This is a genomic window from Streptomyces sp. NPDC017056 (assembly GCF_044332485.1).
In the GTDB taxonomy this organism is placed as follows: Bacteria; Actinomycetota; Actinomycetes; order Streptomycetales; family Streptomycetaceae; genus Streptomyces.
This window is the reverse complement of record NZ_JBIRPD010000030.1, coordinates 1-95,055: the sequence shown is the minus strand read 5'-3', so window position 1 is coordinate 95,055 and position 95,055 is coordinate 1. Positions and strand designations below refer to the sequence as shown.

The 95,055-nt window shown below is 73.2% G+C and carries 98 protein-coding genes and 1 riboswitch; of the genes, 48 read left to right on the top strand and 50 right to left on the bottom strand.

All coding sequences use genetic code 11. From position 1 onward, the window contains the following. The first annotated feature begins 980 nt into the window (after positions 1–980). The 4 genes from ACH4OW_RS36725 to ACH4OW_RS36710 all read left to right on the top strand — a co-directional run bounded on the left by ACH4OW_RS36725 (position 981) and on the right by ACH4OW_RS36710 (position 3,367). Positions 981–1,394 carry a hypothetical protein gene (locus tag ACH4OW_RS36725; RefSeq protein ID WP_398032783.1) on the top strand — a complete coding sequence of 138 codons (414 nt, stop codon included), beginning with the start codon at positions 981–983 and terminating at the stop codon, positions 1,392–1,394. A gap of 41 nt (positions 1,395–1,435) precedes the next feature. After that, on the top strand, positions 1,436–2,755 hold the full coding sequence (locus tag ACH4OW_RS36720) for a VanZ family protein (RefSeq protein WP_398032780.1): 1,320 nt from the start codon (positions 1,436–1,438) through the stop codon (positions 2,753–2,755). Positions 2,756–2,918: 163 nt separating this feature from the next. Then, positions 2,919–3,134, top strand: a complete 216-nt coding sequence (locus tag ACH4OW_RS36715) for a hypothetical protein (protein WP_398032779.1) — start codon at positions 2,919–2,921, stop codon at positions 3,132–3,134. Positions 3,135–3,172: 38 nt separating this feature from the next. Next, positions 3,173–3,367 carry a hypothetical protein gene (locus ACH4OW_RS36710; RefSeq protein WP_398032777.1) on the top strand — a complete coding sequence of 65 codons (195 nt, stop codon included), beginning with the start codon at positions 3,173–3,175 and terminating at the stop codon, positions 3,365–3,367. 57 nt (positions 3,368–3,424) lie between these two features. Here the strand turns inward: ACH4OW_RS36710 and ACH4OW_RS36705 are convergent, their stop codons facing one another. The 3 genes from ACH4OW_RS36705 to ACH4OW_RS36695 form a co-directional block, all read right to left on the bottom strand. Next, a complete protein-coding gene (locus ACH4OW_RS36705) occupies positions 3,425–4,663 on the bottom strand; it encodes a TerD family protein (protein ID WP_398032775.1) in 1,239 nt (412 codons plus the stop codon). Between the two features lie 100 nt (positions 4,664–4,763). After that, positions 4,764–5,036, bottom strand: a complete 273-nt coding sequence (locus ACH4OW_RS36700) for a GlsB/YeaQ/YmgE family stress response membrane protein (RefSeq protein ID WP_360126140.1) — start codon at positions 5,034–5,036, stop codon at positions 4,764–4,766. 113 nt (positions 5,037–5,149) lie between these two features. Then, positions 5,150–5,959 carry an NAD(P)-dependent oxidoreductase gene (locus ACH4OW_RS36695; protein WP_360126137.1) on the bottom strand — a complete coding sequence of 270 codons (810 nt, stop codon included), beginning with the start codon at positions 5,957–5,959 and terminating at the stop codon, positions 5,150–5,152. A gap of 327 nt (positions 5,960–6,286) precedes the next feature. Here ACH4OW_RS36695 and ACH4OW_RS36690 point away from each other — a divergent pair, with 327 nt between their 5' ends. Then, a complete protein-coding gene (locus ACH4OW_RS36690; RefSeq protein WP_360126134.1) occupies positions 6,287–7,234 on the top strand; it encodes a 5-dehydro-4-deoxyglucarate dehydratase in 948 nt (315 codons plus the stop codon). Next, a complete protein-coding gene (locus ACH4OW_RS36685; RefSeq protein WP_398032772.1) occupies positions 7,234–8,481 on the top strand; it encodes a hypothetical protein in 1,248 nt (415 codons plus the stop codon). Before ACH4OW_RS36690 ends, ACH4OW_RS36685 begins: the two co-directional genes overlap by 1 nt. On the opposite strand, the gene ACH4OW_RS36680 is transcribed toward ACH4OW_RS36685, so the two are convergent. From ACH4OW_RS36680 to ACH4OW_RS36660, 5 genes are all read right to left on the bottom strand, one after another. Then, a complete protein-coding gene (locus tag ACH4OW_RS36680) occupies positions 8,444–9,136 on the bottom strand; it encodes a class F sortase (RefSeq protein WP_398032769.1) in 693 nt (230 codons plus the stop codon). The genes ACH4OW_RS36685 and ACH4OW_RS36680 overlap by 38 nt on opposite strands. Positions 9,137–9,292: 156 nt before the next feature. Next, complete coding sequence (locus tag ACH4OW_RS36675; RefSeq protein WP_398032767.1) at positions 9,293–9,802, bottom strand: hypothetical protein; 510 nt, start codon at positions 9,800–9,802, stop codon at positions 9,293–9,295. A gap of 327 nt (positions 9,803–10,129) precedes the next feature. Continuing rightward, positions 10,130–10,828: a response regulator gene (locus ACH4OW_RS36670; RefSeq protein WP_398032764.1), complete on the bottom strand. Its 699-nt coding sequence runs from the start codon at positions 10,826–10,828 to the stop codon at positions 10,130–10,132. Positions 10,829–10,839: 11 nt separating this feature from the next. Continuing rightward, on the bottom strand, positions 10,840–12,132 hold the full coding sequence (locus ACH4OW_RS36665) for a sensor histidine kinase (RefSeq protein ID WP_398032761.1): 1,293 nt from the start codon (positions 12,130–12,132) through the stop codon (positions 10,840–10,842). An 8-nt stretch (positions 12,133–12,140) separates the two neighbouring features. After that, positions 12,141–12,911 (bottom strand): IclR family transcriptional regulator, encoded by a 771-nt coding sequence (locus tag ACH4OW_RS36660; protein WP_360126116.1) that lies wholly within the window; start codon positions 12,909–12,911, stop codon positions 12,141–12,143. 127 nt (positions 12,912–13,038) lie between these two features. Here ACH4OW_RS36660 and ACH4OW_RS36655 point away from each other — a divergent pair, with 127 nt between their 5' ends. Both ACH4OW_RS36655 and ACH4OW_RS36650 read left to right on the top strand, forming a co-directional pair. Further along, the gene (locus ACH4OW_RS36655; RefSeq protein WP_398032757.1) at positions 13,039–14,613 is read left to right on the top strand and encodes an aldehyde dehydrogenase (NADP(+)); all 1,575 of its coding nucleotides are present in this window, start codon (positions 13,039–13,041) and stop codon (positions 14,611–14,613) included. Between the two features lie 10 nt (positions 14,614–14,623). Next, positions 14,624–15,163: a GNAT family N-acetyltransferase gene (locus ACH4OW_RS36650; RefSeq protein ID WP_398032754.1), complete on the top strand. Its 540-nt coding sequence runs from the start codon at positions 14,624–14,626 to the stop codon at positions 15,161–15,163. Here ACH4OW_RS36650 and ACH4OW_RS36645 read toward each other — a convergent pair. Next, positions 15,144–15,794, bottom strand: a complete 651-nt coding sequence (locus ACH4OW_RS36645) for a class I SAM-dependent methyltransferase (RefSeq protein ID WP_360126107.1) — start codon at positions 15,792–15,794, stop codon at positions 15,144–15,146. The genes ACH4OW_RS36650 and ACH4OW_RS36645 overlap by 20 nt on opposite strands. A gap of 126 nt (positions 15,795–15,920) precedes the next feature. Here ACH4OW_RS36645 and ACH4OW_RS36640 point away from each other — a divergent pair, with 126 nt between their 5' ends. From ACH4OW_RS36640 to ACH4OW_RS36625, 4 genes are all read left to right on the top strand, one after another. Continuing rightward, positions 15,921–16,631, top strand: a complete 711-nt coding sequence (locus ACH4OW_RS36640; protein WP_398032751.1) for a DsbA family oxidoreductase — start codon at positions 15,921–15,923, stop codon at positions 16,629–16,631. A 127-nt stretch (positions 16,632–16,758) separates the two neighbouring features. Further along, positions 16,759–17,829, top strand: coding sequence for an aminotransferase class V-fold PLP-dependent enzyme (locus tag ACH4OW_RS36635; RefSeq protein WP_398032748.1), 1,071 nt, complete (start codon positions 16,759–16,761; stop codon positions 17,827–17,829). Positions 17,830–17,969: 140 nt separating this feature from the next. Next, positions 17,970–18,575, top strand: coding sequence for an RNA polymerase sigma factor (locus tag ACH4OW_RS36630; RefSeq protein WP_398032745.1), 606 nt, complete (start codon positions 17,970–17,972; stop codon positions 18,573–18,575). Positions 18,576–18,651: 76 nt separating this feature from the next. Then, complete coding sequence (locus ACH4OW_RS36625; RefSeq protein WP_398032742.1) at positions 18,652–19,929, top strand: hypothetical protein; 1,278 nt, start codon at positions 18,652–18,654, stop codon at positions 19,927–19,929. A 36-nt stretch (positions 19,930–19,965) separates the two neighbouring features. Here ACH4OW_RS36625 and thpD read toward each other — a convergent pair whose 3' ends face one another. From thpD to ectA, 4 genes are all read right to left on the bottom strand, one after another. After that, positions 19,966–20,865 (bottom strand): ectoine hydroxylase, encoded by a 900-nt coding sequence (thpD, locus tag ACH4OW_RS36620; protein ID WP_398032739.1) that lies wholly within the window; start codon positions 20,863–20,865, stop codon positions 19,966–19,968. Between the two features lie 88 nt (positions 20,866–20,953). Then, positions 20,954–21,382 carry an ectoine synthase gene (locus ACH4OW_RS36615; protein WP_360126090.1) on the bottom strand — a complete coding sequence of 143 codons (429 nt, stop codon included), beginning with the start codon at positions 21,380–21,382 and terminating at the stop codon, positions 20,954–20,956. Between the two features lie 57 nt (positions 21,383–21,439). Then, a complete protein-coding gene (gene ectB / locus ACH4OW_RS36610; RefSeq protein WP_360126087.1) occupies positions 21,440–22,708 on the bottom strand; it encodes a diaminobutyrate--2-oxoglutarate transaminase in 1,269 nt (422 codons plus the stop codon). 62 nt (positions 22,709–22,770) lie between these two features. Next, positions 22,771–23,286, bottom strand: a complete 516-nt coding sequence (ectA, locus tag ACH4OW_RS36605; RefSeq protein WP_360126084.1) for a diaminobutyrate acetyltransferase — start codon at positions 23,284–23,286, stop codon at positions 22,771–22,773. 480 nt (positions 23,287–23,766) lie between these two features. Between ectA and ACH4OW_RS36600 the strand changes: the two genes are divergently transcribed. Next, entirely contained in the window at positions 23,767–24,858 is a 1,092-nt protein-coding gene (locus ACH4OW_RS36600; protein ID WP_398032735.1) for an amidohydrolase family protein, read from the top strand. Between the two features lie 147 nt (positions 24,859–25,005). On the opposite strand, the gene ACH4OW_RS36595 is transcribed toward ACH4OW_RS36600, so the two are convergent. The 3 genes from ACH4OW_RS36595 to ACH4OW_RS36585 all read right to left on the bottom strand — a co-directional run bounded on the left by ACH4OW_RS36595 (position 25,006) and on the right by ACH4OW_RS36585 (position 27,618). Then, positions 25,006–25,986, bottom strand: a complete 981-nt coding sequence (locus ACH4OW_RS36595; RefSeq protein ID WP_398032732.1) for a bile acid:sodium symporter family protein — start codon at positions 25,984–25,986, stop codon at positions 25,006–25,008. A gap of 74 nt (positions 25,987–26,060) precedes the next feature. After that, a complete protein-coding gene (gene cobC, locus ACH4OW_RS36590) occupies positions 26,061–27,143 on the bottom strand; it encodes an Rv2231c family pyridoxal phosphate-dependent protein CobC (protein ID WP_398032788.1) in 1,083 nt (360 codons plus the stop codon). Positions 27,144–27,195: 52 nt separating this feature from the next. After that, on the bottom strand, positions 27,196–27,618 hold the full coding sequence (locus tag ACH4OW_RS36585; RefSeq protein WP_398032729.1) for a cobalamin biosynthesis protein: 423 nt from the start codon (positions 27,616–27,618) through the stop codon (positions 27,196–27,198). Positions 27,619–27,710: 92 nt separating this feature from the next. Here ACH4OW_RS36585 and ACH4OW_RS36580 point away from each other — a divergent pair, with 92 nt between their 5' ends. Next, a complete protein-coding gene (locus tag ACH4OW_RS36580; protein WP_360126072.1) occupies positions 27,711–28,436 on the top strand; it encodes a ZIP family metal transporter in 726 nt (241 codons plus the stop codon). 50 nt (positions 28,437–28,486) lie between these two features. Here ACH4OW_RS36580 and ACH4OW_RS36575 read toward each other — a convergent pair whose 3' ends face one another. The 9 genes from ACH4OW_RS36575 to ACH4OW_RS36535 all read right to left on the bottom strand — a co-directional run bounded on the left by ACH4OW_RS36575 (position 28,487) and on the right by ACH4OW_RS36535 (position 38,933). Continuing rightward, the gene (locus tag ACH4OW_RS36575) at positions 28,487–29,128 is read right to left on the bottom strand and encodes a VOC family protein (RefSeq protein ID WP_398032727.1); all 642 of its coding nucleotides are present in this window, start codon (positions 29,126–29,128) and stop codon (positions 28,487–28,489) included. Further along, a complete protein-coding gene (locus ACH4OW_RS36570; RefSeq protein WP_398032724.1) occupies positions 29,121–30,518 on the bottom strand; it encodes a cobyrinate a,c-diamide synthase in 1,398 nt (465 codons plus the stop codon). Before ACH4OW_RS36570 ends, ACH4OW_RS36575 begins: the two co-directional genes overlap by 8 nt. A 55-nt stretch (positions 30,519–30,573) precedes the next feature. Further along, on the bottom strand, positions 30,574–31,173 hold the full coding sequence (cobO, locus tag ACH4OW_RS36565) for a cob(I)yrinic acid a,c-diamide adenosyltransferase (RefSeq protein ID WP_398032721.1): 600 nt from the start codon (positions 31,171–31,173) through the stop codon (positions 30,574–30,576). After that, a complete protein-coding gene (locus ACH4OW_RS36560; protein ID WP_398032719.1) occupies positions 31,173–33,305 on the bottom strand; it encodes a putative cobaltochelatase in 2,133 nt (710 codons plus the stop codon). The genes cobO and ACH4OW_RS36560 overlap by 1 nt, the downstream gene beginning before the upstream one ends. After that, positions 33,305–34,924: a cobyric acid synthase gene (locus tag ACH4OW_RS36555; protein ID WP_398032717.1), complete on the bottom strand. Its 1,620-nt coding sequence runs from the start codon at positions 34,922–34,924 to the stop codon at positions 33,305–33,307. The genes ACH4OW_RS36560 and ACH4OW_RS36555 overlap by 1 nt, the downstream gene beginning before the upstream one ends. Before the next feature lie 31 nt (positions 34,925–34,955). Further along, positions 34,956–35,927, bottom strand: coding sequence for a cobalamin biosynthesis protein (locus ACH4OW_RS36550; RefSeq protein ID WP_398032715.1), 972 nt, complete (start codon positions 35,925–35,927; stop codon positions 34,956–34,958). Positions 35,928–36,057: 130 nt separating this feature from the next. After that, a riboswitch (cobalamin riboswitch) is annotated at positions 36,058–36,208 on the bottom strand. 173 nt (positions 36,209–36,381) lie between these two features. Beyond that, the gene (locus tag ACH4OW_RS36545; protein WP_360140317.1) at positions 36,382–36,618 is read right to left on the bottom strand and encodes a hypothetical protein; all 237 of its coding nucleotides are present in this window, start codon (positions 36,616–36,618) and stop codon (positions 36,382–36,384) included. A gap of 38 nt (positions 36,619–36,656) precedes the next feature. Next, positions 36,657–37,997, bottom strand: coding sequence for an inorganic phosphate transporter (locus ACH4OW_RS36540; protein WP_398032714.1), 1,341 nt, complete (start codon positions 37,995–37,997; stop codon positions 36,657–36,659). Between the two features lie 147 nt (positions 37,998–38,144). Continuing rightward, positions 38,145–38,933, bottom strand: a complete 789-nt coding sequence (locus ACH4OW_RS36535; RefSeq protein ID WP_398032712.1) for a lysozyme — start codon at positions 38,931–38,933, stop codon at positions 38,145–38,147. Positions 38,934–39,245: 312 nt separating this feature from the next. Between ACH4OW_RS36535 and ACH4OW_RS36530 the strand changes: the two genes are divergently transcribed. The 3 genes from ACH4OW_RS36530 to ACH4OW_RS36520 all read left to right on the top strand — a co-directional run bounded on the left by ACH4OW_RS36530 (position 39,246) and on the right by ACH4OW_RS36520 (position 42,766). Further along, positions 39,246–39,899, top strand: a complete 654-nt coding sequence (locus ACH4OW_RS36530) for a class II aldolase/adducin family protein (RefSeq protein WP_360140308.1) — start codon at positions 39,246–39,248, stop codon at positions 39,897–39,899. Between the two features lie 107 nt (positions 39,900–40,006). Beyond that, positions 40,007–41,134 carry a prolyl oligopeptidase family serine peptidase gene (locus ACH4OW_RS36525; protein ID WP_360140305.1) on the top strand — a complete coding sequence of 376 codons (1,128 nt, stop codon included), beginning with the start codon at positions 40,007–40,009 and terminating at the stop codon, positions 41,132–41,134. Positions 41,135–41,305: 171 nt separating this feature from the next. Further along, on the top strand, positions 41,306–42,766 hold the full coding sequence (locus ACH4OW_RS36520) for a hypothetical protein (RefSeq protein ID WP_398032709.1): 1,461 nt from the start codon (positions 41,306–41,308) through the stop codon (positions 42,764–42,766). 119 nt (positions 42,767–42,885) lie between these two features. Here the strand turns inward: ACH4OW_RS36520 and ACH4OW_RS36515 are convergent, their stop codons facing one another. Then, positions 42,886–43,302, bottom strand: a complete 417-nt coding sequence (locus ACH4OW_RS36515) for a VOC family protein (protein ID WP_360140299.1) — start codon at positions 43,300–43,302, stop codon at positions 42,886–42,888. A gap of 323 nt (positions 43,303–43,625) precedes the next feature. On the opposite strand from ACH4OW_RS36515, the gene abc-f reads away from it, so the two are divergent. The 3 genes from abc-f (at position 43,626) to ACH4OW_RS36500 (ending at position 46,699) form a co-directional block, all read left to right on the top strand. Next, complete coding sequence (abc-f, locus tag ACH4OW_RS36510) at positions 43,626–45,224, top strand: ribosomal protection-like ABC-F family protein (RefSeq protein WP_360140296.1); 1,599 nt, start codon at positions 43,626–43,628, stop codon at positions 45,222–45,224. Between the two features lie 353 nt (positions 45,225–45,577). Next, on the top strand, positions 45,578–45,799 hold the full coding sequence (locus tag ACH4OW_RS36505) for a helix-turn-helix domain-containing protein (RefSeq protein WP_030021347.1): 222 nt from the start codon (positions 45,578–45,580) through the stop codon (positions 45,797–45,799). Between the two features lie 120 nt (positions 45,800–45,919). Continuing rightward, positions 45,920–46,699 (top strand): enoyl-CoA hydratase/isomerase family protein, encoded by a 780-nt coding sequence (locus tag ACH4OW_RS36500; protein ID WP_360140293.1) that lies wholly within the window; start codon positions 45,920–45,922, stop codon positions 46,697–46,699. A gap of 7 nt (positions 46,700–46,706) precedes the next feature. Here the strand turns inward: ACH4OW_RS36500 and ACH4OW_RS36495 are convergent, their stop codons facing one another. Continuing rightward, positions 46,707–47,447 carry a hypothetical protein gene (locus tag ACH4OW_RS36495; protein ID WP_398032706.1) on the bottom strand — a complete coding sequence of 247 codons (741 nt, stop codon included), beginning with the start codon at positions 47,445–47,447 and terminating at the stop codon, positions 46,707–46,709. Positions 47,448–47,638: 191 nt separating this feature from the next. Here ACH4OW_RS36495 and ACH4OW_RS36490 point away from each other — a divergent pair, with 191 nt between their 5' ends. From ACH4OW_RS36490 to amaP, 5 genes are all read left to right on the top strand, one after another. Next, entirely contained in the window at positions 47,639–48,121 is a 483-nt protein-coding gene (locus ACH4OW_RS36490) for an Asp23/Gls24 family envelope stress response protein (protein ID WP_360140287.1), read from the top strand. Positions 48,122–48,194: 73 nt separating this feature from the next. Beyond that, entirely contained in the window at positions 48,195–48,392 is a 198-nt protein-coding gene (locus ACH4OW_RS36485) for a hypothetical protein (protein ID WP_360140284.1), read from the top strand. A gap of 6 nt (positions 48,393–48,398) precedes the next feature. Continuing rightward, complete coding sequence (locus tag ACH4OW_RS36480; protein ID WP_360140281.1) at positions 48,399–48,803, top strand: hypothetical protein; 405 nt, start codon at positions 48,399–48,401, stop codon at positions 48,801–48,803. Beyond that, positions 48,800–49,507, top strand: a complete 708-nt coding sequence (locus ACH4OW_RS36475; protein WP_398032702.1) for a DUF6286 domain-containing protein — start codon at positions 48,800–48,802, stop codon at positions 49,505–49,507. The genes ACH4OW_RS36480 and ACH4OW_RS36475 overlap by 4 nt, the downstream gene beginning before the upstream one ends. 8 nt (positions 49,508–49,515) lie before the next feature. Beyond that, positions 49,516–50,121 (top strand): alkaline shock response membrane anchor protein AmaP, encoded by a 606-nt coding sequence (gene amaP / locus ACH4OW_RS36470; RefSeq protein ID WP_360140275.1) that lies wholly within the window; start codon positions 49,516–49,518, stop codon positions 50,119–50,121. 48 nt (positions 50,122–50,169) lie between these two features. Here amaP and ACH4OW_RS36465 read toward each other — a convergent pair whose 3' ends face one another. From ACH4OW_RS36465 to ACH4OW_RS36445, 5 genes are all read right to left on the bottom strand, one after another. Continuing rightward, the gene (locus ACH4OW_RS36465) at positions 50,170–50,925 is read right to left on the bottom strand and encodes an SDR family oxidoreductase (protein ID WP_398032700.1); all 756 of its coding nucleotides are present in this window, start codon (positions 50,923–50,925) and stop codon (positions 50,170–50,172) included. 5 nt (positions 50,926–50,930) lie between these two features. Continuing rightward, a complete protein-coding gene (locus tag ACH4OW_RS36460) occupies positions 50,931–52,715 on the bottom strand; it encodes a glycoside hydrolase family 15 protein (protein ID WP_398032698.1) in 1,785 nt (594 codons plus the stop codon). A 29-nt stretch (positions 52,716–52,744) separates the two neighbouring features. Further along, positions 52,745–53,581 (bottom strand): SURF1 family protein, encoded by an 837-nt coding sequence (locus ACH4OW_RS36455; protein WP_398032696.1) that lies wholly within the window; start codon positions 53,579–53,581, stop codon positions 52,745–52,747. Positions 53,582–53,637: 56 nt separating this feature from the next. Further along, positions 53,638–53,871, bottom strand: a complete 234-nt coding sequence (locus tag ACH4OW_RS36450) for a hypothetical protein (RefSeq protein ID WP_063726112.1) — start codon at positions 53,869–53,871, stop codon at positions 53,638–53,640. A gap of 63 nt (positions 53,872–53,934) precedes the next feature. After that, positions 53,935–54,966, bottom strand: coding sequence for a DEDDh family exonuclease (locus tag ACH4OW_RS36445; RefSeq protein WP_398032693.1), 1,032 nt, complete (start codon positions 54,964–54,966; stop codon positions 53,935–53,937). A gap of 330 nt (positions 54,967–55,296) precedes the next feature. On the opposite strand from ACH4OW_RS36445, the gene ACH4OW_RS36440 reads away from it, so the two are divergent. The 3 genes from ACH4OW_RS36440 to ACH4OW_RS36430 are packed head-to-tail and all read left to right on the top strand — an operon-like array spanning position 55,297 to position 57,995. Next, positions 55,297–56,226 (top strand): sterol desaturase family protein, encoded by a 930-nt coding sequence (locus ACH4OW_RS36440; RefSeq protein WP_398032690.1) that lies wholly within the window; start codon positions 55,297–55,299, stop codon positions 56,224–56,226. Then, complete coding sequence (locus ACH4OW_RS36435) at positions 56,223–56,930, top strand: lysoplasmalogenase (RefSeq protein ID WP_398032688.1); 708 nt, start codon at positions 56,223–56,225, stop codon at positions 56,928–56,930. The genes ACH4OW_RS36440 and ACH4OW_RS36435 overlap by 4 nt, the downstream gene beginning before the upstream one ends. 18 nt (positions 56,931–56,948) lie before the next feature. Beyond that, complete coding sequence (locus tag ACH4OW_RS36430) at positions 56,949–57,995, top strand: zinc-dependent alcohol dehydrogenase family protein (RefSeq protein ID WP_398032685.1); 1,047 nt, start codon at positions 56,949–56,951, stop codon at positions 57,993–57,995. A 122-nt stretch (positions 57,996–58,117) separates the two neighbouring features. Here ACH4OW_RS36430 and ACH4OW_RS36425 read toward each other — a convergent pair whose 3' ends face one another. After that, the gene (locus tag ACH4OW_RS36425; RefSeq protein ID WP_360140252.1) at positions 58,118–59,638 is read right to left on the bottom strand and encodes a S8 family serine peptidase; all 1,521 of its coding nucleotides are present in this window, start codon (positions 59,636–59,638) and stop codon (positions 58,118–58,120) included. 578 nt (positions 59,639–60,216) lie between these two features. Between ACH4OW_RS36425 and ACH4OW_RS36420 the strand changes: the two genes are divergently transcribed. The 3 genes from ACH4OW_RS36420 to moaA all read left to right on the top strand — a co-directional run bounded on the left by ACH4OW_RS36420 (position 60,217) and on the right by moaA (position 63,367). Continuing rightward, positions 60,217–60,561 carry a DUF485 domain-containing protein gene (locus ACH4OW_RS36420; protein WP_398032682.1) on the top strand — a complete coding sequence of 115 codons (345 nt, stop codon included), beginning with the start codon at positions 60,217–60,219 and terminating at the stop codon, positions 60,559–60,561. Continuing rightward, on the top strand, positions 60,558–62,201 hold the full coding sequence (locus ACH4OW_RS36415; RefSeq protein WP_398032679.1) for a cation acetate symporter: 1,644 nt from the start codon (positions 60,558–60,560) through the stop codon (positions 62,199–62,201). Before ACH4OW_RS36420 ends, ACH4OW_RS36415 begins: the two co-directional genes overlap by 4 nt. Before the next feature lie 176 nt (positions 62,202–62,377). Next, positions 62,378–63,367 carry a GTP 3',8-cyclase MoaA gene (gene moaA / locus ACH4OW_RS36410; RefSeq protein ID WP_360140243.1) on the top strand — a complete coding sequence of 330 codons (990 nt, stop codon included), beginning with the start codon at positions 62,378–62,380 and terminating at the stop codon, positions 63,365–63,367. Positions 63,368–63,445: 78 nt separating this feature from the next. On the opposite strand, the gene ACH4OW_RS36405 is transcribed toward moaA, so the two are convergent. Together ACH4OW_RS36405 and ACH4OW_RS36400 are read right to left on the bottom strand one after the other, a co-directional pair. Then, a complete protein-coding gene (locus tag ACH4OW_RS36405) occupies positions 63,446–63,718 on the bottom strand; it encodes a hypothetical protein (RefSeq protein ID WP_398032786.1) in 273 nt (90 codons plus the stop codon). Positions 63,719–63,983: 265 nt separating this feature from the next. Continuing rightward, the gene (locus tag ACH4OW_RS36400) at positions 63,984–64,358 is read right to left on the bottom strand and encodes a DUF3099 domain-containing protein (RefSeq protein ID WP_398032677.1); all 375 of its coding nucleotides are present in this window, start codon (positions 64,356–64,358) and stop codon (positions 63,984–63,986) included. Positions 64,359–64,576: 218 nt separating this feature from the next. Here ACH4OW_RS36400 and ACH4OW_RS36395 point away from each other — a divergent pair, with 218 nt between their 5' ends. Further along, entirely contained in the window at positions 64,577–64,855 is a 279-nt protein-coding gene (locus tag ACH4OW_RS36395; protein ID WP_360140237.1) for a GlsB/YeaQ/YmgE family stress response membrane protein, read from the top strand. Positions 64,856–64,911: 56 nt separating this feature from the next. Here the strand turns inward: ACH4OW_RS36395 and tyrS are convergent, their stop codons facing one another. The 3 genes from tyrS to ACH4OW_RS36380 form a co-directional block, all read right to left on the bottom strand. After that, a complete protein-coding gene (gene tyrS / locus ACH4OW_RS36390) occupies positions 64,912–66,315 on the bottom strand; it encodes a tyrosine--tRNA ligase (protein WP_398032675.1) in 1,404 nt (467 codons plus the stop codon). Positions 66,316–66,447: 132 nt separating this feature from the next. Beyond that, positions 66,448–67,848 (bottom strand): metallopeptidase TldD-related protein, encoded by a 1,401-nt coding sequence (locus ACH4OW_RS36385; RefSeq protein WP_398032672.1) that lies wholly within the window; start codon positions 67,846–67,848, stop codon positions 66,448–66,450. After that, positions 67,845–69,377 (bottom strand): TldD/PmbA family protein, encoded by a 1,533-nt coding sequence (locus ACH4OW_RS36380; RefSeq protein WP_398032669.1) that lies wholly within the window; start codon positions 69,375–69,377, stop codon positions 67,845–67,847. Before ACH4OW_RS36380 ends, ACH4OW_RS36385 begins: the two co-directional genes overlap by 4 nt. Positions 69,378–69,583: 206 nt before the next feature. On the opposite strand from ACH4OW_RS36380, the gene fabG reads away from it, so the two are divergent. Then, the gene (fabG, locus tag ACH4OW_RS36375) at positions 69,584–70,288 is read left to right on the top strand and encodes a 3-oxoacyl-[acyl-carrier-protein] reductase (protein WP_360139453.1); all 705 of its coding nucleotides are present in this window, start codon (positions 69,584–69,586) and stop codon (positions 70,286–70,288) included. Between the two features lie 5 nt (positions 70,289–70,293). Continuing rightward, entirely contained in the window at positions 70,294–71,070 is a 777-nt protein-coding gene (gene fabI, locus ACH4OW_RS36370) for an enoyl-ACP reductase FabI (protein WP_030021378.1), read from the top strand. 87 nt (positions 71,071–71,157) lie between these two features. On the opposite strand, the gene ACH4OW_RS36365 is transcribed toward fabI, so the two are convergent. Further along, positions 71,158–71,841, bottom strand: coding sequence for a FadR/GntR family transcriptional regulator (locus ACH4OW_RS36365; RefSeq protein WP_398032665.1), 684 nt, complete (start codon positions 71,839–71,841; stop codon positions 71,158–71,160). Between the two features lie 144 nt (positions 71,842–71,985). Between ACH4OW_RS36365 and ACH4OW_RS36360 the strand changes: the two genes are divergently transcribed. From ACH4OW_RS36360 to ACH4OW_RS36345, 4 genes are all read left to right on the top strand, one after another. Continuing rightward, positions 71,986–73,335, top strand: coding sequence for a CynX/NimT family MFS transporter (locus ACH4OW_RS36360; protein WP_398032662.1), 1,350 nt, complete (start codon positions 71,986–71,988; stop codon positions 73,333–73,335). Positions 73,336–73,339: 4 nt separating this feature from the next. Beyond that, positions 73,340–73,456 carry an SGM_5486 family transporter-associated protein gene (locus tag ACH4OW_RS36355; RefSeq protein ID WP_360139443.1) on the top strand — a complete coding sequence of 39 codons (117 nt, stop codon included), beginning with the start codon at positions 73,340–73,342 and terminating at the stop codon, positions 73,454–73,456. Between the two features lie 183 nt (positions 73,457–73,639). Beyond that, entirely contained in the window at positions 73,640–73,849 is a 210-nt protein-coding gene (locus ACH4OW_RS36350) for a hypothetical protein (protein WP_360139440.1), read from the top strand. A 98-nt stretch (positions 73,850–73,947) separates the two neighbouring features. Beyond that, positions 73,948–74,466 carry a histidine phosphatase family protein gene (locus ACH4OW_RS36345; protein ID WP_360139437.1) on the top strand — a complete coding sequence of 173 codons (519 nt, stop codon included), beginning with the start codon at positions 73,948–73,950 and terminating at the stop codon, positions 74,464–74,466. A 148-nt stretch (positions 74,467–74,614) separates the two neighbouring features. On the opposite strand, the gene serB is transcribed toward ACH4OW_RS36345, so the two are convergent. After that, positions 74,615–75,862: a phosphoserine phosphatase SerB gene (serB, locus tag ACH4OW_RS36340; RefSeq protein ID WP_360139434.1), complete on the bottom strand. Its 1,248-nt coding sequence runs from the start codon at positions 75,860–75,862 to the stop codon at positions 74,615–74,617. Positions 75,863–75,944: 82 nt separating this feature from the next. Then, positions 75,945–77,732, bottom strand: coding sequence for a streptophobe family protein (locus ACH4OW_RS36335; RefSeq protein ID WP_398032658.1), 1,788 nt, complete (start codon positions 77,730–77,732; stop codon positions 75,945–75,947). Positions 77,733–77,961: 229 nt separating this feature from the next. Here ACH4OW_RS36335 and ACH4OW_RS36330 point away from each other — a divergent pair, with 229 nt between their 5' ends. Then, complete coding sequence (locus ACH4OW_RS36330) at positions 77,962–80,574, top strand: FHA domain-containing protein (RefSeq protein WP_360139428.1); 2,613 nt, start codon at positions 77,962–77,964, stop codon at positions 80,572–80,574. A 70-nt stretch (positions 80,575–80,644) separates the two neighbouring features. Here the strand turns inward: ACH4OW_RS36330 and ACH4OW_RS36325 are convergent, their stop codons facing one another. The 4 genes from ACH4OW_RS36325 to ACH4OW_RS36310 all read right to left on the bottom strand — a co-directional run bounded on the left by ACH4OW_RS36325 (position 80,645) and on the right by ACH4OW_RS36310 (position 84,293). Beyond that, positions 80,645–81,373 (bottom strand): transglycosylase SLT domain-containing protein, encoded by a 729-nt coding sequence (locus ACH4OW_RS36325; RefSeq protein ID WP_398032655.1) that lies wholly within the window; start codon positions 81,371–81,373, stop codon positions 80,645–80,647. Positions 81,374–81,737: 364 nt separating this feature from the next. Beyond that, entirely contained in the window at positions 81,738–82,439 is a 702-nt protein-coding gene (locus ACH4OW_RS36320) for a nitroreductase family protein (protein WP_360139422.1), read from the bottom strand. A 16-nt stretch (positions 82,440–82,455) separates the two neighbouring features. Then, on the bottom strand, positions 82,456–83,574 hold the full coding sequence (locus tag ACH4OW_RS36315; RefSeq protein ID WP_398032650.1) for an S-adenosylmethionine:tRNA ribosyltransferase-isomerase: 1,119 nt from the start codon (positions 83,572–83,574) through the stop codon (positions 82,456–82,458). Continuing rightward, positions 83,571–84,293: an SDR family NAD(P)-dependent oxidoreductase gene (locus tag ACH4OW_RS36310; RefSeq protein WP_398032647.1), complete on the bottom strand. Its 723-nt coding sequence runs from the start codon at positions 84,291–84,293 to the stop codon at positions 83,571–83,573. Before ACH4OW_RS36310 ends, ACH4OW_RS36315 begins: the two co-directional genes overlap by 4 nt. A gap of 184 nt (positions 84,294–84,477) precedes the next feature. Here ACH4OW_RS36310 and ACH4OW_RS36305 point away from each other — a divergent pair, with 184 nt between their 5' ends. From ACH4OW_RS36305 to ACH4OW_RS36290, 4 genes are all read left to right on the top strand, one after another. Next, positions 84,478–85,653: a GAF domain-containing sensor histidine kinase gene (locus ACH4OW_RS36305; RefSeq protein WP_398032644.1), complete on the top strand. Its 1,176-nt coding sequence runs from the start codon at positions 84,478–84,480 to the stop codon at positions 85,651–85,653. Further along, positions 85,646–86,293 (top strand): response regulator, encoded by a 648-nt coding sequence (locus tag ACH4OW_RS36300; protein ID WP_398032641.1) that lies wholly within the window; start codon positions 85,646–85,648, stop codon positions 86,291–86,293. Before ACH4OW_RS36305 ends, ACH4OW_RS36300 begins: the two co-directional genes overlap by 8 nt. Positions 86,294–86,474: 181 nt before the next feature. After that, positions 86,475–86,714: a chaplin gene (locus ACH4OW_RS36295; protein WP_360139407.1), complete on the top strand. Its 240-nt coding sequence runs from the start codon at positions 86,475–86,477 to the stop codon at positions 86,712–86,714. A gap of 113 nt (positions 86,715–86,827) precedes the next feature. Beyond that, a complete protein-coding gene (locus ACH4OW_RS36290; protein ID WP_398032638.1) occupies positions 86,828–87,073 on the top strand; it encodes a chaplin in 246 nt (81 codons plus the stop codon). 167 nt (positions 87,074–87,240) lie between these two features. Here ACH4OW_RS36290 and ACH4OW_RS36285 read toward each other — a convergent pair whose 3' ends face one another. Beyond that, positions 87,241–88,074, bottom strand: coding sequence for a hypothetical protein (locus ACH4OW_RS36285; RefSeq protein ID WP_398032636.1), 834 nt, complete (start codon positions 88,072–88,074; stop codon positions 87,241–87,243). A 90-nt stretch (positions 88,075–88,164) separates the two neighbouring features. Between ACH4OW_RS36285 and ACH4OW_RS36280 the strand changes: the two genes are divergently transcribed. The 4 genes from ACH4OW_RS36280 (at position 88,165) to ACH4OW_RS36265 (ending at position 91,448) form a co-directional block, all read left to right on the top strand. Further along, a complete protein-coding gene (locus ACH4OW_RS36280) occupies positions 88,165–88,974 on the top strand; it encodes an ABC transporter ATP-binding protein (protein WP_360139398.1) in 810 nt (269 codons plus the stop codon). A gap of 80 nt (positions 88,975–89,054) precedes the next feature. Then, positions 89,055–89,465, top strand: a complete 411-nt coding sequence (locus tag ACH4OW_RS36275; protein ID WP_360139495.1) for an NfeD family protein — start codon at positions 89,055–89,057, stop codon at positions 89,463–89,465. Positions 89,466–89,604: 139 nt separating this feature from the next. Further along, a complete protein-coding gene (locus ACH4OW_RS36270; protein ID WP_030372182.1) occupies positions 89,605–90,555 on the top strand; it encodes an SPFH domain-containing protein in 951 nt (316 codons plus the stop codon). 125 nt (positions 90,556–90,680) lie between these two features. Continuing rightward, positions 90,681–91,448, top strand: a complete 768-nt coding sequence (locus tag ACH4OW_RS36265; RefSeq protein WP_398032632.1) for a sulfite exporter TauE/SafE family protein — start codon at positions 90,681–90,683, stop codon at positions 91,446–91,448. Here the strand turns inward: ACH4OW_RS36265 and ACH4OW_RS36260 are convergent. From ACH4OW_RS36260 to ACH4OW_RS36250, 3 genes are all read right to left on the bottom strand, one after another. Beyond that, positions 91,426–91,950 (bottom strand): HNH endonuclease, encoded by a 525-nt coding sequence (locus tag ACH4OW_RS36260; protein WP_360139391.1) that lies wholly within the window; start codon positions 91,948–91,950, stop codon positions 91,426–91,428. The two genes, ACH4OW_RS36265 and ACH4OW_RS36260, sit on opposite strands and share 23 nt — an antisense overlap. A gap of 473 nt (positions 91,951–92,423) precedes the next feature. Next, positions 92,424–92,963, bottom strand: coding sequence for a YbhB/YbcL family Raf kinase inhibitor-like protein (locus ACH4OW_RS36255; RefSeq protein ID WP_360139388.1), 540 nt, complete (start codon positions 92,961–92,963; stop codon positions 92,424–92,426). A 43-nt stretch (positions 92,964–93,006) separates the two neighbouring features. Beyond that, positions 93,007–93,789 carry a sporulation protein gene (locus ACH4OW_RS36250; RefSeq protein ID WP_360139385.1) on the bottom strand — a complete coding sequence of 261 codons (783 nt, stop codon included), beginning with the start codon at positions 93,787–93,789 and terminating at the stop codon, positions 93,007–93,009. Between the two features lie 187 nt (positions 93,790–93,976). Here ACH4OW_RS36250 and ACH4OW_RS36245 point away from each other — a divergent pair, with 187 nt between their 5' ends. Beyond that, positions 93,977–94,630: a DNA-3-methyladenine glycosylase gene (locus ACH4OW_RS36245; RefSeq protein ID WP_360139382.1), complete on the top strand. Its 654-nt coding sequence runs from the start codon at positions 93,977–93,979 to the stop codon at positions 94,628–94,630. A gap of 187 nt (positions 94,631–94,817) precedes the next feature. Here the strand turns inward: ACH4OW_RS36245 and ACH4OW_RS36240 are convergent. Next, on the bottom strand, positions 94,818–95,055 hold a 238-nt coding region (locus tag ACH4OW_RS36240), incomplete at its 5' end, for a hypothetical protein (protein ID WP_398032627.1).

The window sequence follows — 95,055 nt, the reverse complement described above, 5'->3', positions numbered from 1 at the left end:
CTGCGCGATTTGGCACAACCGCACCATCGGCGCACCCACCACCAGGTCACTGACCGCCTACGACCACTAAGCCACATCGGAACTACTCGTCTAGGCCGCGCTGCGCCGGGAGGTCCGCGACGGCTTCACCGCGATGAACGCCCGCATCGACGCCCTCACTAACGAGGTACGCACCGGCAACGCCCAGATCATCGAGCTGCTCTCCCACCTGGTGGGCAAGGACCCCAACGCGAGCTGAAGGCCCTCCGGCTCCTCGTCGGAGCTGCTCCGAGGCCCTGCAGGGCGCCCATCACAAAGCCGATGCTGCCCTGCCGGGCCTCACTGCTGCGGCAAGTGGTGCGGAGCGGTCTTCGTTACGCTCACCACCGAAGGCCCTGACCTGTTCCTGATGGTCCGAGAAGGCAGGCAAAACGCCAGGTTTCAGACCTCAAGTCGAAAGGCCGCCCGGAAAGCTCCGAGCGGCCTTCGCTCCGGTGCCGAAGACAGCCCCGAAGAACTTCGGAACGGCCGGCCCTGTACAGCACCTGAAGCAGCTGCCCAGGCGGTACGGGGCTGAGGAAGGCAGGCCGAGTGCCCGCCGACCCTCAGCTGACGGGCCGGAGCGGGGCCCTCTTGCCGCCCAGGGGCTCCGCCCCGCTGGGGCCCACGTCGTGGCCGAAGCCGCCAGCTGCCGCATCGGTCGCACCGTCAGGGTGGCCCCGTGCCTCGACGGCGAAGAGCTGGCGGAGGAACTCGCGGCCACGCACGGGTCCTGGCGGAAGCGGCTTCGTGGTGTCGAATGTGCGCGCTGCGCGGCATGCCTAGATCGTTCCGGTGGGGAAAAGTGCCTTGGTGCGCGTGATCAGCTTCGGATAAAGTTATATCGAACGCGCGTCCGAACGGGCGGTGGCGGGATGGTGGAGGACTTGAGCGGCTTTCCGGCCGACTGGAGGTAAATCCTTCACGCCTGCGTCACGCGTGCATTTCGAGGGGGTTGAATCGTGAACATATTCGCGCAGAAGGCGGCACGGATCGTTGCCGTCGGAGGAGTCGCGCTGGCTGCGATGGGGACCACGGTCGCGTACGCCGCCGGGGATACCACATCGACCAAGCTGTCGAACGGAACGCTCAGCTTCACTGCGGTCAACGGACGGTACATCGGCACGACCGGGACGAAGTTCTTCTCTTCGACCACCTACCACAAGACGGGCGGAGGCACGGTGTCGGTCACGTTCGGCCTTGACACCCAGAACGCCGAATACAACTCCGGCGCGAAGACGGTGAAGTCGGGGCAGACAGTGAGTCACAATTTCGGCGGAAAGCCGGTCAGTGATATCCCGAAGTGCTACGCCATCGGGTTCATGAGGTCAGGCGGAAAGCTGTTCGAGACGCCTTCCATCAGGAACCTCTGCTGACCTGGCGCCACCTTATCCCCGCTCTCTGAAAGATATACCCGGTGATTGAAGCATCGGTCGGCGCACTCCCCGGCCTCATTCCGGTATTCTTGATCGCTGCTGCTCTGTTCGGGGTGCCGACGTTCCTGATCGCCAAAGCCAAAGGGCGGCCTGTCGGCCTGCCGCTGCTGCTGGCCTTGTCGCTGGCCGGCGTGATCGCCGTGACGATGATGCCGGGAATCGCCGGAACCGGGCAGGCCGACTCGTGCGATGTCGGCCTGCCCGGCCTTGACTTCCTGGCCTCCGAGTCGGCCCGGTTGAATGTCCTGCTGTTCGTACCCGCAAGCTTCCTCGCCGTCATCCTCTTCCGCCGCCCCCTACTGACTCTGGCCGCGACCCTGGCGCTGACCTGCGGAATCGAGCTGGTGCAGGGGTGGACGGCCCTGGGACGTTCGTGCAGCTACGACGACGTCAAGGCGAATGCCCTCGGCGGGATACTCGGCATTCTGCTGGGCTGCCTGTACCTGTGGGGGCGCTGGCGGCGACTCCCCTTCACCCGCAAGGACGCGGCATGGGGCGCCGGAGCGACAGTTGCGGTCACAGCTGCCGTCGCAGTGCTCTTTCAGTCGACCCTCTCCAACGTCAACTACGAGGAAATGCACAATCGCGCGAAAGCAGCTTTCGGTGATCCCGCCGAGAAACAGGAGTGGCTGGCTAAGACGGTCAAGGAACTGTACGGCGCCCAGGCAGAAGTCGGTGAGACCGAAGTCGCGATGCTGCAGCAGGGTCGTTGGCGCATGCGTGCGAAAACGGACCGCGGCACCGTTGCCGCCATCTGGCCGGACCGCAAACTGGTGGAGATGGCCACGGAAAATGGCCAGGACGACAACGGGGCCCTCTCTGCGGCGGAGATGAAGAAGTCGGCAGAGCTGTTTGCCCGCAAATGGTTTCCGGATGAAATCGCGGGTGCCGACGCAGAATTCCGGCCTGTCTTGAAAAAGCAGGAGCGGGGTATGCACCTGCTGAGCTATCGCCGCTACCGCCAGAGCGTGATGATGCCGATGCGGTTGGATATCATCGTCACCACGGCCGGCCGTGTCGTCAACCTGACTGCCCGAAGCGTTCCAGATCCGGCCCTGCCCGTCGCCACCCTCAGCAAGGCGGAAGCGAAACAGCAGGCCGAACGCGAGGAATCAGAAGCACAGGCCGAACCGGTCTCTCTCATGGCGCAACGCGTCGATGGTGCCTGGCGGCCGGTATGGCTGATCGGCCTCAGACCGAAGAGCGACCTCCAAAATCCTGACAAGAAGTCCAGCGTCTTCCTGGATGCTGTAACGGGAAAGAAGGTCACTCCTGAGAAAGTCGACGAAGAAAGCTCCTGAGACGGAAAACGCTGGAAAATCGTGCCAGTGTTACTGAGCTGAGAGCCTGTCGAAATTCGCGGAATGGTGCCGCGCGGGCGAGTGACCGGGCTACCCCGTGCAGGGGTACTTGTGCCGCCCGCGGCAGGTCAGCATCTCCTTGTCCGAACGACAGGAGCTCGTGATGATCGTGCCCGATGCGTTGACCGGTGCAGCCGGCCAACGTCAACCGGTGGGTACTCCCTGCCTGCCGCCCGGCGCCCTGCCCGACTGGATCCCCCGTGGAGCCGGCCTGCGCGTCGTGCGTGATGTGGCTGGGCTCGGCGTGGATGTCGTGTGGCTGGCGCTGCCTGTAGGGGAGGAGGTGCTTCGAGGGCTGGGGCGCGGTCAGGGGCGGTGATCGAGGATCTGCGGCGTCCGGGCGGGATGTGCTGGCTCGTGGCTGCTGGTACGGCTGGTGGGGCACGGCTGCCGTTGTGGGGGGATGCGGGGCTGGGTGCGGCTCTGTACGTGCCGGGGCTGGAGATGCGTAACGAGCGGCTGCGGTGGCGGGTGCGGCCGGAGGCAGGGGTGCTGGTCACGAGTGCGGTGTCCCTGCGGGCGGCGGTCATTGCCGCGGAGGGCGCGCTGTGACCGGGTGCGTGGCCAGTGAGGGCGGCACCCTGCACGCGGGTGCCGCCCTCGATGGCGTCAGAGCGCCGCGCCGGCCGGTTTGACCATGCCGCGGACGGTGCGGGCGTCGAGGAATTCGCCCATGGCGGTCATTTCCCATTCGCCGGAGAACTGGCGGATGAGTTTGGCCATCATGACGCCGGTGCGCGGCTCGGACTGGGTGAGGTCGAATCGGACCAGTTCTTCGCCGGTCTGGGCGTCGACCAGGCGGCAGTACGCCTTGGCCACGTCGGAGAACTTCTGGCCCGAGAAGGAGTTCACGGTGAAGACCAGGCCGGTGACCTGCGGGGGGATGCCGCCGAGGTGGACGGTGATGGACTCGTCGTCGCCCGCGCCCTCGCCGGTGAGGTTGTCGCCGGAGTGCTGGATGGCGCCGTTGAGGATCTGGAGTTTGCCGAAGAAGCAGTTGTCGACCTTCTTGCGGTCCGGGCCGTAGGCGATCACGGACGCGTCCAGGTCGATGTCCTTGGCGCGGTAGGCCGGTTCCCAGCCGAGGCCCATGCGGACGGAGGACAGGAGCGGCTTGCCGCCCTTGACCAGGGAGACGGTCTGGTTCTTCTGGAGGCTGACGCGGCCCTTGTCGAGGTTGATCTTGCCGGGGGCCGGAGCCGGAGCAGGAGCCGGAGCAGGGGCGGGCGCCGGGGGCGGGGGTGCCATGGGGGCCGGGGTGCCGGTGGGCGGGCCCCACTGGGCGGCGGGAGGGGCGGCAGGGGCCGGGGGAGCCTGCGGGGCCGGGGCCGGGGCAGGGGCGGCGGGGGTGGCGGGTTCTTCGACGCTGACGCCGAAGTCCGTGGCGATGCCGGCCAGGCCGTTGGCGTAGCCCTGGCCGACCGCGCGGACCTTCCAGGCGCCGTTGCGCCGGTAGATCTCGACGACCACGAGGGCGGTCTCCGCGCCGAGCCGGGGCGGGGTGAACGAGGCGATGACGCTGCCGTCGGCGGCGTTGCGGACGGTGCCGGTCGGTTCGGTGCCGGCGAAGGTGGCGCCGGGCGCGTCCAGGCTGGCGGTCACGACGATCTTCTCGATGCCGGCGGGCACCGCGGCGGTGTCCACCGTGATCGTGTCACCGGTGCCGCCCGCCGCGGACGTGTGGGTCACGCCCGGCCCGCTGGGCTGGTTGTAGAAGACGAAGTCGTCGTCGGAGCGCACCTTGCCGTCGGCGGTGAGCAGCAGGCCCGACACATCGAGCCGCACGGGCGCGGTGACGTCCACCGCCACCCGCGAGGCGGTGAGCGGGAGGTTCGAGCCAGGAGTCATAGCGGTCATGCCGGGGATAACGAGCGGCCTTTCTTTGCGGTTCCATTACCGGGGCCCGGGTGGGGCCACTGGCCCGGACGGGGCCACTGCCGGTCGGTGGTCAGCGGCGTTCGCGGGAGTTGCCGAACAGCAGGCGGTAGGCGATGAGGAGGACCAGGGAGCCGGCGATGGCGGCGATCCACATCGACGGGTCGTAGAAGTCCTTCGGGATCGGCTTGTCCAGGATCTTCGTGGAGAGCCAGCCGCCGATGAACGAGCCGACGATGCCGATGAGGGTGGTGCCGACGAGTCCGCCCGGGTCCCGTCCGGGAAGCAGGACCTTGGCGATGACGCCTGCGATCAGTCCCAGTACGAGCCAGCTGATGATGCCCATGGTGCGTTCCTCGTTCCTGCGCGGTTGCGCAAATGATTGATACGTACACAAGGACGCAGGAGGGGCGGGGCGGGTTGCGTCGGCCGGTCGGGCGTGGCCGGGGCCACGGCCGTTCAGTACGGCCAGATGGGCGGATCGACGCAGAAGGCGCCGCCGAGGTGCGCGTGTTCGGGGTTGGCGGGGTCGAGTTCACCGTGGGCGGCGATCAGTTCGGCGGCGTACGGCTCGGAGTCGTCCCGGGGCTCGTAGCCGAGGGAGCGGGCCGTCGTCAGGTCCCACCACAGGCGGGTGTTGGCGGAGGAGCCGTAGACCACGGTGTGGCCGACGCCTTCGGCGGTGAGCGCGGCGTGCAGCAGGCGGGCGCAGTCCGGCGGGCTCAGCCAGATGGAGAGCATGCGGACGGTGGTGGGCCGCGGGAAGCAGGAGCCGATGCGGACGGAGACCGTTTCGATGCCGTGCAGGTCCCAGTAGAGGGAGGCCAGGTCCTCGCCGAAGCCCTTGGAGAGGCCGTAGAACGTGTCGGGGCGGCGCGGGGCGTCCACCTGGATCGCGCCGGAGCCGTCGGCGGGGCGCGGGGTGAAGCCGACGGCGTGGTTGGAGGAGGCGAACACGACGCGGCGCACGCCTGCTTCGCGGGCCGCCTCGTAGAGGTTGTACGTGCCTTCGATGTTGGCGCGCAGGATCTTCTCGAAGGGGGCTTCGAGGGAGATGCCGGCGAGGTGGACGATCGCGTCCACGCCGCGTACCGCCTCGCGCAGGGCTTCCTTGTCGGCCAGGTCGGCGGTGACGGCGTCCGGTGCGTCCTCGATGGCGCGCTGGTCGAGGAGCCGGAGCCGGTAGCCGTACGGGGGCAGCAGGTCGCGCATCAGGGTGCCGACGCCGCCGGCGGCGCCGGTGAGCAGGACGGTGCGGGGTGCGGGCATGGTGCGGGACTCCTCCGGCCGGCCGGGTCTCGGCGGTGACCCGGATGCATCTGCGGATGGCGTTCAGATGGATGGACGATGGGCGGTGAAGGTCACCGTAGGGAGGGCCGTCCGGGCGGTCAAGACGCTTGGCGGGGCGTCGGAACCGGCTTGTGAGGGCGGGCGCATTCGTTTACGGGGCGGGTGCTTCGGGTCCTTGACCGGCCGGAGAGGGCTGCTCTAGCGTGACTGCGTTCAGAGATATGGACATAGGTCAGCGACGTGCACACGAGCGGTGGCGTCACAGCGGCGTGCACGCGTCCTGTAGGAGCATGCCAGGGAGAGCCCGTGACCCCAGCACCGCCGCTCGCCGAGCGCCTCGACGGACTGCTGTTCTTCCCCGTGACCGCGTACGGGCCCGACGGCGCCCTGGACCCGGCCGCCTTCCGCACCCACGTACGCGGCGGCGTCGAAGCGGGCGCGGCCGCCGTCTTCGCCTGCTGCGGCACCGGCGAGTTCCACGCGCTGACCCCCGAGGAGTTCCGGGACTGCGTGGCCGCCGCGGTCCTGGAAGCGGGCGGCCGGGTGCCCGTGCTGGCCGGGGTGGGCTACGGCACCGCGCTCGCCACGCGCTTCGCCCGCCTCGCCGAGGAGGCGGGCGCCGACGGGCTGCTGGCCATGCCGCCGTACCTCGTCACCGCCGGCCAGGCCGGTCTGCTGCGGCACTACGGCGAACTCGCCGCCGCCACCGCGCTGCCCGTCATCGTCTACCAGCGCGACAACGCCGTCTTCACCCCGGACACCGTCGTCGCCCTCGCGCGCATCCCCAACGTCATCGGCCTCAAGGACGGCCTCGGCGACCTCGATCTGCTGCAACGGATCGTCAGCGCCGTGCGGACCGGGGCCGAGGGGCGGGAGTTCCTCTACTTCAACGGGCTGCCGACCGCCGAACTCACCGCGCCCGCCTACCGGGGGCTCGGCGTGCGCCGCTACTCGTCGGCCGTCTTCGCCTTCGCGCCGGAGATCGCCACCGCCTTCCACCGGGCCCTGTCCGACGGCGACGACGCGACGGTCACACGGCTGCTGGACGGCTTCTACCGGCCGCTGGTCGAACTCCGCAACCAGGGCAGCGGCTACGCGGTCTCCCTGGTCAAGGCGGGGGTACGGCTGCGCGGGACGGAGGTGGGCGGGGTGCGGGCGCCGCTGAGCGAACCGGCACCCGAGCACGTCGAGGCGCTCGCCGCGCTGATCGAACGCGGCCTGGCGCTGGCCGGCGCCCCGGCGGACGGCCGGTGATGCGGGCCGCCGCGTTCCTGTACCCGTGGGATGTGGCGGGCGACCCGGACGCCGCCCGCCGCGTCGCGGACCTCGGCGTCCGGCAGGTCACCCTGGCCGCCGCCTACCACTCCACCCGGGCGCTGACTCCGCGTCACCCCCGCCACCGCGTCGTCACCGCCCGGCACGCGGCCGTCCTGTACCCGCCCGCGGCCGAACGCTGGGCGGGGCGCGCCCTGCGCCCCTACCCGCAGGACTGGGTGGCGGGCACCGACCCCTTCGGGGAAGCGGCGCGGGCGCTCGCGGACGTCGGTCTGGAGGTGCACAGCTGGGTCGTACTGGCCCACAACTCGCGCCTGGGCACCGAGCATCCGGCCATCGCCGTACGCAACGCCTACGGCGACCGGTACCCGTGGGCGCCCTGCATCGCACGCGCCGAGGTGCGCGCCTACCTGCGCGACCTGGCCGCGGAGGCGGCCGTGCGCCCCGGCGCGCGCGGCACCGAGCTGGAGTCCTGCGGCTGGTACGGGCTGGTGCATCCGCACGCGCACGACAAGACCGGCGGGGTGCCGCTCACCGGTGCCGCGCAGTACCTGATGTCGCTGTGCTTCTGCGAGGTCTGCGCGGCGGGTTATACGGGGCTGGGCGTGCCGGCGGAGGAGGTGCGCGGCGCGGTCGTACGGGCCCTGGAGCCGGTGTGGGCGGGCGCGGAGGACGGTGACGACGGGGCGGGCGGCGGACGGGCGGGGGAGTGGCGCGAGGTCGAGCGGCTGCTCGGCGGCGAGCTGTCGGCGCTCGTACGCAGCTGGCGGGAGGGCGCGGCGCGCACGCTCAGGCGGGAGGCCGTCGCGGCCGTACGGGCCGCCGCAGGCGACGGGTTCCGGGTGTTGCTGCACGCCGACCCGGCCGCGCACCGCTGCGGCGCCAACGCGGGCGCCGACCCGGGGGACGTCCTCGCGTACGCCGACGGGGTGGTGGTGCCGTGCACGGGCGACGACGCGGCCCGTGAGGACGCGCTGGCACCGTTCGCCGCGGCGCGCGAGGGCGGCGCCCCCGGCCGCGTCCTCGCGGCCAACCTCACCGTCGTCACCGCCATGGGCGGCCGCCCCGGCACCCTCGCCGCCGACGCCGCGCACGCCGCCGCGCTCGGCGCCGACGAACTGCGGCTCTACCACGCGGGCTTGGCGGGCGACGGCGATCTGGCGGCCGTACGGCGCGGGCTGGCAGGGCTCAGCCGGTACCGCGGCGCGGGGCCGGCTCCCGCTTGACGGCGGCGAGGTGGGCGAAGACCACCACGTTGCCCAGGTACTCCTGCCGGGCCTTGTTGAAGCCGCCGCCGCAGGTGATCAGCCGTAGTTCGGGGCGGGCGGCCCGGCCGTAGACCTTCTTGTCCGGGAAGGCGTCACCGCCGTAGACCTCGACGGCGTCGACGGAGAAGACCGCGGTCCGGCCGTCCGCGCGGGCCACCTCGACCGTGTGGTTCTTCTTCAGGGAGCCGAGGTTGTAGAAGACCGCGGGGCCCGAGCGGTTGTCGACGTGGCCCGCGATGAGGGAGGTTCCGGTGGTGCCGGGGGTGTTGCCGTTCTCGTACCAGCCGGCGAGGTTACGGTCCTCCTCCGGCGGGGTGGCCAGGCTGCCGCGCTCGTCGAGGCCGAGCCGCATCAGCGGCGCGTCCACGCCGACCGAGGGGACCCGGACCCGCAGCGGCCTGGACGCCGGCAGCGGCGGAGGCGGCGGCGCGGGGGCAGCGGACGGCCGGGAGCCCGGCGGCCGCGCGCCGAACCCCTGGTCGGCGGAGGGCTGCGGCGGCGGCCCCTGGGCCTGGGCGCCGTGGCCGATCAGCCAGAGGCCGGTACACATCGCGCCCGCGGTGAACAGCGCGATGACGCCTTGGCCGCCGGGGGAGCGGGGGGTGGTTCCCATGGCTTCTCCTCGTGCCTCCGGATCTCTGGCGGGCTACGGCCGAGCGCCTGGCAGCCCGTGGCCTCCCGGATACGGCGTACGTCTCCAGGAGGCCCGGGGCCGCTGACCGGCGGACCGGCGGTGCCGGTACCGGCCGGCGTGTCCGGACGGGCCGGATCAGGCCGAGCCGTCCGCGCGGCGGCGGCGCACCATCCATACGCCGCCGGCCGCGGCCGCCAGCAGCACGCCCGCACCGGCGGCGATCTCCGTGGCGCCGGTGCCGTCGCTGGTGGTACCGATGCCGGTCCTGGTCTTGCCGTGGGGGGTGGAGCCGGAGGCGACCCGTACCGTGCCGGTGATCTCCCGGCCGTTGGAGCACTTGCCGCCGATGCCGTAGTTGCCGGGCTTGGTACTGGCCGGCACCCGCAGGGAGCCCTGCACGTTTTCGGTGTGGGTCTGGCCCTTCGAGGACAGCGTGACCTTTCCGGCGCCCAGGGTGCTGGCGTCGACGGTGGCCGACCCGTTCTTGCCGCAGTCACTGCTGTTGAGATTGACCGTCTTGCCGGCCTGTACCGGGTTGGGCGTCACCTCGATCTTGCCGAAGTCACCGGCGAACGCCGCGGAGGTGGACAGGCCGAGGGCGGCGACGGACAGCGCGGCACCGGTGAGAACGCGAGTGGAACGCATGTGACGAACCTCCACGAAGCGCGGAAGCGGCACACCAGCGCGCCGCAAAGGAAGTTGGGGGAGTTCCGCGCTTCCTCAGTCCGAGGTAAACGGCCGGGCGCGCCGGGAGCCTGTTGACGCGATGTCAGAACTCCCGCGCCGCGTCGGCGTGTCGCCGGTGATCGGTTACGTTTTGGCAGGTCAGGGGCGGGGTGGCGGTGACGTTCGGTGATGTTGCGCATTGCGGTGAACGGGTGACGGATGATTTCCGCGGAATGTGGTAGTGGCAGTGTGTAGCCGGGGGTTACGGAGGGTGCCCGGAAGGCGGGCGGCGGGCGCCCCCGCGCCTCACCCGGGCTGCACGAACCCGCTCTCGTACGCCGCGATCACCGCCTGGGTGCGGTCCCGCACCCCCAGTTTGGTCAGCACTCCCGCCACGTGCGTCTTGACCGTCGCCGGACCCACCGCCAGCAGGGCCGCGATCTCCGCGTTCGTCAGGCCCTTGGTCATCAGCCGCAGCACGTCCGCCTCCCGGCCGGAGAGGCGCGCCCGCAGTGCCCGCGCCGACTCCCGCGCGGCCCGCGCCCCCGCGTACCGCGCCGCCAGCTCCCGCACCGCGGCGGGAAACAGCAGCGAGTCGCTGCGCGCCACCATCCGCACCGCCTGCACCAGGTCCTCGGCGCCGGACCGTTTCAGCAGGAACCCGCTCGCGCCGGCGCGCAGCGCGTCGTACACGTAGGCGTCGTTCTCGAAGGTCGTCACCACGATGACGCGCGGCGGATCGGCGAGCCCGGCCAGTACCTGTTCGGTCGCGCGGATACCGTCGATCTCCGGCATCCGGACGTCCATCAGCACGATGTCCGGGCGCAGTTCGCGGATCAGCGGTACGGCCTCGGCGCCGGTGGCCGCCTCGCCGACGACCTCCATGTCCGGCTCGGCGCCGATGATCGCGCGAAGCGCCGTCCGCACCATCCGCTCGTCGTCCGCGAGGACGATGCGCAGCGGCGCCGCCGGTGCCGGAGCGGCGCCGTCCGGAAGGCCGCTCACCGGTACGCCGCTCACCGGGACGCCGCCAGCGGCAGGCGCACGGTCAGCCGCCACACGCCGTCCTCGCCCGCGGCCCGGGCCTCGCCGCCCAGCAGCCGGGCGCGTTCGGCGATGCCGCGCAGGCCGCGCCCGCCGCCCGGCCGTGCCCGCCCCGCGGCGTCCACCCTCGTAGCCGCCTCTGCGTCCATCGCCGCGTCCCCCATGTCCCCCAGGTCTCCCATGCTCCCCGTGTCCCCCATCGGATTCTCCATCGTGATCGTCAACGCGTCCGCGCCGAGGGCGATCCGCAGCCGTACCGGTACGGCACCGGCGTGGCGCAGCACGTTGCTCAGCCCCTCCTGCACCACCCGGTACGCCTCCCGCGAGACCAGCGGCGGCAGCCGCCCACACCCGTCGTCCACGGCCGCCTCGACCCGCAGCCCGGCGGCGCGGGTGCGGTCCAGCAGCCCGTCCAGGCCGTCCAGCGACGGGGCGGGCGCGGTGCCGCGGGGATCGCCGTCCTCGCGCAGCAGGCCCAGTACGGCGTCGAGTTCGGCGACCGCGTCGCGGGTGGTCTCCTCGATCGCGGCGAGTGCCTGCCGCGCGAACTCCGGGTCGGCGTCCAGCACCCGGCGGGCCGCGCTCGCCTGGAGCGTGACGGCGCTGAGCGCGTGCCCGACGGAGTCGTGCAGCTCGCGGGCGAGCCGGTTGCGGGAGGCGAGGTCGGCGGCCCGGCGTTCGGCGGCGGCCAGCCGGTCGGCGGGCGTACGGCCCAGCAGGGCGGGCGCCCAGCGGGCCAGCAGCCTCCCGCAGAGCCAGATCGTCGCCAGCACCAGGGCGAGCAGCGCCAGCCCGGCCAGCGGGCCGAGCACGCCGTCCATCCGCGGCCAGCCCATCTCCTCGTGCCGCAGCGGGTCCGCGAGCGGCAGCAGGAGCATCATCAAGGCAGGGGGTGTCCCGGCCAGCGTCAGGCCGCTGATGATGCCACCGGCGGCGCAGTGCGCCACGAACCACAGTGCCGTGCGCCGCCGGGCCGCCCACGAGTCGGCTGGCTCCTCGGCCAGTTCGGCCGCCGCGCCGGCGGGCAGCCCGCACAGCGACCGCGCGGCCGTCGTCTCCAGCGTGCGCAGCGGCGGGAGGAGCAGCGCGCAGAGCGCCGCGACCGGCAGCGCGGTACCGAACGCGACGAACTGCCACGGGAACTCGGTGAAGGCGTTCGCGCCGCCGAAGAACACCGGTGTGACGACCGCCATCAGGAAATAGAACGGCATCAGGAGGGCGCCGCCGAGCACGAGATGTACCCAGCGGCGGAACGTCATCCGCATCGCGCGCCTCAGAGCCGCCGTGTCGCCAGGGTCAGCCGGTCCCGCGCGTCGAACAGCGCGTCCTTGATCAGCTGCTCGTGTGCCGGGGTCAGCCGGGCGACCGGCACCGAGCAGCTGACCGCGTCCCGCGCCGGGGTGCGGTACGGGATCGCCACACCGAAGCACCGCAGGCCCAGCGTGTTCTCCTCGCGGTCCACGGCGTACCCCTGCTCGCGCACCAGGCGCAGTTCCCCGATGAGTTGCTCGCGGTCGGTGACGGTGTGCTCCGTGAGCGCGTCGAGCCGCTCCGGGAGGAGCGCCCGCACCTGGTCGTCGGTGTACGTGGCGAGCAGCGCCTTGCCCAGGGACGTGGAGTGCGCGGGCAGCCGCCGGCCGACGCGGGTGAAGGGGCGCAGGTAGTGCTGGGACTGGCGGGTGGCGAGGTAGACGACGTTGGTGCCGTCCAGCCGGGCCAGGTGGATGGTCTCGGTGGTGTCGTCGGCGAGCCGGTCCAGGGAGGGGCGGGCGGCGGCCACCACCTCGTCGCCGTCGATGTAGGAGGTGCCGACCAGGAGGGCGCGGACGCCGATGCCGTACCGGGTGCCGGTGCCGTCGGTCTCCACCCACCCCAGGTCGACGAGGGTGCGCAGCAGCATGTAGAGGCTGGACTTCGGGTAGCCGACGGCCTCCTGGACGGAGGCGAGGCTGTGCATGCCGGGCCGGCCCGCGAAGTACTCCAGCAGTTCCACCGTCCGTACGGCGGACTTGACCTGCGCTCCTGCGGCCTCGGCAGCGGACATCGCCCTTGACCCCTCAGTTCGGACAGCCATAGAGTCCCAGCGGACGTCAAATTCACCACCTGGGACGGCGTTCAGCATACCGAACGGCGTCGAGGGCGCGGCAAGAGTTCGCTGGGAGGAATGCGCGGTGGCAGCAGCGGCGGCAGCACCAGTGTGGAGCGTCGACCCCCGGACCGGGAAGCGGCGCGAACAGGTCGCGGTGGAGGCCACGGCGGCCACGGTGGACGCCGCCGTACGGGCCGCGCACGCGGCCGGGGACACACTGGCCGACCGCGGCGTACGAGCCGCCTTCCTGCGCCGCGCCGCCGACCTGCTCGACGGCGCCGCCGACCGGATCACCGCGGCCGCCGACGCCGAGACCGCGCTCGGACCCGGCCGCCTCACCGGCGAACTGGCCCGCACCACCTACCAGTTGCGCGCCTTCGCCGACGTGGTCGAAGAAGGCGCCTTCCTCGACGTGCTGATCGACCACGCCGACCCCGCGCTCACCCCGCCCCGCCCCGACCTGCGCCGCTACAAGATCCCCCTCGGCGTCGTCGCCGTCTACGCGGCCAGCAACTTCCCGCTCGCCTTCTCCGTGCCCGGCGGCGACACCGCCAGCGCCCTCGCCGCCGGCTGCCCGGTCGTCGTCAAGGCCCACCCCGGCCACCCGGCCACCTCCGAACTGAGCGCCGCGCTGCTGCGCCGCGCCGCGGCCGAACTGGGCCTGCCCAAAGGCGTCGTGGGCCTGGTGCACGGCTTCGACGCGGGCATCGAGCTGGTGCGGCACCCGCTCGTCGCCGCCGCAGGCTTCACCGGATCCGTACGCGGCGGACGCGCCCTGTACGACGCGGCCGCCGCACGCCCCCACCCCATCCCCTTCCACGGCGAACTCGGCAGCCTCAACCCGGTCGTGGTCACCGAGGCCGCCGCCACCGAGCGCGCCGAGCAGATCGGCACCGGCCTCGCCGGCTCGATGACGCTCGGCACCGGCCAGTTCTGCGTCAAACCGGGACTGGTCCTCGCGCCGCACGGCCCGGCGGGCGACCGGCTGGCGCGCTCCCTGGCGGACGCCGTGCGCACCACCGAGGCCGGGGTGCTCCTGGACCACCGCATGCGGGACGCCTTCGTCGACGGCGTACGGGAACGCGCCGCGCTGCCCGACGTCGAGGCACCCGTGGCGCCCGGCGCGGACGGCGAGCACACCGTCAGCGCGGGTTTCCTCACCGTCCCCGCCGCCCGGCTCGCCGAACCGGGCGGCCCGCACGACCTCCTCCTGGAGGAGTGCTTCGGTCCCGTCACCGTCCTGGCGCGCTACGCCGACGACACCGAGGCCGGCGCCGTACTGGCCCGGCTGCCCGGCAACCTCACCGCGACGCTCCAGCTCGGCGCGGCCGAGTCGGCGGGCGAGGACGCCCCGCCAGGACCGGCCGGCAACGGCACGAGACGCGGGGCGCGCCTGCTGGCCGCGCTCACCCCGCTGGCCGGCCGGGTGCTGGTCAACGGCTGGCCGACCGGCGTCGCCGTGGCCCCCGCCCAGCACCACGGCGGCCCCTACCCGGCCACCACCTCCACCGCCACCTCCGTCGGCGGCACCGCGATCGAACGCTGGCTGCGCCCGGTCGTCTACCAGGACGCCCCGCCCGCGCTGCTCCCGCCCGAGCTGCGCGAGGACAACCCGCTCGCACTGCCCCGCCGCATCGACGGCCGCCGCGAAGGATGAGAACCCACCCGTGACGAACGCCCCGAACGCGCCGGAAACCCCCGCCACCACCGTGCGCGCCGCGACGCCCGCCGACCTCGACGCCATCGCCGACCTGCACACCCGCGCCCGCGCCACGTACTACCGCGAGCGCCTGCCCGACGCGCAGCTCGACAGCCCGGCCGAACGCGAGCGCCGGCGCGACGGCTGGGGCCGGGCACTCGCCCGCCCGGACGCCACCGTGCTGTGCGCCGAACGGGACGGCACCGTCGTCGGCGCCGCCTCCTACCGCCGAGAGGACGGGGCACCCGCCGACACCGTCATGCTCAACCAGCTCCACGTCGACCCCGGCTGCTGGCGGGGCGGCGTCGGCACCGCCCTGCACCGCGCCTGCGTGGCCGGCTGGCGGTCGGCGGGCATCGCCACCGCCCGCCTGGAGGTGTACTGGCACAACAGCCGGGCCCGCGCCTTCTACACGCGGCACGGCTGGCAGCCGGACGAGACCCGCCGCCCCGCCCCCGACGACACCCACCTCGGCCTCGTCCTGCCCCTCACACCCGCCGGGCGATGAGCTGGAGCCGCTCGGCGATGTGCCCGTCCAGGGTCGTGACGGTGTCCGTGCGCTCGGCCTCCACCGCGAAGCCGTGCGCCCGGACCAGCCCGTGCAGATGACCGGCCGCGTGATGCCGGAACACCCCGCCGTCGGGCGTCTCGAACACCCCGTACGTCCCGTACCGGGCGGCGAACTCCTCGTACCGCGCCACGTGCCGCGCGTCGACCTGCATCGGCATGTCGCTCACGTACAGCACCCCGCCGGGCCGCACCAGCCGCCCCAGCTCGGCGGCGATGTCCCGCTGCGCGCCGTCGCCGGGCACACACGTCAGCACGGCGAAGAGCAGCGCGGCCCCGAAGGACCCGTCCTCGAACGGCAGCGGCAGCCCGGGGCAGCGCGTGATCCGCAGCCCCGGATGCTCCCGCTCCGCCCGCTCGACGAGCGCCTTCGAAACGTCCACCCCGCGCACGTCCGCATACCCCGCCGCCACCAGCTCCGCGGTCAGCCGCCCGTACCCGCAGCCGTAGTCCAGCACCGGCGCGTCACGCGGCAGGTACGCGTCCAGCAACCCGTGGTCCAGCGGATGGGTGAACGTCTTGGCGGCCCCGGTCGTCTCCCAGAACCCGTGCGGTACCCGGCGCGTCCTCATACCCGGACGCTACCCCGCGCCCGGGGAATACCTCCCGCTCCCGCGCGGTTGTCCCGGACTGTCCCCTTTCCGGGGGCTCCGGGGCCGTCGCGGTTCCGGACATGAGGAAACAAGGAAACACCTGTTATGCGCGTCGAAATCTGGTCGGACATCGCCTGCCCCTGGTGCTACATCGGCAAGGCCCGCTTCGAGAAGGGGCTGGCCGGGTTCGCGCACCGGGACGAGGTGGAGGTCGTGCACCGGTCGTTCGAGCTCGACCCGCAGGCGGCGCCCACCGGGGACGTGATGGTGCTGGACATGCTGGCGGAGAAGTACGGCGTGTCCCGGGAGCAGGCCGAGGCCATGGAGGCGCGGGTGGCCGAGGCGGCCGCCGGGGAGGGGCTGGGGTACCGCTCGGACCGCGTGCACGGGAACACCTTTGACCTGCACCGGCTGCTGCACCTGGCCAAGGAGCGGGGAAAGCAGGACGCGCTGCTCGGCGCGCTGTACCGGGCCAACTTCGCGGAGGCGCGACCGCTGGGGGACACGGCGGAGCTGACCCGGGTGGCCGTGGCGGCGGGGCTGGACGAGGCGGACGTGCGGCGGGTGCTGGCGGACGGGGACGCGTACGCGGAAGCGGTCAGGGCCGACGAGCGGGAAGCGGCGGAGCTGGGCGCCAGGGGCGTGCCGTTCTTCGTCATCGACCGGCGGTACGGGATCTCCGGCGGGCAGCCGGCGGAGGTCTTCCGGCAGGCCCTGGAGCAGGCACGGGAGGCCGCGGGGACCGCGGCGCCGGACGGCGGCGGCAGTGGCGACGGGTGCGCGGACGGTGTGTGCACGCCCGGGTCGGTGGCCTGAATTCCCGGTCCCGTCAGCCGGGTGGTTCCTGAAGGAACGCCCTGAGCTGCGCCGATAAGCGTTGCTTGACGGCGCTCCAAAGATATTCGCCATGGACGGCGGGCGGCCGGGCGGCCAGAGTGGGGGCATGCAGCGAATCGAGCCACTCGGCGGCGACGAGTTCACGCCCCTGACGACGTATCTGAACACCGCTTCCAGCGGGCTGCTGCCCGCCCGTTCGGCCGCCGCCCTGCGCGCGGCAGCCGAGGAATCGGCCTCCTACGGGACCATGGGCCAGGACTACTTCGGCCCGGCGGAGGCGTCCAGGGCCGCCTTCGCGCGGCTGATGCACGTACCGCCGGAGCGCGTCGCGATCGGCGGCGCGGTCGCCGTGCACGCCGCGCTGATCGCCGGATCGCTGCCGCACGGATCGGAAGTGCTCTTCCCCGAGGGCGAGTTCAGCTCGCTGGTCAACCCGTTCGCGGCGGCCGGGAACGGATTGAAGGTGCGCACCGCGCCGCTGGCCGAGCTGGCCGACGCGGTACGCCCCGGCACGGCGCTCGTCGCGTTCAGCGCCGTCCAGGCGAAGGACGGCCGGCTCGCCGACACGGAAGCCGTACGGGCCGCCGCCCGCGCCCACGGGGCGCGCACCCTCGTGGACGTCACCCAGGCCGCCGGCTGGCTGCCGGTGCGGGCCGGCGACTTCGACTACCTGGTGTGCGGGGCGTTCAAGTGGCTGCTGTGCCCACGCGGCACCTCCTTCCTGGTGTGCGGGGCGGACGGGACGGCGGGGGACGGGCTGGAAGCGCTGCACGCCGGATGGGTGGCCGGCGCGGACCCGATGGAGTCCAACTACGGGCCGATCCGGCAGCTCGCGGCCGACGCGCGCCGCTACGACGAGCCGCACGCCCACTACTCGTACGTCGCCGCTCAACACTCCCTCGCCCTCTTCGAGGAAATCGGCGTGGAGACCGTGCACGCCCACGACGTCGCGCTGGCCGACCGCTACCGCGCGGGCCTCGCGGAACTGGGCCACACCCCGCTGCCCGCGCCGGGCTCGGCGATCGTGTCCGTGCCGGGGCTCGCGGACGCGGCGGACCGGCTGGCAGCGGCGGGCGTACGGGTCGCCGTCCGCGCCGGCAACCTGCGGGCCGCCTTCCACCTGTACAACTCGTCCGGCGACGTGGACCGGCTGCTGGAACTGCTGGGGGAGGGCTGACGAGCCCCGGCGCACGGGCCACCGCACACCTCGCGGGCCAGCCCTACCGGCCCCGCGCCGCCCCGGCCCCCGGCACCGCGCGGGCGCCGCGCAATTCGGCCGGGCGGACGGCTACCGCGGAGCAGGGCCAAAGGCTAGGAATGTCACCACACACTCACGAGGTGGTGCCGGTGGACGGGACAACCAGGTACCCGCCGCGCGACCAGGAGCTGCACCGGCGGCTGGTGTACGGGGACGAATCCGCGCTGGGCGAGGCGTACGACGCCTACGGCGCGTTGGTACGGGCGGTGGCCCGGCGGGTGACCGGCAGCGCGGCGGTCGCCGAGGAGGTGACGCAGCGCGTCTTCCTCGAACTGTGGACCTGCCCGTACGCCTTCGCGCCGGGCCACGGCTCGCTGCGCGCCTGGCTGAGCATCCGCGGGCACGACGGCGCGGTCGCCCGGGTGAGCGAGGCCGGGGCGGTGCGGGCGGCGGACGGCGCGGCCGATCCGGCGGAGCCGGAACCCGAGGCGGCGGCACGGGCGGCGCTGCACACCGCGCTCGGCGAACTGCCCCTGCCCCAGCGGGAGGCACTGCACCTGGCGTGCTTCGCCGGGCGCACGTACCGGCAGGTCGCGGTGGAGCTGGGCATCGCGGAGGCGGCGGCCACCGCCCGGCTGCGGTCGGCCCTGTGCGGCCTCGCCGACCGCCTCGCCGGGCCGCCGGGCCCCGGCAGCCCGGCCGACGAGGCACGGGACGAGTGCTGAGCGGCGGCCGCGGGCAGCAGCAAGGACGACACGGTCCGTACGCGCGGACCGGCCGGGTGGCGGAGAGGGGCGTGTGATGACCGCGGGCGGCAGCAACGGCCGGGACGGTACGGGCAATCCGGGCGGCAGCGGCGGGCCGGAGGACCCCGGGGACCCGCCGGGCCCGGAAGGACCCGGCGGCGCGGACGGCCCGTCCGCCGTGCACGAGGAGGTCAGCGCGCTGCTCGCCGCGTGGGTGCTCGGCGCCGGCATGCCGGGCGACGACGCGCGGGTCCGCGGCCACCTGCGCGACTGCGCGCCGTGCGCGGCCGAGGCGCGGCGGCTGCGGCAGACCGTACGGCTGCTGGACGAGCCCCCGCCCGGCGGAACGGGACGGGGCGCCGGGCGCAAGGCGAATGCCGGCCTGGCCCGCGGGCGGCTGATGGCCGCGGCCCGCGCCGCGCGGCCGGGCCAGGGGCCGCTGGCCGCGCACGCCGCCCCGTACGCCGGTGCGGTGGCCGGCCTGGACGCGCTGCTGCGGGAACTGGACCGCGCGCCGGCCCGCTGGGGCACGCCCGTCGTGCACGACTGGGACGTCCAGGGCACCGTCGCGCATCTGGTGGCGGCCGACGAGGTGCTGGCCGAGCGGCTGGGCCTGGCGCCGGTGACGGACGCGGGCGCGGGCCTGGGGCCGGTCCTCGGCCCGGGGCCCGGGCCGGAAGCGGGGCCGGGACTGGAAGGGGGCTTCGGCCCGGACGCCACCGCGGGGCCGGGCGAACGACCGGGCCCGGGGCGGCCGGCCGGCGCGGGCGCCCCCTGGGAGCTGCGCTGGGCGGCCCGTACCGAAGAGGTGGTGGCCTACGAGCACACCCGGCCGCCGGCGGAGACCAGGGAGGCGTGGCGGACCCAGGCGCACGGGCTGCTCGCGCTGCCCGAGGCGGGCGACGAGCAGCTGGCCGCAACGGCCACCACGCTGATGGGCCTGCGCCTGCCGGTCGCCGACCACTACGTGATCCGGGCGTTCGAGACCTGGGTGCACACCCGGGACATCGGGCGGGCCCTCGGCCGTACCGTGCCGCCGCCGCTGCCGGTGCACCTGCAGCGGTTCGTGGGGCTGGCCGTACGCATCCTGGACCTGGCGCTGGGGCCCGACGCGCGGCCGGTGCTGCTGTCGGTGGAGGGCGAGGCGGGCGGCGACTGGGTGCTCGGCTCGGACGCCGAGCCGATCGCCGCCGAACTGGTCCTGGAGGCCACCGACTTCCTCCTGCTCGTCGGCGGGCGGCAGGACCCCGACGAGATCGCGCGCGGCCAGGCGGGCGACGCGGCCGCCTCGCAGCGGCTGCTGGAGACGGCCACGTCGCTGGCCTGGCTGTGACGCCGTGCCCCGCCGGCACGGCGCGGCGCGCGGGCGTTACCTCACGGGGGTGAAGTCACGCGCGCCGATGTAGTCCGGGCGCGGGACCGGCGCCGCGAAGGGCTCCACCGCGGTGTTCTCCACGCTGTTGAACACGATGAAGACGTTGCTGCGCGGGTACGGCGTGATGTTGTCGCCGGAACCGTGCATGCAGTTGCAGTCGAACCAGGTGGCCGAGCCGGCCTTGCCGGTGAACAGCTTGATGCCGTGCGCGTCGGCCAGCTTGGTCAGCGCCTCGTCCGAGGGCGTGCCCGCGTCCTGCATCTGCAGCGACTTCTTGTAGTTGTCCCGCGGCGTCTCGCCGGCGCACCCGAGGAAGTGCCGGTGCGACCCCGGCATGATCATCAGGCCGCCGTTGGTGTCGTAGTTCTCCGTCAGCGCGATCGAGACCGACACGGTCCGCATGTTCGGCAGGCCGTCCTCGGCGTGCCAGGTCTCGAAGTCGGAATGCCAGTAGAACCCGGAGGCGCCGAAGCCCGGCTTGACGTTGATCCTGGACTGGTGGACGTAGACGTCCGAGCCGAGGATCTGCCGGGCGCGTCCCACCACGCGCGGGTCGGAGACCAGCTTGGCGAACACCTCGCTGATCTTGTGCACCTCGAAGACGGACCGGATCTCCTGGGACCGCGGCTCGACGATGGAGCGGTCGTCCGCCCGCATCGCCGGGTCGTTGACCAGCCGGTCCAGTTCGGCGCGGTACACCGCGACCTCATCCGCCGTCAGCAGTTCCCCGATGGCGAAGAAACCGTCGCGTTCGAAGTCGCTCAGCTCGGCCGGCTGGAAGGGCCCCTCCGTGCCGGGCTGCGACCACACCACCGGGTCCTGCCGCGGGGTGATCACTTCGGTGGCCCCCCGGGTCGGGTACAGGTCGGCGGTGCGCTCGGGTGCGGTGGTCATGGTGTTGCCTTCCTCTCCTCTCGTACGTGCTTTCCTTCTCGCGCCTTCCTCAACTGCCGGAACGGGGCAGGGGTTCGCGCCGCGCGCGTCAGCCGGTCTGGGCGGCCGGCTCCAGCTCGGGCTCGGGCTCGGTGAGCAGCGGGTACACGCCGTTCTCGTCGTGGTCCTCACGACCGGTCACCGGCGGGTTGAACACGCACACGCAGCGGAAGTCCTTCTTGATGCGCATGGTGTGCTTCTCGTGCCCGTCGAGCAGGTACATCGTGCCCGGGGTGATGATGTGCTTCTCACCGGTCTCGTCGTTGGTGAGCTCGGCCTCGCCCTCCACGCACAGCACGGCCTCGACGTGGTTGGCGTACCACATCGACGTCTCGGTGCCCGCGTACAGCGTGGTCTCGTGCAGCGAGAAGCCCACGCGCTCCTTGGCGAGGATGATGCGCTTGCTCTCCCAGGTGCCCGACTTGGCCTTGACGTGGCGGTCGGTGCCTTCGATGTCCTTGAAGGATCGGACGATCACGGTGTTCTCGTACCTTTCTGTGGTGCGGACAAGGAGTGGTGCGGTACCGCGGTGCTCTCAGGCGCAGTCGCGGACCGCGCGGGCGAGGATGCGCAGACCCTCGTCCAGCTCCTCGGGGGTGGTCGTCAGCGCCGGCAGCAGCTTGACGACCTCACTCTCCGGGCCGGAGGTCTCGATGAGCAGACCCAGCTCGAAGGCGCGCTTGGCGATCTTGTTGGCGAGCGGCTTGTCGGAGCACTCCAGGCCCCAGACCATGCCGCGGCCCCGGTACTCGGCGATGGAGGCGGGGTGCTCCTCGACGATGGCGCGCAGGTGCGACTCGATGATCTCGCCGCGGGCCAGCGTCTGCTTCTCCATCTGGCCGTCGGCCCAGTACGTGTCCAGGGCCGCGGCGGCGGTGACGAAGGCCGGGTTGTTGCCGCGGAAGGTGCCGTTGTGCTCGCCCGGCTCCCACACGTCCAGCTCCGGCTTGAACAGGGTGAGCGCGAGCGGCAGTCCGTAGCCGCTGATGGACTTCGAGACGGTCACGATGTCCGGCACGATGCCCGCCTCCTCGAAGGAGAAGAACGCGCCGGTGCGGCCGCAGCCCATCTGGATGTCGTCGACGATCAGCAGCATGTCGCGGCGCTTGCACAGGTCGGACAGCGCGCGCAGCCACTCGGCGCGGGCCACGTTGATGCCGCCCTCGCCCTGGACCGTCTCCACGATCACGGCGGCCGGCGTGTTCAGGCCGGAGCCGCTGTCCTCCAGCAGGCGCTCGAACCAGAGGAAGTCCGGGTAGGTGCCGTCGAGGTAGTTGTCGAACGGCATCGGGGTGCCGTGCACGAGCGGGATGCCGGCACCGGCGCGCTTGAAGGCGTTGCCGGTGACCGCGAGGGCGCCCAGCGACATGCCGTGGAAGGCGTTGGTGAACGAGACGATCGACTCGCGGCCCTTGACCTTGCGGGCCAGCTTGAGCGCGGCCTCCACGGCGTTGGCGCCCGTCGGGCCGGGGAACATGACCTTGTAGGGCAGGTCGCGCGGGCGCAGGATGGTGTTCTGGAACGTCTCCAGGAAGGCGCGCTTGGCCGTGGTGGACATGTCCAGGCCGTGGGTGACGCCGTCGCGCTCGATGTAGTCGATCAGGGCGCGTTTGAGTACGGGGTTGTTGTGCCCGTAGTTCAGTGACCCGGCGCCGGCGAAGAAGTCGAGGTAGGTGTGGCCGTCCTCGTCGTACATGCGGCTGCCCTGGGCGCGGTCGAAGATGGTGGGCCAGCCGCGGCAGTAGCTGCGTACGTTGGATTCCACGGTCTCGAAGACGCTCAGGTCGGGCTGGGTGATGGTCACAACATGCTCCTGGGAGATGAGTGGCGTGAGCGGGGGAGGAGTTTGCGGGGGCCGAGAGGCCGTCAGGGCCGCTGCCCGGCAGGGGGACCGAGCGGGCCGATGAGGTTGAGCACCTCGGGGTCGTGCCCCTGTTCGGGGAAGAGTCCGGCGTCGAAGAGGACCTCGCGCGTCAGGGACGCCCCGTGGCGCTCGGCGAACGACGCGAACAGCCGGTTGGACGCCGCGTTGCCGGGGGTGATCGTGGTCTCGACGCGACGGACGCCCAACTCCCGTACGGCGCGGGCGACCAGGCCGTCCAGAAGGGCGGCGGCCAGTCCGCGGCCGCGGTGCGCGTCGTCGACGGCGATCTGCCACACGACGAGCGTCTCCGGGGACTCGGGGCGGACGTAGCCGGTGACGAAGGCGGCCGGCTCGCCCTCCGCGTCGCGGGCGACGGCGGAGGTGGCGGCGAAGTCGCGACACCACAGCAGGTAGCTGTAGGAGGAGTTGAGGTCCAGTGCCTTGGAGTCGCGGGCGATGCGCCAGATCGCGGCTCCGTCCTCCACGCGCGGTGTGTCGAGCTTGAATCCCTCCGGCATTTCTCTGTAATCGCTTCGGGCACCTGCATCTGCTTGTGCGGCGGTCATGCGAATTCAATTTACCCAGGGAAAAAAGAAAATGCATCGGGGTGAGGGGTTACGTGCGGGCGGGGTCCTGTGTTATCGCGCGAGGGCGCACGAGCGCGCGAACGGCCCACATGATGTGACGGTTTGCCCGGAAAATGTGGGGCGAAGTGGACAGTTTGTGTGCTCGGTCACAGCTCCGTAACGTCGTCGAAGCGGGCCGGAATTACGACCTCCGGCACTAGCGAAATCTTGGCGTTTGAGCTGCGAAAAAGCGGGCAGGAGAATACGGGAAGCTGTGCGCATAAGAATTGGGAATTCGCCGGAAACAGATGTACCGCAAGAAAAGACCGGCAGTCCATGGGGTTTACGTGAAACGGATGGCCGGACGAGGCGTGAGGGACCCGCGACCGGGCCCCGTGCCGCCCGGCACACCCCGCGTCATACAGTGCGGCCATGAGCGAGAGCGCGGTGCTGCACATCAAGGGGAGGGTCCTGGCCGGCCCGTACGACGAGCGCGACGAACTCTGGGTCGTCGACGGCCGGGTGACATACGAACGGCCCACCGGGGCACGGGACATCACGACCGTACGGGGCTGGGCGCTGCCCGGACTGGTCGACGCGCACTGCCACGTCGGGCTCGACGCCCACGGGCCCGTCGACGAGGCCACCAGCGAGAAACAAGCGCTCACCGAGCGGGAAGCGGGCACCCTGCTCCTCAGGGACGCCGGCTCCCCGTCCGACACCCGCTGGATCGACGACCGCGAGGACCTGCCGCGGATCATCCGCGCCGGCCGGCACATCGCCCGCACCCGCCGCTACATCCGCAACTACGCCCACGAAATCGAACCCGAGGACCTGGTGGCGTACGTGGCGCGGGAAGCCCGGCGCGGCGACGGCTGGGTCAAGCTGGTCGGCGACTGGATCGACCGCGAGACCGGCGACCTGGCGGCGTGCTGGCCGCGCGGCGCGGTCGCGGCGGCCATCGCCGAGGCGCACCGCCTCGGCGCGCGCGTCACCGCCCACTGCTTCGCCGAGGAAACCCTCGCCCCGCTGGTCGAAGCGGGCATCGACTGCATCGAACACGCCACCGGCCTCACCGAGGAGACGATCCCGCTGTTCGCGGAGCGTGGCGTGGCGATCGTCCCCACGCTCGTCAACATCGCGACCTTCCCGACCCTGGCGGCCGGTGGTGAGAAGAAGTTCCCCGCCTGGGCCAGCCACATGCGGAGCCTGTACGAGCGCCGCTACGACACCGTACGCGCGGCGTACGACGCCGGGGTGCCCATCTTCGCCGGCACCGACGCGGGCGGCTCGCTCGCGCACGGCCTGATCGCGCAGGAAGTCGCCGAACTGACCAAGGCGGGAATCCCCCCGCTGGACGCGCTCGCCGCCACGACGTGGGGCGCGCGGCAGTGGCTGGGGCGCCCGGGGCTGGAGGAAGGCGCCCCGGCGGACCTCGTCGTGTACGACGGCGACCCGCGCGCGGACGTACGCGTGTTGGCGGCGCCGCGGCGGGTGGTGTTGCGGGGGCGAATCGTGGGCTGATCCCCCGTTCCGCCCGTGGCGGCCGGTCTCCCCGGTGGCGGTGGGGACACCTGCCCCCACGGGCCGTCGGCCGCGTACGGGCGGGAGGGGGCGGGCCGTAGGACGGAGTCTGGAGGTCCGGTCCCGTGTCCGGGTACGAGGGGGCGGCTACCGTTCGCGGCGCGGACCTCGTGCCATCCACGCGGCCACCACCGCACCCGAGATGTTGTGCCACACGGAGAAGACCGCTGCCGGCAGCGCCGCCGTCGGGCTGAAGTGGGCGGTGGCCAGGGACGCCGCGAGGCCGGAGTTCTGCATGCCGACCTCGAAGGCCATCGCCCGCCCGGCCGGCTTGCCGAGGCGGGCCAGGCGGCCGGCCGCGTAACCGAGTGCCAGGCCCAGCCCGTTGTGCAGAACGACGGCGAGGATCACCAGCGCCGCAGCGTCCTTGATGCGCGCGGCACTGCCGGACACCACGACGAGCACGATGGCCGAGATGGTCACGGCGGACAGCCACGGCAGGGCGGGGAGCGCCCGGTCGATCCAGCGGCCTGCCACGAGCCGGACCACCAGGCCGCCGATCACCGGCAGCAGCACCGTCTTGAGGATGTCGGTCACCATGACCCCGGCGTCCACGTCCAGGAACTGCCCGGCGAGAAGGAGGGTCAGCGGCGGGGTGATCAGCGGGGCGAGCACCGTGGAGACGGTGGCGACCGAGACGGACAGTGCGACGTCGCCGCGGGCCAGGTACGTCACGACGTTGGACGCGGTGCCGCTGGGCGCGCAGCCGACCAGGATGACGCCGGCGGCGAGCTGCGGGGGCAGGTGGAGGGCGGTGGCGATCAACCAGCCCAGCCCGGGCATGATCACGTAATGGGCGACCAGGCCCAGGCCCACCGCCCAGGGGCGCTTGGCGACCGCCGCGAAGTCGGGCGGTGTCAGGGTCAGGCCCATCGAGAACATCACGACGCCGAGCAGCCACGGGACGGCGGGTGCCCAGCCGGTGAACGGCGCGGGCCACAGCAGCCCGACCGCGCCGGCCGCGAGTACCAGCAGGGGGAAGACGGTGACGGCCCGCCGCGCCGCGCGGTCGGAGGCGGGCAGGTCACCTGCGGGCGCGGGGCGCTGGTCCAGCTGTTCGGTCGGCACGGCGGCACCTTAGCGCCGGGCTGCGTGTACGGGACAACGGGTTCCGGATGGTGGACGGCGGCCGGGCGCGGGTGTCAGCCCGTCAGGGCCTTTTCCAGGGCCTCAGCGAAGCGGTCCGTCGTCGCCCGGTCCCGTACGGCCAGCCGCAGCCACCCGGGGCCCAGCCCCGGGAACGTGTCGCCGCGGCGGACCGCGAAGCCGAGCGCGCGCAGCCGGGTGCGGACGGCCGCCGCGTCCGGCAGCCGGATCAGGACGAACGGCCCGTCGGCGGGTGTCATCGCGTGCACCTGGTGGCCGTCGGGTCCGCGGACCTCGGCCAGCCGGGCCAGCAGGTGGTCGCGGTCCGCCGCGATCTGCCGGGCCGCCTGCGCCGCCTCCGCCAGCGCGGACGGCTCGCAGCATGCCTCGGCCGCGGCCAGCGCGGGGGCGGAGACGGGCCACAGCGGCTGCGCCCGCTCCAGGTCCGCGATGGTCTCCGGGGCGGCCAGTACGTAACCGATCCGCAGGCCCGCCAGGCCCCAGGTCTTGGTCAGGCTGCGCAGGACGACGAGTCCCGGCAGGTCCGTACGGGATGCCAGCGACGCGTGCTCGCCGGGGACCGCGTCCATGAACGCCTCGTCCACGACCAGGGTGCGCCCGGGGCGGGCCAGCCGCGCGATGTCCTCTGCGGGGTGGAGGACGGAGGTGGGGTTGGTCGGGTTGCCGACGATGACGAGGTCGGCGGCCTCGGGGACTTCGGCCGGGGTCAGGCGGAAGCCGTTCCGTTCGGTGAGCACCACCCGTTCCACCGGGTGACCCGCGTCGCGCAGCGCCGCCTCGGGCTCGGTGAACTGCGGGTGCACGACGGCCGGGCGCCGGGCCCGTACCGCGCGGGCGATCAGCACGAACGCCTCCGCCGCGCCCGCCGTCAGCAGCACCCGTTCCGGGGGAAGCCCGTGCCGTGCCGCCACCGCCCGGCGCGCCGGGCGCCCGTCCGGGTAGGCGGCGAGCCCGTCCAGGGAGGCGGCGATGCGGGCCTTGAGCCAGGCCGGTGGCGTACCGGTGCGCACGTTGACGGCGAGGTCGGTCAGTGCGGCGTCCGCGCCGCGCACCTCGGCGTCCCCGTGGTGGCGCAGGTCCGGCTCGTACGGGCCGGGGCCGGAACCGGAACCGGGTATGCCGGGGGGAGTGGCGGGCTGCGGGGTGGGCACGAGATCTCCTTGGTGCATATCAATCATGGGCGCGGGGGCGGCGCCGGGCCACGGCACAGGTGGCCCGCGCGCCCTGCGCGGACTTGCGTTTGCCGACGACGAGCTCGGCGGCCCCCGCGCCGGGGCCCCCGCCCGCCGCGGTCAGCGCGGCGGCCTCCGCCACGCTCGGCGTGCCGGCGGCGGCCAGCGGCGCCGCCGACGGGTGCGGTACGGGCACGGCGGCCAGTACCGCGGCCGGGTACGCCAGCAGCGGCACGCGGAGCCGGGCCGCTGCCTCGGCCACCCCCGGCTCGGCGGCCTTGGTGTCCACGGTCGCCAGCGCGGTGACCGCGCACGGGGCCAGCCTGGCGGAGGCGAGGCTGTCCGCGACGAGCGCCAGTATCTCGGCCGCCGTGACGCCCCGGCGCGCACCGATGCCGACGACGACCTGTGCCGTACTCACCGCCGCGGTCCTCGGGCCTGGACATGCGGGATGCCCGGCCGGTCAGTAAGCAGGAGTGGGGGGCGGCTGATGCTTGGGGAAGGGGTGAGACCGTGCCGGTGGCCATCGCGCTGGGCGCGTTCCTGATGACCCTGTTCGGCGGCTGGGTCGCACACCGCGTCACCGACCGCAGGCATCTGGTCCTGGGGCTGGCCGGTGGTCTGATGCTGGGCGTCGTCGGCCTCGACCTGCTGCCCGAGGCGCTGGAAGCGGCGGGTGAGGAGGTTTACGGCGTGCCGGCCGCGCTGCTCTGTTTCGTTCTGGGGTTTCTCGCCGCGCACGCGGTGGAGCGGCTGCTCGCCGTCCGCAAGGCGGCGCACGGCATGGACCCGGACGAACGGGTTCCGCAGGTCGGCCTGACGGCGGCCGCCGCGATGGTGGTGCACAGCGTCATGGACGGCTTCGCGATCGGCCTGGCCTACCAGGTCGGCCGGGAGATGGCGGTGGCGGTGGCGCTCGCCGTCATCGCCCACGACTTCGCGGACGGCTTCAACACGTACACGATCACCAGCCTGTACGGGAACGCCCGCAACCGGGCGCTGATCATGCTGGGCGCGGACGCGCTCGCCCCGCTGGCGGGTGCCGCCTCCACGCTGCTGTTCACCCTTCCGGAGCATTGGCTCGGGATTTACCTGGGCTTCTTCGGCGGCGTGCTGCTCTACCTGGCGACCTCCGACATCCTGCCCGAGGCGCATCACGACCATCCCGCGCTGTCCACCCTGCTGTGCACGATGGCGGGCGTGGCGTTCATCTGGCTGGTGGTCGGTCTCGCGGGCTGAACCGGTGCGCGAACCGGTGCGCCGGGCGTGCCCGGAACCGGACACGGCAGTCACGGCGCGCCGGCTCCCACCCCGACGGAGACCGGCCCGTTGCGCCCGTCCAGCACGGCCGTCAGCCCCGGCTCGTCCCCCGCCTCGACGGTCAGCGTGGCGCCCAGGGCGCCCAGCTCGGCGCGGATCGTCGCGGGATCGGGGTGCGTCCCCGTGAAGGAGCGCAGGGGGACGACGGGCAGCTCACCGGCGGCCGGGTGCGGGGTGTCGCCCCAGTCCAGCAGGAACGGCACCAGCCCGCCGCCGGTGCGCGGCGGCGTCAGCGTCCAGGAGAGCGTGCCGCCGTCCGGCGTCCTGCGGCACATCGCCACCGGCTCGCCCGGGTCGTAGCCCAGCACGCGGGCCCGCGCGACGTGCCCGGCGATGCCGCGTACCCGGACCGCCCAGTGGGCCAGCCGGGGCCCGGTCAGGACGTCGATGCCGAACCAGCGCGGGGCCTCCGGCGCCGGCTGCCCGGGGTCCGGGCCGATGATCTCCAGGTAGGCGCCGTCCCCGAGCCCCAGCAGCACGTTGCGGGTGCCCCGGCCCGGATGGCCGCCGCCCGGCACGGGGCGGACGCCGGTCAGCGCCGCGACCTGGGCGGCGGTCTGCTCCAAATCGGGCGTGGCGAGGACCAGGTGGTCCAGGACGGCGTCAGCCACAGAGGGTCTCCAGCGGCGGGCGGGCGGCGGCGTTGCGGGTCAGGCGGCGGGCCAGCGACGGTTCGGCCGCCCAGTGGACGTGCAGGTACGAGGCGTGCACCCCGTCTTGTACGTGGCCCTCCACCCGGCGCGCGGGGTGGGTCATGCCCCAGGCGGGGGACGTGCCCGCGCCCGGTTCCAGCACCGTACGGTGGAACTCGTGGCCGCGCACCCTGGTTCCGGCCACCGCCAGCGCGTTGTCCTCCAGCGCCACCGCCTCCCGGTAGCCCAGCGTGAGCCGCTGCGACATCCGCGCGTCGGCGGGCAGCACCCCGCACATCGGCTTGCCGTCCAGGGACCGGGACAGGTACAGCAGCCCGGCGCACTCGGCGACGAGCGGCGCCCCGGAGGCGGCCAGCGCCACCACGGCCCGGCGCAGCGGCGCGTTCGCCGACAGCTCGGGCGCGTACACCTCGGGGAAGCCGCCGCCGATCACCAGCGCCTGCGTGCCGGACGGCAGCCGTTCGTCCCGCAGGGGGTCGAAGACGGCCACCTCGGCGCCGGCGGCCGCCAGCAGCTCGGCGTGCTCGGCGTAGGAGAACGTGAAGGCGGCGCCGCCCGCGACGGCCACCACGGGCTTGCCGGGCACCGCCGCCGCGCCCTCGGCCCCCTGCGCGACGGCCCGCGCCGGGTCCCAGGCCGTGCCGGGCAGCTCCGGCGCGCTGTGCGCCAGCGCCAGCAGCGCCTTGAGGTCGCAGCCCTCGCGGACCTGCGCGGCCTGCGCCCGTACGGACTCCAGCGCCTCGGCCTGCCGCTCGGCGACCGGGACCAGGCCCAGATGCCGCGACGGCGTCTGCATCTGCGGCGCCCGGCGGAGCGCGCCGAGCACCGGCACGCCCGACTCGTCCAGCGCCGCGCGCAGCAGCTCCTCGTGCCGGTCCGAGCCGACCTTGTTCAGGATCACCCCGGCCAGCCGCACTTCGGGGTCCCAGGACGCGAAGCCGTGCACCAGCGCCGCCACCGACCTGGACTGCGCCGAGGCGTCGACGACGAGTACCACGGGCGCCCGCAGCAGTTTGGCGACCTGCGCGGTGGACGCCAGCTCGCCGAGCCCGGAGGCGCCGTCGTACAGCCCCATCACGCCCTCGACGACCGCCAGGTCGGCGCTGGCCGCCCCGTGCAGGAACAGCGGCGCGACCTGGTCGGTGCCGCAGAGGTACGCGTCCAGGTTGCGGCCGGGGCGGCCGGTCGCCAGGGCGTGGTAGCCGGGGTCGATGTAGTCGGGGCCCACCTTGTGCGGGGAGACCGTGAGCCCGGCCTCGGTGAAGGCCGCCATCAGGCCGGTGGCGACGGTCGTCTTGCCGCTGCCCGAGGCGGGCGCGGCGATGACGAGCCGGGGGATGGTGCTCACGGTCTCGCTGCTCCTGGTCCTGCCGTTCTCGGTGGTGTGGTGCCCGGCCGCGCCGTCACCACTCGATGCCCCGCTGGCCCTTCTGGCCCGCGTCCATCGGGTGCTTGACCTTGGTCATGTCGGTCACCAGGTCCGCGAAGTCGCACAGCTCGTGCGGCGCGTTGCGGCCCGTGACGACGACGTGCTGGGTGCCGGGGCGGTCGCGCAGGACGGAGACGACCTCGGCGGTGTCCACCCACCCCCAGTGCATCGGGTAGGCGAACTCGTCGAGCACGTACAGCTTGTACGTCTCGGCGGCCAGGTCCCGCTTGACCTGCTCCCAGCCCTCGCGGGCCGCCTCCTCGTTGCTGAACTGCGAGTCGCGCTGGACCCACGACCAGCCCTCGCCCATCTTGTGCCAGGCGACCGTGCCGCCCTCGCCGGAGTCGCCGAGTACCCGCAGCGCCCGCTCCTCGCCCACTTTCCACTTCGCCGACTTCACGAACTGGAACACACCGACCGGCCAGCCCTGGTTCCAGGCTCGCATGGCCAGCCCGAAGGCGGCGGTGGACTTGCCCTTGCCGAGTCCGGTGTGGACGAAGACCAGCGGGCGGTTGCGCCGCTGGCGTGTGGTGAGCCCGTCGTCCGGTACGACGGACGGCTGTCCCTGTGGCATTAAGCGGCCCTCCGGTGAGTGTGGTTGGTGCCCTGTCCGCGTACGTCGCGGACGAGCGCGGAGACGCTGTCCGCGCGCAGCTCGTCGAGGGTGACGGCGGTGCCCTGGAGGTCCCGGGCCAGCTCGCCGGCCAGCCCCAGCCGTACCGGCCCCGCCTCGCAGTCCACGACCACCGAGGCGACGCCCTCGGCGCCCAGCAGCCGCGCCGCGCGGGACGTGCGCACCAGCGGCTCGGGGCCGCCGGTGGAGCGCCCGTCGGTGACGACCACCAGCAGCGGCCGGCGGGAGGCGTCCCGCAGCCGTTCCACCCGCAGCACCTCGTGGGCCTTGAGCAGGCCCGCGGACAGCGGTGTCCGGCCGCCGGTGGGCAGCGACTCCAGCCGGGCCGCGCCCGCCTCCACCGACGAGGTGGGCGGCAGCGCCAGCTCGGCCTGGGAGCCGCGGAAAGTGATCATGCCGATCTTGTCGCGCCGCTGGTACGCGTCGAGCAGCAGCGACAGCACCGCGCCCTTGACCGCGCTCATCCGCTTGCGCGCCGCCATCGAGCCGGACGCGTCCACGACGAACAGCACGAGGTTGCCCTCGCGGCCCTCGCGCACCGCCTCGCGCAGGTCGTCGCGGCGGACGACCAGCCCGGGGCCGCGGCGCCCGCGCGCCACCTGGTGCGGCGCGGCGGCCTGCACGGTCGCGGCCAGGTGCAGCTTGGTCAGGGTGCCCTGCGGGCGCCGGGCGCCGGTGGTGCGGCCGTGCGCCGTACGGGCCCGCGACCGGCGGCCGTCCGCGCCCTCGCCGAGTCCCGGCACGTCCAGCCGCCGCGTACGGAACGGCTCGCCCGCGCCGACGGCGGCCGTCTCGCCGCCGTCACCGGGGGCGCCTTCGCCGGTGCCCTCGGACTGTGCCTTCGGCTCGGCGGGGGCCGGGTCCTGTTCGGGGGCCTGCGGCTGCTCGGGCAGCTGCGGCTGGTCGTGTGGTGCCTGGTCGTGCGGTGCCTGGGCGTCCTCGCCCTGCGGGCCGTCGGTGCCGCCGTCGCCGTCCTGCGGCGGCTGCCCGCCGCCCGGCCCGTCGGGACCGCCCTCCGGACCGCCGTCGGGGTCCGGCTCCGGGTCGTCGTCCTCGTCCGCGCCGAACTCCTCCAGCGTCCGGTCGAGTTTCTCCTCGTCCAGGCCGGGGGCGTCGAACGGGTTGCGGCGGCGCCGGTGGGGGAGCGCCAGCAGGGCGGCCTGCCGTACGTCCTCCTCGCGGACGTCCGTACGGCCCGCCCAGGCGGCCAGCGCGCAGGCGGTGCGCGCCATCACGATGTCGGCGCGCATGCCGTCCACCTCGAACGCGGCGCAGACGGCGGCGATCTGCCGCAGCACCGCGTCCCCGAGGACGACGTCCGGCAGCAGCGCCCGCGCGGCGGCGATCCGCTCACGCAGTCCGCCCTCCTCGGCGGCCCAGCGCGCGGCGAAGCCCGCCGGGTCCGCGTCGTAGGCCAGGCGGCGCCGGACGACCTCGACCCGCTGGTCCGGCTCGCGGGAGGCGGCGACCTCCACGGTCAGGCCGAAGCGGTCCAGCAACTGCGGGCGCAGTTCGCCTTCTTCGGGGTTCATGGTGCCGACGAGCAGGAAGCGCGCCGCGTGCCGTACGGAGACGCCCTCGCGTTCCACGTACGAGGCGCCCATGGCGGCCGCGTCCAGCAGCAGGTCCACGAGGTGGTCGTGCAGGAGGTTGACCTCGTCGACGTACAGGATGCCGCGGTGCGCGTCCGCCAGCAGGCCGGGCTCGAAGGCTTTCACGCCCTCCGACAGGGCCCGCTCGATGTCCAGCGCGCCGACGAGGCGGTCCTCGGAGGCGCCGACGGGGAGTTCGACCATACGGGCCGGGCGGTCCTCCGCGCCGGCCGCCTCGTGCGGACCGTCCGGGCAGGCCGGGTCCGGCGCGGCCGGGTCGCAGGAGAAGCGGCACCCGGTGACGACGGGGACGTCCGGCATCAGCGCCGTCAGACCGCGCACGATCGTGGACTTCGCGGTGCCCTTCTCGCCGCGGACCAGCACCCCGCCGATGGCCGGCGAGATGGCGTTGAGCAGCAGGCTCAACCGCATGTCGGACATGCCGACGACCGCGGTGAACGGGTAAGGGACCGATGCCATTAAGGAGTACCCCCTTCGAGGGACGTGCGGTGTGCGGGTGCGGGGGAGGCCGCGCCGGGTGCGGCCGGGGTGCGGGGCGGTGGCGGTATCGGCGGCGCCCCCGGCGGCACGAAGGGCAGCCCCGCCGGGACCCCGTCCTCGATCAGCCGCAGCAGCGCGTCGGTGTCCGCGTGCTCCTCGATCAGGTCGCCCAGCTTGTCGAGCTGCTCCTCGCGCAGCGCGGCGAAGCTGGTGTCCGGCGCCGGGACGAACGCGCGGCCCGCGTCGGCGGCCACCCGCCGCAGGAACGCCCGCCGGAAGCCGTCGCTCTCCAGGGAGCCGTGCCAGTGGGTGCCCCAGACCGATCCGGACCGGCAGCCGTCCAGGAAGGGCTGCCCGCCGGTGACCTCGGCCACGCCGTGGTGGATCTCGTATCCCTCGACCGGCTCGCCCAGCGCCTCGCCGGACGGCCTGGCCAGGGTCTTGTCCGCGGCGAACCGTACGCGTACGGGCAGCAGGCCCAGCCCGTCCACGGTGCCGGCCTTGGACTCGACCTCGTCCTCGATGCGCTCGCCGAGCATCTGGAAGCCGCCGCAGATGCCGAGCACCGGGCGCCCTTCGGCCGCGCGCCGCCGCACCGCGTCGGCGATGCCGCGCTCGCGCAGCCACTGGAGCGCGCGGACGGTGCCGCGGGTGCCGGGCAGCACGACGAGGTCGGCGTCGGCCAGTTCCTCGGGGCGGTCCACGAAGCGCACCACGACGCCCGGTTCGGCGGCGAGCGCGTCCACGTCGGTGAAGTTCGACATCAGCGGTACGGCGGCGACGGCGACCCGCAGCACGTCGGCGCCGTGCGGCGGCGCCACCACGCTCTCGCGGACCGCGCCGCGCAGCGACACCCGGAGGCCGTCCTCCTCGTCGATGCCCAGGCCGTGCGCGAACGGCAGCACCCCGAGGGTGGGCCGTCCCGTCAGGCTTCTCAGCATGTCCAGACCCGGTTCCAGCAGCGTCACATCGCCCCGGAACTTGTTGACCAGGTAGCCCGCGACCAGCGCCTGGTCCTCCTGGGACAGCAGCGCCGTGGTGCCGAAGAACGACGCGAACACGCCGCCCCTGTCGATGTCGCCGACCACCACGACCGGGATGCGGGCGGCCCGCGCGATGCCCATGTTCACGATGTCGGTACGCCGCAGGTTGATCTCCGCGGGGCTGCCGGCGCCCTCGCAGATCACCGCGTCGTGCGTACGGCGCAGTTCCCGGAGGCAGTCGGTGACCGTGCCGAGCAGCTGCTCCTGACGCCCGGCGTGGTAGCCGCGCGCGCTCAGTTCGCCCACCGGCTTGCCCATCAGGACGACCTGGCTGCTGCGGTCACTGCCTGGCTTCAACAACACCGGGTTCATCAGCGCGCTCGGCTCGACGCGCGCCGCCGCGGCCTGCATGGCCTGCGCCCGCCCGATCTCCGCGCCCTCGCGCGTCACGAACGAGTTCAGCGACATGTTCTGCGCCTTGAAGGGCGCCACCTTGACACCCTTGCGGGCCAGCCAGCGGCAGATGCCCGCCGTGACCACGCTCTTGCCCGCGTCGGACGTGGTGCCCGCCACCAGCAGCCCGCCGCCGAGCGGTGCTTGACCCGGTCCGTTCACGTGGCGCTCCTCGCCGTCCGCACGTTGCTGCTCACTTGGCCCTCCCGGCCGTACGGGCCCGCCGTACGGCCCCCACCGCGCACCGGCCCGCGACCGTGGCCGCCAGCGCCAGCGCGCTCACCCGGCGCGACAGCGTGACGGCCCGCTCGATGTCCGGTACCGCTACGGGGCGCCCGGCGGCGCCGTTCATCACCGGCCGGTGCTCGACCCGGCCGCCGTATGCCAGGGTGCCCCCCAGCCGTACGCCCAGCGCCCCCGCGAACGCCGCTTCCACCGGACCCGCGTTGGGGCTCGGGTGCGACGGGCCGTCCTGCCGCCAGGCACGCCACGCGCCCCGCCGGTCGGGTCCCGCGAGGACCGCCAGCGCGGCGGTCAGCCGGGCACCGGGGAAACCGGCCACGTCGTCGAGCCGGGCCGAGGCCCAGCCGAAGCGGTGGTAGCGCGGCGACTTGTGCCCCACCATCGCGTCCAAAGTGTTGACGGCGCGGAACGCCAGCAGCCCCGGCACACCGGCGACCGCACCCCAGACCAGGGCGCCGACCACCGCGTCCGAGGTGTTCTCGGCGACGGACTCCACCACGGCGCGCGCCATCTGCTGCCCGTCCAGGGCCTGCGGGTCGCGCCCGCACAGGTGCGGCAGCCGCTCCCGCGCCACGTCGAGGTCGCCCACGGCGAGCGCGCCGCCGACGGCCCGCGCTTCGCGGCCCAGCGAGGTGCCGCCCAGGACGGACCAAGTGGCGGCGGCGGTCAGCGCTACGGAGGCGGCGGGGGAGCGGCGTACGGCACGGGTGAGGAGCGCGGCGCCCGCGGCGGTCCCCCCGGCGCACAGCGCGGTGTGCAGGGCCCCGCGCCCGCGGTCGTCACGCCACAGCCGGCGTTCCACGGCGGCCGCGGCCCGCCCGAAGGCGGCCACCGGGTGACCGCGCCGGGGATCGCCCGCGACCAGGTCGCCGAGGAAGCCGAGGGCCGCGCCGCACGCGTAGCCGGCGTGTTCGGCACGCATCGGATCAGACCGCCGTCGCGCCTCGGAGGGACGGTACGGGGGAAGGCACAGAAGATCGCGAACTGCGGCCGGGCATGGCGGTAGGTCCTCACTCAGGGTCCGCGCCCTGGTTCGACGGGTACGGCGACAAGAGTCTCCTGGCTCCCCGGATCGGCGCTTCCCCCGGCCTTCCAGTCCGTACGGGAACCTCTCGGCTGCGACGCGGACCGTGGCCCTTGGTGGAGGGGCGCTCCCCGGTGACAGTGGCGGGACCGCGCCGGATTCTCACCGGACTTCCTCATCTGTCGCCGAATGGCTCCGGCAGTCCACCACGCTCCGCGAGAGCCCGTCAACTCGCGCTTGACCTGCGGCGCGGGGCGGTGGCGACGCTGTGTCCCAGGACACAGCGAAGGGCGCCCGGCGCCGCGGCGGAAAGGCCGCGGCACCGGGCGCCCCGAGTGCGGTGCTTGCCGGGTCAGGCGGCGACGATCAGATAGATGCCGTACGCCACGGCCGCCGCGCACAGCGCGAAGCAGGCGTACGCCCCGGCCCGCGCCGCCCCGCCGGAGCCGCCGGCGGTCGCCGCCGCGCCCTCCTGCTGCGGCTTGCGGGACGTGCCGACGATGCCCAGGGTGAACAGGCCGACGATGCCGACCGTCACCACGAGCGTGACGCCGAAGACCTGGCCCAGAGCTGCCCAGTCGATGCTCATTCGCGTTCTCGTTCCTTGGTGGGTGCCGTGCGGCCGGGTCAGCCGGCCGCCGAGCCGGCCTTGGCGCGGCGCTGGGCGTGGGTCTCGTGCGGGTGGGCGGCCACCGGGGCCGCGATCACCGGCGCGGCGCCGACCGGGTCCGCGAGCGGCGCGTCGGCCATCGCGGGCGCGGGGACCGCGGTGACGGCCATCGCGGGCGCGGACACGACCGGCCCGGCGGGCGGCGGGGCGACGGCCTGCAGCGCGGCGGTGACGACGCCCGCCGGCTCCGCGGCCGGGCCCTCGTTGACGTTGGTGTGGTCCACCGGCTTGCGCCGGGAGGCCGCCCAGATCGCGCCGCACACGGCGAGCCCGAGGACCGCCACGGTCGCGATGCCCCAGTCGCCCTGCTCCGCCAGGAACGCGGCGCCCGCCGCGACCAGGCCGGCGGCCGGCAGCGTCAGGCCCCAGGCGACGACCATCCGGCCCGCCGTGGACCAGCGCACCACGCCGCCCTTGCGGCCCAGGCCGGAGCCCATGACCGAGCCCGAGCAGACCTGGGTGGTGGAGAGCGCGAAGCCGAGGTGGGAGGAGGCCAGGATGGTGGCGGCCGCGCCGGTCTGGGCGGCGAAGCCCTGCGGCGGCTGGATGTCGGTGATGCCCTTGCCCATCGTGCGGATGATGCGCCAGCCGCCGAGGTAGGTGCCGAGCGCGATGGCCACACCGGCCGAGGCGATGACCCACAGCGGCGGGTCGGCGTGCGGGGCGACCACGCCGCCGGTGATCAGCGCGAGGGTGATCACGCCCATCGTCTTCTGCGCGTCGTTGGTGCCGTGCGCGAGGGAGACCAGCGCGGCGGAGGCGATCTGCCCGGCGCGGTAGCCCTTGGCGGTGTCCTCCTCGGCGCGGTTGCGGGCCAGCCGGTAGGTCAGCCGGGTCGCGGCCAGCGCGGCCAGGCCGGCCACGACCGGCGCGGCGACGGCCGGGATGAGGACCTTCATGACCACGGCGTCGGCGTGCACGCCGCTGGTGCCAACGGACACCAGGGTCGCGCCGATCAGGCCGCCGAAGAGGGCGTGCGAGGAGCTGGAGGGGAGTCCGGCCAGCCAGGTGACCAGGTTCCAGACGATGGCGCCGACCAGCCCCGCGAAGATCACTTCTGGTCTGATGCCGGCGGTCTCGTCGATGATCCCGCCGGAGATGGTCTTGGCGACCTCCACGGACAGGAACGCGCCGACCAGATTGAGGACCGCCGACATCGCCACCGCGGTCCTGGGCTTGAGTGCCCCGGTGGAAATGGTGGTGGCCATGGCGTTGGCCGTGTCGTGGAAGCCGTTCGTAAAGTCGAACACCAAGGCCGTGACGATCACGATCCCGATGAGAAGCGTGATGTGTTCCATTCACCCAGGCAATCAGTTCGATGGGCAGTGACGCTCGGGACCGTACGGACGACGGGTGAACGGAAGGTGAACTGGGACGGGCGCCGCGGTGACGCCCCCGGAGGGGTCGCGCGAAGGCGCCCGTCCCGTCCCTCGGGCATCAGCCGTTCAGCCCCGGGCGAAGCGCCTGAGCTGCGCGGCCGTGCCGTTCCACGTGTTCTGGTCGCCGGGCAGCGCCCCGGACCCGGCGCGCTGCCGGATGCTCGGGTACGCCCAGCCGGCGGGGAGCTTGCCCGGCGTGCCGTGCCAGTGGGCCAGCCACAGCGGGTGAGTGGCGGCGAACGCCCGGCTGCCGCCGGTGCAGCCGTTCCACCACCGGGCCGTCGTGTAGATCACCGGCCGCCGCCCCGTCTGCCGCAGCACCTCGTTGCTGAACGCCTTGATCCACCGGACCAGCGCGGTGCCGCTCATCCCGTAGCAGGCGTGCTCCCGGTCGTACGGATTGTGCTCGATGTCGAGCGCCGGCGGCAGCGTCCGGCCGTCCGCCCTCCACCCGCCGCCGCTGCGCAGGAAGTGCCGGGCTTGCGCGCGCCCTGAGGACGCGTTCGGCACACCGAAGTGGTACGCGCCGCGCAGCAGGCCCGCCTTGCGCGCGCCGCGGTACTGCCGCGGGAAGTACGGGTTGCGGTACCAGGTCGACTCGGTGGCCTTGACGTACACGAACCGGCCGCCCTTCGCCCGTACGTCCCGCCAGTTGACGTTCCCCTGGTGCGAGGAGACGTCGTGCCCGGCGGGCTTGACCGCGGCGGAGGCGGCGGGCGCCGCGGGCAGGGCGGTGCACAGGGTGCCGGCGAGTGTGCCCAGGACGAGGGCTCCGGCGGCCAGCCGGCGGCGTGACCGGCGGGGCGGGCTGGCCGGGCGCTGTGCGGCAGAAGGGCGGTTGCGGTCACGGGCCATGATTCCCCCCGGATCTCCCCAGGACGGCGACGTGCAAGACGGCTGATGGCGACGTGCAGGTCAGCGGGTGGTGGCGACGTGCATGACAACGATCCGAACAAGCTCCCGAAGGCTACCGGGAGATCCGCACAAGCCGGTCGAAGCTCGGTCAATCCCGTCAGCACGCCGCCGATACCGACATGGCGGATACCGGAGCACGAGGGTCCGCCCCACGGCCCCGCTCCCGGCCCGTACGGTGTCGGCAGCCCCGCGCGCACCACGCCCGCGCGCACGCCCGGGCACCGCCCGCACCGCACACCGGAGGCACAACGCATGACGGAACCGGAAGCCCTCGGCCGCGCCTGGCGCGAGCTGGTCGACACCGCCCGCCGCACGGTCGCCGACGGCCTGGTCGTCGGCACCTCGGGCAACGTCTCCGTCCGCGTCGGCGACCTGGTCCTGGTCACCCCCAGCGGCGTCCGCTACGACCGGCTCGGGCCCGGCGACCTCACCGCGGTGGACCTCGAAGGACGCCAGGTCCGCGGCACCCTGCGGCCCACCAGCGAACTCCCCATGCACCTGGCCGTCTACCGCGCCACCGGGGCCGCCGCCGTCGTCCACACCCATGCCGCCCACGCCACCGCCGTCTCCACCCTCGTCACCGAACTCCCGCCGGTGCACTACATGACCGCCGCCCTCGGCGGCCCCGTCCGCGTCGCGCCCTACGCCCTCTACGGCACCGAGGAGTTGGCCGAGAACATGCTCGGCGCCCTGCGCGGCCGCACCGGCTGCCTCCTGCGCAACCACGGCACCGTCGTGTACGGCGACACCCTTGACGAGGCGTACGACCGCACCGCCCAGCTGGAGTGGATGTGCCGCGTCTGGCTCGCCGCCAGCTCGGTGCCGGGCCGCGAACCCGCCCTGCTCACACCGGAACAGGTCGGCGCGGCAGGCGACCGGCTGCGCGGCTACGGGCAGCGCCGCTGACACGCGCCGCCACCGGGCCCCGCCCGGTCGCCCCGGGCCGCGCCCGCCGTCACCCGGCCGCGCCCGCCCACTGGCCGCGGACGCCGACCCCGCCCACACTGGGGAGGATGCGTCTGGGTACTGCGGCGGCAGCAGCCGCCACCACGGTGATCGGTGCCGGCGCGGCCGCGGTGGCGGCCGGCCGGTACGCCAGCGGCATGGTCCTCAAACCCGCCCACGACCGGCCGCTGCCGGGCGACCCCCGGCTCACGGTGCACTCCACCGGGCCTGGGCGGGTCACCCTCACCCGCAGCCTCGCCTCGCTGCGGCCCGGCACCTACGGCCTCACCGGCGCGGGCGCCCACGCGATCGTCGGCCCCCTCCTGGACGACGTGCCGCACCCCGCCGACACCGTCGTCCGCCGCCTGGAACGGGTCACCCACGGCACCCTCCAGCCGGGCGCCCGGATGCGGATGACACCCCAGGTGCACCTCGGCAACCCGCGCGACGCGCTGGGCATCGACTGCGCCGACGTCGACATCCCCGGCGAGCTGGGCGCGCTGCCCGCCTGGTTCACGCCCGGCGACCGGGAGACCTGGGTGATCACCGTGCACGGGCTGGGCACCACCCGCGAGCACCCCATGGTCGTCCTGCCGTTCCTCGCCGACCAGCGGCTGCCCGTCCTGAACCTCGCCTACCGCAACGACGTCGGCGCCCCGCACACCGCCGACGGCATCAGCCACCTCGGCGACGCCGAATGGCGCGACGTGGACGCCGCGATCCGCTACGCCGTCCGCTACGGCGCGCAGCGCGTCGTCCTGCACGGCTGGTCCACCGGCGCGTCCATGGCCCTGCACGCCGCGGCCAACTCCGCCCTGCGCGACCGCGTCGCCGGCCTCGTCCTGGACTCGCCGGTCCTGGACTGGCAGGCCACCGTCCGCGCCCTGGCGGCCGCCCGCCGCACCCCGCGCCCGCTGCTGCCGCTGGCCGTACGGGCCGCCGAGGGCAGCACCGGGCTGCACGCCGGGCGGCTGGCCGAAGCCTGGGCCCCGGGTCTGCTCACCGTGCCGACGCTGCTGGTCCACGGGCCGCACGACACCCTCGCCCCCTGGGCGGCCTCCCGCGAACTGGCGGCCCGCCGTCCGGACCTGATCACCCTTCACCCCGTTCCGCACGCCCCGCACGCCGCCATGTGGAACGCGGACCCCGCCACGTACGAAGAGACCCTGCGCCGCTTCCTGACGCCCCTCATGTGAACCGCGGCGCCCCCATGTGAACCGCGACGCCTTCCATGTGAACCGCGGCGCCCCTCCTGCGAACCGCGGGAGGCCGCGCGTACGGGCCGCGGCGGCTTCCGCGGAGCCGCCGAGGGAACGTACCGACCGTTCCGATTGGGCTTTCGGGCCGTCAGCGGGAAGACTGCCCCTGTGACGTCCCGTACTCCGCGCGACTCCCGGCTCCGACTCGTCCCCCGTCAACCGATTGCCGCCGCCCGACGAGCGGTGAGCACCCGGGCCGCCAGGCCGGCGCCCCGGCCGCCCCAGGGCACACCGCCGCCAGCGGAACTGGCGCGCCAGGCCCGCGCCGGACTGGCCGGTGCCGTCCGGCTCGCCCGCTGGGCCGACGGCGAACACGGCACCGGCGCCGGGCTGCGGGCCGGTAAGGACGGAGCCCTCCCGGCGGACGTCGCCGAACAGGCGGCGCACGATCTGCGGCTGACCCCGCACCAGGTCCGCACGGACTGGGACCTGGCCCGGCTGGCCGGACTCGTCGAACTGCACGGCGGCCTGGCCCGCCCCGGCTGGCGGCTGCGCGCCTGGGAACGCGACGACAGCGCCGCGCTGCGCGGCTGGGTCGCGCTCTTCGACGCCTGGTCACTGGCGCGCCCCGCGCCGCCCGGCGCCGGGCCGACCGCCGTCGCCGAGGTCGTCGAAGCCGTACCGCAGCTGCTGTCCCTGCTGCACCTGTCCGCCGGCCCGGTCCGCCTCCCGGTCCTCCTCGACATGCTGGAGCAGCGGGTCGCCGAACTGCGCACCGAGCGCTGCGAAGTGCCGTACGGGCCCGACCGGGGCACGGGCGCGGGCACGAAGCAGGGCGCGGGCACGGAGCAGGGCGCGGCGGTGAGTGACGCCGCGGGGGCGTCACTCGCGGTGCTGCTGGACTGGGCGCTGGACGGCCTCACCGCCGTGGGAGCGCTCGTCGTACGCGACGGCGCGAAGACCGGCGTACCCGCCGAACGCGAAGCGCTGCTCACCCCCCTCGGCAACTGGTCGGTCTGGGTCAAACTGGAACGGATCTGCGTCGCCGCGCAGAGCCCGGCCGGCAACATCGAGCAGTCCGCCGAGGCGATGCTGCGCGGCTGCGCCCGGCTGACCCCGGGCCCGGCGCGCGCCGAATACCGCGCCTGGCTCGCCGCCCGGTCCGCCGGCGGCGCGGTCGAGGAGCTGCTCGCCGTGGCCCGCGGCGAGGACGCGCTGCTGCGCGGCCTCGCCTTCGAGGCGCTGCGCGCCGTCGGCGCCCCCGCCGAGCCGGCCGTGCGCGCCGCCGCCGAGGAGCCGGGGCTGCGGCCGTACGCCCTGCTCTGGCTGGTCGAGCACGAGGGCGGCGACCCGGAGACCGCCCCGGACGTGCTCACCCGCGAGGAGTCGACCTGGCTGTGGGTGGACACCGCCGCGGCCGTCGCCGACCACGGCGAGGGCCAGCTGCTGGTCCGCCACCTCGAATCGGCGGTCCAGGGCTCGGTCCCGCGCCTGCTGGAGGAGGTACGGGCGGTCGGCCACCCGCGCACCGTGCAGGTGCTGGTCGCGCTGGCCGCCGCCCACCCCGACCCGGCCCTCGCCAAGGCCGTGCGCCGCGCCGCCTTCCAGGTCCACACCGGCGGCGCCTGACGCCGCCGGTACGGGAGCCCGGCACCCGGCCGCGGCGCCAGGCTCCCGCCTCTCGGCCTCCCGCCTCTCGGCCTCCCGCCCGTCGGCCCGGCGACCCTCCGCCCGGCGCCGCGCCGCCCTCAGGCCGGCGGCGCGACCGGCACGTACGTGCCGAAGGTCCAGAGGTTGCCCTCCAGATCGCGGGCCGTGTACTCGCGGGAGCCGTACTCCTGGTCCGTGAGCGGCAGCACTATCTCCACCCCCGCTTCCTCGGCCCGCCGGTGATGCGCGTCCGGATCCTCGACGACCGTGTACACGCCGACCGGGCCGCTGCCGCCCAGCGCCTCCTCGTACGCCCCGCCGATGCCCTTCGAGCCCAGCATCACCACCCCGTTGCCGTAGGACAGCTCGGCGTGCACCACCGTGCCGTCCTCGCTCTCGTACAACGCGCTCCGGGTGAATCCGAAGGCTTCCGTCAGCTGCTTGATCGCGGCCTTCGCGTCGCGGTAATGCAGCGTCGGACAGAACGTGGGCGCTCCTGCCACCGCACCGGTCATGACGATCACCATCCCTGCGATCGGTCCTGCGAGCCCCTGCCGAGACCCACATCACAGTCTTGCACCGGGGTCTGACAACGCCTCCCGAACCGGCCCCGACCAGCGCCGCCGAAGGCCCGCGCGGCCCGGACGGCGGCCCGCGAAAACTGGTTGCACGTCACCGCTAGACTGGTCCGTATGGCAATTCTCCTCGTGCATTAGACGGCACCGGCACCCGTTCGTGCCGCCCCGTCGGCACCGGCCCGTGCCGGGTGCGGGGCGCGCCGCGCGGCCGTGGTCATTCCCGTCCTTTCCGCTGTCCTCACCTGCCCTGGAGTCTTCCCGTGATCACCGCCTCCGGCCTTGAGCTGCGCGCCGGCGCCCGCGTCCTCATCGAGTCCGCCTCCTTCCGCATCGCCAAGGGCGACCGGATCGGTCTCGTCGGCCGCAACGGCGCCGGCAAGACGACCCTCACCAAGGTCCTGGCGGGCGAGGGCATCCCCGCCGCGGGCACGGTCACCCGCTCCGGCGAGGTCGGCTACCTGCCGCAGGACCCGCGCACCGGCGACCTGGACGTGCTCGCCCGCGACCGCATCCTGTCCGCCCGCGGCCTGGACGAGGTCCTGCGCAAGATGCGCGAGAACGAGGACCGGATGTCCAACGGCAAGGGCGCCACCCGTGAAAAGGCGATGAAGAAGTACGAGCGCCTGGAGACGGAGTTCCTGACCAAGGGCGGGTACGCGGCCGAGGCGGAGGCCGCGACCATCGCCGCCAGCCTGGGCCTGCCCGACCGCATCCTCGGCCAGCCCCTGCACACCCTCTCCGGCGGCCAGCGGCGCCGCGTCGAGCTGGCCCGGATCCTCTTCTCGGACTCCGACACCCTGCTCCTGGACGAGCCGACCAACCACCTCGACGCCGACTCGATCGTCTGGCTGCGCGACTACCTGAAGACGTACCGCGGCGGCTTCATCGTGATCTCCCACGACGTCGACCTGGTCGAGACCGTGGTGAACAAGGTGTTCTACCTGGACGCCAACCGGTCCGAGATCGACATCTACAACATGGGCTGGAAGCTCTACCAGCAGCAGCGCGAGGCCGACGAGAAGCGCCGCAAGCGCGAGCGCGCCAACGCCGAGAAGAAGGCCGCGCAGCTGCATTCGCAGGCCGACAAGATGCGGGCCAAGGCCACCAAGACCGTCGCCGCGCAGAACATGGCCAAGCGCGCCGACAAGCTCCTCGCCGGGCTGGACGCCAAGCGCGTCTCCGACAAGGTCGCCAAGCTGCGCTTCCCGGACCCCGCGCCCTGCGGCAAGACCCCGCTCACCGCCGAGGGCCTGTCCAAGTCGTACGGCTCGCTGGAGATCTTCACCGACGTCGACCTGGCCATCGACAAGGGCTCCCGGGTCGTCATCCTCGGCCTGAACGGCGCGGGCAAGACGACGCTGCTGCGGCTGCTGGCGGGCGTCGAGAAGCCGGACACCGGCGAGGTGCGCCCCGGGCACGGCCTCAAGCTGGGCTACTACGCCCAGGAGCACGAGACGCTGGACCCGGACCGTACGGTCCTGGAGAACATGCGCTCCGCCGCGCCGGACATGGACCTGGTCGACATCCGCAAGACGCTCGGCTCCTTCCTCTTCTCCGGCGACGACGTCGACAAGCCCGCCGGCGTGCTGTCCGGCGGCGAGAAGACCCGGCTGGCGCTGGCCACCCTGGTCGTCTCCTCCGCCAACGTGCTGCTCCTGGACGAGCCGACGAACAACCTCGACCCGGCCAGCCGCGAGGAGATCCTCGGCGCGCTGCACACCTTCACCGGCGCGGTGGTGCTGGTCTCCCACGACGAGGGCGCCGTGGACGCCCTCCAGCCGGAGCGCATCATCCTGCTCCCGGACGGCGTCGAGGACCTGTGGGGCCAGGACTACGCGGACCTGGTGGCGCTGGCCTGAGGCCGGGCGGGATCCCTGAGGCCGGGCGGGATCAAGGGCGTATGGATCATTCGGCCGACGGGTGATCCATCATCTGAGTGAGAGCGGCTCGTACATCGGCGAGCCTCCCTGTGACGGCCGGGCGCTGTGGCCCCGGCCGTCATCATTTCGTACAAACCCCATCTGACCTGCCCGTTCTTCGGAAATTCGGCGCGCGTACCGCTCGAATTCCGAAAGGAATCCCTGATTCCAAGGGTCAATCCGGCGCCTCTGACGGCAAACGATGTCCTACGGACCTTGCTGAATGGGTGGCCAGGAAGCCCGCGAGGGGTGATCATGAGAGTCCAGAGCGCACTTCCCACGAGGAGGCACGGGTGGCCGAGACTCTGAAGAAGGGCAGCCGGGTAACCGGCGCCGCGCGCGAGAAGCTCGCGGCAGACCTGAAGAAGAAGTACGACTCCGGAGCGAGCATCCGGGCGCTGGCCGAAGAGACCGGCCGCTCCTACGGGTTCGTGCACCGGATGCTCAGCGAATCCGGTGTGACCCTGCGTGGTCGTGGCGGAGCGACCAGGGGCAAGAAGGCCGCCTCGGCCTGACCGAGGCGGTCGGCGGTTCCGGGAGCTACGGTGCCACCCGGTCGGTCGAGCAGGCGACCGGGTGGTTACTGTTCAGTCACTTAAGCACGCAAGTGCGGTCGGCTGACTCGGAGGCGCCCCATGACTCTGCTCGACAAGGACGGTGTGCGGCTCACCGTGGACGACGTGATCGCCACGGTGACCCTCGCCGGACCGGCCAAGCGCAACGCGCAGTCGCCCGCCATGTGGCGGGCGCTGGCGGAGGCCGGATCACTGCTGCCGGGAGACATCCGGATCGTGGTGCTGCGCGGCGAGGGCAAGTCCTTCTCCGCCGGCCTGGACCGGCAGGCGTTCACGCCCGAAGGCTTCGACGGCGAACCGTCCTTCATCGACCTGGCACGTGGCACGGACAGCGAACTGGACGCCACGATCGCCGAGTACCAGGAAGCGTTCACCTGGTGGCGCCGCACCGACCTGGTGTCGATAGCCGCTGTCCAGGGGCATGCGATCGGCGCGGGCTTCCAGCTCGCGCTCGCCTGCGACCTGCGGGTGTGCGCCGACGACGCGCAGTTCGCCATGCGTGAGACCAGCCTGGGCCTGGTGCCGGACCTGACCGGCACCCACCCCCTGGTCGCGCTCGTCGGCTACGCCCGCGCGCTGGAGATCTGCGCCACGGGCCGCTTCGTGCACGCCGACGAGGCCGAGCGCATCGGCCTGGCCAACCTCGTCGTGCCCGCCGCCGACCTCGACGGCGCCGTCGCCGACCTGGCGGGCGCCCTGGCCGCCGCGCCGCGCGATGCCGTCATCGAGACCAAGGCCCTGCTGGCGGGCGCCGCTTCCCGTACGTACGACGAGCAGCGGGCCGCCGAACGGGCCGCACAGGCCCGCCGCCTGCGGGACCTGGCGGGGCTGGGGGAGTAGGCGGCTTTCAGGGCGCGGCGGGCGGTTCGAGGGCGGCGACGAGCACCGCGACGGTGGGCCGGTCCCCGGCGGACGCCGCCTCGACCGCGCCGCGTACCGCCCGCGCCACGTCCAGCGTCCGCCGGTCCGCCGCCGCGGCCAGCTGGACCAGTACGTGCCCGCGCTCCTCGCGCACCGGGCGGGACAGCGCCCCCAGGGCCGGTACGAGCCGGACGACGCCCGGTACGCGCAGCACCGCCGCCTCCAGGGGGCCGGCGTCGTCCGCCGTGGCCCCGAACGTCTCCTGGGCACCGCCGCTTCCGTCCGCGCCGGTCTCCCCGCCCCCGTCCCGGGGCCCGCCCCCCTCCCCGTCCTCGTCGAGAAGGTCCGTGGCCCGCAGGTCGACGGCGGACACCTCCAGCCCCAGCCGGTCGGCGGCGCAGGCCAGCAGCGCGTCGCGCAGCAGCTCCGCGGTGGCCGGGACCGGCCGTACCGGCGTGGCCGCGAACTCGGCCCCGATCCGCAGCGGCCCCGGCGGCAGCGCACTCGGCGGCGCGGGAACCGCCGGCTCCGGCGCGGCGCCGGCGTCCTCCAGGGAGAGCCGCACCGTACCGACACGCAGCCCGGGCAGCGCGTCGCCGGCCGCCCGCAGGGCTCCGGCGGCCGCCCGTTCGGCGATCCACGCGCCGTCCGCCGCGCTGCCGAGCGGCAGCAGCCGGCCCAGCCCGAGCTGCTGCCGCACCGCTGTCACCAACTGGTCACCGGCCACCGGCCGTCACCTCTTTCCCGAACGGTTCCTCCACCTTGCCGCACACTCGCGCGTGCGGCAGGGTCCCGTACCCCGAATGGCCGCAAACGGTGCACCCCGCTGCCGCATCCCCGCAGCGGGCCGGGGGAAGCGGTCTTACTGTGGAAACCGGAGCGGCTGAGAGCTCCGCCCCTCGGAAGGGACGAACGGCGATGACCGAGAGCGCACAAGGCAACCGGCCCGAGTCCAGGACCGGCGACCCACAGGGCAAGACGCTGGGAACCAAGCGGGGCGGCGGCGACCCCGCGACCCGCGGGCGGACGACCATCGCCGACGGTGTCGTGGAGAAGATCGCCGGCATGGCGGCCCGCGACGTGGTGGGCGTACACGCGATGGGCAGCGGCTTCGCCCGCACGCTCGGCGCGGTGCGCGACCGGGTGCCAGGCGGCAGCAAGTCGGTGACCCGCGGCGTCAAGGCCGAGGTCGGCGAGGTGCAGACCGCGCTGGACCTGGAGATCGTCGTCGAGTACGGCGTCTCCATCGCGGACCTCGCCAGGGCCGTCAGGGAGAACGTGATCTCCGCCGTCGAGCGCATGACGGGCCTGGAGGTCGTCGAGGTGAACATCGCGGTGAGCGACGTGAAGCTGCCCGACGACGAGGAGGACGAGGACGACGAGGAGCCGCGGCTCCAGTAGCCGGGCGGGAAACGGACGGACAAGCCGAGGCTCCTGAGGCCCGGCCGGGGCGGTAGCGAAGGGAAGCACGGACATGAGCATGGCCGTGGTCGGCCTGTTGGCCGGAATGGCGCTGGGCTTCGCCGGATACTTCGGCGGCTTCGGAGCCTTCGTACTGGTGGCGGCGCTGGGCGCCATCGGATTCATCGTGGGGAGATTCGTGGACGGGGACCTGGAGCCCGGCGAGTTCTTCCGGACGCATTCGGGCGACCGCGGCGACCGGCGGAGGTGACGCCCGGTGGCGACCGTGACCCCGGCGGCCGCCGCACCCGGCGCCGCGCACCCCGTCGTCCCGGCGGGTGAGCGGGGCGCCACGCGGGTCGCGGACCGGGTCGTGGCGAAGATCGCCGCCCAGGCGGCGCGCGAGGCCCTGCGCGACGCCTCCACCGCACCCACCGACGCCCACGCGTCGGTGACGGTGCGCCGGCGCGACGGGCGGCAGGACTTCGGCGAGGCACGGGTACGGGTGGCCGTGGAACTGGGCTACCCGTCCGACATCGGCGCCCAGTGCGGCGCCGTGCGCCGTCAGGTCTCCCAGCGGGTGCGGGAGCTGGCGGGCATGTCGGTGCCCGAGGTCGCCGTACAGGTCGAGCGGCTGCACGCGCCCCAGTGGGAGCGGGCGGGCCGGGGGAGGGTGCGATGAACGACGACGATCCCGGGCTGCGCGGTACCCAGCGGCAGCCCACCCTCGACAAGCCGGCGGGCGCCACCCGGGAACCGGCGGCCGACCCTGCGCACACGGACCCGGCGCACACGGACCCCGCGGGCACCGGCGGGCAGCCCGGCGAGGAGACGGACGGCGGCGGGCGGGCCCGGCGCTTCTGGGCGGCCCGCCGGGTGCCGTCCGTGCTGGTCGCGCTCGTCCTCCTCGGCGCCGCCGGACTGCTGCTCTACGACGTGGCCGCGGTGCGCGCCGACCACCCCGCGATGGCCTGGCGCAAACGCCTCGCCGCGGAGCTGGCGGCCCGTCACCTGGACGACGTGTGGGTGCTGGTGGGCGCGGCGGTGGCCGTGGTCCTCGGCATCTGGCTGGTGCTGCTCGCGGTGACGCCCGGCCTGCGGGCCGTCCTGCCGATGCGGCGCACCACGCCGGGTGTACGGGGCGGCCTGGACCGCGCGGCGGCCGCGCTGGTGCTCCGCGACCGGGCCATGGAGGTGCCGGGCGTGCAGGCCGTACGGGTCGCCGTCGGCCGCCGCCGGGCCAAGGCGCGCGCGGTCTCGCACTTCCGCGAACTGTACGAGGTACGGGGTGACCTGGAAACGGCGCTCGGCGACGGACTGCGGCAGCTGGGCCTGGCCCGGCGGCTCGCGCTGTCCGTACGGGTCCGCCGGTCGGCGAAGAGGTGAGCACGGCGATGCGCAAGACCCTGCGAACGGTCAACCGGGTGCTGCTCGCCCTGACGGGGCTGGTCCTGATCGGCGTCGGCGGCACGGTGCTCCTCGGCGGCCTCGACCTGCCGCGCAAGTGGGGCTTCGGCATGCCGTCCGGCTGGCGCTGGTCCGGGCCCGGCGACGTCCTGCTGACGGACGCGGACCGGACGCGCTGGACGGACAGCGGCTGGTGGTGGCCGGTGGTCATCGCCGCGCTGGCCGTGCTCGTACTGCTGGCGCTGTGGTGGCTGCTGTCCCAGTTCCGCCGGCACCGGCTGCGGGAGCTCCTCGTGGACAGCGGCGACGGCGAGGGCGCCCAGGTGCGCGGCCGCGCGCTGGAGAGCGTGCTGGCGGCGGAGTCGGAGTCGCTGGAGGGCGTGGACCGGGCCCGGGTGCTGCTGACCGGACGGCGTACGGAGCCGCGGGTACGGGTCGGCCTGGCGCTCGCCCCGCACGCGGAGCCCTGCGCCGTGGTCGCGCGGCTCTCGTCGGAGGCGATCGCGTGCGCCCGCACCTCGGCCGGGCTGGAGCAACTGCCCGCCGAGGTACGGCTGCGAGCGGTCAAGCACCGGGCCGAGCGGGTGAGTTAGCCACCGGGCCCGTGCGGCGCCCGGCGGGCGCCGCACGGCTGCCCGCGGTCAGAACCCGCGCCGGGCGCCGCCGTCCACCGGCACCATCACGCCCGTGACGTACGAGGCCGCGGGTGACAGCAGGAACGCGGCGGTGCGGCCGAATTCCTCCGGTTCGCCGTAGCGGCGCAGCGGGATCGCCGCGCTGTTGCGGGCGCGGGCGCCGTCGGGGTCCCCGGACAGCGCGTCCAGCTGCGTCATCCGGTCCGTGGCGATCCGTCCCGGCAGGACGCCGAAGACCCGGATGCCGCGCGGGCCCAGCTCGTCGGCGAGCGATTTGGCGTAACCCGCGAGGCCGGGCCGCAGGCCGTTGGAGATGGCCAGTCCGTCGATGGGCTGGTAGACCGAGCCGGACAGCACGAAGCCGATCACGCCGCCGTCGCCGAGCGCGGCAGCCGCCGTGCGGGCGAGCCGTACCGCGCCGAGGAAGACCGTCTCGAAGGCGGCCTGCCACTGCTCGTCGGTGTTCTCGGTGGGCTGTCCTGGCGGCGGGCCGCCGACGCTGACGAGGATGCCGTCGAGGCGGCCGAAGTGCTCGCGGGCCGTGTCGACCAGGCGTGCGGCGGCGGTGGGGTCGGCGTTGTCCGCCGCGACGCCGTGCGCCCGGTCGCCGAGCGAGGCGGCGGCGGTCCGCGCGCTCTCCTCCGTACGGCCGGTGAGCACGACGTTCGCGCCGTCGGCGACCAGTTCGCGGGCGGTGGCCAGGCCCAGGCCGCGGGTGGCGCCGGTGACGATGTAGGTCCGGTCGGTGAGTCCTAGATCCATGGGGGTCAGTCTGCCCCGCCGCACCCGAACATGGTGAAGGCGGTACCGATGAGGCCGATGTGGCTGAACGCCTGGGGGAAGTTGCCCAGCTGGCGGCCGGCGACCGGGTCGTACTCCTCCGCCAGCAGCCCCAGGTCGTTGGGCAGTTCCAGCAGCCGGTCGAACAGCTCGCGGGCCTCCTCCGGGCGCCCGGTCAGATGCAGGGCCTCGGCGAGCCAGAACGAGCACACCAGGAACGTGCCCTCGTCGCCCGGCAGCCCGTCCACGGTGGTCGCGTCGGTGCTGTAACGCCGTATCAAGCCGCCGTGCGCCAGCTCCCGGCGGACCGCGTCGACCGTGCCGACGACCCGCGGATCGTCGCCGGGCAGGAAGCCGAGGCGGGGGATCAGCAGGGTCGCCGCGTCCAGCAGGTCCGAGCCGTAGGACTGGGTGAAGGTGTTGCGCTCCGCGTCGTACCCCTTCTCGCACACCTCGCGGTGCACCTCGTCGCGCATCGCGCGCCAGCGCCCCACGTCCCCCTCCAGCTCGGGCCGGGACTCGACCGCCTTGACGGCGCGGTCGGCGGCCACCCACGCCATGATCTTGGAGTGCACGAAGTGCCGGCGGGGCCCGCGGACCTCCCACAGCCCCTCGTCGGGTTCGCGCCAGTGGCACTCCAGGAAGTCCAGCAGCGCGCGCTGGATGTTCCAGGCGTGCGGCTTGGACGGCAGACCCGCGACGCGCGCGATGTGGAAGGAGTCCAGCACCCCGCCGTAGACGTCCAGCTGCCGCTGGTCGACGGCTGCGTTGCCGATGCGTACGGGGGTGGAGCCGGCGTAGCCGCCGAGCCAGGGCAGCTCGGTCTCCGGCAGCCGCCGCTCGCCACCCAGGCCGTACATGATCTGGAGGTCGGCCGGGTTGCCGGCCGCGGCGCGCAGCAGCCAGTCCCGCCAGGCCGCCGCCTCCTCGGTGTACCCGGCGGTCACCAGGGAGTTGAGGGTCAGCGTGGCGTCGCGCAGCCAGCAGAAGCGGTAGTCCCAGTTGCGTACGCCGCCCAGCTCCTCGGGCAGCGAGGTGGTGGGCGCCGCGACGATGCCGCCGGTGGGGGCGAAGGTGAGGGCCTTGAGCGTGATCAGCGAGCGCAGCACCGCCGCGCGGTGGGGCCCGTCGTAGCGGCAGCGCGCCGACCACGCCTGCCAGTCCTCCAGGGTGCTCTCCAGCGCCTCGTACGGGTCGATCTCGGCCGGGCGTGGCTCGTGCGAGGGATGCCAGGTCAGCACGGACGCCACCCGCTCGCCGGCCGCGACGGTGAACTCCGAGCGGGTGCTGAACCCCTGCCCGTACGTCTTGCATTCGGGTTCGGTGCGCAGCCATACGGAGTCGGGCCCGGCCACCGCGACGCGGCAGTCGCCGACGTGCCGGACCCAGGGGACGACCAGCCCGTAGTCGAAGCGCAGCCGCAGCACCCCCTGCATGGCGACGTCGCCCTCCAGGCCCTCCACGATGCGCACGACGTCGGGCGCGCGGTCGCGCTGCGGCATGAAGTCGGTGACCTTCACCGAGCCGGAGTCGGTGTGCCAGACGGTGTCCAGGACGAGGGAGCCGCCGCGGTAGGAGCGTTCGGGGCGGGCGTCGGGGTCGGCGGGGGCGAGCAGCCAGTGCCCGTTCTCCCGGTCGCCGAGCAGTGCCGCGAAACAGGCGGCGGAGTCGAAGTGGGGCAGGCACAGCCAGTCGACCGAGCCGTCGCGGCCGACCAGGGCGGCGGTCTGGAGGTCACCGATGAGCGCGTAGTCCTCGATGGGTGCGTGCACGCGGCGCCCCTTCCGTCAGCGGCCGGCGGCTATTCGGTGCTGGCGACTGTACGGCTCAGGGGCTCGGCAGGAGCGGATTCGGCGGTGTCGGCGCCCCCGGCGGCGGCCGCGAGCCGGTCCCGCCGCTCCCGGCGGGCCAGGACGAACCAGCCGACGGGCACCGCGGCGGCGAACAGCCACCACTGGACCGCGTAGGCCATGTGCGGGCCGATGCTGTCGTGGTCCGGCTCGGGCACCTGCTCGGGCTTGCCGCCGGGCGGCTTCGGCGCGGTCTGCTCGATGTAGCCGCCGAGGACCGGGCGGTGCAGGGCCGCGGCCTGCCGCTCGCTGTTGATCAGCATGACCTGGCGCTCGGGCAGGCCGCGCTTGTCCTTGATGCCGCTGCCCTCGGTGGTCTCGTCCGCCATCATCCGGCCGGTGACGGTGACCCGGCCCTTGGGGGCGGCGGGCACCTCGGGGAAGCGGGTGAGGTCGTTGCCCGCGGCGATCCAGCCGCGGTTGACCAGGACGGCGGCACCCTTGCGCGGCCCCTGGTCCAGCACCAGCGGGGTCAGCACGTAGTAGCCGATGGTCTGCTCGTCGGCGGCGGTCCGCTGGCGGACCACGACCTCGTGCTCCGTGTCGTACGTGCCGGTGGCGGTGACCCGGCGCCACATGTCGTCGCGGGGCAGCTGCCGGCCGGGGGCGGTCAGGTCGGTGACCGGCACCGGACGGGCGTGCAGGTTGTCCGAGATGAGCTGGTTCTGCGCGACCCGGTGTTCGTGGCGGTGGAACTGCCAGAAGCCCAGCTTGATCATCACTGGGATCAGCACGAGGCCCACGAGGGTGAGGATCACCCACTGCCGGGACAACAGGAAGCGGTACACCCCATGAAGGTACAACTCCGGCGTCCGGCACCCCCGCGCCGGGGTCGGCCGAGCCCTCAGACCCGGTCGACGATGCCCGCCTGCCCCTCCGCGCGGGCGCAGTGGGCGCCGCAGAACCACCGACCGGCGGCCTCCACGCCCTGGCCGATGATCTGGCACCGGCAGTGCTCGCAGATCGGCGCCATGCGGTGGATGGCGCAGGAGAAGCAGTCGAAGACGTGCACCGCTCCCTGCGCGTGCACCTCGAACGTCATGCCGTATTCGTTTCCGCAGACCTCACAACGTGCCATGCGCCACAGGGTGCGGGTGGGACGGGCGGCGGGGCGAGCCTGCCCCAGGCGTGTTGTGGGGCTTCACCCGGACGCAGGCGCCGGGGCCACGTCCTGGAGGAGCTGCATGAAGGCCGCCTCGTCGATCACCGGCGTGCCGAAGGAGGCGGCCTTGGCGGTCTTGGAGGTCCGGGAGTCCGGGTCGTTGGTGACCAGCAGGCTGGTCAGCCGGGAGACGCTGGTCGCCACGTGCAGGCCGGCCTCGATCGCGCGGTCCTCCAGCAGCTCGCGGTCGACGGAGGTGTCGCCGGAGAACGCCACCCGCATGCCTTGCACCAGGCGGGTGCCGGGCTCGTACCGGCCCGGGTTCGGGTACGGGCAGGCGGGCCGCTTGCGGGACGGGCGCCAGCTCGTCGGGCGGTAGGCGGCAGCGGCGGGGCGCTGCCGGGGCGCCGCCGGGCCTTCCGCCCACTCCGTGAGCGGCTGGCAGGCCAGCAGCGGCAGGCGCAGGTTGGCCTGGGCGGCCAGCCGCAGGCTGGGGCGGAACGCCTCGGCGAGCACCCGCGCGTCGTCGAGCGCGTGGTGGGCGTGCTGCTGCACGACGCCGTAGTGGGCGGCGAGGGACTCCAGTTTGTGGTTGGGAAGCGGCAGGCGCAGCTCCTTGGAGAGCGCGATCGTGCACAGCCGCTGCCGGACGGGGGCCTCGGCCTCGGCGCGGGCGTACTCGCGGGCGATCATCGACCAGTCGAACATCGCGTTGTGCGCGACCAGGACGCGCCCCTCCAGCCGCTTCGACAGCTCGGGGACGATCTCCGGGAAGAGCGGCGCGGCGGACAGCATGTCGCTCGTCAGGCCGTGGATCCACACCGGGCCCGGGTCCCGCTCCGGGTTGACCAGGGTGTACCAGTGGTCCTCGACCTCGCCGTGGGTGTCGAGCCGGTACACGGCGGCGGACACTATCCGGTCGTCGCGGGCCAGGCCGGTGGTCTCCACGTCGACGACCGCGTACCCCTTCGGGTACGCGTCCGGCCAGGAGGCCGCGGCCTCCGGAGGGGACGGCTGCTGCCCGATCGCCGGGGTGATCGGGCGGGCTGCTGCCATACGGTCTTCGAGCATGGTCACTGAGGATACGGGCCCCCACTGACAACACCACCGCCCTCCCCGCCCCTGCCGGGCCCGGGCCCGCACGCCGGGTGGCGGGCCTGCGCGAACGCCGGGCGGTGTGCCGCCCGTTGGACCCCGAACGGGGGAAGCGGCCGCGCGGTGGCGCGCGGTCCCCTCCCGTGTCCGGCTGCCGCCCGGCCCTTCCTGTGGCGTTACGTCGTAAAGGTCCGGTTCATGTGGGTGCGTACGCGCCCGAAGGGGCCCGCCGCTGACACCCCGTCTTACATACTTCTCGGTAACAACCCCTAGCGAGGCCCCCGTCGGCGCCTCTATGGTGCCGACATGCCGCACCTGCCCGATGTCGTGCTGTGGTCCGTGCCCGCCTTCGTCCTGCTCACCGTCGTGGAGATGGTGAGCTATCGGCTGCGCCCCGACGAGGACGCGGCCGGGTACGCGGCGAAGGACGCGGCGACCAGCGTCGGCATGGGCCTGGGCAGCCTCGTCTTCGACGCGCTGTGGAAGATCCCGATCGTGGCGGTCTACTCGGCCGTCTACACGCTGACGCCGCTGCGGGTGCCCGTGCTGTGGTGGACGCTGCCGCTGATGCTGCTCGCGCAGGACTTCTTCTACTACTGGTCGCACCGCGGCCACCACGTCATCCGCGTCCTGTGGGCCTGCCACGTGGTGCACCACTCCAGCGAGAAGTTCAACTTCACCACCGCGCTGCGCCAGCCCTGGACGACCTGGACCGTCTGGCCGTTCTACGTACCGATGATCGCGCTCGGCGTGCACCCGGCCGCGGTCGCGTTCTGCTCGGGGACCAACCTCGTCTACCAGTTCTGGGTGCACACCGAGCGCGTCGGCAAGCTGCCCAGGCCGTTCGAGTACGTCCTGAACACGCCCTCCCACCACCGGGTGCACCACGCCTCGCAGGGCGGCTACCTGGACCGCAACTTCGGCGGCATCCTCATCGTTTGGGACCGCATGTTCGGCTCGTTCGTGCCGGAGACGGAACGGCCGGTGTACGGGCTCACCAAGAACATCAACACCTACAACCCGCTGCGGGTCGCCACCCACGAGTACGCGGCCATCGCGCGCGACGTGCGCGCAGCGGGCAGTTGGAGCGAGCGGGCGGGGCGGGTGTTCCGGGGGCCTGGGTGGCAGCCGGCCGGCGCCAAGGCACCAGACACGATCAAGGCGCCCAAGCCCGCCAAGTCCACGAAGTCCACCAAGCCCACCAAGTCCGCCGCCGCGAAGGAGCCCGTCGCGTGACGACCGCCGCGCGGACGGCGCGGGTCCTGCTCGGCGCCTTCGCCGTGCTCGCCGTCGTCCACCTCGGCGCGCTGCTCGCCGCCGCGACCACCCTCGCCCACCTGACCAAGCCCGCGCTGATGCCGGTGCTGGCCGCGTACGTGCTGGCGGCCGGCGCGCCCCGGCTGCTCGCCGCCGCGCTGCTCTTCGGCTGCGGCGGCGACACCCTCCTCCAGACCGGCGACGACGCGCTGTTCCTCGTCGGCATGGGCTCCTTCGCCGCCGGACACGTCTGCTACCTGGTGCTCTTCGCCCGGCGCGGCGCGTTCCCCGGCGGGCGCCGGCTCTCCGGGCCGCTCGCCGCCGGGTACGCGGCCGCCTGGCTCGGCGTCGTCGCCCTGCTGTGGCCCGACCTGGCGGCGGACCTGCGCGGGCCGGTGGCCGGGTACAGCCTGCTGCTCACCGCGACGGCGTTCGGCGCCCTGCGGCTCGGGCCCAGGGCCGCGCTCGGCGGGCTGCTCTTCCTGTTCTCCGACACGCTGCTCGCCACAGGTCTGGCCCACTGGCAGCAGCCGCCCGCCGCCCAGTTCTGGGTCATGCTGACCTACACGGCGGCCCAGTACGCGCTGGCCGACGGCGTACGGCGGGCGTACGCGGGAGGCGAACGGCCTGGGGGTGCCGCTACCACGCGGGCGTACGGTGAGGTGCGTAGTACAACCGTCTGACATGCAAGGAACGTACGTATGCGCGCCACCACCATCCACGCACCCCGTGACATCCGCGTCGAGGAGGTGCCGGACGCCGCGGTCAGGGAACCGGGGGACGCGGTGGTACGGGTGCTGCGGGCCTGTATATGCGGCAGCGACCTGTGGGCCTACCGGGGCGAGACCCACCGCGAGTGCGGGCAGCGGATCGGCCACGAGTTCCTCGGCACGGTCGAGGAGACCGGCCCCGCGGTGTCCGGGCTGCGCCCCGGCGACCTCGTCGTCGCGCCCTTCACCTGGTCCGACGGCGTGTGCGAGTTCTGCGCCGAGGGCCTGACGACCTCCTGCGAGCACGGCGGCTTCTGGGGCGGCACCCCCGGCTCGGACGGCGGCCAGGGCGAGGCCGTCCGCGTCCCGTACGCCGACGGCACCCTCGTCAAGCTGCCCGCCGCGGCGGCCGGCGACGACCGGCTGCTCACCGCGCTGCTCTCGCTCTCCGACGTGCTCGGCACCGGCCACCACGCGGCGGTCGGCGCGGGCGTACGGCCCGGCGCCACGGTCGCGGTCGTCGGCGACGGCGCGGTCGGCCTGTGCGGCGTGCTCGCCGCCAAACGGCTGGGCGCCGAGCGGATCATCGCGCTCGGCCGGCACACCGCCCGCACCGACCTGGCCCGCACCTTCGGCGCCACCGACGTGGTCGCCGAGCGCGGCGACGCGGCCGTGGCCGCGGTACGCGAGCTGACCGGCGGCCGCGGCGCGCACGCCGTCATCGAGGCCGTCGGCACCGAGCAGTCCATGGCCACCGCCGTCGGCATCACCCGCCCTGGCGGCGCCATCGGCTGGGTCGGCGTCCCGCACGGCAGCGGCAGCGGCCTGGACATGGAAACGCTGTTCCAGAACAACATCGCGGTACGCGGCGGCGTCGCCCCCGTCCGCTCCTACATCCCCGAGCTGCTGCCCGACATCCTGGACGGCACCGTCGACCCGTCGCCCGTCTTCGACCTGACCGTGGACCTCGACGGCGTACCCGACGGCTACCGCGCGATGGACGACCGCAGCGCGCTCAAGGTGCTGGTCAAGCCCTGACCGGCGCAGGCGGCCGCGGGAGGGGCGACCGCCTCGCCGCCTACCCGGGCAGATGAAACGGCGGAGGGCCGGGCGGTGTGCCGCCCGGCCCTCCGCGGACCGTCACCGGTCCTTCAAGCGCTTCAGTCCCGGACCGCGTCCAGGGCGTCCACGATGCCGTAGCCGTAGTGGCCGTTGACGTGCTGTGTACCGGTGCACGTCTTGTCGGCGGCCGGGCAGCCCGGGTTGTCCGCCTGCATCTTCAGGAGCCACTGGATCTCCTGCGGGCTGGACTTCGGGTGGGTGCTCTTCAGGAGCGCCACGACGCCGGCGACGTGCGGGCTGGCCATCGAGGTGCCCTGCAGGTAGCCGTAGTCACCGCCAGGCATGGTGGACAGGATGCCACCGTGCTTGGCGGGCAGCTCCGGGACCTGGCGGTTGTCGCCGCCCGGCGCCGCCACGTCGATCACGCCGTTGCCGTAGTTCGAGAAGTACGACTTGAGGCCCTTCACGCCCGTCGAGGCCACCGTGACGGTGCCCGGCAGCTGGGTCGGGACGTCCCAGCACTTCTTCGGGTCGATGGTGCGGGTGACCGGCGTCGAGTCGTTCGGGCTGCCGGTGTCGGTCAGCTGCGCCGCCGCCAGGTCCATGTTGGAGTTGCCGGCCGCGGCGACGTTCACCACGCCCTTGCCCTCGGCGTACTTGGCGGCCCGGCCGACGGCGTCCACGATGGCGCCCTGGTCCAGGTCGTCCTTGCAGTTGAACATCCACGGGTCGACGTAGTAGCTGTTGTTCGTCACCTTGGCGCCGTGGTCGGCCGCGAAGACGAAGGCGCACACCACGCTCTCGGCGTAGAACAGGCTCGTCTTGGGCTCGCTGACCTTGATGGCGGAGAGCTTCACGCCCGGCGCCACACCGGCCACGCCGACACCGTTGCGCGCGGCGGCGATGCTGCCCGCGACGTGCGTGCCGTGGTAGTCCTCGGCCGGGTCGTACGGGCGCCAGGCGCCGGGGGAGGTGTCCGCCACGCCGCCCACGCAGTTCGCCGACTGCTTGGGGGCGAAGTTGGGCTTCAGGTCGGGGTGGGTGTCGTCCACGCCGGTGTCGATGACGGCGACGGTGACCTTCTTGCTGCCCTCGTCGATCTTCGCGGCCTGGTCCGCCTTGATGGCGGGGATGTCCCACTGGAGGGGCTCCAGCGGCTCCTGGTCGTCGCCCTTGGCCGTGGCCGCGCGGGCCGCCTTGGCCGCCTTGTCGGCGGTGAGCTTCTCGACCTTCTGGGGCTTGCCGACGTCCGTGGTGCCGGACGCCTTGAGCGGCGCGGTACGGGTGGCGCCGGCGGACTGCACGCCGGGCGCCTTGCGTATGGTGGCCGCGAACAGCGGGTTCGCCGAGTGGACGACGATCACGCCTATCTTCTCGTGGGCGACGATCACCTTCCCGCCGGCCTTGGTTATCGCCTTCGACACCTGGCCGACCGAGGCGCGGCCGGGCGTGGCGTTGACGACGTACGAGAGCAGCGGGCCGTCGGCGGTGACGGCGGCCGGGGCCGCGTCCTGGGGGGCGGCGGTGGCCGCGCCCGGCAGGAAGCCGAGGGATGCCGTCAGAGCCAGTCCGAGCGGTACGGCCAGCGCCCGCACCCGTCTGGATCGGGGATGCGCCATGGGTACTCCACCTCATCCGTGAAACCGCCCGCACACGGGTCGCGTGCGGGCAGGTGAATACCGCCGTACGGGGGAATGGCCCCGTCGCGCGGCAAGTCCCCGTGAAGTTATCCGTGTCGACCACGGAACATCAATGGATCTGGGAGAAAACCTGTCACAAGCCGCGGATTGATGCCCCGTCAGTAGTGCGCGTCCCGCGTCAGGACGTGTGCCGTAGTGACGCCAGGCTCAGCGGCGGCAGTGGCGGCCGTGGGCCGTACCAGCGCCCCGGAGCGGCCCGGACGGGGCGCCGGGGCGGCACTGCGGGCGCGACGGGGGCGGCCAGCCGCACGGTTCCGTACGGGCGACGGCCGGGCCCCGTGGGCTCGGCGGGCGGCGTGGAGGTCACACGCTGCCCAACGAACGGGCCCCGCCGCGGTGGCGGCCGACGCCCGCGCTTCCTGCGGAATTCAACCAACCGACCTCTGTCGCTTCGCATGCCACCCCTCTACGATGCGTGATCCGAATCACTTACGCACCCTTTATCGCCGGGCCCCGCCGTCCGTACCTACGCAACCGCTACGCAACCGGGAGATTCCGTGAGCACCGCACCGCCCACCGATCCGGGGCCGCACCGGCCGCCGGACTTCGCCGAGGTCCAGACGAGCCCGGAATTCACCGAACTGCGCCGTTCCTACCGTTCGTTCGCCTTCCCGCTCACCGTGGCGTTCATCGCCTGGTACCTGCTGTACGTGCTGCTCTCCAGCTACGCGGGCGGCTTCATGGGAACCAAGGTCCTCGGCAACGTCAACGTGGCGTTCGTCCTGGGTGTCGCCCAGTTCGTGACCACCTTCCTCATCGCCTGGTGGTACTCCCGGCACGCCGCCGCGAAGCTCGACCCGAAGGCCGACGCGATCAAGTCCCGCCTGGAGGGTGGCGCATGAGCCCGGCACAGCAGCTCGCCACCGGCGCACAGCAGCTCGCGGCGGGCGGCGCCGGCGAACACCGGCCGCTGATCATCACGCTGTTCGCGGTGTTCGTGGCCGCCACCCTGGGCATCACCGTCTGGGCCGGCCGGCAGACCAAGGGCGCCGAGGACTTCTATGCGGGCGGCCGCCAGTTCAGCGGCTTCCAGAACGGCCTGGCGATCTCCGGCGACTACATGTCCGCCGCGTCCTTCCTCGGCATCGCCGGCGCCATCGCCCTCTTCGGCTACGACGGGTTCCTGTACTCCATCGGCTTCCTCGTCGCCTGGCTCGTGGCGCTGCTGCTGGTCGCCGAGCCGCTGCGCAACTCCGGGCGCTTCACGATGGGCGACGTCCTCGCGTACCGGATGCGCCAGCGCCCGGTCCGCACCGCCGCCGGCGTCTCGACGATCGTCGTCTCGATCTTCTACCTGCTCGCCCAGATGGCGGGCGCCGGCGCCCTGGTCACGCTGCTGCTCGGCATCACCAGCGAGGCCGGCAAGATCCTGGTCGTCGTCCTGGTCGGCATCGTGATGATCCTGTACGTGTCCATCGGCGGCATGAAGGGCACCACCTGGGTCCAGATGGTCAAGGCCGTCCTGCTGATCGCGGGCACCCTGCTCATCACGTTCCTGGTGATGCTCAAGTTCAACTTCAACATCTCCACCCTCCTGGGCAAGGCGGCCGAGGAGAGCGGCAAGGGCGCCGCCTTCCTGGAGCCGGGGCTCAAGTACGGCGTGACCGCCACCTCGAAGATCGACTTCATCTCGCTGGGCATCGCGCTGGTCCTGGGCACCGCAGGACTGCCGCACATCCTCATCCGCTTCTACACCGTGCCCACGGCCAAGGCCGCCCGTAAGTCCGTGAACTGGGCGATCGGCATCATCGGCGTCTTCTACCTGATGACCATCGCGCTGGGCTTCGGCGCCGCCGCCCTCATCAAGCCCGAGACGATCGTCGCGTCCAACAAGGCGGGCAACACGGCCGCCCCGCTGCTCGCCCAGGAGATCGGCGGCGGCGCCGACTCCACCGGCGGCGCGATCCTGCTGGCCGTGATCTCGGCGGTGGCCTTCGCGACCATCCTCGCGGTCGTCGCCGGGCTCACCCTCGCCTCGTCCTCGTCCTTCGCGCACGACCTGTACGTCAACGTCATCCGCAAGGGACAGGCGACCGAGAAGGAGGAAGTGCGCGCGGCACGCTGGGCGACCGTGGGCATCGGCGCCGTCGCCATCGTCCTCGGCGTCTTCGCGCGCGGCCTGAACGTCGCGGGGCTGGTGGCCCTCGCCTTCGCCGTCGCGGCCTCCGCCAACCTGCCGACGATCCTCTACAGCCTGTTCTGGAAGCGGTTCACCACCCAGGGCGCACTGTGGTCCATCTACGGCGGCCTGGCCTCCTCGGTGCTGCTGGTGCTCTTCTCGCCGGTCGTCTCCGGCAAGCCCACCTCGATGTTCCCCGGCGTGGACTTCCACTTCTTCCCGCTGGAGAACCCCGGCCTGATCTCCATCCCGCTGGGCTTCCTGCTGGGCTGGCTCGGCTCGCTGCTCTCCAAGGAGGAGCCGGACGTTAAAAAGTACGCCGAGCTGGAGGTGCGCTCGCTGACCGGCACCGGGGCCCACTGACCCGGGCACGCCGCGTACGGGAAGGGGGGGGGGGGGGGGGGGGGGGGGGGGGGGGGGGGGGGGGCCCCCCCCCCCCCCCCCCCCCCCCCCCGCCTCGTGACATCTCACCCGTGCTCGCTGTCAGTCCCATCGCGTAGGCTCGAATTGAACTGATCGGACTCGGGCAGGGGGATGCAGTGCTCATCGACACCTACGGTCGCGTGGCCACCGACCTGCGCGTCTCTCTGACCGACCGGTGCAACCTGCGCTGCACGTACTGCATGCCGGAAGAGGGCCTGCAGTGGCTCGCCAAGCCGGACCTGCTCACCGACGACGAGATCGTCCGCCTCATCCGCATAGCCGTCACCGACCTGGGCATCGAAGAGGTCCGCTTCACGGGCGGGGAGCCGCTGCTGCGCCCCGGCCTCGTCGGCATCGTCGAGCGCGTGGCCGCCCTGGAGAACCGCCCGCAGATGTCGCTGACCACCAACGGCATCGGCCTGGAGCGCACGGCCGCCGCCCTGCGCGACGCCGGCCTGGACCGCGTCAACGTCTCCCTCGACACGCTGCGCCCGGACGTCTTCCGGGCCATGACCCGCCGCAAGCGCCACGAGGACGTGCTGCGCGGCCTGGAGGCGGCCCGCGCCGCCGGCCTGACCCCGGTCAAGGTCAACAGCGTCCTGATGCCGGGGCTCAACGACGACGAGGCGCCCGACCTGCTCGCCTGGGCGGTGGCCAACGACTACGAGCTGCGGTTCATCGAGCAGATGCCGCTCGACGCGCAGCACGGCTGGAAGCGCGACGGCATGATCACCGCCGGTGACATCCTCGCGTCGCTGCGCACCCGCTTCACGCTGACCCCCGAGGGGCAGGAGGAGCGCGGCTCCGCCCCGGCCGAGCGCTGGCTCGTGGACGGCGGCCCGCACCGCGTCGGCGTCATCGCCTCCGTCACCCGCCCGTTCTGCCGCGCCTGCGACCGTACGCGCCTGACCGCCGACGGCCAGGTCCGTACGTGCCTGTTCGCCACCGAGGAGACGGACCTGCGCTCGGCACTGCGCTCCGACGCGCCGGACGCGGAGATAGCCCGCATATGGAAGCAGGCGATGTGGGGCAAGAAGGCGGGATCGGGGCTGGACGACCCGTCGTTCCTCCAGCCCGAGCGCCCGATGTCGGCGATCGGCGGCTGAGCGAGGCTGGGCGACGGGCCGGCCGGACCGGCGGGCCCCGGACCTCCGCCGCCAGTGGCGCGACCAATGGCGGCGGGGTCAGCCCTCGGCCGGGCGGTCCCCGGCGGCCCGCTCCCACTCCTCCAGCGTCACGACGTCCTTGAGAAACCCGCGCAACCCGAGGAAGTTGGACAGGTGCTCGCGGTGCTCGTCGCAGGCGAGCCACGTCTTGCGGCGCTCCGGCGTGTGCAGCTTCGGGTTGTTCCAGGCCAGCACCCATACGGCGGCGGCGCGGCAGCCCTTGGCCGAGCAGACCGGCGGTCCGGGGACGGCGTCCGGCGCGCCGCCGGACAGGCCGGGGAAGCCCGGCAGGCCGGGCGGTTGCGGGGATGCGGCGCCGCCGGAGGCGTCGGCGGAGTGCGGGGCGTCAGGGGAGTTCACGGCCTCAACCCTACGTCGCCACTGGTCCGGACATGGCGACGCCGGGCAGCCACGGGGGGAGCCGCCCGGCGTCGGTCCGTCGCTCCGACGGGGGATGCGGAGCGCGTACGCAGTATGTCACGCGGGAGTGGGCCCGGTGCACCGGAACCGCATGATTGATCTGAGCTTTTCTTGAGCTTTGCAGACCGCGGCCGGCTCAACTCCGGTCGTGGTGCTGCCCGTCCGCATCCGGCCCGGCCGCTTCCGGGACGGGTTCCGCCGGGCTGCCGGTGCCCGAGGGGCCCAGCATCGGCCGGGTGGGAGCCGGTATGAAGGTGGACGGAAGTGAACGTACGTTCTCCCGGCCCGCGTTGGCGATGACGACCGCGACGTAGGGCAGCACGATGCCGAGCGCCAGGGTGGCGATGGCCACGTGACGCTCGATGTTCCAGAGCACGGCCGTGAGGACGACGGCCACCGTACGGACCGACATCGAGATCACATAACGGCGCTGCCTGCCGCGCACATCCTCGGTCAGCCCCTGGCGCGCTCCGGTGATCCGGAAGGCCTGGGCGCCGGTCTGCTTCCGCATCACGTTCCACCACCTGCTTGTCGTGCCGGATTCTCCCCGGTTCCGCACCGTTCCCACGTTACGCCGCGCCTGCGCAGCCTTCGAGACCGGGGCGCGATACGGGCGGGCCGGGTCCTTACCGCAGTGGCGCGTACGGTCCGCTCCGGCGTGCGGCGTAGCCCGTACGGGGAGAAACTGGCTGGGCACGGTCGCGTGCGCGCGCCGCTTTAGGAGGCGACATGACTTGGTTGTGGGCAATCATCGTGGGCCTTGTGCTGGGCCTGATCGCCAAGGCGATCATCCCGGGCAAGCAGCAGATCCCCCTGTGGCTGACCGTGGTCTTCGGCATGCTCGGCAGCGTCCTGGGCAACTGGCTGGCCACCGGCATCGGGGTGAACGACACCAAGGGCATCGACTGGACGCGGCACCTGCTGCAACTGGTCGGCGCGGTCGTGGTGGTCGCCGTCGGCGACCGGCTCTGGACGGCCGTACGCGGCCACGGGAGAGAAACGACCTGACGGGCCCGGACGCGGGACGGCCGGTGCGCACGCCGTGCGCACCGGCCGTCCCGCGCCTACCGGCCTTCGAGCTGTGCGAGCTTGCGGCCCGCCTTGAGGTAGGCCGACCCCGGCGCGCCGGCCAGCTTCTCGGCCAGCACCTCGCCCAGCGGCCGGATCGCCTCGGCCTCGGCGAGCACCAGTGCCTGCTGGCCCTCACCGGTCTCCACGACCAGGCGCAGCGCGTTCTGCTTGGCGAGCCGCCGGGCCGCCGAGGCGCTCGGCGTGAACTCCAGGACCTTCGTCAGCACCGCGGCCACCGTCTCGGCGCCGTGCTCCGCGACGTCCACCACCGGCAGCGTGCCGACGTCGGCGAAGGTCTTCTTCGAGAACTGCGCCACGAACCCGGCGCGCGCGGCCATCGCCGCCTCCAGGCCGTACAGCGCCGTCACGACCTCGCCCGCCAGGATCTTCTTCAAGTCCATCGGGTGCAGCGTCTTGTCCGCGACCCGGCCCAGCGCGGCGGCGACCTCCTCGTCGGTCCACTCCGTCCACGCCTTCAGGTACGGCTCCATCAGCCGGTCAGGGACCGACATGATCTTGCCGAAGACGTCGTCGGCAGGCGCATTCAGGCCGACATAGTTGCCCTTGGACTTCGACATCTTGGCGCCGGTGCCGTCCGTGCCCTCGATCAGCGGCATCGTGACGACCAGCTGCGGCTGCTGCCCCCGCAGCTCCATGAGCTTGCGGCCCATCTGGAGGTTGAGCAGCTGGTCGGCGCCGCCCAGCTCCACGTCGCACTCCAGCGCCACCGAGTCCAGGCCCTGCGCGATCGGGTACAGCAGCTCCGTCATCGTCAGGCCGGAGCCGGCCGCGAGGCGGTTGCGGAAGTCCTCGCGCTGGAGCAGCTGCGAGACGGGCACCTGCGAGAGCAGCCCCAGCAGCTCGGGGAAGGTGTACGGCGCCAGCCACTCGCTGTTCTGCCGGAAGCTGACCTTGTCGAAGTCGAAGAACGGCCGGACCTGGTCGCGGTAGCTCGCCAGGTTGGCGGCGATGTCCTCGTCCGTCAGCGGCGGGCGCTCGGCGGTACGGCCCGAGGGGTCGCCGATCTTGGCGGTGAAGTCGCCGATGATCAGCGTCACGTCGTGCCCGAGGCGCTGGAACCGGCTGAGGATGATCAGCGGTACGGCGTGGCCGAGGTGGACGTCGGTCGCCGTCGGGTCGATGCCCAGCTTGATGTGCAGGCCCTTGCCCGCCGCCCGGCGCTCCTCGATCCGCTGCGCGAGCCGGTCCACGCCCGGCAGCACCTCGACGGTGCGGGAGGCGATCAGCTCGGCCTGCTCCTTGGCGGGCAGGTCCGTCAGGTCGAGATAGCGCCGTTCGCCCGTCTCCTTGAGCAGCTCCGCGACGGTGGCGTCGGCGGAGAGGTCTGCGGAGAGCAGCGAGCTGGCGCGGGCGACGGATTCGCCGAGGCGTGTCATGGCGTTCCTGATCGGTCGGTGTTCCCTGACGGGAGGACGAGGGAAGAGTCTATTAGAGCCGGTGACCGCCCTCCGGCGCCCGCCCGCCGATGACCGTCCCAGACCAGGGAGCCCGCGCCTACCCCCTGCCCCCTACACCCCCGCACTGACCGAACTCATGTTGAAGTCCGGAATCCGCAGGGCGGGCATCGCGGCGCGGGTGAAGTAGTCGCTCCACTCGCGCGGCAGCGTGCGCTCCGTACGGCCCGCCTCCACCGCCCGCGACAGCAGGTCCACCGGCGACTCGTTGAACCGGAAGTTGTTCACCTCGCCGACCACCTCACCATTTTCGATCAGATAGACGCCGTCCCTGGTCAGCCCGGTGAGCAGCAGCGTCGCCGGGTCCACCTCGCGGATGTACCACAGGCACGTCAGCAGCAGCCCCCGCTCGGTGCCCGCCACCATCTCCGCCAGCGACCGGCTGCCGCCGCCGTCCATGATCAGGTTGTCGATGCCCGGCGCCACCGGCAGACCGGTCAGCCCCGCACTGTGCCGGGTGGTCACCAGCCGCCGCAGCTCACCGTCGCTGACCCAGTCGGTCGGCTCCAGGGGCAGCCCGTTGTCGAAGACGGAGGCGTCGTCGCCGGAGGCGTGCGCCAGGACGAAGGGCGCGCACTCCAGGCCGGGCGCGCCCGGGTCGCTGCGCAGCGTCAGCGGCAGCTCGGCGAGCTTGCTGCCGACGAGCGTGCCGCCGCCGGGCCGCGAGAAGACCGTACGGCCCTCCACGGCGTCCCTGGCCGCCGCGGACCACTGCTGGTACACGAGCAGGTCGGCGACGGCGGACGGCGGAAGCAAAGTCTCGTACCGCCCGGCCGGCAGCTCGATCCGCCGCGCCGCCCAGCCGAGCCGGGTGGCCAGCTCCGCGTCCATGGCCAGCGGGTCGGCGTCGGCGAAGTCACGGGTGGCCAGGCCCGCCCAGGCGGACCGGGTGCGGTCGGGGGACTTGGCGTTCAGCTCCAACGTCCCGGTGGGCTGGTCGTGCCGCAGCCGCAGCCCCGTGGACGTACCGAGATAGGACGAGACGACCTCGTGGTACGCGAAGCCGTACAGCTCCCGCCCACCGTCCCCGGCCCGCTTGAAGGCCTCGCCGAGCGCGGGCGCGAAGGTCTCGAAGACCGCGGAGGAGGTCTCGGCCGGCGCGTCGGCGAAGTGCGGCGACGGCGCGGCCCCGGAAACCAGCGGCCCGGCGTCCTCGGCCGGCCCCGCCTCCCTCGCCGCCGCCTCCGCCTCCCGGACCAGCGGCTCCAGCTCGGCGGCGGTCACCGCGGACCGGGACACCACGCCCGAGGCGGTGCCCTGGCCACCGTCGACGGTGGCGACCACCGTCAGCGACCGCCCGCGGGTGACCCCGTTGGTGGTCAGCGCATTGCCGGCCCAGCGCAGATTGGCACTGGACCGCTCCTCGGCGATCACGACACAGCCGTCCGCCCGGGACAGCTCCAGGGCCCGCTCGACGATCTCGTGCGGCGTGTTCGTACCCGTACGGCGGCTCATCGCCCGGCCTCCTGCGTGGTGTTGAGGATGCTGACGTCGGTGAACAAGGCGGCCGGGCACCCGTGCGACACCGCCGCGATCTGTCCCGGCTGCGCCTTGCCGCAGTTGAAGGCCCCGCCCAGCACATAGGTACCCGGCCCACCGACCGCGGCCATGGACCCCCAGAAGTCGGTGGTACTCGCCTGATAGGCGACGTCCCGCAGCTGCCCCGCCAACTGCCCGTGCTCGATACGGAAGAAGCGCTGGCCGGTGAACTGGAAGTTGTACCGCTGCATGTCGATCGACCACGAGCGGTCGCCGACGACGTAGATGCCGTGTTCCACGCCGGAGATCAGGTCTCGGGTGGAGGGGCCCTGGGGGGCGGGCTGGAGGGATACGTTGGCCATGCGTTGTACGGGGACGTGGGCGGGGGAGTCGGCGTAGGCGCAGCCGTTGGAGCGGGGGAAGCCGGTGAGGGCGGCGGTGCGGCGGTCGAGTTGGTAGCCGACCAGGGTGCCGTTTTTGATCAGGTCCCAGGACTGGGCCGCCACGCCCTCGTCGTCGTAGCCGATGGTGGCCAGGCCGTGTTCGGCGGTGCGGTCGCCGGTCACGTTCATCACTTCGGAGCCGTACGCGAGCTTTCCGAGCTGGTCGAAGGTGGCGAAGGAGGTGCCCGCGTAGGCCGCCTCGTAGCCCAGGGCCCGGTCCAGTTCGGTGGCGTGTCCGATCGACTCGTGGATGGTCAGCCACAGGTTGGACGGGTCCACGACCAGGTCGTAGCGGCCGGGTTCGACGCTCGGTGCGCGCAGTTTCTCGGCGAGGTGTTCGGGGATCATGTCCAGTTCGGCGTGCCAGTCGTAGTGGCTGCCGGTCACGTATTCCCAGCCGCGGCCCACCGGCGGGGCGAGGGTGCGCATCGAGTCGAACTCGCCGGTCGCCGGGTCCACGGCGACGGCCGTCAGCTGCGGGTGGAGCCGTACCCGCTGCTGGGTGGTGCTGGTGCCCGCGGTGTCCGCGTAGAACTTGTTCTCCTGGACGGTCACCAGCGAGGCGTCCGTGTGGGCCACGCCCGGCGCGGCCAGCAGCCGGGCGCTCCATTCGGCGAGCAGGCCGGTCTTGTCCGCGTCGGGTACGTCGAAGGGGTTGATCTCGTAGGAGGAGATCCATGTCCGGTCCGGGTGGGGCGGCTCGTCCGCCAGTTCCACTGTCTCCGCGGAGCCGGCCGCCTTGATCACCTTGGCGGACAGCTTGGCCATCGCCACCGCCTGCCCGGCCACCCGCGCCGCGGCGTCCATCGTCAGGTCGACGCCGGAGGCGAAGCCCCAGGCGCCGCCGTGCACCACGCGTACCGCGTAGCCCAGGTCCGTGGTGTCGGACGTGCCGGCGGTCCTGGCGTCCCGCAGCCGCCAGGAGGCGCTGCGCACGCGCTCGAAGCGGAAGTCCGCGTGGTCGGCGCCCAGCGCGCGGGCCCGCGCCAGTGCGGCGTCGGCGAGCGCGTGCAACGGCAGCGCGAGGAAGGTCTCGTCGATCGAACGAGGTGTGGCAGGCAAGGTGTCCTCCCGTGGTCGGCGCCATGAATCATGCCCTGCCCGAGGCGTCCGGCCCACCCCGCGGGGGGACCGTGCGGGGCGCCTTCTGTAGGGACCCGACAGTGACCGGCGCGCGCGCCTGTCCGTGCTCGATTCTCCGGAAGAGGCCGGTGACCGATAGTTTCGTAGCGAACGCAGGTCGGACAGGACACGGAAAGGGTGATCTCTTGAGCCGCTCGGTTCTGGTCACCGGAGGCAACCGCGGCATTGGCCTCGCCATCGCCCGGGCCTTCGCCGAGGCAGGCGACAAGGTCGCCATCACCTACCGCTCGGGGGAGCCGCCCGAGGGATTTTTGGCCGTCAAGTGCGACATCACGGACGCCGAGCAGGTCGAGCGGGCGTACAAGGAGATCGAGGAGAAGCAGGGCGCGGTCGAGGTGCTGGTGGCCAACGCCGGCGTCACCCGCGACCAGCTGCTGATGCGGATGTCCGAGGAGGACTTCGCCTCGGTGCTCGACACCAACCTCACCGGCACCTTCCGGGTGGTCAAGCGCGCCAACCGCGCCATGCTGCGGGCGCGCAAGGGCCGCATCGTGCTGATCTCCTCCGTCGTGGGCCTGCTGGGCTCCGCCGGCCAGGCGAACTACGCCGCCTCCAAGGCGGGCCTGGTGGGCTTCGCCCGCTCCCTCGCGCGTGAGCTGGGCAGCCGCAACATCACCGTCAACGTCGTCGCGCCCGGCTTCGTGGACACCGACATGACCCGCGCGCTCACCGACGAGCAGCGGGACGGCATCGTGAAGCAGGTGCCGCTGGCGCGCTACGCGCAGCCCGAGGAGATCGCCGCCTCGGTCCGCTTCCTGGCCTCCGACGAGGCCGCGTACATCACCGGAGCCGTCATTCCCGTCGACGGCGGATTGGGCATGGGTCACTGATCAGCATGAGTGGAATCCTCGCAGGCAAGCGCATTCTGGTCACCGGAGTCCTCACGGACGCCTCGATCGCCTTTCATGTCGCCAAGCTGGCTCAGGAGGAGGGCGCCGAGGTCGTGCTGACCGGGTTCGGCCGGCTCTCCCTCGTCGAGCGCATCGCCAAGCGGCTGCCGAAGCCCGCTCCGGTCATCGAGCTGGACGTGCAGAACAAGGAGCACCTGGACGGCCTGGCCGCCAAGGTCACCGAGCACTTCGGCGACGACCAGCTCGACGGTGTCGTGCACTCCATCGGCTTCGCCCCGCAGGACGCGCTGGGCGGCAACTTCCTGAACACGGAGTGGGAGTCGGTCGCCACGGCCGTCGAGGTCTCCGCGTATTCGCTCAAGGCCCTGACGATGGCGCTGCTCCCGCTGCTGGAGAAGCGCGGCGGCTCGGTCGTCGGCATGGACTTCGACGCGCAGATGGCCTGGCCGAAGTACGACTGGATGGGCGTGTCCAAGGCGGCGCTGGAGGCCACCTCCCGCTACCTCGCCCGTGACCTGGGCCCGAAGAACATCCGCTGCAACCTGGTCTCGGCGGGTCCGATCAAGTCGATGGCGGCCCGCTCCATCCCCGGCTTCGAGGAGCTGACGGACGTGTGGTCCACCCGCGCGCCGATCGGCTGGGACCTGACCGACCCGGAGCCGGCCGGCCGCGGTGTCGTCGCCCTGCTCTCCGACTGGTTCCCCAAGACCACCGGCGAGATCGTGCACGTCGACGGCGGCGTGCACATGATGGGTGCCTGACACGCCCCGTAAGCGCCTGAAACGCCGCACACGCTGCCCGTCCCGGCCCGCCGGGGCGGGCAGCGCGCGTTGATACGGGGGTATGGCTCAGCCGCCGCTCCGGGCGCCGAGCCGGCAGCCGAAGGGGTGCGCGCCCGCCTCGGTCGCGGCCAGTTCGTGGTCGCCGGCCCGGATCGCCGCCACCAGCCGCGCGTGGTCCACGTGCGCCTCGGGCCGCAGCACGTCGCCCACGTCGGCGCGCAGGAATTCGCGCAGTACGCCGCCGAGGTCGGCGTACAGCTCGGCCAGTACGTCGTTGTGCGAGGCCGCGACGACCGCCATGTGCAGTGTCGCGTCGGCCTCCACGAAGGCGGTCGCCGCGCCGGACTCCCAGGCCCGCTCGCGCCGGTCCAGCGCGGCGTCGAGCTGCCGCAGGTCCTGGTCGGTGCGGCGCCGGGCGGCCAGCCTGGCCGCCGTCGCCTCCAGCGCGCTGCGCAGTTCGGCGACGTGCTCCGGGTCGGCGTCCGCGAAGCGCCGGTTCATCACCCCGGCCAGCTCGCTGGTCGCCGCGACGTAGGTGCCCGAGCCCTGGCGGATGTCGAGCAGGCCGTTGTGGGCCAGCGCGCGTACGGCCTCGCGGACGGTGTTGCGGGCCACGCCGAGCTGTTCGACCAGCTCGGGTTCGGTCGGGATGCGGGAGCCCACCGGCCATTCGCCGGAGGTGATCTGCGACCGCAGCTGCGCGATCACCTGGTCCGCCAGTGCGGAGCGCCGGGGCGCGGTCAGAGGCATGTCAGTGCTCCTGGGGTACGGGGGCCGGGGGTCCGGCGGGGGGCACCGCGTGAGGATAGCGAGTGCCGGGGCGCGGAGGGCCGGCGGAACCCGGGCGCATAAACAGTGGACAGCCATTCATCCCATGATTCTATGATGCTGTTCATGACAGACGACTCCCTCGCGACCCTCGGCCCCGGCAGCGCGGCCCCGGACGCCCCGCAGGAGCGGCTTCCGGGAGCGAGCCCCGGAGCGGCCGCGACGCCGGAACAGGGCCGCGCCCCGGCCGCCCGGCGAGGGCTGCCGTTCCGCGTGCTCGCCGGCCTGGTGCTGGCCGCCCTCAACCTCCGCCCGGCCATCACCAGCCTCGGCCCCCTCATGGCGGAGGTACGGTCCGGGCTCGGCATGAGCGCGACCGTCGCCGGGCTGCTCACGTCCGTACCGGCCCTGTGCTTCGCCGTCTTCGGCTTCGCCGCGCCCCGGCTGGCCCGGCGCTTCGGCCCCGGCGCCGTCGTCTGCGCCGGCCTGGCCGTCATCGCCGTGGGCGTCGTCGTACGCCCCTTCGCCGGCGGCACCCCGGGCTTCCTCGCCGCCACCGCGCTGGCCCTGGCGGGCATCGCGGTCGGCAACGTGCTGCTGCCGGTGGTCATCAAGACCTGGTTCCCCGACCGCGTCGGCCCGCTGACCGGCCTCTACTCGATGTCCCTGGCCCTGGGCACCTCGCTCGCCGCCGCGCTCACCGTCCCCGTCACGGCCGCGCTCGGCGGCAGCTGGCAGGCGGGGCTCGCGGTGTGGGCGGTGGTCGCCGTCGTCGCCGCGCCGACCTGGCTGGTGATCGTGCGCGGCCGGCGGCGTACCCGCATACCGGGCGCGGCACAGGCGGCGCCGGACGCCGGACCCGCGCCGCGGGACCCCGCGCCGGGCCTGCGCGTCACCACGTCGCCCACCGCCTGGGCGCTGGCCGTCTTCTTCGGCCTCCAGGCCACCGCCGCGTACATCACCATGGGCTGGATGGCGCAGATCTTCCGCGACGCCGGGGTCTCGGCGGGCGCCGCGGGCGTACTGCTCGCCGCCACCATGGCGGTGGGCGTACCGCTGTCCTTCGTCCTGCCGCGGGTGGCCGCCCGGATGCGGCACCAGGGCCCCCTCGCCGTGGGCCTCGGCATGTGCGGGCTGGCCGGGTACGCCGGCCTGTGGCTGGCCCCGGCCGCCGGAGCCTGGGCCTGGGCCCTGCTGCTGGGCGTCTCCAACTGCTCCTTCCCGCTGGCCCTGACGATGATCGGGATGCGGGCGCGCAGCGCCGACGGCGTCGTACGGCTGTCCGCCTTCGCGCAGAGTGCCGGCTACCTGATCTCCATACCCGGGCCGCTCCTGGTGGCCACGCTCTACCAGCACACCGGCGGCTGGGGAGCGCCGATCGCGCTGATGGCCGGGCTGATGGTGCCGCAGATGGCGGTGGGGGTGCTCGCCGGCCGGGACCGCCGGGTGGAGGACGAGGCGAGGGTGCGACACTGAACCCATGCCAGTGCTCGAACCCAATCCGCCGGGCGGACAGAAGAAGCTCCTCATCGTGCTGGGCGTGATGCTCGGCGTGACCGCGGTCATCGCCGTCGTCGCGAGCCTCGCCTCTCCCTGACGCGGCCCGGGGGTGGGGTAAACCCCACCGTCCCCTAGGGGGCCAGGCTCAGGGGGAAGTGGGTGGCGTACCGGGTGGGAACGGCCGCTGCGGGCACGTAGGTTCGCAGTACACCGTGCCGCTGCGGTGGGCGCGGCCGCATCACGCGGCCGCGCCGCCCCACGAATCCCCGGAGGCCCTCAGATGTCCGCCGCGTCCAGCAGGCCGTCCGTCCCCCGTGGCCGGGGCGTGCGCACCGGCCTGCCGTGGTGGGCCCTGGCCCTCGCCGTCGTCTCCTTCGTCACGCTGCTCTGCGTGATGGCGGCACCGTCCTCGGCGCACGCGGTGAGCCCGTCCCAGAGCCTGGCACCGGTGCTCGAATTCTTCGCGCGGCTCGCCGGCATCGCCTCCTGAGGGCCGCTGCCCGGGCCGGGGCGGAGCGGGTTCACCCTGCGGGGGGAGCGCCCCAACACCTCGCGCCGCGCGCCGCGTTTCATGCGAAGCTGGGACACATGAGCGCCGAAACACCTCGCCGGATTGTCCTTCTCCGCCATGCCAAGGCCGACTGGTCGCAGGAGAGCGACCACGAGCGCCCCCTCGCGGAACGCGGCCGCAAGGACGCCCCGGCTGCCGGTCACTGGCTGGCCGGAGCCGGGATCACCCCCGACCTGACCCTGTGCTCGACCGCTGCGCGTACGCGCGAGACGTGGAAGCTCGTCGTGGGCGAGCTGCCGCAGCGCCCCAGGACCGTCTACGACGAGCGGCTGTACGAAGCCTCCCTCGGCGAACTGATCGCCGTGCTGAACGAGACCTCCGACGACGTCCACGACCTGATGCTGGTCGGGCACAACCCCGGCATGCACGGGCTCGCCGACGCGCTGGCAGGCGAAGCGGAGGGCGACCTGCTGGCCCGGATGAACCGCAGCGGCTTTCCCACCTCCTCGATCGCCGTGCTGACCTTCACCGGCTCCTGGAAGACGGTCGAGCACGGCGTCGGCCGCCTGGTGTCCTTCTGGGCGCCGCACGCCTGAGCCGGCGAGAGCCTGTGCCGTGACCCGGCAGCTGTGACCCGGCCGCCGTGATCCGGCCGCCGTGATCCGGCCGCCGTGACGGACGAGGGCTCCGGCGCCTGGGCGCGCCGGAGCCCTCACCTGTATGCGGGTCTCGTGGGTACGGGTCTCAGTCGTCGTGGGTGTCCGCCGCCTCGACCTCTTCGCGGGTGATGCCCAGCAGGTAGAGGACGGTGTCCAGGAACGGCACGTTCACCGCGGTGTGCGCGGCCTGGCGGACCAGCGGCTTGGCGTTGAAGGCCACGCCCAGCCCCGCCGCGTTGAGCATGTCCAGGTCGTTGGCGCCGTCGCCGATCGCGACGGTCTGGGCCAGCGGCACCCCGGCCTCGTGCGCGAAGCGGCGCAGCAGCCGGGCCTTGCCCGCCCGGTCCACGATCTCGCCGGTCACCTTGCCGGTGAGCTTCCCGTCGACGATCTCCAGCGTGTTGGCGGACGCGAAGTCGAGCCCCAGCTCCTCCTGGAGCGCGTCGGTGACCTGGGTGAACCCGCCCGACACGACGCCGACTTGGTACCCGAGGTGCTTGAGGGTGCGCACCAGCGTCCGCGCGCCGGGAGTCAGCCGTACCTCCTTGCGCACCATGTCCACGACCGACGCGTCCAGCCCCGCCAGGAGCGCGACGCGGGCGTGCAGCGACTGCTCGAAGTCCAGCTCGCCGCGCATCGCCGCGGCCGTGACCTCGGCGACCTCCGGCTCGCAGCCCGCGTGCGCCGCGAACAGCTCGATGACCTCGTCCTGGATGAGGGTGGAGTCGACGTCCATGACGACGAGGCGCTGGGCGCGGCGCTGGAGGCCGGAGGCGACCACCGCGACGTCCACGCCGAGCGCGGCCGCCTCTATGGCCAGCGTGGTGCGCAGGGTGTCCGTGGCGGCGCCGGAGACGGCGAACTCCACGGCGGTGACGGGGTACTTGGCCAGCCGGAAGATCCGGTCGATGTTGGCGCCGGTGCCGGTGATCGCGGCGGCGATGGCGGCGGTGGACTCCGCGGTGAGCGGGTGGCCGAGCACGGTGACGTGCGAGCGGCCGAGGCCGCGCGGCAGGTTGTCGCCGGTGCCGGAGATGATCTCGGCCTGGAGGTTCAGCGACTCGGCCCAGCTGTGCACGGTGGCGCGCAGGTCGCCCTCGGTGGCGCCGGACGCGCCGCCGGCCGGGGCGGGGGAGGTGACCAGGGCGCACAGGACGATGCGGCCGCGGGTCACCACCTGCTCGATGTCGACGACGTCGACGGAGTAAGCGGCGAGGGTGTCGAAGAGTCCGGCGGTGATGCCGGGCCGGTCCTTTCCGAAGATCTTGACGAGAAGGGTCGGTACGTCATCGCCCGGTACGGCGGTGGCAGGCGGGATCTGCGATGCGCTCATGGTGCTCTTACGGTAACCAACCCGCACCGGACCCCGTACAGGTGTCCGTGGTACGGACGCTTCCCCCGTGCGGCCGCAGCTCTCAGCGCCTGCCTCCCGGGCGCCCGGGAGGCGGTGGCTCGTCGGGCGGATCGTCCCACCGCCCACGCGGCCTGCCGCGCGGCTTCGGCGGCGCCGCGGGCCGCGGGGGAGGGGGCGGCAGGCGCAGGCCGCGTTCGGTCGGCGCGGAATCCGGGGACGGCTGCTGCGGGGAGGGCTGCTCCGGGGACGACTGCTCCGGTGGCGGGCGCAGGTACGGGTTCGTGTCGGCGTTCGGGGGCCGGTAGGAGGGGGAGGGGCGGTACGGCCCCGGGCCGTAGGCGGCGCCGGGGTGGTCGCGGGGCTCTTGCCGGGCGTATCCCGGGGTGCCGCTCTGCGCGGCACGGCCCTGGCCGTACCCGTACCCCTGCGTATCCGCCGGTGCCGGCGCCGCGCGCTCCGGCAGCCGTACCGCTCGCCGACCCGCCGCCCCGGTCGCGCAGGCCGGCAGTGCCCCTACGAGCCCCGCTGCCGCGCCCCACGCGGCCCCCAGCGCGAACGCCGGGGCGATGCTGCCGCGCAGCTCCAGACCGGCCCCGAAGGCGTCGATCCCGAAGACCGACAGGCTCGCGTTCGCCGAGACGCCGGTCAGGTGCACCAGCAGCGGCAGCGTGAGCGCGGACAGCGCCCCGAGCCGTACCGCGCAGCGCAGCGCGAACGGCAGCGTCCTGGCGCCGTCGCGCGGTGTGCGGACCGCCGTGAACACACCCGCCAGCAGCATCATCAGCGCGGCGGCGACCGGCAGCAGCCAGGCCCGCCCGTCCAGCTCGGCGAGCCGCCCGATGGTCAGCGGCGCGTCGTCGCGCCCGTCCAGCAGCCGGTCCAAGGGGTCGGGCAGGAACCGGGTGAGGACGCCGGACGCGCTGCCGTACCAGGGGACGAAGAGGCCCAGCGGAATCGCGAGCCATACGCCGTTCGGGGCGGCGAGCAGCGCGGCGCCCAGCACCCGGCGCGGATGGTCGTCACCGGCGGCCGCGTACCCGGCCGCCGCCAAGCCGGCGACCACCGCGATCAGCAGCACGGTGACCAGCGCCGATGCCGCGGGCCGCACGACCCGGTGCAGGGCGTCCAGCGCGCGGGGCAGCGGCGCCCGCCGGGCCGCCAGCAGCGTGATGGCCAGGACGCCGAGCACCCACAGCGCGCCGCCCACCAGAGAGGCCCCGGTGTTCACCGCGAACCCGACGGACGCCTCGGCGCCCGCGAGGTCGGCGAGCCGGTCCGCCAGCCCCCCGGAGCCACTGTCACCGAGCCCGAGGCCCTCCCGGAGCTTGTCGAGCAGACCGCCGTCGCCGCCCCCGCCGGAGCTCCCGCCGCCCGCGAGCCCGCCCAGCCCGGCCAGCGTCTTGCCGTCGATCGTTACGGAGTCGTGTCCGGCCCAGGCCAGGAAGGCCAGCAGCGCGACGAAGAGCAGCGCCAACATCCCCGCCCTGGCGGCCAGTTCGCCGCCGCGTACGGTCGCGCCGACCCGCCGCAGCGAGCGCGCGAACACCCACCCCAGCACCAGGGCGCCCACCAGGCTCACGCCCAACGGCGCGAAGTCAACGGCGGATCCGGCCGCCTGTCCCGACAGCCCGAAGGCGCTCACGTCGCCCGACGGCGTCACCGACCCGCCGGCCGCCAGCACCACCGCCGCGGCCGTCATCGGGCCGAGCGCCGCCGCCGTGTCCGCGCCCAGCAGGTGCAGCCCCAGCGCCGCCACCCCGGCCATCGCCAGAAACGCCCAGCTGACCGCGGCGACGGCGGACAGGACGACGTCGCCCCAGCGGATCCGTGCGGTGTCCCCGGCGGTCATCGACAGCCCCCCGATCCGTCCGAGTCGCCCCAAACGCGCCCGATCCCATGATCCGTGCGCATCCATGGGTGCTTACCACTGTCCGTTGGTGTTTCGCCGCCGTCAACGGAAGGGGTCGAGACCTTGCCAGGCCCGGTTTTTGGCTCCGGGCACCGTGCCTGAAATAGTTCCTCACGATGTTCGCCATCCCTAGACTTCCCATACAGGGCGTCACTCGGGGGACTATGTAATGGGGCATGGAGTGCCTGAACTCGTACTCGAATTGAACGGACGGACCTGGACGCTCGACCCGTCCCGGTCCTACAGCCTGGGCCGTGATCCGCAGGGGGACATGGTGCTGGACGACGCCAGGGTCTCCTGGCGCCACGCCACCGTGCGCTGGGGCGGACGCAGTTGGGTCATCGAAGACCAGGGCAGCACCAACGGCACGTACGTCCAGGGACAGCGGATCCACCAGCTGGAGATCGGTCCCGGCTCGGCGGTGCACCTCGGCAACGCCACGGACGGCCCCCGGCTGACCCTGTCGGGCAGCGCCGCGCCCGCCGCCGGTGTCCACAGCGCGCAGACCGCGATGGCTCCGCCGCAGGCCCATCAGGCCCCGCAGCACCAGGCCCCGCAGCATCAGGGCGGTCCCGGCTGGGCCGCGCCGCCGCAGGCCCAGCAGCCGCCGTTCCACCAGGCGCCCGCCCACCAGGTTCCGCAGCAGCAGGGCTGGAACCAGCCGCCCCAGGCCCCGTACGCCCCGCAGCAGCCGCCCCAGGGCCGGCCCCCCGTGGCGCAGCAGCCTCCCGTGGCCCAGCAGCCCCCGGCCGACCGGGAGCGCGCCGCCGCCCCGCCGGTCTACGGCGACCGCAGCCCGACCACCTTCCACCGCCTCGACCTCGGCCGCGTCATGCGCATCGGCCGCGCGCTGGAGAACGAGCTGGTCGTCTCCGACCTCCAGGTCTCCCGGCACCACGCCGAGTTCCGGGCCACGCCCGACGGTCGCTTCGAGATACACGACCTCGGCAGCCACAACGGCACGTACATCAACGGCCAGCCGGTCCCCAAGTCCGGCAAGGCGCCGGTCGGCCCGAACGACATCATCGGCGTCGGCCACTCCACGTTCCGGCTGGTCGGCGACCGGCTGGAGGAGTTCGTCGACACCGGCGAGGTCTCCTTCTCGGCCCGCCACCTGACCGTGACCGTCGACGGCGGCAAGCAGATCCTCAAGGACGTCTCCTTCGGCGTCCCGGAGAAGTCGCTGGTCGCGGTCATCGGCCCGTCGGGCTCCGGCAAGTCCACCCTGCTCAAGGCGCTGACCGGCTACCGGCCCGCCGACCAGGGCGACGTCCTCTACGACAACCGCAACCTCTACAAGCAGTTCGCCGAGCTGCGCCAGCGCATCGGCCTGGTCCCGCAGGACGACATCCTCCACAAGGAGCTGACCGTCCAGAAGGCCCTCAAGTACGCGGCCAAGCTGCGCTTCCCCGGCGACACCGCCGAGGCCGAGCGCACCGCCCGGATCGACGAGGTGCTGCGCGAGCTCAAGCTGGACGTCCACAAGGACAAGAAGGTCACCTCCCTGTCCGGCGGCCAGCGCAAGCGCGTCTCGGTCGCCCTGGAGCTGCTGACCAAGCCGTCCCTGATCTTCCTGGACGAGCCGACCTCCGGCCTGGACCCGGGCATGGACCGCGACGTCATGCAGCTGCTGCGCGGCCTCGCCGACGACGGCCGCACGGTCCTGGTGGTCACCCACTCCGTCGCCGAGCTGGCACTGTGCGACAAGCTGCTGGTGATGGCGCCCGGCGGCGGCGTGGCCTACTTCGGCCCGCCGGAGGAGGCGCTGAACTTCTTCCAGTACGACTCCTGGGCGGACGTCTTCTCCGCCTTCGAGAACTACCGCGACTACGACTGGATGGGCCGCTGGCGCGGCTCCCCGCACTACCAGATGTACGCCGCTGACATCGACGCCGTCGCCCCGCAGTCGGTCTCGGTCCAGGCACCCCCGGTCCGGATGCAGAAGTCGCAGAGCTGGGGCTCGCAGCTGTGGACCCTGATGCGGCGCTACGTCTCCGTGCTCGCCTCCGACCGCGGCTTCCTCGGCCTGATGCTGATCCTGCCGGCGGTGCTCGGCGTGGTCTCCATCCTCATCCCCAGCCAGTACGGCCTGGCGTACGGGCCGAAGGGCCCCAACCGCGACGCCAGCACGATCATGCTGATCCTCGCGGTCGGCATGTGCTTCTCGGGCGCCGCCAACTCGGTCCGCGAGCTGATCAAGGAGCGGGTCATCTACGAGCGGGAACGGGCCACCGGCCTGTCGCGCTCCGCGTACCTGATGTCCAAGGTGATCGTGCTCGGGGTGGTCACCGCGGTCCAGGGCGTGATCATCGCGGCGATCGGCTTCACCCCGCGCAAGATGCCCGCCGAGGGCGTGCTGTTCAAGGACCTGCCGGCCGTCGAGATGGCGCTCGCCGTCATCGCGCTCGGCTTCACCTCGATGATGTTCGGCCTGATCATCTCGGCGCTGGTCAAGACCGCGGAGAAGACCATGCCGCTGCTGGTCATGTTCGCCATCGTCCAGGTCGTCTTCACCGGCGTGCTCTTCCAGCTGTTCGACACCGTCGGCGTCGCCCAGGTGGCCTGGCTGATGCCGTCGCGCTGGGCGGTGGCCGCGATGGGCGCGACCGCCGACATGAACACGCTGCTGCCGTGGGAGGCGGGCAACCCCGACCCGCTGTGGAAGCACGAGGCGAGCGTCTACGGCATGGACCTGGTCATCCTCCTGGCGCTCGGCGTGGCCCTGGCCTTCGTCGTGGCCCGGCTGCTGCGCCGCCACGAGCCCGAGGTCATGCGCAAGTAACGCGCCGACGGCAACCGCCGAGGGGCGGCACCCGTTGCGGGTGCCGCCCCTCGGCGCGTGTGCGTACGGCTCAGTACGCGGAGTTCACGTTGTCCATGGAGCCGTAGGTCGCGGCCGCGTAGTTGCAGGCGGCGACGATGTTGGCGACCGGGTCGAAGATGTCCCAGGAGGTGCCCTCGACGTGGTACGCCTGGAAGGTCGGGTCGATCACCTGGAGCAGGCCCTTGGACGGGGTGCCCTGCTGCGCGTTGGAGTCGTAGCCGTTGACGGCCTGCGGGTTGCCGGTCGACTCGCGCATGATGTTGCGGTACAGACCGTCGTAGGAGCCGGGGATGCCGTGCTTCTGCATGACGTCCAGCGACTCGCGGATCCAGCCGTCCAGGTCGTTGCTGTACGTCTTCGGGGCGGGCGCGGCGGCGCGGTCGGCGGACCGGCTGGCGGCCTCCTGGTCCTTGCGCTCCTGCTCGGCCTTGGCCTTGGCGTCGGCCTCCTCCTTGGCCTTGGCCTCGTCCGCGGCCTTCTTCTTGGCGTCGGCGGCGTCCTTCTCGGCCTGCTGGGCGGAGGCGTCCGCCTGCTTGGTGATGCTGTCCTGCTGGGCCTTGGCGGCGTCGTCGACGGCGCTGAACGCGACCGGCTTGACGTTCTGGGCGCCCGCCTTGTCGTGGCCCTGCTCGGCGCCGGCCGAACCCGGGACGACGGCGAAGACCAGGGCGGCGGCACCGGCTGCGGCGACGCCGGCGGCCGAGAGCTTGTGCGTCCGGTTCAGGCGGGCGTAGCCGGGGATGGCGTGCTTGGGCATGCGGAGTCAGACCTCTTCCAATGGGGAGCGCCGCTGTGGCCGGGAAAGGCGGTGTAACGCCGAGATCTGTCCACGGCGCCGAGCGACGGGAGTCATTGTTAGCGGCCGGAAATTCGCCGAGCAAAGAGCCGATATACGATCGCGGGTAGTGGAACCCGGCGCGCGGATATCGCGTCAGCCATGGGTTCACCCCGTCGTCATCCCCGGGTACGCCCCAGGTCTACCCCGTATCGGCCAAAGGTCGTACGGGTCGCGCAAAGCCACTAGGGGTGTTCGTAAGTGACCTGGGTCCTATGTGCGGCGTCACACCGGGCAACGGGTTTAGTTGCCCGGCGTGATTGCACTCGCACACTGTGTCAGTGCATTAGATCTCCACCATGACCTGGTCCAGGGACTTACGGACCAGATCCGGTACCCGGCAGTCCTCGGCCGGATATCCCACCGGAATCACCGCGAACGCCTTCTCGTTCGCCGGCCGCCCCAGCACCTCCTGGAGGAAGCGCATCGGGCTCGGCGTGTGCACCAGCGCGGCCAGGCCCGACAGGTGCAGCGCGGACAGCAGCATGCCGACCGCGATGCCCACCGACTCGTCCACGTAATAGTGCTTGTGCCTGGCCCCGTCCTCGCCCAGCCAGTAGCGCTGCTGGAAGACCACGATCAGGTGGGGCGCGTCGGTCAGGTGCGGCTTGACCTCGTCCGTACCCAGCGGGCGCAGCGCCGCCAGCCACTCCTCGCCGAGCCGCCCCCCGTAGGAGATCCGCTCCTCTTCCTCCGCCGCCTCCCGTATGCGGCGCCGCGTGTGCTCGTCCTTGACCAGGACGAACGTCCAGGGCTGCTGGTGCGCCCCGGAGGGCGCGGTGGCCGCGCAGGCGATGGCGTCCTTCACCACCTGCTCCGGCACCGGATCGGCGGAGAACTGCCGTACGGTCCGCCGCCGGTCCATCCGCTCGCGCAGCTCGGCGGCGCGGGCCAGCGATTCGCCGGCGGGCAGCCGCTCCGGGCGGTACGGCACCGACCGGTAGGGATCGCCGTGGGTCGGTGTCCAGTTCCTCGTTGGTGTCGACATGCTCCGAGTCTGGAGTTCAGGACGGCACGACGAGGTGGAGATCCCCGAACTCGTGCCACAGGTACCGGTGCCGCACGGCCTCCGCGTACGCCCGGCACAGCGCGTCCCCGAAGGCCGCGCCGCCCGCGGCCGCCCGCCCGACCGCCTCCAGCATCAGCAGGTGCGACGCCTGCGGCTCGTGCAGCCCGGTCAGCAGCCCGTCCACCGCCCGCACCCCGCGCTCCGGGGTGACCACCAGCTCCGTCCACCCGGACGCCGCCCGGATCCGCCCGTCCACGCCGGCCGCCGTCTCCAGCGCCCGCACGGCCGTGGTACCGACCGCGATGACCTTGCCGCCGCCCGCCCTCGCCGCGTTGACCTGCCACGCCGTCGACGGCGGCACCTCGAAGCGCTCCGGGTACGGCGGCTCGTACGCCTCCGCCGACGCCACGCCCGTGTGCAGCACCACCGGCGCGATCTGCACGCCCCCGCTCACCAGCCGGGCCACCAGGGAAGGGGTGAAGGGCCGGGCCGCGCTCGGCATCTCCGCGCTGCCGCCGCCGTCCGGCGAGTTCACCGCGAACACCGTCTGGTACGCGGCCAGCGGCTGGTCCCGGTCCGTGTAGCCGTACCGGATCGGCCGCCCGTACCGGCGCAGCACGTCCGTGACCGGCTTCCCCGACACCCGCGCCCACCACAGCCGTACGCCCCCGGGGTCCACCGGCGCCCGCAGCTCCAGCCGCGCCCCGCCCGGCAGCCGCACCACCGTCCCGGCCGGGCCGCCCGCCCGCTGCCGGGTGCTGCCGCGGCCGTCCGGCGTCCGCAGCTCCACCGCCCAGTCCCCGGCCGCCGCCTCCGGCCGCGGATACCGCTCGTCCGCCCGCGTCGAGAAGTGCACCACCACCGGCTCGCCCCGGCCGCGCCCGTCCCCGACCCGGCCGTCGAGCGCCGCCGGAAGCGTGCGCGAGGTGTTCACCACCAGCACGTCCCCGGCCGACAGCAGCCGAGGCAGCTCACCGAACGCGTGGTGCGCCGGCTCCGCCGTGCCCCGGCTGACCAGGAGCCGCACCCCGTCCCGGCCCCGGCCCGCCGCGCGCTGCTCGGCCGGCTCCCGGGCCGACAGCTCCGGCGGCACCCGCAGCACCCCGGCGGTCACCGCGCACCGTCCAGGAGGCCGGGCGCCCCGTACCGCCCGCTGGCCGCACCGGCGTCCAGCAGCCGCAGCAGCGCGGGCACGACGGTCTCGGGCAGCGGACGCCCGGAGCCGTCGTCGTCGGGCACGGCCGCCGCGTACAGCTCCGTCCGCATGTCGCCGGGGTCAACCCACCACACCCGCAGCCCCGGCTCCTCGACCGCCAGCACCGCCGAGAGCTGGTCGAGCGCCGCCTTCGCCGCCCCGTACCCGCCCCAGGTCTCGTACGCCTCGGCCGCCGCGTCCGAACTGATGTTGAGCACGGCGCCACCGAGCGCCGCCGCCCCGTAGAGAGAGGAGGCCCGCAGCAGCGGCAGCGCCTCCTGTACGAGCCCCAGCGGCGCCACCACATTGACCTCCAGCGCCGCACGCAGCCCGCCCAGCGCATGCTCCTCCAGCCGCACCAGCGGCTCGGCACCCAGCACACTCGCGTTGTTCACCAGCAGATCCAGCCCGCCCAGCTCCCGGGCGGCGGCCACCAGCCCCGCCCGGTGCCCGGCGTCCGCCACGTCCCCCGGCAGCGCCACCACCCGCGCGCCCGCCCGGCGCATCCCTCGCGCCGCGTCCTCCAGCGGCCCGGCCGACCTGGCGTCCACCACCAGATCCCAGCCACGCCCGGCCAGCGCCGCGCCCAGCGCGCGCCCCAGCCCCTTCGATGCCCCCGTGATGACTGCCACCGGCATGAGCCCGTACCGCCTCTCCGCTCCGACGTGCGTCCGTACAGCCCACGCTAGGAACCGGACGGCCCCGGCCACCTCGGGCAGCGGGCGGGAGGACCCAGGGCACTTCGGCCTAGTCCCGCCGACCTAAGCGAGGGCCGCCGGTGGTCCGATACGGAGGGGCCCGCCCCGCCGGTAACGTGAAGCCATGACCAACGGACCGGGAGACGCACACGGCCCTGGAGACGGGCCCGGCGCCGGGATTCCCGCCGTGAGCAGCGCCATCCTCGCCATGAGCAGGCACCTGGAGGTGCGCGACGTCCTCAAGACGATCGTCGCCTCCGCCCGCGAACTGCTCGACGCCGAGTACGCCGCCCTCGGGGTGCCCGACGACCACGGCGGCTTCGCCCAGTTCGTGGTCGACGGCGTCAGCGAGGAGCAGTGGAAGGCCATCGGCCCGCTGCCGCGCCAGCACGGCATCCTCGCCGCGATGCTGCACAACGCCACCCCCGAGCGGCTCGCCGACGTCCGCGCCGACCCGCGCTTCGGCGGCTGGCCCGCCGCCCACCCGGACATGTCCGACTTCATCGGCCTGCCGGTCGCCGACGGCGACGAGATCCTCGGCGCGCTCTTCCTCGCCAACAAGAGGTGCCCCAAGCCCGCCGGCGGCTGCGGCTTCACCTCCGAGGACGAACGGCTGCTCGGCATCCTCGCCCAGCACGCCGCCATCGCCCTGACCAACGCCCGCCTGTACGAGCGCAGCCGCGAGCTGACCATCGCGGGGGAACGCGCCCGGCTCGCCCACGAACTGCACGACGCCGTCGCCCAGAAACTCTTCTCGCTGCGACTGACCGCGCAGGCCGCCACCGCCCTCGTCGACCGCGATCCGGCGCGCGCCAAGGGCGAGTTGCAGCAGGTCGCCGCCCTCGCCGCGGAGGCCGCCGACGAACTGCGCGCCGCCGTCGTCGAATTGCGGCCCGCCGCCCTGGACGAGGACGGCCTCGTCGCCACCCTGCGCTCCCAGGCCCAGGTCCTGGACCGCGCCCACCACGCCCACGTCACCTTCGAGGCCCAGGGCGTACGCGCCCTGCCCGCCGCCCAGGAGGAGGCGCTGCTCAGGGTCGCCCAGGAGGCACTGCACAACGCCCTGCGGCACGCCGGCGCCGACCGGGTCGAGGTGGCCCTCGTACGGCGCGGCCAAGGCGCGCTGCTGCGCGTCGCCGACGACGGCCGGGGCTTCGACACCGGCGCCGTGCGCCGCGCCGGCCGGCACCTGGGCCTGGTGTCGATGCGTGACCGGGCGAGCGGCGTCGGTGGCCGGCTCACCGTGGAATCGGAGCCCGGCAAGGGCACCGCTGTCGAGATGGAGGTACCCGGTGGGTGACACCGGAGCGATCAGGGTCCTGTTGGTCGACGACCACCAGGTGGTCCGCCGCGGGCTGCGCACCTTCCTGGAGGTCCAGGACGACATCGAGGTGGTGGGGGAGGCGTCCGACGGCGCCGAGGGCATCGCCGCCGCCGAACGGCTGCGCCCGGACGTCGTGCTGATGGACGTCAAGATGCCCGGCATGGACGGCATCGAGGCGCTCCGCAAGCTGCGCGAAGTGGACAACGCGGCCCGGGTGCTGGTCGTCACCAGCTTCACCGAGCAGCGCACCGTCGTCCCGGCGCTCCGCGCGGGCGCAGCGGGCTACGTCTACAAGGACGTGGACCCGGACGCGCTGGCCGGCGCCATCCGCTCCGTGCACGCCGGGCACGTCCTCCTCCAGCCCGAGGTGGCCGGCGCGCTGCTCGCCCAGGAGGAGGGCAACAACGGCCACGGCCGCGGCACGTCGCTGACCGACCGGGAGCGCGAGGTGCTCGGCCTGATAGCGGACGGCCGCTCCAACCGCGAGATCGCGCGTGCGCTGGTGCTGTCCGAGAAGACCGTCAAGACGCACGTCTCGAACATCCTCATGAAACTCGACCTGGCCGACCGTACCCAGGCCGCCCTGTGGGCGGTCCGGCACGGCATCGGCGCCTGACACCCGGGACACCCGGCCCGGTCCGACTATCAGGGCGCGGGCCGGTCCGCCGTCATCCCATCCGAGATTCATACCGTCGGGTGGACGTCACCCAAGTGGCGCAACCCGACCGGCGCCCGGCCGTTCTCCATGGCGTGCCGCGGAACTCGACCGCGGCCGTCGTAAGGAGAGGTCGAGAGAAGTGAAGAACATCAAGAGGGCCGTGGCCGTCACGATCGCGACGGGCGGACTCGCCGTCGCCGGTGCCGGTATCGCCTCCGCGCAGGGCATTGCACAGGGCGGCGCCGTGAACTCCCCCGGCGTCGCCTCCGGCAACCTGCTCCAGGTCCCGGTGCACGTCCCGGTCAACGTCACCGGCAACACCGTGACGGTCATCGGCGCCCTGAACCCGGCCTTCGGCAACCGCAGCCACAACTCCTGACCGCCTCCGCGCGACAGGCCGGCCCGGCCACCCACCCCCGACGGGCCGGCCACCGCAGGGCATCCGACAACCACCACCCCGCGGCCCAGCGCCGCTATGTGAGGAACACTCCTATGAACACCGTCAAGAAGGCCGCCCTCGTCCTCGCCACCGCCGGTCTCGCCGCCGGTGCCGCCGCAGGTACCGCGGCCGCCACGGGGCACGCCCACGCCAACGGCGCGGCCGTCAATTCCCCCGGCGTCCTCTCGGGCAACCTCGTGCAGGTCCCGGTGGACGTGCCCGTGAACGTCTCCGGCAACAGCATCAACGTCGTGGGTGTCCTCAACCCGACCCACCACAACGCCTCCGCCAACCACTGAGGCACGGCCACCGCACCACGGCCACCAAGTCACGGCATCCCCGGACCGCGTCAGCACCCGCGTCACCCGGAAGGCCCCGCCCGACCGCCCCCGGTCGGCCGGGGCCTTCCCCGTACGGCAGTGGTCCCGGCCGGGGGACGGTCCCGGCCGGGGGAGGGCACCGGCTCTCAGCCCCGGCGCCGCTCCGCCTCCTCCACGTACGCGTTGTACGCCGCCACCTGGGCCCGCCGGGCCGTACGCTCCACCGGGCGCAGTGCCTCGGACCGCGCCGCTATCTCGGACGCGCTCACCGCCCCGCCGTGCTCCCGCCCGTCACCGCCGGCGCCCCGCGCGATACCGACGAGCGCGCCGACCCGCTGGGCCAGCTCCAGCACCCGCACCGCCCGCGGCGGGTAGCCGGGCGCCAGCACCTGCCGCCCCGCCTCGGCCCGCGCGCGATACGCCTCCAGCGCCGCCTGGGCGACCGGCCCCGACCCGGCCACGTCCAGCCTCGCGAGCACCTCGGTCGCCTCCCGGAGGGCCTCCGCCAGCTCCCGCTCCGCCTCGCCGAGCGAGGGCACGTCCGCCGGCGGCGCGTCCCGTATCGCCAGGCAGTGCCAGACCACCTCCACATGCACGTCCGCGCGGGACACCGCGGCCTCCCGCGCCGCGTCCCCCGGCCCGGACTCGGACACCTCGGGGACCAGCCCCAGCGCCGCGCCGGACACCAGCACCGCTTCCCCGGCCTCCAGCGCCCGCGCGTTGAACTCCGGCGGGCCGCTCAGCCCCAGCGGGTGCCCCGGCACCGGCAGCGCCACCCGCAGGCCGGACGCGCCCAGCGCCCGCAGCCGCCCCAGCGCGAGCGTCAGCCCGACCGGGCCCGGCTCCCCGGGCAGGCCCCGCACGCGGTGCACCGCGTCGTCGTCCGCGATCCGCTGCGCGGCTTCATCAGGTGAGACAAGTCCGGCCAACAGGGCATTTCCCCACGCGGCCAGCCGTCCCGAACGAGGTTCGTCGAGCATGCCCCCCAGCCTAAGGACAGGCACTGACATCGAGTGGCGTAGGTTTGCAGGGGGGAGGCGCCCACAGGCGCACGAGACGACCGAGATGCAATGGGAGACAACGCGCTCATGAGCGATGTGCTGGAGCTGGTGGACGTATCCGTGGTCCGCGAAGGACGGGCTCTGGTGGACCAGGTCTCCTGGTCGGTCAAGGAAGGCGAGCGCTGGGTGATCCTCGGCCCGAACGGCGCCGGCAAGACCACCCTGCTCAACGTCGCCTCCAGCTACGTCTTCCCGAGCACCGGAACCACCTCGATCCTCGGCGAGACCCTCGGCAAGGTCGACGTCTTCGACCTGCGCCCCCGCATCGGCATCGCCGGCATCGCGCTCGCCGACAAGCTGCCGCGCAGCCAGACCGTCCTGCAGACCGTGCTCACCGCCGCGTACGGCATGACCGCCGGCTGGCGCGAGCAGTACGAGGACGTCGACGAGCAGCGCGCCCGCGCCTTCCTCGACCGCCTCGGCATGAACGAGTACCTCGACCGGAAGTTCGGCACCCTCTCCGAGGGCGAGCGCAAGCGCACCCTCATCGCCCGCGCGATGATGACCGACCCCGAACTGCTGCTCCTGGACGAGCCGGCGGCCGGCCTCGACCTCGGCGGCCGCGAGGACCTCGTACGCCGCCTCGGCCGCCTCGCGCGCGACCCCTACGCGCCCTCCATGGTCATGGTCACCCACCACGTCGAGGAGATCCCGCCGGGCTTCACCCACGTCCTGATGATCCGCCAGGGCAAGGTGCTCGCCGCCGGACCGCTCGACCTGGAGCTGACCTCCAGCAACCTCTCCCACTGCTTCGGCCTCCCGCTGGTCGTCGAGCGGCACGGCGACCGCTGGACCGCCCAGGGCCTGCCGCTCGCCTGAGCCAAACCGCCCTGTTCCCGGCCGGACGGCCCCTGTCCCGGGCCGTCCGGCGGATCTACCATGAAGGCGTGGATCCATGGGTGTGGTGGCTCGTCGCCGCCGTAGGACTGGGCATTCCGCTCGTCGTGACCGCGATGCCCGAGTTCGGGATGCTCGCGGTCGGCGCCGTCGCCGGCGCCGTCACCGCGGGCCTCGGCGGTGGCACGGTCGCGCAGTTCGTCGTCTTCGCCGCCGTATCGGTCGCGCTCATCGCGGTGGTGCGGCCCATCGCCAACCGCCACCGCAGCCAACGCCCGCAGCTGGCCTCGGGCATCGACGCCCTCAAGGGCCGCTCCGCCACCGTCCTGGAACGGGTCGACGGCGCGGGCGGCCGCGTCAAGCTGGGCGGCGAGGTCTGGTCCGCCCGCGCGCTCGACGCCGACCAGGTGTACGAACCGGGCCAGAAGGTGGACGTGGTGGAGATCGAGGGCGCCACCGCGGTCGTCATGTGAGAGTTCAAGCCAGTCGTCGTACGACCGGACGGATGCGCCGAACCGCCTGCGTGGCGGCCGGTCGCTCTGGAAGACTCGATCAAGCCAAGGGCCGGCACGGACCGGCGCAGCCAGTAACCGAGGGGCACCGGGAGCCGCAGTGGAACCGATCATCATCGTCCTGATCATCCTGGTGGTGCTCGTTTTCATCGCACTCATCAAAACGATCCAGGTCATCCCCCAGGCCAGCGCCGCCATCGTCGAGCGCTTCGGCCGCTACACCCGCACGCTCAACGCGGGCCTGAACATCGTCGTGCCGTTCATCGACTCCATCCGCAACCGCATCGACCTGCGCGAACAGGTCGTCCCGTTCCCGCCGCAGCCGGTGATCACCCAGGACAACCTGGTCGTGAACATCGACACCGTCATCTACTACCAGGTGACCGACGCGCGCGCCGCGACGTACGAGGTCGCCAGCTACATCCAGGCGATCGAGCAGCTGACCGTCACGACCCTGCGCAACATCATCGGCGGCATGGACCTGGAGCGGACCCTGACCTCCCGCGAGGAGATCAACGCGGCGCTGCGCGGCGTCCTGGACGAGGCCACCGGCAAGTGGGGCATCCGCGTCAACCGCGTCGAGCTCAAGGCGATCGAGCCGCCGACCTCCATCCAGGACTCGATGGAGAAGCAGATGCGCGCCGACCGTGACAAGCGCGCCGCGATCCTCCAGGCCGAAGGTGTCCGGCAGTCCCAGATCCTCACCGCCGAGGGCGAGAAGCAGTCCTCGATCCTGCGCGCCGAAGGTGAGGCCAAGGCCGCCGCGCTGCGCGCCGAGGGCGAGGCCCAGGCGATCCGGGTGGTCTTCGAGTCCATCCACGCCGGCGACCCGGACCAGAAGCTGCTGTCCTACCAGTACCTCCAGATGCTGCCGAAGATCGCCGAGGGCGACGCCAACAAGCTCTGGATCGTGCCCAGCGAGATCGGCGACGCCCTCAAGGGCCTCGGCGGCGCCATCAACAGCTTCAACCCCGCGGGCGGCGGCGCCCCGGCGGCCGGCCCCGGCATGACCAAGTCCGCCCCGCACCGCGAACAGCCGCCCATCGACTGACCCCGGCTCCCTCCAGGGCCCGTTCCCGCAGCACCGTCCCGTGTGCTGTGCCGGGAACGGGCCCTGGTGCATGATCAGGCGGACGGCCGATCACGGCCCGCACCGATCAGGTACGAGGAGTCCGCATGACCGTCTGGGAAGCGCTCGCCGTCTTCGCGGCGGGCGGCGCCGCCGGCGCGATCAACGTCGTCGTCGGCTCCGGCACCCTGATCACCTTCCCCGTCCTGCTCGCCACCGGCCTGCCCCCGGTCACCGCCAACGTCTCCAACACCCTCGGCCTGGTGCCAGGTTCGCTCAGCGGCGCCATCGGCTACCGCCGCGAACTGGCCGGCCAGCGCGACCGCGTCCTGCGGTTCGCGGCCACGGCGCTGGCCGGCGGCCTGCTGGGCGCGGCGCTGCTCCTGGTCCTGCCCTCCGAGGCTTTCGACGCGATCGTGCCCGCCCTGATCGCCGTCGCCCTGGTCCTCGTGGTGCTCCAACCCCGCCTCGCCGCCGCCCTGCGCGCCCGCCGGGAACGCAACGGCACCACCGCCCGTACGGACGGTGGTGCCCTGCTGCTCACCGGACTTTTCTTCGCGAGCGTGTACGGCGGCTACTTCGGCGCCGCCCAGGGAGTCATCTACCTCTCCCTGATGGGCCTGCTGCTCAGCGACGACCTCCAGCGCCTCAACGCCGTCAAGAACGTCCTGACCCTGCTCGTCAACGCCGTCGCGGCGCTCTTCTTCCTCTTCGCCGCGCGCTTCGACTGGCTCGCCGTCGTCCTCATCGCCACCGGCTCGGCCCTCGGCGGCCTGATCGGCGCACGGATCGGCCGCCGGCTGCCGCCGGCCGTACTGCGCGGGGTCATCGTCGTCGTCGGCCTCGCCGCGATCACCCAGCTGCTGCTGGACTGACCTCCGGCAGCCCCAGCCATTCGGGCAGCTCTTCCCGTACGGAACCGGCCAGCGCCGCCACCAGCGCGTCGGCCGGCGTCGGCTCGAACGGCCGCTTCAGCAGCCGCATCCCCGCCTGCTCCGGCGTACGGTCCGCCTTGCGGTGATTGTCCTCCGCACAGGAGGCGACCGTGTTCAGCCAGGTGTCCCCGCCGCCGCGCGACCTCGGCACGATGTGGTCCACGGTCGTCGCCCGCCGCCCGCAGTACGCGCACCGGTGCTGGTCCCGTACGAGCACACCCCGCCGCGACCAGGCGGCCTGTCTTCGGAACGGCACCCGTACGTACCGGCTGAGCCGGATCACCTGTGGCACCGGCACCTCCACCGCGGCGGCCCGTATCCGCAGCCCCGGATGCGCCTGCTCGACGACCGCCTTGTCCTGCATCACCAGCACCACGGCGCGCCGCAGCGACACCGTCGCCAGCGGCTCGAAGCTCGCATTGAGCACCAGTGTCTCGCGCATCCCGTCCACCTCCCGGTCCCCGTTCGCCGCTCGGCGAAGTGGCTCCACTGTGCAGGTCCAGTGATCCCCCGGACAACGCAATTTCCGCACGCCACAAGGGAGATGGGAGGTGAGCGGCAAGTGAAGAGACGGGTGCGGAACCGGTACGCGGGGGGAGCGGAGGCAGCCCGCCGCGGCGCGAAGCGGGCGGCACGCCCCGGGGCCCCACCCCCGTGCGTTCGCCGGGACCCCGGAGCGTATGGCAGCCGACGCGGCCGTCCGACACGAGAGCGGACTCCGGCAGGCGGCGGGCGACACACCTGCGCCCCACCGCCTCCGCCGCTGCGGTGCCGACTGCCCGACGGCCGTAGTGCGGAGCCGTTTGCCGGCCGTGTACCACTGTGCGAGCAGGAACGCCGGGGCGCAACGCATTTAGAGCCGGTGCCCGGCCCCCGAAGGGACCGGACACCGGCTCCGTCTGCCCGGCGTTGCGCTCAGCTTCCGGCGGGCACCTCGTACTCGCCGATCAGCTGGGCACGGCCGATCGCGTGGAACCGCAGGTTGAAGCCGACCACGGCCGGCGTCGCGGACGCGTCCGGGCCCAGCTTCTCCTGGTCCACCGCGTACACGGTGAAGACGTAGCGGTGCGGCCCGTCACCGGGCGGCGGCGCCGCACCCGTGAAGTCGGGCGAACCCGCGTCATTGCGCACGTGCACGGCGCCTTCCGGCAGCCCCTTCATGTCACCCGAGCCGGCACCCGCGGGCAGCTCCGTGACCGACGCGGGAATGTCGAACACCGACCAGTGCCAGAAACCGCTGCCGGTCGGCGCGTCCGGGTCGAAGCAGGTGACGGCGTAGCTGCGGGTCCCCTCCGGCGCGCCCTCCCAGCGCAGGTGCGGCGAGGTGTTGCCCTCGGCCTGCACCTGCGCCGACGGGAGCGGGCCGCCGTCGGTCACCTCGTCGCTCACCACGGTGAACCCGGCCACCGGCGGATGGAAATCGTGCGGGAGCGGCCGGCGCTTGAGCTCGGACACCTGGGCACCTCCTGAGTCGCTTGCTGACACCTGTCCGGCCAGGTTAGAGCCAGTTCCGCTTGCCGCCGACCTCGGCCAGCCACTGGTTGAGGTACGCCGTCCAGTCGGTCGCCTCGAAGCCGTTGAGCGGGACCACGAAGGAGCGGTACGTGTCGCTGCCCTCGCTGAAGAGACCGGGCTTCTTGTCCATCTCCAGCACCACGTCCATCTCGCGGTCGTCCGCGACGAAGGACAGCTCCACCTGGTTGAGGCCGCGGTACTGCTGTGGCGCGTGGAACTCGATCTCCTGGTAGAACGGCAGCCGCTGCCGCGTGTCGCGGATGTGCCCCTGCTCCAGGTCCGCGCTCTTGAACCGGAACCCGAGCCGGCCGAACGCGTCCAGGATGGCCTGCTGCGCGGGGAGCGGGTGGACGTTGACCGGATCGAGGTCGCCGGAGTCCACCGCGCGGGCGATCTCCAGCTCCGTCGTCACGCCCACGTGCATCCCGCGCAGCTCCTGCCCGAGGAACATCGTCACGGGCGTCTCCCAGGGGATCTCCAGCCCGAACGGCACCGTATGCACGGCACCCGCCTGCACCTCGAAGGCGCCGCCCAGCCGCAGCTTGGTGAACTCGACGTCCTTCTTGTACTCCTGGTCCCCGCTCTCCACCTCGACCTTGGCCTGGAGCCCGACGGAGAGCCCCTCGATCTGCTGGGCGACCGAACCGCCCTGAATCCGCACCTCGCCCTGCACGATGCCGCCCGGCACGACGTTCTCCTCGAAGAGCACCGTCTCCACCGACGCGCCTCCGGCTCCCAAGCTGGCCAGCAGCTTCTTGAACCCCATGGTGCTCGTCCTCCCCAGGCTTGTGCCTGTACCTCGTGTGATGCGCCGCGAACTCGGCCCGGCCCGATCCCTACCCACGCGAGAAGGCGCGGTCCGGTTCCGTGCGCCCCACCTTCCCAACCGGGACACCCCGCGGGCCAGTCGCCCGCAGGGTGCTTCGCGTCGCTCTCCGTTACCCTTGATCCGCATGATCGTCGCACCGGACCGCCGACCCCTCACGCGGGACTTCTTCGACCGTCCCGTCCTCGACGTCGCGCCTGAGCTGCTCGGCCGCACACTCGTACGCCGTACTCCGCAGGGCCCGATGGAACTGCGCATCACGGAGGTCGAGGCCTACAACGGGTCATCCGACCCCGGCTCGCACGCCTACCGAGGACGCACCGCGCGCAACGCCTCGATGTTCGGCCCGCCGGGCCACGCGTACGTGTACTTCATTTACGGCATGTGGTTCAGCCTCAACCTGGTCTGCAACTCCGAGGGCACCGCCAGCGGTGTCCTGCTGCGAGCCGGCGAGGTGCTCACCGGTACGCAGCAGGCGGCCGAGCGCCGGCCCAAGGCGCGCAACAACCGCGAGCTGGCCAAGGGCCCGGCCCGGCTGGCGACCGCCCTCGACATCGACCGCTCCCTGGACGGTACGGACATCTGCTCCACCGACCCCGACCAGCCGCTCACCGTGCTGCACGGCCATCCGGCGGACACCGCCGAGGTGCTCAACGGGCCGCGCACGGGCATCAGCGGCGAGGGCGCCGTCCACCCCTGGCGCTTCTGGATCGACGGCGACCCGACCGTCAGCCCGTACCGCGCGCATGTGCCGCGCAAGCGCCGGAGCAGGGCTGCTTGACTCCGCCCGCCCGACCGCCTAACGTGGCCCGAGCCGCTTGAAACGGGCAGCGCTGTCTGCGCAGGCCGTCGGGCGACGCAAACCCACTACCTACGAACGATCACCCCGGCGGGGTCCTGTTTCGCTTGCCGAAATTCGACGCCACGGCTCGATTATGAGCCGGACGGGAATTCGACTAACGTAGTGATCACGCCGAAAGGCGTAAACAACCCCGCCGACGGGGAATCGGAAATGAATGCGGCACGGCAACGGACTGCACATCGGATCTGATAGAGTCGGAAAGGCCGAAAAGCGAAAGCCGGACGGCCATCCCGCTCCAACAGGGGCCGGAACGGAAAGCGGAAACGCCGAACGGATCTGGTAAGGTTGGAACCGCGAAGAAGCCGAAAGGCCGAAACGCACCGGCGAAAATCAGGACCGCGAGG

Coding starts and splice junctions, on each gene's coding strand:
- ACH4OW_RS36335 (WP_398032658.1), bottom strand. CDS start 77,732: ATGACCGCCGGGGACACCGCACGGATCCGCTGGGGCGACGTCGTCCTG.
- ACH4OW_RS36350 (WP_360139440.1), top strand. CDS start 73,640: ATGTCCGCCGCGTCCAGCAGGCCGTCCGTCCCCCGTGGCCGGGGCGTG.
- ACH4OW_RS36685 (WP_398032772.1), top strand. CDS start 7,234: ATGCGGGCCGCCGCGTTCCTGTACCCGTGGGATGTGGCGGGCGACCCG.
- ACH4OW_RS36400 (WP_398032677.1), bottom strand. CDS start 64,358: ATGCGGAAGCAGACCGGCGCCCAGGCCTTCCGGATCACCGGAGCGCGC.
- ACH4OW_RS36355 (WP_360139443.1), top strand. CDS start 73,340: ATGCCAGTGCTCGAACCCAATCCGCCGGGCGGACAGAAGAAGCTCCTC.
- ACH4OW_RS36700 (WP_360126140.1), bottom strand. CDS start 5,036: ATGGGCATCATCAGCTGGCTCGTACTGGGACTGATCGCAGGCGTCATC.
- ACH4OW_RS36630 (WP_398032745.1), top strand. CDS start 17,970: ATGTCACCACACACTCACGAGGTGGTGCCGGTGGACGGGACAACCAGG.
- thpD (WP_398032739.1), bottom strand. CDS start 20,865: ATGACCACCGCACCCGAGCGCACCGCCGACCTGTACCCGACCCGGGGG.
- ACH4OW_RS36425 (WP_360140252.1), bottom strand. CDS start 59,638: ATGGCGCATCCCCGATCCAGACGGGTGCGGGCGCTGGCCGTACCGCTC.
- ACH4OW_RS36285 (WP_398032636.1), bottom strand. CDS start 88,074: ATGCTCGACGAACCTCGTTCGGGACGGCTGGCCGCGTGGGGAAATGCC.
- ACH4OW_RS36330 (WP_360139428.1), top strand. CDS start 77,962: ATGGGGCATGGAGTGCCTGAACTCGTACTCGAATTGAACGGACGGACC.
- ACH4OW_RS36545 (WP_360140317.1), bottom strand. CDS start 36,618: ATGAGCATCGACTGGGCAGCTCTGGGCCAGGTCTTCGGCGTCACGCTC.
- ACH4OW_RS36665 (WP_398032761.1), bottom strand. CDS start 12,132: ATGCGGATGACGTTCCGCCGCTGGGTACATCTCGTGCTCGGCGGCGCC.
- ACH4OW_RS36485 (WP_360140284.1), top strand. CDS start 48,195: ATGAGCATGGCCGTGGTCGGCCTGTTGGCCGGAATGGCGCTGGGCTTC.
- ACH4OW_RS36430 (WP_398032685.1), top strand. CDS start 56,949: ATGCGCGCCACCACCATCCACGCACCCCGTGACATCCGCGTCGAGGAG.
- ACH4OW_RS36365 (WP_398032665.1), bottom strand. CDS start 71,841: ATGCCTCTGACCGCGCCCCGGCGCTCCGCACTGGCGGACCAGGTGATC.
- ACH4OW_RS36695 (WP_360126137.1), bottom strand. CDS start 5,959: ATGCCCGCACCCCGCACCGTCCTGCTCACCGGCGCCGCCGGCGGCGTC.
- ACH4OW_RS36475 (WP_398032702.1), top strand. CDS start 48,800: ATGAACGACGACGATCCCGGGCTGCGCGGTACCCAGCGGCAGCCCACC.
- ACH4OW_RS36680 (WP_398032769.1), bottom strand. CDS start 9,136: ATGGGAACCACCCCCCGCTCCCCCGGCGGCCAAGGCGTCATCGCGCTG.
- ACH4OW_RS36560 (WP_398032719.1), bottom strand. CDS start 33,305: ATGGCATCGGTCCCTTACCCGTTCACCGCGGTCGTCGGCATGTCCGAC.
- ACH4OW_RS36645 (WP_360126107.1), bottom strand. CDS start 15,794: ATGAGGACGCGCCGGGTACCGCACGGGTTCTGGGAGACGACCGGGGCC.
- ACH4OW_RS36540 (WP_398032714.1), bottom strand. CDS start 37,997: ATGGAACACATCACGCTTCTCATCGGGATCGTGATCGTCACGGCCTTG.
- ACH4OW_RS36675 (WP_398032767.1), bottom strand. CDS start 9,802: ATGCGTTCCACTCGCGTTCTCACCGGTGCCGCGCTGTCCGTCGCCGCC.
- ACH4OW_RS36305 (WP_398032644.1), top strand. CDS start 84,478: ATGACCAACGGACCGGGAGACGCACACGGCCCTGGAGACGGGCCCGGC.
- ACH4OW_RS36345 (WP_360139437.1), top strand. CDS start 73,948: ATGAGCGCCGAAACACCTCGCCGGATTGTCCTTCTCCGCCATGCCAAG.
- ACH4OW_RS36320 (WP_360139422.1), bottom strand. CDS start 82,439: ATGTCGACACCAACGAGGAACTGGACACCGACCCACGGCGATCCCTAC.
- ACH4OW_RS36535 (WP_398032712.1), bottom strand. CDS start 38,933: ATGGCCCGTGACCGCAACCGCCCTTCTGCCGCACAGCGCCCGGCCAGC.
- ACH4OW_RS36395 (WP_360140237.1), top strand. CDS start 64,577: ATGACTTGGTTGTGGGCAATCATCGTGGGCCTTGTGCTGGGCCTGATC.
- ACH4OW_RS36325 (WP_398032655.1), bottom strand. CDS start 81,373: ATGCCCAAGCACGCCATCCCCGGCTACGCCCGCCTGAACCGGACGCAC.
- ACH4OW_RS36515 (WP_360140299.1), bottom strand. CDS start 43,302: ATGACCGGTGCGGTGGCAGGAGCGCCCACGTTCTGTCCGACGCTGCAT.
- ACH4OW_RS36550 (WP_398032715.1), bottom strand. CDS start 35,927: ATGCGTGCCGAACACGCCGGCTACGCGTGCGGCGCGGCCCTCGGCTTC.
- ACH4OW_RS36490 (WP_360140287.1), top strand. CDS start 47,639: ATGACCGAGAGCGCACAAGGCAACCGGCCCGAGTCCAGGACCGGCGAC.
- ACH4OW_RS36260 (WP_360139391.1), bottom strand. CDS start 91,950: ATGCGCGAGACACTGGTGCTCAATGCGAGCTTCGAGCCGCTGGCGACG.
- ACH4OW_RS36600 (WP_398032735.1), top strand. CDS start 23,767: ATGAGCGAGAGCGCGGTGCTGCACATCAAGGGGAGGGTCCTGGCCGGC.
- ACH4OW_RS36415 (WP_398032679.1), top strand. CDS start 60,558: ATGAGCCCGGCACAGCAGCTCGCCACCGGCGCACAGCAGCTCGCGGCG.
- ACH4OW_RS36625 (WP_398032742.1), top strand. CDS start 18,652: ATGACCGCGGGCGGCAGCAACGGCCGGGACGGTACGGGCAATCCGGGC.
- ACH4OW_RS36310 (WP_398032647.1), bottom strand. CDS start 84,293: ATGCCGGTGGCAGTCATCACGGGGGCATCGAAGGGGCTGGGGCGCGCG.
- ACH4OW_RS36500 (WP_360140293.1), top strand. CDS start 45,920: ATGACTCTGCTCGACAAGGACGGTGTGCGGCTCACCGTGGACGACGTG.
- ACH4OW_RS36640 (WP_398032751.1), top strand. CDS start 15,921: ATGCGCGTCGAAATCTGGTCGGACATCGCCTGCCCCTGGTGCTACATC.
- ACH4OW_RS36465 (WP_398032700.1), bottom strand. CDS start 50,925: ATGGATCTAGGACTCACCGACCGGACCTACATCGTCACCGGCGCCACC.
- ACH4OW_RS36445 (WP_398032693.1), bottom strand. CDS start 54,966: ATGCTCGAAGACCGTATGGCAGCAGCCCGCCCGATCACCCCGGCGATC.
- fabI (WP_030021378.1), top strand. CDS start 70,294: ATGAGTGGAATCCTCGCAGGCAAGCGCATTCTGGTCACCGGAGTCCTC.
- ACH4OW_RS36290 (WP_398032638.1), top strand. CDS start 86,828: ATGAACACCGTCAAGAAGGCCGCCCTCGTCCTCGCCACCGCCGGTCTC.
- ACH4OW_RS36265 (WP_398032632.1), top strand. CDS start 90,681: ATGACCGTCTGGGAAGCGCTCGCCGTCTTCGCGGCGGGCGGCGCCGCC.
- tyrS (WP_398032675.1), bottom strand. CDS start 66,315: ATGACACGCCTCGGCGAATCCGTCGCCCGCGCCAGCTCGCTGCTCTCC.
- ACH4OW_RS36385 (WP_398032672.1), bottom strand. CDS start 67,848: ATGAGCCGCCGTACGGGTACGAACACGCCGCACGAGATCGTCGAGCGG.
- ectA (WP_360126084.1), bottom strand. CDS start 23,286: ATGCCGGAGGGATTCAAGCTCGACACACCGCGCGTGGAGGACGGAGCC.
- ACH4OW_RS36440 (WP_398032690.1), top strand. CDS start 55,297: ATGCCGCACCTGCCCGATGTCGTGCTGTGGTCCGTGCCCGCCTTCGTC.
- serB (WP_360139434.1), bottom strand. CDS start 75,862: ATGAGCGCATCGCAGATCCCGCCTGCCACCGCCGTACCGGGCGATGAC.
- ACH4OW_RS36635 (WP_398032748.1), top strand. CDS start 16,759: ATGCAGCGAATCGAGCCACTCGGCGGCGACGAGTTCACGCCCCTGACG.
- ACH4OW_RS36245 (WP_360139382.1), top strand. CDS start 93,977: ATGATCGTCGCACCGGACCGCCGACCCCTCACGCGGGACTTCTTCGAC.
- ACH4OW_RS36525 (WP_360140305.1), top strand. CDS start 40,007: ATGCGTCTGGGTACTGCGGCGGCAGCAGCCGCCACCACGGTGATCGGT.
- ACH4OW_RS36530 (WP_360140308.1), top strand. CDS start 39,246: ATGACGGAACCGGAAGCCCTCGGCCGCGCCTGGCGCGAGCTGGTCGAC.
- ACH4OW_RS36450 (WP_063726112.1), bottom strand. CDS start 53,871: ATGGCACGTTGTGAGGTCTGCGGAAACGAATACGGCATGACGTTCGAG.
- amaP (WP_360140275.1), top strand. CDS start 49,516: ATGCGCAAGACCCTGCGAACGGTCAACCGGGTGCTGCTCGCCCTGACG.
- ACH4OW_RS36250 (WP_360139385.1), bottom strand. CDS start 93,789: ATGGGGTTCAAGAAGCTGCTGGCCAGCTTGGGAGCCGGAGGCGCGTCG.
- ACH4OW_RS36360 (WP_398032662.1), top strand. CDS start 71,986: ATGACAGACGACTCCCTCGCGACCCTCGGCCCCGGCAGCGCGGCCCCG.
- ACH4OW_RS36705 (WP_398032775.1), bottom strand. CDS start 4,663: ATGACTCCTGGCTCGAACCTCCCGCTCACCGCCTCGCGGGTGGCGGTG.
- ACH4OW_RS36660 (WP_360126116.1), bottom strand. CDS start 12,911: ATGTCCGCTGCCGAGGCCGCAGGAGCGCAGGTCAAGTCCGCCGTACGG.
- cobO (WP_398032721.1), bottom strand. CDS start 31,173: ATGCCACAGGGACAGCCGTCCGTCGTACCGGACGACGGGCTCACCACA.
- ACH4OW_RS36715 (WP_398032779.1), top strand. CDS start 2,919: ATGATCGTGCCCGATGCGTTGACCGGTGCAGCCGGCCAACGTCAACCG.
- ACH4OW_RS36280 (WP_360139398.1), top strand. CDS start 88,165: ATGGGAGACAACGCGCTCATGAGCGATGTGCTGGAGCTGGTGGACGTA.